Raw genomic sequence first — 89638 nt, 5'->3', positions numbered from 1 at the left:
CGAACGCGTTTTGACCTGGTCGTCCGTCGCGTGATCTGCAGGTTTTTGCCACCCGAAGGCAAACCGTGCCGCCTGTCCCAGTGGTATCCTGACCACAGACGATCCGGCCTGCCCGAAGACAGCCGTCCCCCACATCTCCCGTGACGCCGCATCTCCGGCGTCCACCGCATCCTGCCCCGCGAACGTGACGATCGCGATCGCCCCTCTCGGTGGGGCAGGACAGAGGGGAATATAAACCTTATGAAGATGTTGTCAACAGGAGATAGGAAAAAATGTTTAGGCACTATCTTGCCGCCCCACACTGTCATTCCGGGGCGCGGCCGGCACTTGCCGGACGCGAACCTCAGCCACTCCACTTGGAGTGGCGGGGAATCCCGGCATGGGAGTCTCCGACAGCGCAAAACACTCGGGGATTCCGGGTTCGCGCTCTGCCGGCTTCGCCGGCGACGCGCGCCCCGGAATGACAGTAGAAACGGGACACTCCGGCATTCCCGCTCAGTCCGCCCCGCAATGACAAGCGACGAGCCATGCAGATCGCGAGGCGGCCCCTCGCCGCGACGTCCTATCCACCCGTCCCGCGCTTTTGTATGACCTAGCCCTCACTCCCTCCAGCCCACCGATACCTCGGAAGAAGGAAAATCCATGACTGATGCGGCGACTGACGCGGCCAATGCTGAACTCGAAGCCGCCGGCTGGAGCATCATGGACGATGACGGATTCATCCATTTCGTCGGCCCGATGTGGCACCGGGTCGTCGCTGGCATCAATGAATTCGCCATTCTCGGCCAGGACAAGCACCGCAACCGCCGCGGCGTGGTTCAGGGCGGGGCAGTGATGACGCTGGCCGACCGGAGCTGCGGCATGGCGGCGCGCGAGGCCGCGGGGGTCGAGGCGCTCGCCACGGTCCAGATGGATACTTATTTCGTCGATGCCGCGCGGATCGGCGACCTGATGATCTCGCGGCCGAAGGTCGTGCGTGCCACCAAGAGCCTGATCTTCATGAGCACCGAGGTCAGTGTGAACGATCACGTGGTCGCCACGGCGCATGGTGTGTTCAAGACGGTCCGCGACCGCACCGATGCCGGGCGCAAGAACGACTGACCTGACGGCCGCCGCGGATTTTCCGTCATCTTCACGGATTTTTTTGCGCGCCGCGGAACGAAAGTGCGAGCAGCTCGCTTAGCAAAGACATGCGAACCAAAACAGTTTTTACGCGACCTATATTCGTATTCGATTGATCACGTTTAGACTGACAGATGCTTTCGACCCGAACCATCCCGGCCCTGTGGCCCATGGAACCGGCGATCAAGGTTCAAATCCCATGGCCCAAGACGCTGCCGCAAATGACACCACCCTCCCCGCCACCGTCCTTGTCGTCGAGGACGACGTGCTGCTGCGCATGTTTGCAGTCGAAATGATCGAGGAAGCCGGTTTCCGGGTGATCGAGGCGCCGGATGCTGACGCTGCGATCCGCGTGCTCGAAGCCCGCAACGATATCCGCATCATCTTTACCGATATCGACATGCCCGGCTCGATGAACGGGCTCAAGCTCGCCCATGCGGTCGCCAATCGCTGGCCGCCAATTCGCATCATCGCAACATCAGGCCATTTCAGGATAGGCGAACGCGACCTGCCGGATGGCGGCCGCTTCATTCCCAAACCCTATCGGCAGCACCAGATCATCGGCGCCCTCACCGAATTCGCCAATCCCCGCAGCGCATTCGGCGGCAGATAAGCCCCGTTCGCAATTGCGCTCACGCTTGACGCCTCCACACCGCCCGGTCACCCTCGGTTGCTAGATACCAGTTATCGGCGGGGCAGGCGATGTGGGCATCACTCCAGAACTTTCTCGATAGTTCCATGTTTGCGCCGCACGGCATTTGTCTGTTGTGGGATCCCGGCCTGATCTGGCTTCACGTCGCCTCGGACGCACTGATCGCGGCAGCCTATTTCTCGATCCCCGTCGTACTCACAATCTTCGTCTGGAAGCGCCGCGATGTGGAGTTCGGCTGGATCTTCTGGGCCTTCGCGCTCTTCATCATGGCCTGCGGCCTGACCCATGTGATGTCGATCTATACGCTGTGGGTTCCAGCCTATGGCGCCGAAGGAATCCTCAAGGCAATCACCGCCATCGCCTCGGTCGTCACCGCAGCGATTCTCTGGCCACTGCTACCGAGGCTACTGGCGATCCCCTCGCCTGCGCAATTGCGCGAAACCGAACTGGCGCTGATCGAGGAAGGCCGGCACCGGCGCGAGGCCGAGGACATGCTGCGCCATACGCAGAAGATGGAAGCGATCGGTCACCTCACCGGCGGCGTCGCCCATGACTTCAACAATCTCCTGACCATCATTATCGGCAATCTCGAAATCGCCGAGCACAGCATCTCGACCTGGACGGAATCGTCGCGCGATCGCCTCAGGCGCGTCATTGCCAGCGCGGCCGGCGGCGCGCAGCGCGCCGTGGTGCTGACGCAGCGCCTGCTCGCCTTCGCACGCAAGCAGCCGCTCGACCCGAAGACCATCAATGTCAACGGATTGCTCCACGGTATGTCGGACTTCTTCCAGCGCACATTGAGCGAAAATATCGATCTCGAAATCGTCGGCAGCGCCGGGCTGTGGCAGGTCGAGGTCGATCCGAGCCAGATGGAAGCCGCCATCCTCAATCTCGTGGTCAATGCACGCGACGCCATGGCCGGCCAAGACCATCTGAAGATCGGCAAGCTGACGCTCGAAACCAGCAACGCCTTCATCGATGAGATCTACGCCCTGCAGCATTCCGATGTCGTCATCGGGCAGTATGTCCAGATCTCGGTGACGGATACCGGACCGGGCATGCCCAAGGACGTGCAGGAGCGCGCCTTCGACCCGTTCTTCACCACCAAGGAGCCCGGACAGGGCACCGGTCTCGGCCTGAGCCAGGTCTACGGCTTCGTCAAGCAATCCGGCGGCCATGTGAAGATCTATAGCGAGGTCGGCGAAGGCACGACCATCAAGGTCTATCTGCCGCGCAGCAGACAGCATACGGAGCAAGCAAGCGAGATCGAGACGCGCATCGTCGGCAGCAAGGGCAACGAGACTGTGATGATCGTGGAGGACGATCCGGATGTGCGGTCCTACCTGGTCGAGACGCTGGAAGGTCTCAACTATCAGGTCCGCGAGGCCGGCAATGCCGACGCAGCGCTGGTCGATTTTTCCGCTGACCCCGAACCGTTCGACCTGCTGCTGACCGATATCGTGATGCCCGGCATGAACGGGCGACTGCTGGCCGACGAGATGCAAAAGCGGCAGCCGAAGCTGAAAGTGCTGTTCATGACCGGCTATTCGCGCAACGCCATCGTGCATCAGGGCCGGCTCGATCCCGGCGTCTCCTTGCTGCAGAAGCCGATTACACAAGCGGCCCTCGGCAACAAGGTGCGCGAGATGCTCGACAAGAGATAGCGACTACGGGATCCGTCTGACGGACGGGACGACGCCCAGCGTCCGCTCCGGATGCGCCTGACGCCGCATCTCGCTCAGGGCAATGGCGGCACGCGACGTTTCGTGATTCGCGAACCAGAGTTCGAAGTCGGGCACCGGCAGCGCAGGCGAATAGACGAAGCCCTGGATGACATCGCAGCCGAGTTCGATGAGGATCCGGCGCTGCCCTTCGGTCTCGACGCCCTCGGCCACCACGATCATGTCGAGACTCTGGCCGACGCGTATGATGGCGCGCGTAATCGCCAGCGCGCTCGCCTCGCTTTCAAGGCCACGCATGAAGCTGCGATCGATCTTCAACTCGCGGATCGGCAGATGCGCGAGACGGCTGAGGCTGGAATAGCCGGTACCGAAATCATCCATCGACAGCTGCACGCCGGATTTGCGAATTTTCTCCATGGTCTCGACGGCGGTCGAATGCTCGCTCATCACCACGCCTTCGGTGACCTCCAGCATCAGCATGTCCGGCGACAGACCGTTTTCGGCGATAACTTCGCCGACCAGCGTGGCGAGATCGCCGTTCTGGAAATTGATCGGCGACAGATTCACCGAGACGCCGGGCACGTCGATGCCGTTGCGGCGCCAGGCCGCGACCTGCCGGCATGCTTCGCGCAGCGACCAGGTGCCGATCAGCTCGATCAGACCGTATTCTTCCGCAAGCGGGATGAATTTCGACGGCGGCACTTCGCCGAGCACCGGATCGGACCAGCGGGCCAGCGCCTCGACACCGTAAAGGCGACCGTCAGCGCGCACCTGCGGCTGATAGTGAAGCCGCAGTGCATCCTGCACGATGGCATTGCGCAGCGCCGTACTGAAGGCGAGTCGCTCCTCGCTGACGCGGTTCATCTCTGCACTGAAGAAGCGATAGGTCGAGCGGCCGGCCTGCTTGGCCTGATACATCGCCGCATCGGCATGTTTGAGCAGACCGTCGATATCACCGGCATTGTCGGGATAGATGCTGACGCCGATACTGGCCGATACCGGCACCAGCTTGGCGCCAAGCTGCATCGGCGGCAGCAGTGTCTCGAGCAGGCGGCTGGCGATCAAGGCGGCGCCTTCAACATCGCAATTCGGCAGCACAATGACGAATTCGTCGCCGCCCTGCCGGCTCAGCGTGTCGGCCGGCCGGATTTGCCTGCACAGTCGTTGCGTGACCTTGACCAGCAACTCGTCGCCAATGGAATGACCGAGCGTGTCGTTGACGTCCTTGAAGTGATCGATATCGAGGAACATCACGGCAATGCGGTCCCGCGGCTTGCTCTTGTCGATCAGCCCGGTCAGGATCTGGCGCAGTTGCGCGCGGTTCGGCAGGCCGGTCAGCGCATCGAAATAGGCCAGACGCGCGATTTCGCTGCGGGCCTCGTGCCGTTCAATGGCCAGTGCGCACAGATGCACACAGGCATCGACGATGGTCTGGTGCCAGCGCGTCGGGCCGCGCACTTCACGGAAATAGAAAGCAAAAGCGCCGATGACGCGGCCGTCCCGCGCCTTGATCGGCGTCGACCAGCAAGCGCGCAGGCCGGCTTCCAGCGGCAGGCTGCTATAGAGCTGCCACCGCGGATCGGTGGCGATATCGGTGGCCAGCACCGCGTGGCCGAGAAAGGCCGCCGCGCCGCAGGACCCGACGTCGGGACCGGTGGCAATACCGTCAACAACAGGCGCGAAGGCGGCCGGGAGGCTGGGACCACCGAGTGGATGGAGCCGACCTTCCGCGTCCACATGCAGCACCGACGAGACGATATCAGGCGCGATGGCTTCGACGCGGTGGCAGAGATCACCGATCACATCCACGACCGGCATGTCGTTGGCCAGATTTTCCAGCACATGATGCTGCAGCGAATGGATCTGCTTGCTCTCGGTGATGTCGTCGAGCACCGCGACGAGATGCTCGACCTCGCCGGCTTGGTTGCGGCCTGCGTTGACCGTGCTTGAGATCCAGATCTCGTGACCGTCCTTGTCATAGACAAGGATATCCTCTTGCCCGTGTCCTTCGGCATCGATCTGCGCGTGAAACCGCTCCAGCGTTTCGTTGTCGGTATACTCTCCGGTCAGCAAATCCCGCGGGTGTTTGCCCATCGCTTCCGCAAGCGTGTATCCGAACAGCTCTGTAAAAGCGTTGTTGACATAGACGATAGTCATGTCGCGTTTGGAGACCATCACGACACGGTCGGTCTTTTCGGCAACCAGTGCCATCAGCGCATTTTGCTCGCGGTCACGGACATCGTCCGTCACGTCGCGGATGAAGTTGATGTAGAGCGTCTTGCCGGCATAATCGACGCGTGAGATCGAGAACGCGCCCCAGGCCTCGCTCCCGTCCTTGCGGCTGATCCTGAACTCGCGGCGCCCCTTGACCGCGGTCCGGGGGTCCATGGCAGACTTTGCCGCAATCACTCCATCGAGATGTTCGCGCACGTCGAGCGGAACGAGGACGCTGACCTGCCGACCGACGACTTCGTCGCGGCAATATCCCCACATCCGCTCGGCCGCGGCATTGAAGTGTCGGATCTGGTTGTCGATACCCGTGATCACGACAGCATCGACCGCCTGTTCGAACGCCGAGAACAGTGCCTTCGCAGCTTCACTGGGATGGCCAACGGGACTTGTAGGCATGAAACGACCTTCGATCACGGGAGCCGCGTGAGCACGACGACAACTGTCTTCGTTACAGCGGCAATGTCATTCGCAGGTACGAGTGTATTCGAACTCCAGTAGCTAAGAAGTTCGTTCGATCTCATCTCGAGGGGCCGGAATACCGGATGTCGTTAACAACACGTTAACGACGGTCGTCGACTTCTCAGGATTACATGGCCGCGAGCGCACCCGGCCATATGTCCTCTTGCGAAGCTTCGGCTCGGCGCTCGTCGACCAGCACCGCCCAGCGTTCGGCATCGCGGGCCACCAGCCAGGCTTCGAGATCGAATGCGGACAGTGCAGGCGAATACAGGAACCCTTGAATGACGTCACAGCCCAGCCCGGCGAGAATCCTGCGCTGTTCTTCGGTCTCGACGCCTTCGGCCACGACCGTCATATTGAGGCTCTGCCCGACGCACACGATGGCAGTGGCGATCGCCAGAGCACAGACCTCGGTCTCGATACCGCGCATGAAGCTGCGATCGATCTTCAGCTCGCGCACCGGCAAATGCGCCAGGCGGCTCAAGCTCGAATAACCGGTGCCGAAATCATCCATCGACAATCCGATGCCGGCCGCGCGGATCTGCATCATGATCTCGATCGCGGTCGTGTGTTCGCTCATCACCGCGCCCTCGGTGACTTCGAGCATCAGCCTGTTCGGCGCCAGCCCGTTTTCCGCGATGATGTCGGAAATCAATGCCGGCAATCCCGGATTCAGAAAATTGATCGGCGACAGGTTGACGGAGACGCAAGGCACATCGAGCCCTGCCTTTTGCCACGCCGCAATCTGCCTGCACGCCTCGCGCAGCGACCAGACACCGATCTGCTCGATGAGGCCGCATTCCTCCGCAAGTGGAATGAACTTCGCCGGTGACACATCGCCCAATACGGGATCATGCCAGCGCGCCAATGCCTCGACACCGTACAGATCCCCGCTGCTCGCGCGAATCTGCGGCTGGTAGTGCAACCGCAGACCGCCTTGTGCAAGCGCGTGGCGCAAAGCGGCGCTGAGACGAAGCCGCTTCTCATTCACGCGGTCCATGTCGTTGCTGAAAAACCGATGCGTGGAGCGGCCGGCTTGCTTGGCCTTGTACATTGCCGCATCGGCATATTTCAGCAGACTATCGAGATCGCGGGCATTGTCCGGAAACATGCTGATGCCGGCGCTGGCAGAAATCGGCACCTGATTGCCGCCGAGCTGCAGCGGAACCGACAGCGCCTCGGTGAGACGGCTGGCGATGCGGGAGGCATCTGCCGCGATACAGTTCGGCATCAGGATGATGAATTCATCGCCTCCCTGGCGACTCAGGATATCGCCCGGTCGGATGTGCTGATGAAGCCGCTGCGTGACGGCGACCAGCAAGTCATCGCCGACAGCATGCCCCAGCGTATCGTTGACGTCCTTGAAGTGATCCAGGTCAAGAAATATCAGCGCCATCTGCGCATCTGCGGAGCATTCCGCGACGGCGCGCTCCATCAACTGGCGCATATGAGTCCGGTTCGGCAGACCGGTGAGCGCATCGAAATAGGCAAGCCGCGAGATTTCGTTGCGCGCTTCCTCACGCTCGATGGCGACTGCGGCGAGATGAACACAGGCATCGACGATGCCGTGATGCAAGCGGCTGGGTCTGCGACATTCCCTGAAATAGAATGCGAACGTGCCGATGACACGCCCATCCTTGGTCTTGATCGGCATCGACCAGCAGGCCTTCAGACCGGCAGCCAGCGGCGCGCTGTTATACGGCAGCCATAGAGGATCGTTTTCGATATCGGTGACCAGAACAGGCTCGCCGTGAAAGGCCGCGGTCCCGCAGGAGCCTACATCCGGTCCGATGGCAACGCCGTCCAGCGCCTGCGCATAACCTGCCGGAAGGCTTGGTCCTCCCAAAGGATGCAGCAGTCCCACGGAATCGACATGTAGCACCGAACAGACGACATCGGGCGCGATCTGCTCCACCTTCCGGCAAAGATTGTCCATCACGTCGAGCAGCGGCTGCTCATCGGCCAGCGCTTCGAGAATGTGATGCTGCAGCGACTGAAGCTGCTTGCCCTCGGTGATATCGGTCATCAATGCGACGAGGTGCTGGAGTTTTCCATCCGTGTCGTGAATCGCATTCAAGGCAACCGAGACCCAGACCTCGTTGCCCGTCTTGTCGTAAAGGAGAATTTCGTCTTCAGCAGAACCTTCCGTTCTGATCTGCCGGTCCAGATATGCGAGCGTCGCCTGGCTGGTATATGCGCCGACGAGGAATTCCTCCGGGATCAGTCCCGTCGCCTCATCCAGCGAGTAGCCGAACATGCCGGTGAAGGCGCCGTTGACATAGCTGATCCGTGCATCGCGACCCGCAATGTAGATAGCGCGTTTCGTCTTGTCGACCACGAGAGCCAGCGGGACAATTTCGTTTCTGCGCTTCACCTCCTGCGTCACATCGCGGACGAAGCCCATATAGGTGATCTCGCCATTCACCTCGACCCGCGACATCGACAACGATCCCCAGATCTCGCTGCCGTCCTTGCGTTCGATTTTCACCTCGCGGCTGTGACCGGCAATGCGATTGACGCCGGTCGCGCGGTTTGCGGCGATATATCCGTCATGCTGCGACCTGATGGCCATCGGCACCAGAAAGCTGATATTTTGCCCGAGCACTTCACCGCGCTCATAGCCCCACAACCGTTCGGCGGCGGCATTGAAATGGATCACGGTATTCTTGCTATCGATCATCACGACAGCATCGATGGCCTGCTCCAGCCCGGCGAGGAGCGTCCTGGCAGCATCACTCTGGTCGACATGCACCAACGTCATAAACGCAACTCGCAATTACTTTGCTCAAACCATCGGACCGTCGTTGAAATGACCCGATCACCGGCTTTCAGCCGAGGTGGTGCAATCGTATGTGCGAGACGTCGCCAAACTGTTTTGCGCGGCGCCCGAGTTTCCGACGGCCGCGAACGTACTTAAGGTTCGGATAAAACCACGCAGCCACAGCAAGACACGCAAGCACCGACGCAACCTTCGATAGATCGCCCGTCGCTCAAGCGGTATCCTGACGCCGCTGACGCGGCCTGAGAATCCTAGTGGGCCTCAGCCGCGAGCACGGCCTCGACACGGATTTCTTCCGTGAGCCGTGCCTTGAGGTCGGAAAAAGCCGGGCTGGTCTTGATGGTGTAGTGCCGCGGATGCGGTAGATCGACCGGGATATCGGCCTTGATGCGACCGGGACGCGCCGACATCACCACGGTGCGCGACGCGAGGAACACCGCTTCCTCGATATCGTGGGTGACGAAGATCACCGTCTTGCGCTCGCGCTCCCAGATGCCGAGCAGCAATTCCTGCATCAAGGCGCGGGTCTGGTTGTCGAGCGCGCCGAACGGCTCGTCGAGCAGCAGAATCTTCGGATCATTGGCGAGCGCTCGCGCAATCGCGGTGCGCTGCTGCATGCCGCCCGAGAGTTGCTTCGGGAAATGATTGGCGAAACTGGTGAGGCCGACTTTCTCCAGCCACTGCCGCGCGATGTCGTTGCGCTCACGTTGGGACACACCGCGCTCGCGCAGACCGAAGGAGATGTTCTCGGAGACAGTCAGCCAGGGAAACAGCGTGTAGGACTGGAACACCATGCCGCGATCCGCGCCCGGACCGGTGATGGCCTTGCCGTCGAGCAGAATGCGGCCGGTGGTCGGCGTATCCAGCCCGGCGACCATGCGCAGCAGCGTGGACTTGCCGCAACCACTTGGTCCGAGGATCGTGACGAAGTCATTGTCCGCGACGGACAGATTGGTCGGCTCCAGCGCACGCGTCGGCGTGCCGCCGCGGACGGCCGGAAAGATCCGCGAGACGTTGTCGATGACGAGCTTGCTCAAATGATGCTCCACGGAAACAAGCGCCGGTTCGCAGCCTTGAACGCGTAGTCCGAAATCAAACCGATGATGCCGATGACGATGATGCCGAAAATGATCTGGCCAGTGGCCAGCAGCGCCTGACTGTCGATGATCATGTGACCGATGCCCGAGGACGAGCCGATCAGTTCGGCGACGATGACATAGGTCCAGGCCCAGCCGAGCACGAGACGAAGAATTTCCGCAATCTCCGGCGCGGCGGATGGGATCAACACGCGCTTCAGCACGCCGGCGTCGCGCGCGCCGAGCGTGAGCGACGCCTCGACGAGATCGCGGCGCACGCTGCCGACACTGACAGCGACCATCAGAATGAGCTGGAACACCGAACCGATGAAAATCACCAGCAGCTTCTGCAATTCGCCGATGCCCGCCCACAGGATCAGCAGCGGAATGAAGGCCGAGGCCGGCAGATAGCGCGCAAAGGACACGAAGGGTTCGAGGAAGGCTTCGATCGGCTTGTAGGCGCCCATCAGGATGCCGATCGGCACCGCGAACAGCGCAGCCAGCACGAAGCCGCCAATTACGCGCCAGATGGTCATGCCGATGTCGTGCAGGAAGCCCTGCTTGGTCAGCAGCAGCCAGCCATCATCCAGCATGGTCAGCGGATTGGCGAGAAAGGTCTTGGAGACGAAGCCGCCAAAGGTCGCATAGGACCACGCAGCCACGAACAGCACGAAGAACGATATGCCGAGCACGACGCGCGCGGTGGATGAAATCGGAGCGAGCGGTTTCATGTCGGATTGATGCCTGCACGGAAAAGCGGGGCAACGACCACCGTCGTTGCCCCGCGCAAGAGATTACTGAATGAAGCGCGGATCGGCGAGTTTCGACAGATCCGGGATTTCCTTGATCACGCCGATTTCGAGCAGCAGCTCGGCAGCTTCCTTCGAGAACGCCTGGTGCTCGCCGGCGAAGAACTTCTTGTTCGCTTCCTGATCCTGCCAGCGCAGATATTGCGCGGAGGCGCCGAACTTCTCGCCGGTCTGCTTCACGTCGGCGCCCATGATCTCATAGGACTTGTCTTTCTCGGCGCCGATCATCGCAACGGCCTCGAAATAGCTCTTGGCCAGCGCCTTCACGGCACCTTCGTTATCGGCGATGAATTTCGGCGTACAGCCGAAGGTGTCCATGATCATCGGATAGTCGAGCGTGGTGGCGATGATCTTGCCGGCTTCCGGCTTCTCGCGCACGGCCGACAGATACGGCTCATAGGTCATGGCCGCATCGTTCTGGCCGGCGATGAAGGCCTGCGCTGCCGGACCCGGCTCCATGTTGACGACGGAGACGTCCTTCACCGAGAGGCCGTTCTTCTTCAGGAACCAGGCGAGCGTGAAATAGGGCGCAGTGCCCGGAGCCGATGCGGCAACGGTCTTGCCCTTCAAATCCTTGATGGATGCGATGCCGGCGCGCACGGCCATGCCGTCGGCGCCATAGGACTTGTCGAGCTGGAACAGCTGCGTGGTGGCGACGCCGTTGGCATTCCACGCCACCCAGGTCTCGACCGTGGTGGCGGCGCATTGCACGTCGCCCGATGCGATAGCGAGATGGCGGCTCGCCTGCGGGACCTTCTTGATGGTGACGTCGAGACCGTTCTTGGCGAAGATGCCGGCTTCCTTCGCCAGCGTCAGCGGCGCAAAACCCGTCCAGCCGGAAATGGCGATAGTGACCTTGGTCTGCGCCGCAGCCGGGGTCGCAACGAGAGCCGCGAGCATGGCGGCGACGGAAACTCCAATCAACTTCATAACGCACTCTCCTCAGCCAGATTTAGAATGATACTGCATGGCAACATGGCGAATTGCCAGAGTCAATTTGCGCGGCTATGCCGCGGCAGATGATTCATATCGTCCTCATGATCGCAGCCCCGTCGGCGTGAAGCGTGCGGTGAGCTGATACAGATCGTTTGGATAGGTGACGCGCACCGATGTGATGATCTTGTTCTTGCGCCAGGTGCGGCGCTCGACCACGAGGCAGGCGGCCGGCTTTTTCAGCGTCAATGCTTTCAGCGCCACATCATCTGCCAGAGACGCGGTGATCCGGTGCTCAGCCTCATTCCACGGTACGTGACCGAGCAGCCAGGTACCGGGCGGCACGCGCGTGAAATCAATTTCAGACGCGGGCGGCACCACGTCGAGATTGATCAGGCGCTCTTCCAGTGCGAACGGCCGCCCCTTGGCGATGTGCCGACAGCTCAACACCAATACGTCGCAGCTCTTGTCGATGCCGAGACGATCGAGATCATCCTTGGTGGCCTTGCGGCGCTTTCGCGACAGCAGCTCATAAGCATAAGCCTCGCCGCGCTTGGCGATCTCGGCCTGGATATCCGGGATATGCAGCACGGCCGACTGCACAAGCGGCTTCGCCACAAAGCTGCCGACGCGACGCTTGCGCTCGATGACACCGGCGGCAGCGAGACCTGACAGCACCTTGTTCACGGTCATCCGCGAGCAATTATAGCTCTCGACCAGCTCATGTTCGAACGGGATGCGATAGCCGGGCGGCCAGCGGCCGGACAGAATCTTCTCTTCGAGATCGGCGCGGATGCGCTGATACAGCGCCTGCGGCGCGGCGTGCGCTTTTCCATTTGCTAGTTTTGACACGCGCGCTGCCGCCATCAGAGTGTCGCCAGCCGCTGCACGACGCGCCGATAGCGTTCGGTGATGGATGCGCGCTTGACGTGGCGACCGCTGTTGACGACCTGCTTGCCGCCGACAAAGACGTCGGAGATCGCCGACTTGCCGGCAACAAAGGTCAGGGCATCGAGCCAGCGGTCGCCGGTGACGGCGCAGAGATCGGGATGCGCGGTGTCCAGCACAACGATATCAGCACGCTTGCCGACCGCAAGTGCACCGATGTTGCGGCCTGACGCCTGCGCGCCGCCGACGAGCGCATGTTCATACAGCGCACGGCCGGTGGATTCACCTTCATGGCGCGCCACAGCGTTGCGAACGCGATAGGCGAGACGCTGGCTGTATTCGAGCTGCTTGAGTTCGCTGGGCGCCGTGATCTCGATATTGGAATCGCTGCCGACGCCGAAGACGCCGCCGGCATCGATGAAGCGCGGGCCTTCGAAGATGCCGTCACCGAGGCTCGCTTCGGTAAGCGGGCACAGACCGATGACGGCACCTGCTTTCGCCACACCTATGGTTTCTTCATCGGTCATATGGGTCGCATGGATCAGCACCCAGCGCCTGTCGACCGGCATGCGATCGAGCAGCCACGCCACAGGGCGCTGCCCGGACCATGCGATGCAGTCCTCGACCTCCTTGGTCTGCTCGGCGACGTGAATGTGGATCGGTCCATCCGGCACCGCCTTGAGGACGTCATTCAACGTCTCCGGCGTGATCGCACGCAGCGAATGGGGCGCGATGCCGATGGCGGCGTCATCGACCGACTTGATCGCTTCACGCGACTTCTCCAGTAGCGCCAGAAAGCGCGCGGGATCATTGACGAAACGGCGCTGGCCGTGGATCGACGCGGCGGCGCCGAAGCCGCTGAAATTGTAGAAGGACGGCAGCAACGTCAGGCCGATACCGGTCTCGCCGGCAGCCGCGGCGATACGCGCCGCCATTTCGGCGACATTCGTATAGGGCGCGCCGTTTTCATCGTGGTGCAGATAGTGGAATTCGGCAACTGAGGTAAAGCCAGCTTCCAGCATCTCGACATAGGCGAAAGCCGCGATGGCCTCGACGTCATCCGGCGTGAGCGTATCGATGAAGCGATACATCAACTGCCGCCAGGTCCAGAAACTGTCCTGCGCGGCGCCGCGGATTTCGGTGAGGCCGGCCATGCCGCGCTGGAACGCATGGCTGTGCAGATTGGGCAATCCAGGCAGAGCCACGCCGCTGATGATTTCCGCGTCAGCGCTGCTCGAATCCGCGGCAACGGCCGTGATAACGCCATTCTCGATCGTGACAATGACATCGCGTGCCCAGCCTAACGGCAGCAGCGCGTGCGCGAAGAACAGCCTTTTTGCAGCACTTTGCGTGCGCATCGTGATTGCCTGTTGCATTCAAAAGACGCTCGACAATAAGCGAGGCCGCTGATTATGTATAGACATAGGACGTCCCGAATTTGCGGCAGTCTGCCGAGTTCCTGGAAGTGACCTTCGCCATGAGTTTCGATACCATCTGGACCAATGCACGCCTTGCCACGATGGCGCCCGGCCAGCCTGGGCTCGGCATCGTGGAGAATGGCTGCATCGCAGCAAAGGATGGCCGGATCGCTTTTGTCGGGGCGGCGACCGACTTGCCCGTAGGCGCCGACGCTGCAACGCGCATCGATTGCGATGGCCGCTGGATCACGCCGGGGCTGGTCGATTGCCACACCCATCTGATCTATGGCGGCAACCGCGCCACGGAATTCGCGATGCGGCTCGAGGGCGCGAGCTATGAGGACATTTCGCGCGCTGGCGGCGGCATTGCCTCGAGCATGAAGGCCACGCGTGCGGCTAGCGAAGCGCAGCTCGTCGCCAGCGGATTGAAGCGGCTCGATCATCTACTCGCCGAAGGCGTCACGACCATCGAGATCAAGTCGGGCTACGGCCTCGACAGGGATACTGAAATCCGTTGCCTCACAGCGGCGCGCCAGCTCGGCCGTGCGCGCGACGTCTCCGTCGTGACATCGTTTCTCGGCGCGCATGCGATGCCGCCGGAAGCAAATGGCGATAAGGACGCCTATATCGACACGGTCATCGCCGAAATGCTGCCGGCGATTGCCGAACTGAAACTCGCCGACGCCGTCGACGCGTTCTGCGAGGGCATCGCATTTTCGCCGGAGCAAACGGCGCGGGTGTTCGACGCCGCCAAGAAACTCGGCCTGCCGGTCAAGCTGCATGCGGACCAGCTGTCCAACCTGCATGGCGCGAAGCTCGCCGCCGAGCATAACGCGCTGTCTGCGGATCATCTCGAACATACGGACGAAGACGGCGTCGTCGCGCTGACCAAGGCCGGCACCGTGGCCGTGGTGCTGCCCGGCGCCTATTACACCCTGCGCGAAACCCAGGCTCCGCCGATCGCTTTGTTCCGCAAGCATGGCACCCATCTGGCGCTGGCCACCGACAGCAATCCCGGCACCTCGCCGCTGACCTCGCTGCTGCTCACCATGAATATGGGCGCGACACTGTTCCGCATGACCGTTGATGAATGCCTGCTCGGCGTCACGCGTGAAGGCGCACGGGCGCTCGGCAAGCTCAAGGATGTCGGCACAATGGAAGCCGGCAAAGCCTGCGATCTCGTCATCTGGGACATCGAACACCCCGCCGAGCTGGTTTACCGCGTCGGCTTCAATCCGCTTCACGCCCGCGTCTGGCACGGCCGGACCTCCGCGACATCCAACTAAGGACACCATCATGGATCGCAGCAAGAACAGCCGCATCGTCCGCAGCCCGCGCGGCACAGAGCTTTCCGCGAAGGATTGGCTCACCGAAGCGCCGCTGCGCATGCTGATGAACAATCTCGATCCGGAAGTGGCGGAAAACCCGAACGAGCTGGTGGTCTATGGCGGCATCGGCCGCGCCGCGCGGAACTGGGAAGCATTCGACCAGATCGCCAAATCGCTCCGTGAGCTCAACGCCGACGAGACGCTGCTGGTGCAATCCGGCAAGCCGGTCGGCGTGTTCAAGACGCATGCCGATGCGCCGCGCGTGCTGATCGCCAATTCGAATCTCGTGCCGCGCTGGGCCACCTGGGAGCACTTCAACGAGCTCGATCGCCGGGGCCTGATGATGTACGGCCAGATGACTGCCGGCTCCTGGATCTATATCGGCTCGCAGGGCATCGTGCAGGGCACCTACGAAACCTTCGTGGAGGCCGGACGGCAGCATTACAACGGCGACCTCTCCGGCCGCTGGATCCTCACCGCCGGCCTCGGCGGCATGGGCGGCGCGCAGACACTGGCGGCGACCATGGCGGGCGCGTCGTGCCTCGCGGTCGAGTGCCAGCCGAGCCGCATCGAGATGCGCCTGAAGAGTCGTTATCTCGACGTACAGGCGAAGGACCTCGACGACGCCCTGGTGATCATCGAGAAGGCCAACAAGGAGAAGAAGCCGATCTCCGTCGGCGTGCTCGGCAATGCCGCCGACATCTTCCCCGAACTGGTGCGCCGCGGCGTCAGGCCGGACATCGTCACTGACCAGACCTCGGCGCATGATCCGGTCAACGGCTATCTGCCGAAAGGCTGGACGCTGTCGGAGTGGGAGGCCAAGCGCGCCAGCGATCCGCAAGCCGTCGAGAAGGCATCGCGCAAATCGATGAGCGAGCACGTCCGCGCGATGCTCGACTTCCACAAGATGGGCGTGCCGACTGTCGACTACGGCAACAACATCCGCCAGATGGCGAAGGAAGAAGGCGTCGACAACGCGTTCGACTTCCCGGGCTTCGTGCCGGCCTATATCCGCCCGCTATTTTGTCGGGGCATCGGTCCGTTCCGCTGGGCAGCGCTCTCGGGCGATCCCGAGGACATCTACAAGACCGATGCGAAGGTGAAAGAAATACTCGGACACAACAAGGCGCTGGTGAACTGGCTCGACATGGCGCGCGAACGCATCCAGTTCCAGGGTCTGCCGGCGCGCATCTGCTGGGTTGGGCTCGGCGATCGCCATCGCCTCGGCCTCGCCTTCAACGAAATGGTCGCATCGGGTGAGCTGAAGGCACCGATCGTGATCGGCAGGGATCATCTCGACTCCGGTTCGGTGGCAAGCCCGAACCGCGAGACCGAAGCGATGAAGGACGGCTCCGACGCCGTGTCGGACTGGCCGCTGCTCAATGCGCTGCTCAACTGCGCATCTGGCGCAACATGGGTGTCGCTACATCACGGCGGCGGCGTCGGCATGGGCTTCTCGCAGCATTCCGGCATGGTCATCGTCGCCGACGGCACGCCGGAAGCAGCAAAGCGCCTCGAACGCGTGTTGTGGAACGATCCGGCCACCGGCGTGATGCGCCACGCGGATGCGGGCTATGAGGAAGCCATCGACTGCGCAGAGGAACATCACCTCAATCTGCCATCGCTGCACGCCAAGGGCTGAGTGCGGCGCATGCAGATCCTGCGCGCCGCGAACTACAAGGTGATGCCCTGGAAGAACGGGCTTGGATCGACCACGGAGATCGCGATCTTCCCGGCGAATGCAAAGCTGGACGATTTCGACTGGCGCGTCAGTATGGCGCAGGTGACGAGCGACGGACCGTTCTCGTCATTTCCCGGGATTGATCGTACACTTCTGGTCATCGATGGCGCCGGCATCGACCTCAATGTCCACGGCAGCGCATCTGTGCGCATTGATCGCAGTACGATCCATTCCTTCCCGGGCGATCAGCAAACGTCAGCGACACTAATCGACGGTTCCATTACAGATTTGAATGTGATGAGCAGGCGCGGGATCGTCTCACAGCATGTGAGACGCATCAACGTCATGAAACGTCAGGATTTTATAGTTTCTGCACAAGCGTTTCTGTTCGTTGAGCATGGCACTGCGACCGTACGGTCGGCATCGACCGTCGACAGCCTGTCGGCGCATGATGCGCTGCTTGTGGAACAAGGATCAGCACCTGTCGCGATTGAGTCCGATGCGACGGCGCATGTAGTCATCATCGAATTCGGTAGATAGCCGCCACACACTGATTTTGATGACGCCATAAATTCCGGAAATGCCATCCAAATCAAATATATAACCAAGAGTGATTACGCCTATATGATTGGTAGAGAATCGCGACACCACTTGGTCCGACTCATGGCGCAATTGCGAGGCTGGATATTCAAATGCACAAGCGGCATCTCAATATTCCGATTGAAATTGTTCGTACCGTCGTTGCCATTTCAGAAACGGGTAGCTTGACCAAGGCTGCGGAGCAATTGGGGTTGAGTCAGCCCGCGGTGAGTTCGCAGATCAAGCGCCTCGAACAACTTGTTGGCGGTTCGCTGTTCAGCAAGACGCCGAACGGAAGTTGTCCGACCGATCTCGGCAAGCTGGTGCTTGCGCAAGCGCGCAAGATCATCGAGGCCAACGATCAGGTGCTTGCGCTCGGCGGAGCCGATAATCATGTCGACCGGCTTCGTTTGGGCCTGAGCGTTGTCCTCGCGCAGCGCTTCATCGCCGAGCAGAGCCTGAGCAACCTCAATGACATCCATATCCATGCCGGAATGTCCACCGAGATTGCGACAGCGTTGATCGACGGCCATGTCGACGTCGGGTGTTTTTTCCAGCGGGGAGAAATCAGTGCCGATCTGGCTCCGCTCATTGTCGATGAAGCCGAGGATCGGCTGGCATGGGTTCGCTCGAAATCATTCGTGCTCAGCCCCGGCGCACCGATCCCAATCGTCACCTGGACCAATGACGACTGGATGATTCATACGCTCACGCGGCACGGCCTTTCCTATCGGATTGCCTTCAGCAGTCAGGACTACAGCGCGAAGAAAGCCGCCGTCGAAGCCGGCATCGGACTGACGGCTGTTCCCAGCCGGATCATTCCGCCGGGACTGGTCTGGGCCAGGGACTATTATTTGCCGGAGCTTCCGACCATCAAAGCGCTGCTCTGCATTCGCCCGGGTATGACGTCGCCGCGTGTCCTGGAAATCAAGGATCAGCTCTCGGCGATGTTCCTGCGCCCCGCACTGCCCATGGAAAACGACAAAGTTGCCTAGCGAAGCCGCATATTTCAGAGAGCAGGCCGAGCGCTGCGAAAAGCTGGCGCGGGAGATTGATGACCCCGTGGTTCGCGAACGACTGTTGAACCTGGCCACGGAATATGCGCGTCGCGCGGAAAGGAAACCTGTGCAGCCCCGAGCCCGGCAATCGCCGCGGCCGGAGCGGCGCTGAGCGAATAGACGCTACGTTGCTGGCACAACTACGTCTCTGACTGGATGCTTGAACCCGGCGCGACGGACAACGGGGCGCGCGCCAACGCCGAGCGGCGGTGATGGATGAGGTTGTCGATGCGCTGCGCTGCCGAGACCAGCGTCGCGATTTCCAGTGCGTCTTCGTCATTACGCATCGTCTTCGCCAGCTGCGCGGTGAGAAGGTCGTCGACCTCCTGTTCGATCGCACATAGTTCCGCGTCGTCGGGCGCTGCCCTGATCCGGCGCGGCAATGTATAGAATGCGTTGAGTGTCGCCTCCCGGTGATCGGGGGGGCGAATGCCGAGGAATCGCCAGGCGGCGGCGAGTATCGAGGCCAAAGCGCCAAGGAGCATGGGCGCGAGATAGATGTCATCGCCGTATTTATCCATGAAGCTCTGCTCGGTGCCGTTGTAGTAGGCAGCAGCACCGGGATGGACGGGGATAAAGGCATCGGGATCGGTGTCGGCAGCAGCGATACCGGCCAGTTGCGGTTGCCCGGCGATCAGATCGCGACGCGCCGCGACCACCATTTCGGTCAGACGCGCGATCACGCTGGAATGGAGCTTCTTGTTCGCGACCAGATAGTAACTGACCCGAAGCGTTGTCACGTCATCATCCGGGACGGGCGGCGCACCGCGGAGCGACCCTTTCGGAATGTCGAAGCTTTCGTAGGCGCCGTTGGCATCGGCAATGGCGCCGGCGGCATCGATCGGGATCAGCACCGGTGCACCGGTTTTGAACAGACCGCGCACCTGAGACAAATACTTCTCGGTCAGCGGGATCACCACCAGCAGGGCGCCGACTTCCCTGGCTTCCACGGCGCGCCGGGTATCGCTGACCTCAAGATTCTTGAATGTGACCCTCGCACTCGTCAGGTCATATTGTTTGGTCAGCGCATCGACCAGTTTGCGATTGACCTCACCGCCCACCACACCGACGGTGCGGCCGCGCAGGCCCTCGACACTGGTGATCTTCGAGCCGGGCGGCGCGATCAGCATGACAACCGCCTTGGCCATGACGGCAACGGCGCGCGCCTCGGAGAGATCGCCGACATCGGCCCGGACCACAGCGAGATCGAACTTGCCGGACGAGAATGCCTTGCCGGCATCGACGGCGTTGCCGAAGGTCTCGAAATCCAGCCGGATCGGCGACTTCTTGTTGGCGAAATGGCTGGCGATGATTGAGGCCGTCTTGCCGGCTTCGCCATCGATCGACCCGACCGCCAGCTTGAGCACGGTCGGACGCTCGATATAGCGCCAGGTCAGAAGGCCGCCGCCCAGCAGCAGACCGAAGATGCCGGCCAGCAGAAGCACCCTGCCCCAGAACGGGAAAGCAATGGATCGCACGTTCATGCTCGGTCCTGCGCGGCCACAAGAATGGGCTGACGACATTGCCCGCAATCACCTTGCTCACACGTTCATTGGAAGTCCATCGGTACGGACGACAGGTAAAGTCCACCGACCGGACCGAATCCACGAGCAGCGCCATCGGACTGGTAAAGATCCAGCAGCGGATGTTGGAGAGCATGGGGCAGCCGCATGTGCCTCGGCGGCCCAGTGTCGCTCCCGCAAAAGCGGGAACGACAGAAACGGTGCCGAAGCGCCTTTTTATAATCATTCTAATAACATACGCGCGTTTGTCTTGACCTTGTCAGGACGCTGCTCGACAAGGTCCGGCATGACCGTCCACCAGACTGCATCCGAAACATCCACACACGAATTGCGCCTCGGCAACGCGCCGCGCGGATTCATCGGGACCATCGTGGCGTTGCAGCCCGATATTGCAGGCGCGGCCGATAGCGGCCACGAGCTCGAACGGCATCTGCTGGAAATGGGCTTCACCGAAGGTGCGCGCGTCGAGATTCTGCATCAGGGCGCTATCCAGCGCGATCCGATCGCGGTGCGCGTCGACAATATTACGATCGCCGTCCGCCGGCGCGAAGCCATGGCAGTTGTTGTGAAATGACCGATGCAGACGTGACCAACGAGCGCTTCCATCTGGCGCTGGTGGGAGCCCCCAATAGCGGCAAGACATCGCTCTTCAACGCACTCACCGGCAGCCGCCAGAAGGTGGCCAACTATGCGGGCGTCACCGTCGAGCGCAAGGCGGGCGCCTTCGTGACACCGGCCGGCCGTCAGGTCACGCTGCTCGACCTGCCCGGCACCTATTCGCTGCGCGGCCGCAGCCCGGACGAAGAGATCACCCGCGACGTCGTGCTCGGCAAGCGCCCCGGCGAAGCTGCGCCCGATCTGGTCCTGTGCATCGCCGACGCCACCAATCTGCGCCTTACGCTGCGGCTGATCCTGGAACTCAAGCGCACCGGTCGCCCGCTGCTGGTGGTGCTCAACATGTTCGACATCGCGCAGCGCCGCGGCGTCAGCATCGACGTCGACGCGATGTCCGCAGCACTCGGCGTGCCTGTGATCACTTCCATCGCAGTGAAGAAGGCCGGTGTCGAGCAACTGCGTCACCGCACCGACGAATTCGCCGCCAACATGCCGGCGGTCGCCGCAGGCGACGGCTGGACGCCGCTCAGCCTGTCCGAGATGAAGGCGCTGCAGCGCGAGGCTGACCGCATCATCCGCGAAACCGTGACGATGCCGACCAAGCCGGACACGCTGACCACGCGCGTCGATGCCGTGGTGCTGCATCCGGTCGCCGGTCTCGCGATTCTCGCGCTCATTCTGTTCGTGATGTTCCAGGCGGTGTTCTCCTGGGCGCAGCCGCTGATGGAGCTGCTGTCGGATTCCTTCGGCGCGCTGGGCACGCTGGTGGCACAAGTGCTGCCTGAAGGAATCTTGCAGAGCTTCCTGCAGAACGGGTTGATCGCCGGCGTCGGCAGCGTGCTCGTGTTCCTGCCGCAGATCATCATCATCTTCCTGTTCATCCTGCTGCTGGAAGATTTCGGCTACATGGCACGCGCCGCGTTCCTGATGGACCGCATCATGGGCGGCGCCGGTCTGCATGGCCGCGCCTTCATCCCGCTGCTGTCGAGCTTCGCCTGTGCGATCCCCGGCATCATGGCAACGCGCGTGATCGATAATCGCCGCGACCGCCTCACTACCATCCTGATCGCGCCGCTGATGACCTGCTCGGCGCGCATCCCGGTCTATACGCTGATCATCTCCGCCTTCATTCCGGCCGAGACCGTCTGGGGCTGGATCAACCTGCAGGGCCTCGTGATGTTCGGGCTCTATGTGGCGGGCATCGGCAGCGCACTCGCCGCATCCTTCGTCATCAAGTTCTTCATGTGGCGCGACTACCAGCCGGCGCCGTTCATGCTGGAATTGCCGGACTACAAGCTGCCGCGCCTCAAGAGCATCGCCATTGGCGTCACTACCCGCGCCAAAATGTTCCTGCAGCGCGCCGGCACAACCATCCTGTCGATGATGATCCTGATCTGGTTCCTGGCCTCGTTCCCGCAGGCACCGGCCGGCGCCGAAGGTCCGGCGATCAATTACAGCCTGGCTGCGATGATCGGAAAATTCCTGGAGCCGTTCTTCGCGCCGCTCGGCTTCAACTGGCAGATCACGGTGGCGCTGATCCCCGGCATGGCGGCGCGCGAGGTCGCGGTCGGCGCGCTCGGCACCGTCTATGCGATCGAAGGCGGCAAGGAAGCGGCGGACGCGATCGGCCAGGCGCTGGCCAGCAAATGGAGCCTTGCCACCGCGCTGTCGTTTCTGGCCTGGTTCATCTTCGCCCCGCAATGCGCCTCGACATTGGCCGTGATCCGCCGCGAGACCGGCAGCACCAAGTGGATGGTGGTGACGTTCCTCTACATGTTCGCGCTGGCCTATGTGGCTAGCCTGATCACCTACACCGTCGCGAAAGCGGCCGGGCTGGGTTAGCCTGGCTAGCGTGGCATCCTTCGCGCCGACACCGTGATTTGAATTTCATCCTGTGCCGCTGCATCACCATCGGTAACGCAGCGTCGCGATTACATCGCGCCGCATGCCGTAATAGCAGCCGGAATCCTGACACAGCCGCACATAGGTCTTGTCGAACAGGTTGCTGGCATTGAGCTGGAACTTGAAGCCCTTGAACTGCGGTCCAAGTCCGGCAAGGTCATAGTGAAGCGCCGCATCGAATAGCGTGACGCCGGGAACGTTATAGGTGTTCATGCTGTCGCCCGCCGTTTCCCCGAAATAGCGGACGCCGGCCGCCAGACCGAAGCCGTCGAGGACGCCGCTGCGGAAGGTGTAATCAGCCCATAGCGATGCCGCATTGCGCGGGACACCGATTGGCCGTTTGCCGAGTGTATCAGGCTCCGAATTCGTATTGACCAGGTCGAGATAAGTATAGGCGCCGAGCAATGTCAGGCTGCGATCGACCTGCACCTTGCCTTCGATCTCGATCCCCCGCGATCGGATCTCACCGGTCTGAACCCGATTTCTGAAATCGTTCGGATCCTGCATCACGACGTTCTGCTGCTTCAGGTCGAAAGCTGCGAAAGTCAGGAGCATCTTGTCATCGGGTTGATACTTGACGCCGAACTCCTTCTGCTGACCGGTCGTCGGCTTGAACGGATTCAGGGTCCTGTTCGAGGCCCCGATGATCGGCTGGAACGACTCCGTGTATTGAATGTATGGCGCCACGCCGTTGTCGAACTTGTACAGCAGAGCACCGCGCTTGGTGGTCGCTTCATCCGATGTCGAGGCGGTGCCGAACGTCGTGCCGTCGAAGGTCGAGACCGTACGCGAATCGGCCCGATCGTGCCGGACTCCCAATAGCGCAACCCAGCGGTCGAACTTGATCTGATCCTGCAGATAAACGCCGACCTGATCGAAGGTCTGCCTGCTGGCGCCATCGAAATCCAGCGCCGGAACAGTTATGCCGTAGACAGGATTCAGCGCGTTGATCGATCCGACATCGGCGAGATAGCCGTTGGAGGCCCGATTGGTGCCGGTCTGGTAGTCTACCCCGAACAGCGTCATGTGCTGGAACGGCCCGGTCGCGAACTTTGCCTCGGCTTGATTGTCGATCGCAAAGGTACGCAGTGTTTCCGCCGCAGAAAACGCATCGCGGCCTATGCTGGTAATGTTCGTCTGGTTGGATTGGGGATAGACCGCCTGTGTATAGGTGCTGTTGTCGGTATAGCGGAGATTTTGCCGCACAGTCCAAACGTTATCGAAACGATGTTCGAACAGATAACCAATCGAACTATATTCGCGCTTGAATATATTATAGTTCGGGTCGCCCAGGTAGAAGCTGGTCGGAATCCGACCATTGACGGTCGAGAACAACGTTCCCACGCCATTCGGCAGTAGCTGATTGTAGAAGCCCGCTTTCGGGTCCCTTTGATAGGTCCCCTGGAAGGTGATCGTGGTATCGTTTGTCGGCCGCCACGTCAGCGACGGCGCGATCGAGACGCGCTGATAGTCGCCGTGGTCGACCTGGCTGCCGACGTCGTAGCCAGAAGCGGTGAGGCGATAGAGAAATTCCTTGTTTTTATCGAGTGGCCCGCTGACATCGATGCCGCTCTGGACGCGGCCGTAACTGCCGGTCGAAACGAACATCTCCTGATACGGCTCTGTGGTCGGCCGCTTGCTGACCATATTGACCACACCGCCCGGAGAGGCCTGACCGTAGAGCACCGACGCAGGCCCGTGCAGCACTTCCATCCGCTCGAGGTTGAAAGGATCGACCAGCGTATAGGCGAAGGTGCCCGACGCCACCCGCAACGAGTCCAGATACTGATCGGCGAGAAAGCCCCTGACATAAACCTGATCGAAGCGGCCGTCGGCACCGTTCCGCTCGCCGACCACCCCGGACGTATAGCGCGTGGCCTGCGACACGCTCTGTGCGGCTTGCGCCTGAATCTGATCCTGCGTGACAACGGAAATTGCCTGCGGCGTTTCGATCAATGGCGTGTCGGTTTTTGTACCCGTCCCGCTACGGGTCGCGACGTAGCCGTCCACGTGTCCCCAAGCGGTTTCGGACCTGGGATTGACCGGACCTGGCGCAACGGCTTGCTGTGATCGGCGGGCTGCAACACGACGGTCACCCCGCGCGCCTGATGTGCTGCGTCTGACTTGAGGGCGCCGTGTCGCTTGCTGCTGTGGCGCGTCGACCGTCACTGCGGGAAGTGTCGACTGCGCACGAACAACAGTCGTAAAATCGAGCGACATGACAAACGCGCTCGCCGCACCGAGCCATGCGGCATGCTTCCAGTTCTTTGATTTTATGCTCACGAATTGCCCCAGCGATTCAGCGAGCCAAAGCAGCCTGCCTTATAGCTTTTTCGTGACCCAAAGAGAGAATGGCAACACGTCAACTGCTAGAATAGGTCGAAGTCGGCGAACCCGGCACCGTCTATGCGATCGACCTGGCGCTGGCCAGCAAATGGAGCCTGGCCACCGCACTGTCGTTCCTATGTGGCGAGCCTGATCACCTACACCGTCGCGAAGGCAGCCGGGCTGGGGTAAAGATGCGTAGCCCGGATGAGCGCAGCGATATCCGGGAGTGTCGCGCCTGTTGAAACGCCGGCCCCGGATGTCGCTTCGCTCATCCGGGCTACGGGATCGACTTAAAATCCCGCAGCCAAGCCATCCTTGCGCGGGTCGGAGCCGGCGACATAGCCGCCATCGATTTTGCGCACGAGCTGCGCGCCGCCGAAACCGAAGGCGGAATCGGGCGGCTCGCGCTCGATGACATGGCCACGGCTGGTGAGATCGGCGGCGACGTTGTCCGGTACTGCGGTCTCGATCGCCACTTTCAACCCGGCCACATAGCGCCAGCGCGGCGCATCCGCCGCCGTCTGCGGATCCTGCCCCCAGAGCTGCATGCGCAGCATGATCTGCAGATGGCCCTGTGCCTGCATCGGGCCGCCCATCAGGCCGAACGCCATCAGCGGCTCTTTGCCCTGCATGACGAAGCCGGGAATGATGGTCTGGAACGGCCGCTTGCGCGGGCCGACCTGATTGGGATGACCATCGGTCAGAACGAAGCCGAAACCGCGATTCTGCAGGCTGATGCCGGTGCCGGGCACGACCACACCGGAGCCGAAGCCCGAATAGTTCGACTGGATATAGGACACCATCATGCCACTGGCGTCGCCGGTGGACAGACACACCGTGCCGCCGGTCTTCGGCGCGCCCGCGCCGAAATCCTGAGCGCGACTCATGTCGATGAGCTTGGCGCGCGAGGCCAGATAGGCCGGATCGAGCAGATGCGCGACGGTGACATCGTGCATGTAATCGAGATCGGCGGCATAGGCATAGACATCGGCGAAAGCGAGTTTCGTGGCTTCGATCTGCAGATGGAAGGCATCGCCGCTGTCGAGCACGAGACCATCGGTGCCATAGGCCCGCATAATGCCCAGCGCCATCAGCGCCGCGATGCCCTGCCCGTTCGGCGGGATTTCGTGCAGCGATGCGTCGCCGAAATCCTGATGGATGGTGCCGCACCAGTCATTACGATGCGTGGCCATGTCGGCCTCGTCGAGCACAGCGCCATGTTCGCGCGCAAAGTCAGCGATACGCTGCGCGAGCTCGCCGCGATAGAAGGCTTCGCCCTTGGTCGATGCGATCAGCTTGAGCGAATAAGCGTGGCCCGGCGCGCGAAACAATTCGCCCGCCGCAGGCGCACGCCCGCCGGGCATGAAGGCTTCGGCGAAACCCGGCTGGACCTTCAACTCCTCCGCCCCGCGGCGCCAGAGTTCGGCGATCACAGGCGAGACGTGGAAGCCATTCTCCGCATAGGAGATCGCAGGCTCGAACAAGTCAGCGAATGGCAGCTTGCCGAAGCGTTCGGACAGATCGACCCAGGCCGAAACGGCGCCGGGCACGGTGACGCTCTCCCACCCGCGATGCGGGAATGTCTTGTGATTTGCAAATCGCTCGGGGGTCCATCCCGCCGGCGACCGGCCGGAGGCGTTGAGGCCGTGCAGCTCCTTGCCGTCCCACAGGATGCAATAGGCATCCGAACCGATGCCGTTGCCGGTCGGTTCGACCACGGTCAGCGTGATAGCCGCAGCCAGCGCTGCATCCAGCGCATTGCCGCCACGCTCCAGCATGCGCAAGCCCGCTTGCGTCGCCAGCGGCTGCGACGCCGCCACCACATTGCGCGCCATGACCGGCGAGCGGCGGGAGGCGTAAAGGCCATCATGTCTGTATTGCATGAGTTCAAGCTCTCTTCAGGACTTTGCAGATCAACGCGTCTTCTTATCGACATTTGCACGAGCCGAATAGACGGGGTGCACGTGCCGAATAGACAGGCGGGTCTGCTCACCTCTCGATCTTGCATCGCAAGGTCGCTTGCGCTTACGGTTCCGCGCATTCCGTCGACCACGAGAGGATCAGCATTGGCCATCACCGTCATCCGCAACGCGGACTATGTCGTCGCCTGGGACGCCACAAAGAGCAGCCACACCTATGTCACCGGCGGCGATGTCGCTTTCGACGGCGGACAGATCGTGTTTGCCGGCCGCGACTATCAGGGCGAAGCGGTCGAGACCATCGACGGCCGCGGCTTCATGGTGATGCCGGGCCTCGTCGATATCCACTCGCATCCATCCAGCGAACCGCTCAACAAGGGCTTTCTCGACGAGATCGGCTCGCCCGGCCTGTATAATTCGTCACTCTACGAGTACATGCCGATCCTGCGTTCCGATCCGGAAGGCGTGCCGGACTGCGTGCGCGTCGCCTATTCGGAATTGCTGCTGTCCGGCGTGACCACAGTCGCCGATCTCTCGATTGCCCATCCGCAATGGCTCGACCTCGCCGCCGAGAGCGGGCTGCGCGTCTGCCTGGCGCCGATGTTTCGGTCGGCGCGCTGGTTCACGCCGAACGGCACGCTGGTGGACTATGAATGGAACGAGAAAGCCGGCGAGGATGCCATGCTGCACGCATTCGCGATTATCGACGCTGCCGAAGCGCATCCGTCCGGCCGGCTGTCGGGCATGATGTGCCCGGCGCAGATCGACACGTGTACGCCACAACTCATGCGCGACAGCTATGCCGAAGCCACGCGCCGCGGCATTCCGTGGCAGACCCATGCCGCGCAATCGGTGTCGGAATTCCACGAGATGGTCCGCCGGCATGGCGTGACGCCGATCCAGTGGCTCGGCGAACTCGGCGTGCTCGGGCCGACCTCGCTGGTCGGCCATGCGATCTTCGTTGACGACCATCCGCTGACGCCGTGGCACACCAAGCGCGACCTCGCACTGCTGGCCGAGACCGGCACCACGGTGGCGCATTGCCCGACGGTGTTCATGCGGCGCGGCATCGCGCTGCGTGATGTCGGCCGCTATCGCGCGGCCGGCATTTCGGTGGCGATCGGCACCGACACCTATCCGCACAACATGATCGAGGAGATGCGGAACGTGACGATGACCTCGCGGCTGATGGCCGGGCATCCGCGCGGCCTGAACTCGACCATGCTGTTCGAGGCTGCCACCACCGTCGGCGCCAAGGCGCTCGGCCGCAACGACATCGGCAGGCTCGAAGCTGGCTGCAAGGCCGATCTCGTGATGGTCGACGTCACCCATCCGATGATGCAGCCGCATCGCGATCCGATCCGCAGCATGATCTATGCGGCAGCGGAACGCGCGGTGCGTCATGTCTATGTCGATGGCCGGCAGGTTGTGAAGGACGGCGTGGTGCAGACGTTCGACTATCCAGCCGCGGCGCTGCGTGTGCATGAGGCGCAGATCCGCGCCGAGGAGCGCACACCCAGTCTCGACTGGGCCGGCCGCAAGCTGACGGAAATCTCGCCGCTGTCGTTCCCGATGGCGTGGCCGTCGAACGAGTAAGGCCGTCGCAGGCTTCGCTCCAGACGCCGGCACGTTCCCTCGCCCCGCATTTGCGGGGAGAGGGTTAGGGTGAGGGGCGGGGTTTGACGCTTCAACAGACGCGGACTCACGGGTCGAGAAATTTCCGACCCGTGAGTCCGCGTCTGATGTGTCTGCAGTGATAGCCCCTCACCCGGCGCTGCGCGCCGACCTCTCCCCGCTAATGGCGGGGAGAGGTTAGTAAGCGCGCTTACACGCGCTCGATGATGATCGCCGGTGCCATGCCGCCGGCGGCGCACATGGTGACCAGGCCGCGCTTCAGGTTGCGGCGCTCGAGTTCGTCGAGAACCGTGCCGATCAGGATCGCGCCGGTGGCGCCGATCGGATGACCGAGCGCGATCGAGCCGCCATTGACGTTGACCTTGCTGCGATCGAGATCGAGATCGCGGATGAACTTCTCGGCGACCACGGCGAAGGCTTCATTGATCTCCCACAGATCGATGTCTTCCTTCTTGAGACCGGCCTTTGCCAGCACCTTCTTCGCAGCCGGCACCGGCGCATTCAGCATCAGGGTCGGATCGTCACCGATATTGGCCATGGCCACGATACGCGCGCGCAGCTTGAGGCCATGCTTGTCCGCATAGGACTTCGAGGTCAGCAGCAAGGCTGCGGCACCATCGACCACGCCCGATGAATTGCCGGCGTGGTGGAAATGCTCGATCTTGAGATCCGGATATTTCTGGTTGATCTGCTTGCGGAAGGTCATGCCGCTTTCATCCAGCGGATGATCGGCCATCGCAGCGAAAGCAGGCTTCAGACCGGCGAGACCTTCGGCAGTGGTTTCCGGACGTGGATATTCGTCCTTGGCGAGCACGATATTGCCCTCGTCATCCTTCACCGGGACGATGCTCTTGTCGAAACGGCCTTCCTTGATCGCGATGGCTGCGCGGCGCTGGCTTTCCAGGCCGAGCGCATCGAGCGCCTCGCGGCTGATGCCCTCCATCGAGGCAATCGCGTCGCCGCAGATGCCCTGATGCGACTGCGGATGCACCTTGGCGAGGCGCTTGTTGCCCGAGCCCATGCCGAGCGGCGGCTTGCCGGCGGCCATATCTTCGGCAGCCATCGCACCGGTCAGCGACATCATCTCGGTGCCGCCGGCGATGACGACGTCTTCCATGCCCGACATGATCTGGGCCGCCGCGAAGTTCACCGCAGTGATGCCACCGCCGCAGAAACGATCCAGCGTGGTGCCGGACGCCTTGATGTCATAGCCGGCATCGAGCGCGGCCATGCGGCCGAGATCGCCGCCCTGCTTGCCGCGCTGGGTCGAGGTCGACCAGATCACGTCGTCGACATCGGCGGTGTTGAGCTTGTTGCGCTCGGCAATCGCCTTGAGCACGGTCGCTGCCAGATGCTGAGGGTGCTGTTCGGCGAGCTTGCCCTTGCCCACTTTGCCGATGCCACGGGGCGTGCGGACTGCGTCGATAATATAGGCGTCGGCCATGATCTTCTCCCAAATCTGTTAAAGTGTTTTTCTGACCGCGAGATTGGTCAAGCGACCCGTGAAGTCAAGGTGCGCAAGCAGCATGTGCGCCCCGCGGAAAATCGCAGGTCGCGTTGCGACTCCTGAAAATAGCATCTGTTCTTCCACGCAATCAGGAGCTTTGCGCAGCTATTACGCAACCAATCTGGTCGGCGTGTGCTGGCGCCTCAGGGCACGACGCAGGCGGTTCACAACTGTGAAAGCGTTCGGCGCGCAACAGGACGCAGCTGTGTCTGTCGGCGACAGGCATATTGCTCCGATTCAGCGAAGCGCATAGTTATGGCTGAATCACGCTGCGCCTAAAGAACTGCCCGGAATCAGATGCTCCAAGACGATCTTAGCCTGCAGGATGATCCCGGCCTTGCCGCCATGGCGGACACGCTCGCCAGATCGACCGACTATCGCGTCCTCCGCCGGCTGATCCCGCGCACCGAATTCGCGCCGGCCAATGGCCAGCCGACGCGATCCGGAATCCTCCTCGACGTCGAGACCACCGGTCTCGATCAGGTGCGCGACGAAGTCATCGAGCTTGCCATGATCAAGTTCGACTATCTGCCGGATGGCAGCATCACGCGCGTTGCGGATGTCTTCACCGCGTTCAACGAGCCGTCGCGGCCGATCCCGCCGGAGATCACCGAGCTCACTGGCATCACGGATGAGATCGTTGCGGGTCACCGCATCGATCCCGATGCCGTCGCCGCCTTCGCCGAAGACGCCGTCATCGTCATCGCGCATAATGCGAGCTTCGATCGCAAGTTTTCCGAGCGCTATTGGCCGGTGTTCCAGCACAAGGCCTGGGGGTGCTCGGCCACGGAAGTCGACTGGCGCAAACACGGCTTCGACGGATCGCGCCTCGGCTATCTGCTCGCCGGCGCAGGCTTCTTTCACCAGGCCCACCGGGCGATCGACGACTGCCACGCGCTGCTGGAGATTCTCGCGTTCGAATTGCCCGATCTCGGTGCGCCAGCACTGGCGGTTCTCCTGGAACGCGCCCGCAAGAAAACGATGCGGGTCTGGGCAGAGCAGTCACCCTTCGATCTCAAGGATGAATTGAAACGGCGCGGCTATCGCTGGAGCGACGGCTCCGACGGCCGGCCGAAGTCCTGGTACATCGATGTCGAGGAAAGCAAAGAGTCGAGCGAAATCGAATTCCTGCGCAAGACGATCTACATGCGCGACGTCGAGCCTCGCGTGCAGGCGCTCAACGCGCTGAGCCGGTTTTCGGTACGAGCGTAATACAGCGCGCAGCGACGCTATGTTCACCTCTCCCCACCGGGGAGAGGTGAACAGGAGTACTACACCGGCTGCAAACCCAGCGCCTGTGCCGCCTCGATCCAGACCGGCAATTCCTTCTGATACAGCGCATTGGTCTCCTTGAAGCCGAGCGCCGGTTCGAGCACGAAGGTCTTGAGAACTTCCTTCACTTTCGGATCGGTGTTGGCGGCGACGAAGATTTGCGACAGCCGATCGACGATCGGCTGCGGCGTCGCCTTGGGCACAGCCCAGCCTGTGAAGCCACTCACCGTGAAGAACTTCGACGTCGCGCCTTGCTCGGGTAGCGTTTTGATGTTTGGAATCGCATCGACCTTCTTCGAATGCACGGCGAAGACAACACCGCGATCGCCTTGCAGTACGGTCTGCGCAGCGGTGTAGCTGCCCATCGCGAAATCGATCGAGCCTTCCGCCAGTCCCGTCCACATCGGGGCTTCGCCGCGATAATGGATCGGCTCGATCTTGAGGCCATACTGCTTGTTGAGTTCGTTGATCGTCATATGCGGGGCCGAGCCCACGCTATAGGTGCCGAAGTTCACCTTGTCGTTCTTGCGCGCGAAGGCGACGAAGTCCTCCAGCGTCTTGACGCCGGATTTCGGACTGGCGACCAGCGGCAATCCGGCGCCGGGAATGACGCTGACCAGCGTCAGATCCTTGTCCATGTCGTAGCCGGGCGTCTTGAGCATCACCCGGTTCATCACATAGGTGGTCGAGATGGAGCAGAGAATCGTGTGACCGTCTGGCTCGGCGCGCGCGACTTCCGCTGTGCCAATGGCGCCGGATGCGCCGGCCTTGTTTTCGATGACGACAGTCTGTCCGACCTGTTTGGAAATATATTCACCGAAGGCGCGCGCCAGCAGATCGGTCTGCCCGCCGGCCGGATAACTGCAGATCATGCGGATCTGCCGCGATGGCCACGCGGCTTGTGCGGATGTGCCGCGCGACACGAACGGCATGGCAACGGCTGCAGATCCGGCAGCCATGAAGTGACGACGATTGATGATCGCAGACATGTTTCCCTCCCTTGTTTTTATGACGGTACCCGATCGCTCCCTCATTCGCCACGACGATAGGCGGGACAGATTGGCGCATTGGAAAAGCAAATCGCTTCCAGCTCTGCACGTATCGGCTCACGCCATCTGGATCGCAGCGCGGCAGTGCAGTAGTGTCCGCGCCAACTAAAAAAGCCGGACCGTTCGGATCTGGCGCACACATCACGCGAGGGACGAAACACCATGGCGCGGAATATTCTGATTCTCGGAGCTTCCTACGGCTCGTTGCTGGCGACGAAGCTCTTGATGGCAGGTCATAACGTGACCCTCGTGTGCCGGAAGAAGACCGCCGAACTCATCAATCGCGATGGTACTGAAGTGCGCATCAAGCTGCGTGACGAGCCGACCCACCGCGCCATCTTCTCACGCGACCTGCCAGGCAAACTGGATGCGACCTCACCGGATCAGGTCGAGCTGTCGCGCTACGATCTGGTCGGTCTTGCGATGCAGGAGCCGCAATATACCAACCACACGATCCGCGTTCTGATGATCAAGATCGCCGCGGCGAAGCTGCCGTGCCTGTCGATCATGAACATGCCGCCGCTGCCCTATCTCAAGCGCATTCCGGGGCTGGCCGACATGAATCTCGAAGAGGCCTATACCAATGCGCAGGTGTGGGAACGCTTCGAGCCGGGACTGGTTACGCTGTGCTCGCCCGATCCGCAGGCCTTCCGACCGCCGGAAGAAGCCGCGAATGTGCTTCACGTCGGCCTGCCAACGAATTTCAAGGCATCGGCCTTTGCCGATCCGGCTCACAATAAACTGCTGCGCGAACTCGAAGCCGACATCGACGCTGTGAAACTCGACGGCCAGGACGTGCCGGTGAAGCTGAAAGTGTTCGACTCGCTGTTCGTGCCGCTGGCGAAGTGGTCGATGCTACTCACGGGCAACTATCGCTGCATCACGCCCGAGGAGCCGCAGTCGATCCGCGAGGCGGTACACGGCGACCTGAAAGTGTCGCAGTCGATCTACGAGCATGTCGATGCCGTGGCGCGGCGTCTCGGCGCCGATCCCGAGGATCAGGTCCCGTTCGCGAAATATGCCAAGGCGGCGGAGAGCCTGCTCAAGCCGTCATCGGCCGCCCGTGCCGTCGCGGCCGGCGCGCCGTTTATCGAGCGGGTCGATCTTCTGGTGAAGCTGATCTCGCATCAGCTCGGCATGACCAATGCAAATATCGACCGCACGGTCGAGGTGGTCGATCAGAAGCTCAATGAGCGGCTGGAGTCCAGCGCGGGAATCTGACGCGCTGGCGTGACGCTGCTGCGATTGAATATCGGCTTCGCGACTGACGTCAGACGCGAAGCCGCCGCCGCGACGGCGTCCTCTATTTGATTGATATGATCTCGAGCTCCTGAGGGCCTGCGCCGACGACGTCACCGACGGCCTTGCCCATCAGCGATTTCGCCACCGGCGAGACGAAGGAAATCGAACCGGCCTTGGGATCCGCTTCGTCCTCGCCCACGATCCGATAGGTCTGCACACGCCCGTCGTTGCGGCTGAAAGTCACCGTGCTCCCAAAGGCGACGGTATCCGTCGATGTCGGGGCCGGCATGAGCTGGGCCGTACGCACGCGTGCCGTAAAATAGCGCATGTCGCGCAAGGGAATAGCCGCCTGCCGCCGCCGCTCGTTCACGTCATCGATCAGGCTCGCAGCATCATGCGCTTCGCGCGCCTGCTGGAGCTGCGCCTCAAGTGCCTTCAAACCGGCTTCGGTCACAAGGTTCGGATGAGGCGAGATCGGGCGGTCGGGCAGCAGGGTTTCCGCAGCCGTTTCGGCACTTTCTTCCTTGGTGAAGGCAACGCTCAATCTCGAACTCCGTATCGACGCGATCCGCTGTGATGGCGCAGAAGGCGATTACCCGATTGGTTTGTCAAAACCATGCAGAAATAGCCTGATCGCGTAAATGGCACCTGGAATTTTGCTGCTTTGCGGCACCGGACGGCGACAAGGCAGCCCTGTTCCAGCGGAGGGGCAATCCGATTGTGTTTGCGATCTTCGGGGGTTATGCACTGGCTAGACCGATCCTAAATTGGATCGTGGACGGACCCTGCCCTGACCGCAGGGTCTGACATGCGCCAATGCCGAGCGCCGGCGACGGTGCATTCAAGCTTCGCAGATCAAGAACGCCGTCAGGAAGGAATTCGTCGTGTCCAAGTCGCCCGTCGTCACCATCGACAACCATCCCGGCCGCTCCGCGCAGACCATTGGCATGGCGCGTGTGCTCGGCACCGATGAAACGCTCATTCATGAGCCGTCGGTGGGCGTGGTCGGCACCAAGGGCGACAGCCAGTGCTATATGGGCGTGATGTCCAAGGTGGACGCGATCCAGGAGAGCCTGAAGAAGCGCATCGGTCGCGGCAAGGGTCAGCTCCCCTATCGCCTCGTGCAGCCGGAATACACCATTGCGACCTCGGACGGCATCCGCAACGGCACCCGCGAGATGCGCTATTCGCTGATCGGCCGCGAAGTGACCAACGATGCGCTCTCCGAGCATCTGAGCGCCACCGGCCTGCTCGGCACCATCGCCGTTGTCGCCTGCGACAAGCCGCCGGTCGGCACGCTGGCCGCGCTGCTCGAACACAACGAGCCGTCGATCATCATGTCGGACGGTTCGATCCATCCCGGCACCGATCCCGACAATGGCGAGAAGCTGGACATCGTCAGTGCCTATCAGGTCGCCGGCAGTCCGGATGAAAAGTATCGCCACCACATCGCCTGCCATGCCTGCCCGGGCATCGGGAGCTGCGGCGGCATCTTCACCTACAACACCATGCAGACCTTCATCGGCGTGGTCGGCATGCAGCCGCTGCACATGGTGGCGCCGCCATCTGACGATCCGCGCCGCCTGAAGGAATTCCCGGAGCAACTCGTCAGCTATCTCTCCAACATGATCGCCAAGGGCATCAAGCCGCGCGACATCGTCAGTCGTGACTCGATCCGCAACGCCGTCATCGTCGCGATGGCGATCGGCGGCTCGACGAACGTGACGCTGCATGCGCCGGAAATCGCGCGCGCCGCAGGCTTCGCCGACTTCTGGAAGGAAGTCATGACGCCGGCAGAGTTCAACTATCTGTCGCAATATCTTGTGCCGGTGCTCACCGACGCCCGCCCCTATGGCAAGTATTCGATGGTGGACATCGACAATGTCGGCGGCGTGCAGGTGATCGTGCGCGAACTGATGCAAGCCGGCCTGATCAATGGCGACGTCATGACCTGCACCGGCGAGACGCTGGCCGAGCAGATCAAGCGCCTCGAGACCAAGCCAGCCGACGGCAAGGTCGTCTACACCGTTGCCAAGCCCTACAAGCCGACCGGCGGGTTGCGCGTGCTCGGCGGCAACCTGTCATCGGAATTCTCCGCCATTCTCAAGCTCGCCGGCGTCGAAGGCGGCCTTGAGGACAATCTGTTCCGCGGCACTGCGCGCGTGTTCGAAGGCGAGCGCGGCCTGATCGCGGCGCTCGACAAGCATCCGGAGCGTTTCCAGAACCACGACGTGATCATCGTGCGTTACGATGGCCCGGTCGGCGCGCCCGGCATGCCCGAAATGCTCGACCCGACCTCGCGCATCACCACGCTGTGCCGCGAACGCAATATCGTGGTGGGATTGATGACCGATGCGCGCTTCTCCGGCGGATCGGTCGGTCTTGTCATCGGCCATGTCGGTCCGGAGGCCGCGCTGGGCGGTCCCATCGCATTGATCGAGGATGGTGACGAGATCATCGCGGATCTCAACGTCAACGAACTGAACTGCACGCAGCTCAAGAATCCCATGGTCTTCAAGCAGCGCAAGGCGGCCTGGGACAAGGTGGTCGCGGACAATGGCGGCATTCATCCGAATTGCGGTGACGCCGACACCCGCTTGCTGCACCGTGCGCGGCTCAGCGCCGTTCCTGCGACCCGCGGCGCCGGCCTGCACCCCAATCGCGAGGTTTGGGTGCGCAACCAGCGCGAAGCCACGCGCTCGGGCTTCGTGCCGAAAAATACGCATCGTCCGGAAGCCAACAAGGCGTTCTAGAGCTGCGGATTGGCGGTCAGGGCCGGGTCTGCTGCGAAGCTCCCGGCCCGAGCCATCTCCCTTGATCTTCCATCAGCTCTTCCCAAAGCGGATGGAGCATTTTTCTTTATAGGGCATGATCTTATCCGAAAACCGGTATCCACTTTTCGGGATGATGCTCTAACCCTCTCCCGCTTCGAGCATTTTGAGCGCCTCGCGGTTATCGGCGGCGCGCGCATCGTCGATGTAAGCGACGAGCAACCGGTTGATGGCGACCGAATCAAGCAGCCTGAATTCGCGGGGCCCGATCCAGCCATCGAAATAGCGGTCGATATAACCGATGGGGCTATCGCGCTCCTCCACCCAGTTTGGCCCGATCAGGCCTTGAGGGCGCAGTTCCCAGTAGCAGGAAATGAGGTGGCCGCCCTGGGCACCACCTTGGGCAGAGTGGCCAAGGATCCGCTGACCGTCGCGTGGTGCCTCACTCATCGGCCGAAGGAAGTGGCCGTATTCACGTAAAATCCGCTCAACCTGCATGCAACGCGATTCCATTCACGGAGGCGCCGACCGGCACCACGCAAACATTTAACGGATCGCGCGTTTTTTGTTTCCCATGACAGACCGGTCGGTGTCATCACGCAGCCGGCATTCGCACAGCGCTTTGAGACGTTCCAAATGTGATGCGGGAGGTTTCAGGCGATGCAGATAAAGCGCTGTAGTTTTGCCGATCACAATAAATCGATCTAGAGCAAAACCAAACTGCTGCGGGTTAGCGCGAGCAGGTACGCTGGTCCGCCAAACCTCTGTAAATTAAGGCATCTTTCCGCTTTTATTAAGGCGTCGATAAGCATGCCGTTGCGCCACTCCAGATCGTGTCGGGTTGTCGATTGCTGTGGCGAATGGGTGACAGCATTTTACGCAAAAGCTGTCTAAGTCCACGCCATAGACGGAGTGAACGCGCTCTCGCTCTAAAATGGTTTCTGGAGAAGAAAAAAATGAAGAACTTCCTGATGGGCACCGTTGCCCTGATCGCCCTGGGCGCCTCGGTTCCGGCAATGGCCGCTGACCTCGCTGCTCGCCCCTACACCAAGGCTCCGGCTTACGTTGCCGCCCCAATCTACAACTGGACCGGTTTCTACATCGGCGGTCACGTCGGCGGCGCCTTCAACGGCAGCAACGGCTTCGGCGGCACCTCCGACAATTCGGACGGTCGTTTCCTCGGCGGTCTGCAGATCGGCGCTGACTACCAGTTCGCTCCGAACTGGGTCGTTGGTATCGAAGGTCAGTACAGCTGGGTTGGTTCGAACAACACCAACGTCGCTTTCCTCACCACGCCAGGCGTCACCTACAACCTGAACCAGAAGGGCCTCGGCTCGGTCACCGGTCGCATCGGTTACACTTGGGGTCCGGCACTGCTCTACGTGAAGGGCGGCTACGCTTACTCCGACTACAGCGAATCGCTGGTCACGACCGCTGGTAGCGTTCCGGTTGCCTTCGCAGCTGGCACCAAGCATGACGGTTACACCGTCGGCGCCGGCCTCGAATACCTGTTCACCCAGAACTGGTCGGGCAAGGTTGAGTACCAGTACTACGACTTCGGCAAGACCACCTTCACGACCCCGGTCGCGCTGGCTGGCGTGTCGTCCCGCAACGACGAGCACACCGTCAAGGCTGGCCTGAACTACCGCTTCAACTGGGGTGGCCCGGTTGTTGCGAAGTACTGAGCTTCGCGCCTGATTTCAGGCTCGTAACTACGGAAAGGCCGGCGGAAACGCCGGTCTTTTTGTTTTACCCTTTGGTAACCTCGCAAGCCCCGCGACAGCCAAAGGTTGCCGATTTACCCGAATATTAACCCGGTACCGACATACTCTCTGCGCGATCCGTCACCAGTACGACGGACGTTGGGGGAATCATGGCACTGACGTCATTCATCGGAAAATTCGGACGGTTTCGTTTCTCACGGCCCCGTTGGGGCATTCGCGGCAGCCTGTTCGCCGCCTTTGCTGTTATCGCGGGCATGGCGATCCTGATCAGTGCCGGTGCCGGCATGATTCTCGGTCAGCTCGGCGGCATGATGACGGACCTGAACGGCCGGGACATTCCGAAACTGACCGCCAGCCTTCAACTGGCCACCGCCAGCGAGAGCCTTGCCAGCCAGGGCCCGATGCTGCTGGCATCAAGCAGCCCCGACGTTCTGAAGGAACGCTCGCAGCGCATGCGGGATACGCACAAGATTGCAGTCGAGAAGCTCGACACCATCGCCAAGCTCGGCGCCGACAAGGCCGTGGTCGCGGCTCTGGCCGATACCGTCAAGAACATCGAAGACACGATTCGCAGCCTTGGCGCTGCCACCCAGGAACGTCTCGACGCCGTCGCCCAGCATCAGAAGCAATACGACTCCCTGCGCACCGCTGCAGCAAACTTCGTCAAGATGTCGGAACCAGCCGCCACCGACGCCCAGAACGTGATGAACGACACGCTGCGGGCAACAGTATTCTCGGCCGAAGATTCGGGCGAAGCCGCGCGCGTCATCGTGCAGGTCGGCGAAGTCGTCGCCAGCACCAACCTGATCTCGTCCGATCTGATGGCCGCACTGTCGGCCGGCTCGTCCGAAGCGCTCTCTCCGATCGAAGACAACTTCAAGGCCGCCCAGACCCGCGTCAAATCGAATCTCGATGCTCTCGTCGGCATCAAGGGAACCAAAGAACTCAAAGAAGCCGCCTTGCAGCTGCTGGCGATCGGCGACGGCAAGAACAGCGTCTTCAAGGTGCGCCAGAAAGAGATGGACACTGTCGAATATGGCGAACTCATCCTCGACGAGACGCGCAAGCTCAATGTCGGCCTCGGTATGAGCGTCAAGCAACTGGTCGACAAGGTGCGCAGCGAAACCGACGCCGCCACGACACAGGCGCAGACGACAATCACGCTGGCGACGCAGGTGATGCTCGGCCTCGGCGCGCTGACGCTGATCGGATCGGCGTTGTTCGTCTGGCTCTATGTCGGCCGCAGCATTCTGCGCCGCCTCGCGCAATTGCAGCGCGCGATGCAGCGGCTGTCCAGCGGCGATCTCGACACCGAGATCGCCCGCAGCCGCCAGCAGGACGAAATCGCGGCGATGGCGGGCACGCTCGAAGTGTTCCGCGACAGCATGATCAACGCCCGCACGCTCAGCGCGGAGCAGGATCAGGACCGCATTGCCAAGGGCGAACGCACGTCGCGCATCGAAGCTCGCATCGTCGACTTCGAGAGCAAGGTGCGCAATGCTTTGGAGAAACTGCAGAGCTCGGCCGATTCCATGCAATCGACCGCGCAGAGCATGTCAGCCACTGCCGATCGCTCCAGCGCGCTGGTCAGCGCCGTCGCATCGGCCGCAGAGGAAACCTCGGTAAACGTCCAGACGGTGTCGGCCGGGACCGAGCAGCTGTCGTCATCGATCAACGAGATCAGCCGACAGGTCGTCACGTCGACCGAAATCGCCGCAAAGGCCGTCAACGAGGCCGGCGAAACCGATGCAACGATGCAGGGCTTGGCCGACAACGCCAATCGCATCAGTGTGGTGATCGATCTGATCCAGACTATCGCGTCGCAGACCAACCTCCTGGCGCTCAACGCGACCATCGAGGCAGCGCGCGCTGGCGATGCCGGCCGCGGCTTCGCCGTCGTGGCATCGGAAGTGAAGAGCCTTGCCGATCAGACCGCAAAAGCCACCGACGAGATTCGCACGCAGATCGTCTCGATGCAGCAGGTCACTTCCACCGCCGTCGGAGCGATCCGCAACATCGGGCAGACCATCGCCGAGATCAATCATGTGAGTGCTGCCATCGCCACCGCCGTCGAACAGCAAGGTGCGGCAACACGCGAGATCGCGCGCAACATCCAGCACGCCGCCGGCGGCACCAGCGAAGTGTCGAGCAACATTGTCGGCGTCAGCGATGCATCGACGCAGGCCGGCACGGCTGCCAACGACGTACTCGGCGCCTCGGGCGAACTGCGCCGCGAGGCCGACGTTCTTCGCGGTGAAATCGACGAATTCCTGACCAGCATCCGCGCGGCATAGGAGCGGCGATCCAGCGCATGGCTGCACCCGGCCAGCGTCATTGCTCCAACCCTCAAAATCATGGACTGCTTTCACAGCAGCCCGTGATCGGTGGCTGCGCAGAATGTAAGGATCGCGTGAATGCCCCCAACTCCCTCTGCATGGACATCGACCGAACTGCGCCACGACTGGCAACGTCATGAAGCCCAAGCACTGTATGACTTGCCGTTTGCGGACCTGATTTTCCAGGCGCAGAGCACCCACCGCAGCAATTTCGATCCGAATCACGTCGAGACTGCGAGCCTGCTCAGCATCAAGACCGGCGGCTGCGCGGAAGACTGCGGTTATTGCTCGCAAAGCGCCCACTACAACACCGACGTCAAGGCGACCAAGCTGATGGATCGCGACGCCGTGGTTGCCACGGCGCAGCGCGCCAAGGATGCCGGTGCGAGCCGCTTCTGCATGGCCGCGGCCTGGCGCAATCCCAAGGACAAAGATCTCGACCGCGTATGCGACATGGTCAGCGCGGTGAAGGATCTCGGCCTCGAAACCTGCGCGACGCTGGGCATGCTCACGGAAGATCAGGCCAAACGCCTGCAGGACGCCGGTCTCGACTTCTACAATCACAATGTCGATACCTCGCCGGAATTCTACGGCAAGATCATCACCACGCGCACGATGGAAGATCGCATCGAGACATTGGCGCGGGCGCGCCATGCCGGCCTCAAGGTCTGCTGCGGCGGTATCATCGGCATGGGCGAGCAGGTCGAGGATCGCCTGGGCATGCTGATGCTGCTGGCCAACCTGCCGCATCATCCGGACAGCGTGCCGATCAATATGTGGAACGAAGTGAAGGGCGTGCCGGTCAACGACACCGCCGAACGCCCGGATCCGATCGCGCTGGTCCGCATGATTGCGGTGGCGCGTATCATGATGCCGAAGAGCGTGGTGCGGCTTTCCGCCGGACGGCAATATATGACCGATGAATTGCAGGCACTGTGCTTCGTCGCCGGCGCCAATTCCATCTTCATCGGTGACGTGCTGCTGACCACGAAAAACCCCCAGACCGACCGCGACGCCAACCTGCTGGACCGGCTCGGTATGACCTCACGGCTCGACGACGTGAGCGGAAAGAGCACGCCGGCTCTGCCGGTTACCGCTTCAGCACAGGCCGATATGCGCGCCAGCGCATAAACCCATGCCCTGCGCCAGCCGAATTTGTGCTGGCGCAGGGGTCCTTGGCCCGCTAAGCCGGATGAAAAGGACATTGTGACAGAACCGATGCATTCGAAAACAGACGCCAGCACAAAGCCAGCCGATGACCTCCGCTATCCCTGGGAGAACCATCCCGGTACCGATCAGGTGGTCGAAATCGCCCCGGGCGTTCTCTGGATCCGGCTCGACCTGCCGTTTCGTCTCAACCATGTGAACATCTATCTGCTCGCCGACGGCGACGGCTGGGCCATGGTGGATACCGGCATCGGCAATGACGCCACCATCGCTGCATGGACGAAACTGTTCGAAGGTCCGCTAAAGGGCAAACCGATCAGCAAGGTGATTGTCACCCACGCGCATCCCGATCATGTCGGCCAGGCCGGCTGGATGGTGCAGCGGTTCAACTGCCCCTTCTATATGTCGCAAGTCGAATATCTGCAGGGCGTCTATCACCAGCACCGCCGCACCGAAGAGCGCATCGTCAATATGCGGCAGTTCTTCCATCGCCACGGCATGGATGCAGATATCACCGAGCAATTGCTCGGCCGCGGCCAAGAGTATCTGAAGAAGACGGTGCCGCTACCGGCGGCCTATCGCCGGTTGTCCGATGGCGACGATCTCGTGATCGGCACACGCACCTTCCGCGTGCTCTCCGGCGCCGGCCATTCGCCGGATCAGGTGATGCTGTATTGCGAAGCCGACAAACTGTTCCTGTCGGCCGATCAGGTGCTGAGCAAGATCTCGCCGAATGTGAGCGTCTGGGCGCACGAGCCCGACGAGAATTCGCTCGGCTCCTATCTGCATTCGCTGAAGCGTCTCGCTGATACGCTGCCCGACGATGTGCTCGTGCTGCCCGGTCATGGCGTGCCGTTTCACGGCCTCAAGATCCGCATCAAGCAGCTCGCAGACCATCACGAAGAGCGCTGCCAGATGATTGCCGCCGCATGCAAGGATGCCGGCAAGACATCCGCCCAACTGGTGCCGGTGGTGTTTCACAAGCACAAGCTCGACGCCCACCAGACCGGATTTGCCGCCGGCGAATTGATCGCCCACGTCAATCACATGCTGGCGCAGAAGCGGCTGACCTCGACAATGGGCGCCGATGGCATGCTGCGGTTCAAATCGACGTAACCTGCAGCGCAACAAAATTCGTGAATAACCTCAGGCTCTTGATGCACATCAAAAGCCGCGGCACTTGGTCAAATTGACCAATTGCGCCTCGACAGCCAAGCTGGAAAAGCTCTAAAACGCACCTGACGCTGGGTTCGGGTTTCGTTTTTGGGTCTTTTGCGATGGATTACAGCAAGTTCTTCAGTGACGCGCTCAATCGTTTGCATGACGAGCGCCGCTATCGTGTCTTCGCCGATCTCGAGCGCATTGCCGGTCGGTTCCCGCATGCGGTCTGGCACACGCCGAATGGTCCGCGCAATGTCGTGATCTGGTGCTCCAACGATTACCTCGGCATGGGCCAGCACCCGAAAGTGGTTGGCGCCATGGTCGAGACTGCGACCCGCGTCGGCACCGGGGCCGGTGGCACCCGCAATATTGCAGGCACGCATCATCCGCTGGTCCAGCTCGAGGAAGAACTGGCTGACCTCCACGGCAAGCAGGCCGCCCTGCTGTTCACCTCGGGCTACGTGTCGAACCAGACCGGCATTTCGACGCTCGCCAAGCTGATGCCGAATTGCCTGATCCTGTCCGATGCGCTCAATCATAACTCGATGATCGAAGGCATCCGGCAGGCGGGCTGCGACCGCGTCGTGTTCCGCCATAACGATGTCGCGCATCTCGAAGAACTGCTGAAGGCCACCGACCCCGCGCGGCCGAAGCTGATCGCCTGCGAGAGCCTGTACTCGATGGATGGCGACGTCGCGCCACTGGCTGCGATCTGCGATCTCGCCGAACGCTATGGCGCCATGACCTATGTCGACGAAGTCCATGCCGTCGGCATGTATGGCCCGCGCGGCGGCGGCATCGCCGAGCGCGACGGTGTGATGCATCGCATCGACGTGCTCGAAGGCACGCTGGCCAAGGCCTATGGCTGCCTCGGTGGCTATATCGCAGCAAACAAGGACATTGTAGACGCCGTGCGCTCCTATGCGCCGGGCTTTATCTTCACCACCGCGCTGCCGCCGGCGATCTGCTCGGCCGCGACCGCTGCGATCAAACACCTGAAGAGCTCGAGCTGGGAACGCGAACGCCATCAGGACCGCGCTGCGCGGGTCAAGGCGATCCTCACCGCGGCCGGAATTCCGGTGATGTCCACCGACACCCATATCGTGCCGGTGTTCGTTGGCGATGCCGAACTCTGCAAGAAGGCCTGCGATCTGCTGCTTGAAGAGCATGGTATTTACATCCAGCCGATCAACTACCCGACCGTCGCCAAGGGCGCCGAGCGCCTCCGCATCACGCCGTCGCCCTATCACGACGATGTGCTGATCGATCACCTCGCAGAATCGCTGCTGCAGGTGTGGGATGAACTCGGCCTGCCACTGCGCACCAAGGCGCTGGCGGCGGAGTAAAACTGCAAATAGCTAGAATACCGTCATGCCCGGGCTTGTCCCGGGCATCCATTTTTTCGGGTTCGTGTGCAAGAGAAGCTGGGTGGCCGGGTCAAGCCCGGCCATGACGAGTTCTAATTGCATGTATGCCCTTCCGGGGAATCGGAGAACTTTCGTGGACATCATCTGGAAAGGTATTCTCGGCGGACTGCTCACCGCCCTGATTGCCTGGTTGTCCAAACGGGGCAACACGCTGCCCGGCATTCTGCCGTTGTTTCCGACCTTTGCGATCATTGCGCTCCTCATCGTCGGCGCAAAAGGCGACAGTGCAGGCTTCCGGGAAGCCTGCATGGCCGGCGCGAAGACCATTCCGGCCTATCTCGCTTTTCTCGGCATCTGCTATCTCACGGTCGGCACGTTCGATTACCGCCTCGCTTTGCTGGCCGGCGTGACCGCGTGGCTGTTCATTATCCTGATCGCCTTTTTCGGCCCGCGCTGGATTTAACGACGATCCGGCATTCCCCGGCGTCCGACCAAATCCCTGTCGCCTGCACCGGCGCAACCGGCTAGATTTTCGCCTGACGGACGGGCTTCAGCCCGCCAAAGGGAGCACGCGCGATGCTGCACGACTGGGGCGTGATTGTTGCCGCCCTCTGCTACATCGGATTTCTGTTTTGCGTCGCCAGCTACGGCGACCGGATAGCGCTGTTCCAGAGCGGCCGTGCCAAGGCCGTCATCTATCCGCTGTCGCTGGCGATCTATTGCACGTCATGGACGTTCTTCGGCTCGGTCGGCGTGGCCAGCCGGACCAGCGTGGATTTCCTCGCCATCTATGTCGGCCCGATCCTGTTCTTTGCCTTCTTCTCGCCCGTGCTGCGGCGTGTGATCCATCTCGCCAAGACCCAGAACATCACCTCGATCGCCGACTTCATCGCCGCACGTTACGGCAAGAGCCAGGCCGTCGCCGCCACCGTCGCCGTGATCGCCATCATCGGCTCGGTTCCGTACATTGCGCTGCAGCTGAAAGCCGTGGCGTCGTCGCTGGAAACGATCCTCGGCGAAGACAAGGCCATTGCCGGCGTTCCCATCGTCGGCGACATGGCACTGGTCGTGACTCTCGCAATGGCGATGTTCGCCGTACTGTTCGGTACAAGGCAGACCAATGCGACCGAACATCAGCACGGCTTGATGCTCGCCGTGGCTACCGAATCCATCGTCAAGCTGGTGGTGTTCATCATCGCCGGCGCCTTCGTGACATTCTGGATGTTCGGCCCCTCGGAGCTGGTCGAGCGCGCGATGAAGACACCAGAGGCGATGCGCGCCATCAACTATGTGCCGTCATTCGGCAATTTCCTCACGATGGTGTTGCTGTCGTTCTGCGCCATCATGCTGCTGCCCCGGCAGTTCCACGTCAGCGTCGTCGAGAATTCCAGCGACTCGGAAGTGAGCCGTGCGCGCTGGCTGTTTCCCACCTATCTGATCGCCATCAATCTGTTCGTCATTCCGATCGCCCTGGCGGGCCTCGTGACCTTTCCGTTCGGCGCGGTCGACAGCGACATGTATGTGCTGGCGCTGCCGATCGAAGCTGGCTCCAGCACGCTCAGTATGGCGGTGTTCATCGGCGGCTTGTCGGCTGCCACCGCCATGGTGATCGTCGAATGCGTTGCGCTGGCCATTATGGTGTCCAACGATATCGTGTTGCCACTGGTCTTGCGGCGCGGGCCACAGACGCAGAATGAGCAGACCGACTTCGGCAACTTCCTGCTCAAGGCAAGGCGGTTTTCGATCTTCGCCATCATGGTGATGGCCTATTTCTATTTCCGCGCGCTCGGCAATACGCAACTGGCCGCCATCGGCCTGCTGTCATTTGCCGCCATCGCGCAACTCGCTCCAGCTTTTTTTGGCGGGCTGATCTGGCGGCGTGCGACCGCCCGCGGCGCCATGGGCGGCATGGTGGTCGGCTTCATCGTCTGGGCCTATACGCTGTTCATCCCGAGCTTCCTTGAAAGCAGCACCGCAGGCGTCCTGTTCCTGCAGCACGGCCCGTTCGGTATCGAGGCGTTGCGGCCGCAGGACCTCCTCGGCACTGAATTGCCGCCGCTGCTGCACGGCACGTTGTGGAGCCTGTCGCTCAATATCCTGACCTATATCGTGCTGTCGCTGATGCGGGCGCCGTCGTCGATCGAACGGCTGCAGGCCGATGTCTTCGTACCCAATACGCTGGCGCCGATCACACCGGCATTCCGGCGCTGGCGGACCACGGTGACGGTGCAGGACATTCTCAGCACCGTGACCCAATATCTCGGCCCGGACCGCGCGCGCGAATCCTTCGATGCTTTCGCCACGCGTCGCCGTGTCGATCTCGATCCGGCCGCACCTGCGGATTTCGAACTGCTGCAGCACGCAGAATATCTGATCGCGTCATCGATCGGCGCAGCCTCCTCCCGCGTGGTGATGTCTTTGTTGTTGCGCAAGCGCACGGTGTCGGCCAAAGCTGCCTTAAAGTTGCTCGACGATTCGCATGCGGCGCTGCACTTCAACCGCGAGATCCTGCAGACCGCGCTCAACCACGTCCGCCAGGGCATCGCCGTCTTCAACCCCGACCTGCAGCTGATCGTGTCAAACCGGCAGTTCGGCGAACTGCTCGGCCTGCCGCCACAGATCGTACAGATCGGCATTCCGCTCCGGGAGATTCTGGAATTCATCGGCATCCAGAGCGCGTCGCCTTATGGCGACAACGAAACCCTGACGCAGGCGCGGTTGGCTGCCTACACGACTGAGGGCGAACCCTATCTTGAACGACTGCAGGACCGCCAGATCGTCATCGAAGTGCGTACCAACAAAATGCCCGATGGCGGGCTCGTGCTAACTTTTTCCGACGTCACGCCCAGCTTTGAGGCAGCAGAAGCGCTGGAGCGCGCCAATGCCACGCTGGAAAAACGCGTCCGCGACCGCACCGAGGAACTGACACGGCTGAATTCCGAACTGGCGCTCGCCAAAAGCACCGCGGAAGATGCCAATATCTCGAAGACTCGCTTTCTGGCCGCCGCCAGCCACGACATTCTCCAGCCGCTCAATGCCGCACGGCTCTATGTCACCAGCCTGGTCGAACGAAAGAGCGGCGGCGAGGATGCGCGGCTGGTCGAGAATATCGACGACTCGCTGGAGGCCATCGAGGAAATCCTCGGAGCGCTGCTCGACATCTCGCGCCTGGATGCGGGCGCCATGAGTCCCGCGATATCGAGTTTCCGCATCGGCGACCTGATGCGATCGCTCGAGATCGAATATGCACCGATCGCGCACGCCCGCGGCGTCAAGCTCTCATTCGTGCCGTGCTCACTGCCCGTCGAATCCGATCGCCTGATGCTGCGGCGTCTTCTGCAGAATTTGATCTCGAACGCGATCAAATACACGCCGCATGGCCGCGTGCTGGTCGGCTGCCGGCGCCGCGGCGAGTCCTTGCAGATCGGCATCTACGATACCGGCGTCGGCATTCCGATCCTCAAGCGTGGCGAGATCTTCAAGGAGTTTCACCGGCTTGAACAGGGCGCGCGGATCGCGCGCGGCCTCGGGCTCGGTCTGTCGATCGTTAAGCGGCTCGCGCATGTGCTCAATCACGGCATCGCGCTGGATTCCAATCGCAGCGGCGGCTCGTTCTTCTCGGTGACGGTGCCGGTGGCCAAGGCGATCAATCATACCACCGCGGTCACCAGCGCGACGCCGCTGTCGAAGTCACCTATGTCGGGCACGCTCGTTGTCTGTATCGAGAACGACATGGCGATTCTCGATGGCATGAAGACGCTGCTGCAGGCCTGGGGAGCCGAGGTCGTCGCGGTCCCTGATCCGGAAGCCGCGATGAACGCGATTGCCGAAATCCAGGGCTCTGGCCGCCGCCTCACGGGCCTCCTCGTCGATTATCATCTCGACCGCGGCAACGGCGTCGCCGCGATCCGGGAAATCCGCAACCGTTTCGGCAAGGAGATCCCGGCCATCCTGATCACCGCCGACCGCAGCCCGCATGTGCAGTCCGCCGCGCGCCAGGACAAGATCGCGGTGCTGAACAAGCCGGTCAAACCGGCGTCGCTGCGCGCTCTGCTCGGGCAATGGCGCACGCAGCAGATGATCGCGGCGGAATAGTCCGATTATTGCGGCGTCTGCTCGCCCTGGCGCCACTGGCCGCCGGCGATCTTCGCCGCGGCGATCACGGCCTGGGTGCGGCTCTCGACACCAAGCTTCTGCAGAATCGCCGAGACATGCGCCTTGATAGTCGCCTCGGACACGCCAAGCTCATAGGCGATCTGCTTGTTGAGCAGTCCTTGCGACAGCATCATCAGCACGCGGACCTGCTGCGGCGTTAGCGTCACCAGCCGATCGCGCAGTTTGCTCATTTCCGGATCGGCTGCTGCGGACATGTCGACGTCCGGTGGAACCCAGACGTCGCCATCCATCACGCGCACGATGGCATCGCGCAGCGTATCCACACCGAAGCGCTTTGGAATGAAGCCTGACGCGCCAAAGTCCAGCGATTGGCGGATCGTACCGACGTCATCGCTGGCGGAGACGATAACCACCGGAATCGCGGGATACTGTGCTCGGAGGTAAATCAGTCCCGAGAATCCGCTGATCCCGGGCATCGACAGATCGAGCAGGATCAGATCGACGTCGGAATCCTGTTCCAGCAGTTTGGTCAGATCCTCGAATGTACCGGCTTCATCGACCGTGGTCGTCGGCAGCACACTGCTGACCGCCTGCCGCAATGCACCGCGGAACAACGGATGATCGTCGGCAATAATGAGGCGCGAGGGAGCGATAACGGTCATCAAAATCCATGCAAAAATCTTGCGGCGAACCAGCGACCGCGTTGAGACGACGCGCAAAAGCGCATTTCGCCACAAGTGTCCCCCGCGCGACAACGTCTTGCAAGCGTCCAATGCTGCCACGCGGTAAATTGGTGAACGCGGGCCATTGTGCAACGCAATATTTCATATGCACGCGCACGTCCGGAAGGACGTTTTCGCCACTGCGACGTCTGCGCACAGCCCCTTGCGCACGGCCTAAAGTCGTATTGGGTCGCATTTCCCCGCAATGCTACCTTTTGCATCGAAGTTCTCTGCAATGAGCCGACAGAAGTTCGGCGCAGCGAGCGAGAAGCCACAATAAATTTTGCAACGGATTTGGGGAGCGATTCAAACATGTCCACCATCGCAGCAACATCGGCGAAAGCCCAGGGGATGACGAAGGACGAACGCTTCGTCATCTTCGCGTCATCGCTCGGCACTGTTTTCGAATGGTATGACTTCTACCTGTTCGGCTCGCTGGCCGGCATCATCGGCGCGCAGTTCTTCGGCGTGATCGATCCCGCCACCAAGCTGCCGATGTTCAATCAGGCCACGCGCGACATCTTCGCGCTGCTGGCCTTCGCCGCGGGCTTCATCGTTCGTCCGTTTGGCGCCATCGTGTTCGGACGCGTCGGCGACATCGTCGGCCGCAAGTATACGTTCCTCGTCACCATCCTCATCATGGGCCTGTCGACCTTCATCGTCGGCATCCTGCCTAACGCAGCGACCATAGGCATCGCGGCTCCGATCATCCTGATCGGCCTGCGCCTGCTGCAGGGCCTTGCGCTCGGCGGTGAGTATGGCGGTGCGGCGACTTACGTGGCAGAGCATTCACCGGCCGGCAAGCGCGGCTACTACACCTCGTTCATTCAGACCACGGCCACGCTCGGCCTGTTCCTGTCGCTGCTGGTGATCCTGTTCACCCGTACGATTCTCGGCGAACCCGAATTCGCCGCCTGGGGCTGGCGTATTCCGTTCCTGGTCTCGGTGGTTCTGCTCGGCATCTCGGTCTGGATCCGTCTGCGCCTGAATGAATCGCCCGTGTTCCAGAAGATGAAGGACGAGGGCAAGGGCTCCAAGGCTCCGCTGACCGAAGCCTTCGCCAACTGGAGCAACGCCAAGATCGTGCTGATCGCACTGTTCGGCGGCGTGATGGGCCAGGGCGTGGTCTGGTACACCGGCCAATTCTACGCGCTGTTCTTCATGCAATCGATCCTCAAGGTCGACGGCTACACCGCGAACCTCCTGATCGCGTGGTCGCTGCTGCTCGGCACCGGCTTCTTCGTGTTCTGGGGCGCCCTGTCCGACAAGATCGGCCGCAAGCCGATCATTCTGGCAGGCTGCCTGATCGCGGCGCTGACCTTCTTCCCGATCTTCCGGATGATCACCACCAACGCCAACCCGACGCTGGAAAAGGCGATCGAGACCGTGAAGGTGGAAGTCGTTTCAGATCCCGCACTGTGCGGCGATCTGTTCAACCCGGTCGGCACCCGCGTGTTCTCCACGCCTTGCGATACGGCCCGCGCCTATCTGGCCCAGTCGTCGGTCAAGTACTCGACCGCCTACGGTGCAGCGGGCTCGGGCGTGAAGGTCGTCGTCAACGGCAAGGACGTGCCCTACACCGCAGCAGCGGCGTCAAACCCGCAGGTTCTCGCAGCGGTTCAGGCGGCGGGCTATCCGAAGGCGGGCGACGCGCAGATCGTGAAGATGGCGCATCCGTTCGATATCTTCCGTCCGCAGGTCGCGGCCGTGATTGGACTGCTGTTCGTGCTGGTGCTGTTCGTCACCATGGTCTACGGGCCGATCGCGGCGATGCTGGTCGAACTGTTCCCGACCAAGATCCGCTACACCTCGATGTCGCTGCCCTACCACATCGGTAACGGCTGGTTCGGCGGACTTCTCCCGGCGACCGCATTCGCCATCGTGGCTTCGACCGGCGATATCTATGCCGGTCTCTGGTATCCCGTGATCTTCGCGGCAATCACCGTGGTCATCGGCATCTTCTTCCTGCCGGAAACCAAGGACGTCGATATCGCCGCCAACTAACTCCGCAAAGCCGGCGGCCCAGGCCGCCCGCAGACGCGACGACAACAAACCGGCCGCGGAGCAATCCGCGGCCTTTTTTTTTGTTTCAGCAGATCTGCGAGCGTCAGGTCGCGCCGACGAACTGCAGCACCACCTCGCGGCGATGCGGGCGGGCGCGGTGTTCGATCAGATAGATTCCCTGCCAGGTTCCAAGCGCGAGCTTGCCTGACAGAACGGGGATGTGCAGCGAGGTTTCGGTCAGCATGGTACGAACATGCGCCGGCATGTCGTCGGGACCCTCCGTATCGTGCGTCCAATTGAAATCCTGAGGCGCAAGACGATCGAGCGTTGTCATGAGATCGACCAGCACGGAGGGATCGGCGTTTTCCTGGATGGTGAGCGACGCTGAGGTATGGCGGATGAACAGCGTCAATGCCCCTTCCCGGGCGCCGATCTCGCTCAGGAATTTGCCGACCTCGCGGGTCAGATCGACGAAACCTGCACCGGATGTCTGCACCGTCAGTAGCGACGACACGACGGTTTCGATGCGAATTGCAGACGGCGCGCTGTGCGTGATGGATCTGGCAGATGTCACGACACTAACCTTTCGACTGGTAGATCTTCTGATGAACCAAAACGCGCATATCGCGTTCCCACTTCAATCAGGATGGACAAGGGAAAACGCCATGAAGCCTAAGACGTCAAGGGACATTCCGGGGCCGGGGCCACGCAAGGACGAACAGCGCGCGCGGGAGAAAGCTGTCATCAAGGACGCAGACAACACCGATCAAGCGGACCGCGACACCATCCATGGCGACGGCGACAATATTGGGCTCGACCGCAAATAAGAGCTGCGCACTGCGTTAATCGTCAGAGCTAACCACGTCTGCGCGGTGAATTTCATCGCCCTCCTCGTTGCGGACGGAAATGGCGAAGTGCTTGCCGCGGAGCTCAGGCCTGATCTTGTAAATATCGCCTGCGAGCTTGTCGGCGACCTCAGCGGCCAGCAATTCATTGCGCAAAATCTGCCCGGAAGCGTCGGGCACGGTCGTCCCGTCGACCAGATCGAAATAAAATCTCGGCATCAAAGTGGCCTCCCTTGAGTCGAAAACGTACGATTTGGCTCCTGTCTGCTTGTGCTGAACTACTCTCGATATCGCGGCAAAAGACCCCGCGCACCACATCAATCAACGATGTGAGCACCGCCATCCGTAGCGCAACCGGCAGCGCTCAGATCTTCCCGCCGGAATCGCGCTGGATGCGGCTGGCCATGTCGACAAGGCGACGCCACGCGTTTTCGACAAAGGCCATGACCCGATCGACGTCGCGTTCGCTCGGCAGCGGAATCTCGATCTTCCTCTCGCCATCCGCACTCCCTGACTTCCCGGGCTTCAGCGAATCCTGCTTCGGGAGCGCTTCATCGGTCTTGCCGGCGACGGCTGGACCGCGCTGGGCAAACTCCGCCTTCAGCTTGTCGTTGTCCTTCTGCAACCGCCCGATCTCGGTATCGAGCGCGGCACGTTCATCCGGCAAAACATAGCAGGCCCAGCCGGATCCCTTATCCGTGCACGTCGAAACTGTGCCGGTGCGGGTATCGAGGCGGATGACGCCTTCAGCGATCGGCGACAGTGAATAACGGCCATTCTCGATATCCGGGAGGGCCTGCGCAGACGCACTGACGATCCCGGCCATCAGAACCGCGCCAACCCACGCAACGTACCGCATGGGCTGCCCGGGGGAGGTAAAACGCACCACAGCATTCTTCATGGAGATGCTCCGCGTTGCGAGTTCGGGGCGATAGCCGCCTTTACTCTCAGATGTGCTCAGATTTGAGATTTGAAAGGCGCCCGCTTCGCCTTCAACGCATCAGCCAGCAATTCGAGCCGATCCTGCCCCCAAAATACTTCACCGTTGAGCACATAGGCCGGCGAGCCGAACACGTCGGCCGCAATCGCCTCCTGACGGTTCTGTTCGTATTTCGCAGCCACATCGCTCGACGCCGCGCGCTCTACGAGTTTCGCGCCCGGCAGCCCCGAATCATCCGCCAGCCTGGTCAGCACGGCCGTGTCGCCAAGATTGAGCTGACCTTCCCAGACCGCAGGAAACGCGCGGCGCAGGAACGGGTCCGGATCGTGTCCGGCATCGAGCGCCGCGATCACCAGACCATCGGCGAGTCGGCCATCGAATGGCCAGTTCTTCGGCTGCAGATGGAAATCGAGACCGCGTTTGTCGCGCCAGCGCTGCAATTCAAGCATCCGGTAGTGCTGCCGCACCGGATGACGCTTGCCGAGCGGGAGGCCGCCGGTTTCCGAAAACAGATCACCGAGAAATACCGGCTTGTGATTCACCTTGAGATCATAAGTACTTACGAGATCGCGAAAGAGCGTGTGGCCGATATAGGCCCAGGGCGATGGCAGCGAAAAATAGTAGTCGATCTCTTGAGACATTCCGGGCTCCGGCAGGGGCGTTTTCAAACTCTGCGGTACTCCAACAGAGCGCCCTGCGCCGTGCAAGATAGATCACCTCGAAAGTCATTCTTGCGCTGCGGCGATCCCGCGCAGCGGGATTCGAATTTCGTCAATAAAATCAAATGAATCAAAGCACTAACAGGCGATCAGCGAATCTTGACTTGGCAAGATGCGCTAAGTATGGTCCGCCCGGCTTTGAAGGGTGATGGGGCGTTATTTCCAGCATTTGCAGCGTTATTTCGAGTGTCGCAAGCATGACGAACGGCACACGGGACGATGACAGTGAACGCGGAAACGATGGCAAATCGTCTCCCGATGAGGCTGCGCTTTCCGCAAGGCTCGGAAGTCTGAATCAGCGTCTGTCCAAACTTCAGGATGAGCGCAAACTTCAGACTGACCAATCCGAAACTGGAAGCGGAAACGCGCAGTCCAGGGCATCAGCCATGGCGGTGGGTCTCCGTCTTTCTTCGGAACTGGTCGCGGGCGTCGTCGTCGGAACGATTCTGGGCTGGGGCTTCGATCGTTTGCTGTCGACATCGCCGTGGGGGCTGATCGTTCTCATGCTGCTCGGTTTCGTCGCCGGCGTGATGAACGTGATGCGCTCGGCTGGTGTCGGGAAAAAAGCGGAATAAGAAATTCGCGCCCAAGACCTCTGCGTCGTTGGCGCAGCATTTGAGTGCCGGCTGTCCGGCAAGGAAACGCCGGACGTTCCGGCCGAATTGAAAGACCGACGTGGATGGCCGATCCGATCCATCAATTTGAGATCCACAAGATCTTCACCCTGGGCCATATCGGCAATCAGGAAATCGCCTTCACCAACTCATCGGCCTATATGTTCGGCGCCGTCGCCGTCGTGTCGCTGCTGATGATCGGCGGCAGCGCCGGACGTGCGCTGATCCCGAACCGTTTCCAGTCGGTCGCCGAACTGTCCTTCGAATTCGTCTCGAATACGGTGCGCAGTAGCATCGGTGAAGAAGGGATGAAGTTCTTCCCGTTCGTGTTCTCGCTGTTCATGTTCATCCTGACGGCGAATCTGATCGGCATCATCCCCTATACCTTCACCGTCACCAGCCATCTGATCGTCGCCGTCGCCCTGGCATTGATGGTGTTCCTGACCGTGCTGCTCTACGGCCTCTACAAAAACGGCCTCGGCTTCTTCAAGCTGTTCGTGCCGCACGGTATTCCGATTTACATCCTGCCGCTGGTCACGGTGATCGAGGTGATCTCGTTCCTGTCCCGCCCGGTGTCGCATTCGGTTCGTCTGTTCGCCAACATGCTGGCCGGCCACATCACGCTGAAGGTTTTTGCCGGCTTCGTAACCTCGCTCAGCGCACTCGGCGCACTCGGCATTTTCGGTTCGGTGCTGCCGCTGGCCATGACCACGGCGCTGACCGCGCTGGAACTGCTGGTCGCCTTCCTGCAGGCCTATGTGTTCACGATCCTGACCTGCATCTATCTCAACGACGCACTTCATCCGGGCCACTAACCATCGCTTCTTAGTGTCCTGGCGGAATTCACCCTCAACCGTCTAAATCCCTATCCCAAGAAGGAGTTTTACTATGGATCCCATCGCAGCGAAGTACATCGGCGCCGGCATTGCTTGTCTCGGCATGGGTGGCGCTGGCATCGGCGTCGGCATGATCTTCAGCCAGTTCCTCAACGGTGCGCTCCGCAATCCGTCGGCTTCCCAGGGCCAGTTCGCTAACCTGATCTTCGGCTTCGCCGTGACCGAAGCGCTCGGCATCTTCTCGCTGCTGATCGCGCTGCTGCTGCTGTTCGCCGTCTAAGCTGAAAACGGATCCGGTTGCCGCTCCATCCTGGAGCGCTTCCGATCGATAAGGAGACTGCTGTGGCTGAAGGTCAGGGCAAATCCAAGGGCGCCGATCACGGGACTGCCGCACACACTGCGGCAGACGGTGGTCACAAGGCGTCGTTTCCGCCGTTCGAGAGCAACACCTTCGCTTCACAGCTGGTGTCGTTCGCGATCGCGTTCGGCTTGCTCTATCTGATCGTGTCGCGTCTGGCGCTGCCCCGCGTCGGCGGCGTGCTTGCGGCCCGTCAGCAGGTTCTCGATACGGACCTGAACGAAGCTGCCAAGCTCAAGGGCGATTCCGACGCTGCATTGAAGGCTTACGAAACCGAACTCGCCAATGCCCGCGCCAAGGCGCAGGCGATGGCGACCGAGGTTCGTGAGAAGCTCAATGCCGAACAGGAGCAGGCCAAGGCGAAGCTCGAAGAGAGCCTTGCCAGCAAGCTTGCTGCAGCGGAGCAGACCATTGCCACCACCCGCACAACGGCGATGGGCAATGTGCGCAGCATTGCTGCGGACACGGCCTCGGCGATCGTCGAACGCCTGACGGGCATCAGCCCGGATGCAGGCGCCGTCAACGCCGCGCTCGACGCGTCGCTGAAAGGATAAACGGATGTTCGGACTTCAAGCTGAATTCTGGGTCGCCGTCGCTTTTGTCCTTCTGATGGCGGTTTTCGGCTGGTTCGGTATTCACCGCACCATCCTGACGGCGCTCGACCACCGCAGCGTCCGCATCAAGCAGGAACTCGACGACGCCCGTCGCCTGCGTGATGAAGCCGCGGCGCTGCTCGCAGACTACAAGAAGCGTCATGCAGCGGCCGAGCGCGAAGCGCAGGACATCATCACTTCCGCCAAGGAAGAGGCCGAGCGCATTGCCGCCGAAGCCAAGACCAAGATGGAAGATTTTGTCGCTCGCCGCACCAAGAGCGCAGAAGGCAAGATCGCAATGGCCGAAGCCCAGGCTATCGCAGACGTTCGCGCAGCCGCAGCCGAAGCCGCAGTGAATGCCGCAGCCTCGGTGCTGTCGCAGTCCGTAAAGGGCTCGGTGGCCGACGACCTGATCGCCAAGGGCATCGGCGAGGTTCGCTCCAAGCTGAACTAAGCGAAAGACTTCAAACCGAAAAAGCCGGCGCGAGATGATCGCGCCGGCTTTTTTGTTGGCTCGGATAACCCTTAGCGCCGCTTGCGTGCGGGTGCCTGCGATTTCAGAGCCTGCGGATCGAAGCCGATATAGAAGATGTAGGAATCGCCTGCGGTGCCCGTCGGCATCGGATAGACGAGATCCTCGCCGACCAGGCTGAACGGCACGCTGGTCTCGCTGCCAATCTGCACTGTGGTCTGGAATACCTTGGTGGCAATGGTCTTCGGCGTCACGCCTTCCTGCACCACGGCGACACGCAGCGGCACATCAACCGCCGCAGGCGCACCGGCCGGCCCGACGATGACCCGGCCCTGGATGCCGAGCTTGACCGAGATCTGACCTGCATTGAGATCGCAGGAGCGCGCCGTCCGGGTGATGGTGGCCTGGAAAGCCAGATCGTTGCCAACCGCAGGCTTGCCCGCAGCGCCAACCGCATAGGTCGAGGCGCCCGGCCGGATACTGACGCTCGGGCAGGTCAGATCGTTCTCATCGGTCTGCGGCGACTGCGGCGCGCCGACCTCGGTGGACTTGCCCGAGAACAACTGGGTGAAGCGATCGGTCATCGACGGGCTGCCGCCGCCGCTGCTCGGCGAACCGCCGCCAAACATACTGCCGCCGCCGCAACCGGCCAGTGTCAGGCTTGCTGCAGTGATCACCAGCAGGCCGCGGAGCGCGCCGGTGCGGCCGCTGATCGGCATCGAACGAATGTTGCGCATTGTGAAGATATCCCCGAAAATTCAGTCGTTTGCGCAGCCCCGCCCAAGGCGTGCGCAGGGCCTTATAACAGCGCAATGGCGGCGAACCCAAGGCACTTAAACGAGGCGCTTGAGACAGGACAGATGCGCGCCATTGCGCCACATCCGGACATCGCGTTGCAGCACGCTACCCGCGGAAGTCCTCATGCAGCATGCCGTAAAGCAGGTGATCCTGCCAGATGCCATTGATGCAGAGATAACGCCGCGCCAGTCCCTCGCGCGAGAAGCCACACTTCTCCAGCACCCGCACCGACGGCAGGTTGGTGGGAATGCAGGCCGCCTCGATGCGGTGCAGGTTCAACTCGCCAAACAAGGTCGGCAATAGCACCCGCAGCGCCGCGGTCATGACGCCCTGCCCCGTATAGGGTTGGCCGACCCAGTAGCCGATGGTGCCGGCCTGGACGATGCCCCGCCGGACATTGGCCAGCGTCACGCCGCCCAGCAGCGTGCCATCGGACTCGCGAAACACCAGAAACGGATAGGCGCGATCAGCGGACGCATCGTCGGCATAGCGGCGCAGCCGGCGGCGAAAGCCGGAGCGCGTCAGGTCGTCTGACGGCCAGATCGGCTCCCACGGCGTGAGATAACCCCGGCTCAGCTCACGCAGATCGGCCCATTGCGGAAAATCGCTCATCACGGGTGCACGCAATGCAACGCCGTAGCCGCGCGGCGCCAGCGCCGCCGGCATGCTCGATGGCAAACGAAACAGGGCCATAGGCTCGCTCCCTGATACCTCGGACCTCACCTGCCTAGTGGAGCAGGCTCTTGTCCTTGGTGCGGGTCAATCCTTCCGCAAAAGCCACCGCCGTGTCCAGCCCCCGGCCGCTGCCGAGCGCCGCCACGGCCGGGCGGCTGCGCGTCAGCAGGCCACGGGCAACGTTGCGGGTCGATTCCACGCTGACATCATCGATGCGCTGGACGAGTTCTTCCACGGTGAGCGGACGGCCATAGGCCAGCATGTGCCGCGCCAATTGCTCGGCGCGCGAGCTGCAGCTCTCCAGCGCCATCAGCAGACCGGCCTTCATCTGCGCCTTGGCGCGGGCGATTTCGGCCTCGGTCAATGTCTCCACCGACTCGTTGATGACATCGACGATGACTTCCATCATCTCAGGTGCATCGGTCGGATCGGTGCCGGTATAGAGACCGAAGAAACCAGTGTCGGTATAGGGCGCGTGGAAGGTGTAGATCGAATAGCAGAGACCGCGCTTCTCACGCACTTCCTGGAACAGCCGCGAGGACATGCCGCCGCCGAGAATGTTGGTAAAGACCTGCAGACTGAACAGCGACAGGTCCGACTGCGGCAGACCTTCCAGCGCCAGCGTCAGATGCGCCTGTTCAAGATCGCGATTGACGACGCGGGAGCCGCCCTTGCCGAACATCGCCGGTTGCGGCTTCGGGGCTGCGGTGCCTTCGAAGCTGGAAAAGCGATCGGCGGCTTCATGCACGACCTGGCGATGATTCACGGCACCGGCCGCAGCTACCACCATGTCCGGCCCGCGATAATGCGTGGACAGGTAGCTCTGCAGCATGTCGCGATCAAAACCCTTCAGCGTCTTGGCGGTGCCCAGAAGCGAACGGCCCATCGGCTGGTCGGGATAGCAGAGCTCGTTGAGATGTTCGAACACGACATCGTCCGGCGTGTCCTGTGCCGCACCGATCTCCTGCACGATCACGCTCTTCTCGCGCTCCAGCTCGTCCGGCACGAACGTCGGATTGGCGAGAATGTCCGAGAGCACATCGAGCGCCAGCGGCACATCGGCCTTCATCACGCGGGCATAATAGGCCGTGGTCTCCGTCGAGGTTGCGGCGTTGAGATCGCCGCCGACCGCCTCGATCTCCTCGACGATCTCGCGCGACGAACGCTTCTTGGTGCCCTTGAACGCCATGTGTTCGAGCAGATGCGAGATGCCGTGCTCGTTGGGCTTCTCATCGCGGCCACCGACGCCGGTCCAGACGCCGAGCGCGGCGGTTTCCAGATGCGGCATGGTATCGGTGATGACCGTCAGGCCCGAAGGCAGTTTGGTAACTTCGACGGTCATCAGGACACTCCTTGCTTCGCAGCGCGGCTGACCGACAGCACGAACTGCTCAATATCGCTTTGGTCATTCTTCATGACCTTAATATGCTCGGGCTTCGTCATCAGCCCTTCCAGATAGACCGGCAATGCCGGCCGCACGCCGCAAGCCGCCTCCACCGCATCGGGGAATTTCGCTGCATGTGCCGTCGACAGCACGACGTTGGGCACATGCATCTCGGTGGTGTCGCGGTCCGCCACGGCCAATGCCACGGCAGTATGCGGATCGATCAGATCGCCGGTCTCGCGCCACGCGGCGCGAATGGCAGCCGAGGTCTCGTCCTCGTCGGCGCGACCGGATTCGAAATCGGCACGGATCGCGGTCAGCACTTTCTCGGGCAGCACGAAACGGCCGGACTGCTTCAGCGAATCCATCAAGCCGCGCACCAGCGCAGCGTCGCGGCCGGAGGCTTCGAACAGCAGACGTTCGAAATTCGACGACACCTGAATGTCCATCGACGGCGACGAAGACGCGTGAACCTCACGCACCTCGTAGATGCCGGTCTTGAGCGTGCGATCGAGGATGTCATTGACGTTGGCGGCGACGCGCAGCTTGCGCACCGGCAGGCCCATGCGCTTGGCCACATAGCCGGCGAAGATGTCGCCGAAATTGCCGGTGGGCACCGTGAAATCAACGCTGCGTGCAGGCGCACCGACGGCGACTGCCGAGGTGAAGTAGTAAACCACCTGCGCAACGATACGTGCCCAGTTGATCGAGTTCACACCCGACAGCGACACGGCGTCACGAAACTTGTGATGATTGAACAGGCCCTTCACGATCGCCTGGCAATCGTCGAAATGGCCCTCGACAGCGAGCGCATAGACGTTCGATGCGCCGGTCGTGGTCATCATGCGACGCTGCACGTCGGAAATACGGCCGTTCGGAAACAGCACGACGAGATCGACATTGTCGCGGCCGGCAAAGGCATCGACGGCGGCGCCGCCGGTGTCGCCGGAGGTCGCGACGACGATGGTGGTGCGCTGATTGCGCTTGGCGAGGACGTGATCCATCAGCCGCGCGATGAGCTGCATGGCGACGTCCTTGAACGCCAGCGTCGGGCCATGAAACAGCTCGAGCACGAACTGGTTCGGCGCGGTCTGGTCGAGCGGTACCACGGCGGGATGGCGGAAGGTGGCATAGGCCTCATTGGCCATGCGCCCGAGATCCTCGTCGGAAATCTCGCCGGCCACGAACGGCCGGAGCACCTCGACGGCGACTTCCCAATAGGGCCGGCCGAACAGCGACGCGATGGTCTCGGCTGACAACTGGGGCCAGACCTCGGGAATGTAGAGACCGCCGTCGCGGGCAAGCCCGGTCAGCATGACATCGCAAAAGCCGAGTTTCGGGGCCTCTCCCCGCGTCGAGATATAGGTCGTCAAGGCGTCCTCCAAAGGCGCGGAAACCGCCAAGCCTTTGATAATAATGGGGTTAAAACTTCACGCCGCGTGAAATCGAAGGCCACCATAATGGGTTTCGCCGGGCGAGGAAACCGACTTTGGCCGGGGTTCAGGCCCGACGCTGGCCCCGGGTCCAGACGCCGAACGCAATCACCACGGCAGCCGCGAGGCCAAACCAGGTGATGGCATATTGCATGTGGTCGTCCTTGAGATGGATTTCGAGCGGGCCGGGCTTCGGGATGGCATTGGCCGGCACGGGACTTTCCAGATCGACATAGAACGGCGCGACAGGGCCCCAGCCGAGCGCCTGCGCCATGGCACGCTGGTCGCGGTTGAACCAGAGACGCTTGGTGACGTCGTCATGGGGCGTCAGCGTCCCCGCTGTTTCGGGAAAACGCAGATAGCCGGTCATGGTCACCGGCGCGCCGGTGATGAGCTTCTGCACGGCGCGGTCCTGCTGGGCGCGATCCTGCATCGTGTTCTGCACGAAGCCCGCATTGATCACCACAGTCTCGCCGGATGCCAGTTGCGCCGGCAGGAAGGCCCAGGTCACCGGGCCCGGCACATCAGGCCGCACCCCGGAGCCGGAGCTGTAGACCATGCCGTCCGGCACGGGTTTGTAGGTGGCCGAGAAGTTGACGCGGCGGAATTCATCCTTCGCCGGGGTCAGCGCGCTCCATGTGGATGGCAGCGGCAGTGCACCAGGCGCGCCCGCCAGCCGCTCCGTGAGTGCGGCGATCAACGCGTGTTTCTCGGTACGGCGCTGCAACTGCCAGAAGCCGAGGCTGAGGAGCACGCCAACGATGATGAGCGTGACGATGCCGAGACCGGTGATACTGCGCCGGCGCGCTGCAACAGTGTTCATTTCGGCGTGCGATCGATCAACTGGCCTTCGGAGGCCTTGTGGTGGAATTGCAAGGCGATCAACAGCGACTTCATGGAGCGCAATGGCAGCAGCGTGGTCGCAAGAATCAGCGGCAGCCACAATGCGGCATGCAGCCAGAATGGCGGCTGATACTTGACCTCCACCACCAGCGCGCAACCGACCACGATGGCACCGGCGAGCATGATGATGAAGATTGCCGGACCATCACCGGTGTCGATGAAAGCATAGTCCAGCTCGCAACGCTCGCAGCGCGACGCCAGATTGATGAAGCCCGCATAGAGCCTGCCCTCACCGCAGCGCGGGCATTTGCAGGTCAGGCCGCGAATGACGGTCTGGCCAAGACTGACGGGAACAGCAGCTTGATCGGGCATCGAGTCGAATTCTTTCACAGCGCAGGCGCCAAACAAAAAGGGCGGCCCTGCGGCCGCCCTCTTGTAGCACCCGAATACGGTCAGTGCGCGGCTGCGCCGGCAATGGGGCCGCCATAGCCCCAGACATAGATCGTGATGAACAGGAACAGCCAGACCACGTCCACGAAGTGCCAGTACCAGGCGGCGAATTCGAAGCCGAGGTGCTGTTTCGGCGTGAAGTGACCGGCATAGACGCGGAACAGGCAGACCAAGAGGAAGATGGTGCCGACCAGCACGTGGAAACCGTGGAAACCGGTCGCCATGAAGAAGGTCGCACCGTAGATGTTGCCCTTGAAGCCGAAAGCAGCGTGGGCGTATTCGAACGCCTGCACGCAGGAGAAGGCAGCGCCGAGCAACACCGTGAGGATCAGCGCATACTTCACGGCCTTGCGGTCGCCTTCCAGCAGCGCGTGATGCGCCCAGGTGACGGTTGTGCCCGAGGTCAGCAGGATCAGCGTGTTGAGCAGCGGCAGATGCCAGGGGTCGAAGGTCTGGATGCCCTTCGGCGGCCAGACGCCACCGAACAGTGCTTCGCGGGTGGCATGGACGGGATCGCCGGGGAACAGCGACGAATTGAAGTAGGCCCAGAACCAGGCGACGAAGAACATCACTTCCGAAGCGATGAACAGGATCATGCCGTAGCGATGGCTGATCTGCACCACGCGGGTGTGGTCGCCCTTATACTGGGCTTCACGAACCACGTCGGTCCACCAGCTTGCGAACACGTAGAGCACGCCGATGGTGCCGACGCCGAACACGATGGGCGCTGCGGCATACATGTGATGCATCCAGCTGACCGCGCCGACCGCCATGATGAAGGCGAACAGCGAGCCTACCGCCGGCCACGGCGAGGGATCGACGAGGTGATAGTCGTGGTGCTTAGCTTGCGCCGTAGCCATTGCGGTTCTCTCCGTCAGCTGCATCGGTTGAAGCCGGTGCGAGTTCTCTCAATTTTATAACGCGGAACGCTCCAGGATTTCTCTCAGAGCTTTCTCTTAGAGGTTACCCTTGCGCTTGTCAGTCTCCGTCGCCGCCAGCGGCTTCGGCGCCGGATCGCGCAGGGGGTAGAACGTGTAGGACAGTGTAATCGACTTCAGTCCGTCATTCTCGTTATCCGCGGCGAGCGCAGGATCGACATAGAACACGACAGGCATTTCACGCTTCTCACCGGGCGCCAGGGTCTGCTCGGTGAAGCAGAAGCAATTAATCTTCTGGAAATAGGCGCCGACCGTCAGCGGCGCCACGTTATAGGCGGCCTGTGCGGAGGTGGTGCGGGCGGACTGGTTGGTCACGGTGTAGAACACGGTCACGACCTCGCCGATCTTGACCTCGATCTCGCTCTGCTCCGGGACGAACTTCCACGGCAGTCCGCCAGACACATTGGCGTCGAAGCGGACGGCGATCTTGCGTGCGATCGGGCCGGACTCCGGCGCCGCGCTGGCCACCATCGTGGTGCCGTTGAAGCCGGTGGCGCGGCAGAACCAGTTATACAGCGGCACGGCGGCGTAGGACGCGCCGACCATGAAGGCCACCAGCAGACCGCACGCCGCAGCCACAGTCGCATCGCGGCCGAGGCGCGGCTTCGAGGCTTTGATGTTCTGCGGCTGATCGGTCATGTCACTCAGCTTTTGCCATTACATGGGCCGGATGAGAACGGCCGGCCCTTTGACCATGGTGACGGCAAAGAACAGTACGACGAGAATGCCGAGCGCCCAGGCGATGGCCAGCGACCGTTCGCGTCGGCTCTTCTTCTGTGCCTCGGTGAGGACGATGCCCTCTGGCTCTTCAGACTTGCGCTCATTGTCCATCGGATCATGCGCCCCTCTACCAGACCAGCGGGAGGATGGCCTTCACGACCACCTCGAGCAGCAGAATGGCAAACAGCGCGAACAGATAGACGATCGAGAAAGCAAACAGCTTGCGCGTCGCGCGGTTGGCGGGCGTGCCTTCGCGCAGACGATAGACCTCGACGGCGAGATACATCATGCCGGCGCCAAGGATCAGCGAAGCCGTGCCATAGATGGCCGAGAAATAACCGAGCGGCCAAGGCGCGACGGCGGTTGCGACCAGCACGACGGTGTAGAGCAGGATCTGCAGCCGGGTCGCGTCGGGACCAGCGACCACCGGCAGCATCGGCACCCCGGCGCGGGTGTAATCGTCATTGCGGAACAGGGCCAGCGCCCAGAAATGCGGCGGGGTCCAGAAGAAGATGATCAGGAACAGCAGGACCGGCTCCATCGAGAGCGTTCCCGACGCCGCAGCCCAGGCGACGACCGGCGGCAGCGCGCCGGCTGCACCGCCGATGACGATGTTCTGCGCGGTCCAGCGCTTCAGAGCGATGGTGTAGATCACGACATAGAAGAAGATGGTGAAAGCGAGCAGCGCGCCGGCGAGCCAATTGACGAGGATGCCGAGCGTCATCACCGAGAAGAAGGCCAGCACCAGACCGAAGGTCAGTGCTTCCGGCCGGGTGATGCGACCGCGCGGGATCGGGCGGTTGGCGGTGCGCGACATCAGCGCGTCGATATCGGCTTCGTACCACATGTTCAGCGCCCCGGAGGCGCCGCCGCCGACAGCGATACAGAGGATCGAGGTGATCGCCAGCACCGGGTGATGATCGCCCGGCGCCAGGAAATAACCGACCATCGCTGTGAACACGACCAGCGACATCACCCGCGGCTTGAGCAGCGCGATGTAGTCGGCAACACCCGCTTCGGAGATGCGGGGGGCAGACAGGTCGATGGTATGGTGGTCGAGGACGGACAAAATCATTCTCACTTTTGTTACGAGCACTCCGCCGAAACCCTTGCGAGTTCGGCGGAGGCATTAACCCGGTGCGGCACCCAAGAGCGCCGCACGAAAACCACTTACTGAACGCGCGGCAGCACTTCGAACTGATGGAACGGCGGCGGCGAGCTCAGGGTCCATTCCAGCGTGGTCGCACCCGAACCCCACGGATTGTTCGCAGCCTGTTCCTTGCGGACGAAGGCTTCGATCACGCCGTAGATGAAGATCAGCACGGCAAAGCCGGAAATGTAGGAGCCGATCGACGAGACCAGGTTCCAGCCGGCGAAGGCATCCGGATAGTCGACATAGCGGCGCGGCATGCCCGACAGACCCAGGAAGTGCTGCGGGAAGAACACCAGATTCACGCCAATGAAGGTGACCCAGAAATGCGCCTTGGCGATGGTTTCCGAATACATGTAGCCGAACATCTTCGGGAACCAGTAATACCAGCCCGCGAAGATGGCGAATACGGCGCCCAGCGACAGCACGTAGTGGAAGTGCGCGACCACATAATAGGTGTCCTGTAGCACGCGATCGACGCCGGCATTGGCCAGCACGACGCCGGTGACGCCGCCGAGGGTGAACAGGAAGATGAAGCCCACGGCCCACAGCATCGGCGCCTTGAACTCGATGGAACCGCCCCACATCGTGGCGATCCAGGAGAAGATCTTCACGCCGGTCGGTACCGCGATCACCATGGTGGCGGCGACGAAGTAGGCCTGCGTCGCCGACGACATGCCGACGGTGTACATGTGGTGCGCCCAGACGACGAAGCCGATGCCGCCGATGGCGACCATGGCGTAGGCCATGCCGAGATAACCGAACACCGGCTTCTTCGAGAAGGTCGAGATGATCTGAGAGATCATGCCGAAGCCAGGCAGGATCAGGATGTACACTTCGGGGTGACCGAAGAACCAGAACAGATGCTGGAACAGGATCGGATCGCCGCCGCCGTCTGCGGCGAAGAAGGTGGTGCCGAAATTACGGTCCGTCAGCAGCATGGTGATGGCGCCCGCCAGAACCGGCAGCGACAGCAGCAGCAGGAACACGGTGACCAGGATCGACCACACGAACAGCGGCATCTTGTGCAGGGTCATGCCCGGCGCGCGCATGTTGAAGATCGTGGTGATGAAGTTGATGGCACCGAGGATCGACGACGCACCGGCGAGATGCAGCGCCAGAATCGCGAAGTCAACGGCGGGACCCGGATGGCCCGATGTCGAGAGCGGCGCATACATGGTCCAGCCGGCACCGACGCCGTTGGCGCCGGGTTCGCCTTCCACGAAGGTGGAGATGATGAGCAGCGCAAAGGCGGCAGGCAGCAGCCAGAACGACACGTTGTTCATGCGCGGGAATGCCATGTCCGGCGCACCGATCATCAGCGGCACCATCCAGTTGCCGAAACCGCCGATCATCGCGGGCATCACCATGAAGAAGATCATGATCAGGCCGTGCGAGGTGACGAAGACGTTGTAGGTGTGGCTCTCGTGGAAGATCTGGACGCCCGGATACATCAACTCGATGCGGATCAGGATCGACATGATGCCGCCGATAACACCCGCCACGATCGCGAAGATAAGGTACATCGTGCCGATGTCCTTATGGTTCGTCGAATAGACATAGCGCCGCCACCCCGTCGGATGCGCATGCGCATGATCATCGTGGGCGTGATCGTCGTGAGCCGGTGTTGCCGCGGTCGTTGCCATTTTCAAATCCTGCTTTGTCTTCTTCTGGCAGTCTTTCGGACCTTGCGGTCCCCTCGCCCTAATTTCTTACAGTGCGTGCGGAGCCTCGCGGCTCCGTCACCCGCTTACTGTGCCACAGCAGTTCCGGCCGAAGCGTAGGAATTCGCCGGATTGGACGCGAACTTCTTCTTCGCCGTCTCGACCCATGCGGTAAATTCCTGATCGCTGACGACGCGGATCGCGATCGGCATGAACGCGTGATCCTTGCCGCACAGTTCCGAGCACTGGCCGTAGAACATGCCGGTCTTGGTGGCCTTGAACCAGGTTTCGTTCAGACGGCCCGGGACGGCGTCGATCTTGATGCCGAATGACGGCATCGCGAAGGAGTGGATCACGTCGGACGCGGTGGTCTGGACGCGAACCACCTTGTTCACCGGCACCACGACTTCGTTATCGACAGCGAGCAGGCGCGGCTGCTTGTCGGTGGCCATCAGCGAGTCGAATTCGAACGGGCCATTGTCGGGATAGGTGTAGGTCCAGAACCACTGCTTGCCGGTCGCCTTGATCGTCAGGTCGGCTTTGGGAATATCGAGTTCCAGGAACAGCAGACGGAACGACGGCACAGCGACGGCGACCAGGATCAGAACCGGAATGATCGTCCACGCCACTTCGATCAGCGTGTGGTGGGTGGTCTTGGATGCGACCGGATTGGCCTTGGAGTTGAACTTCACGACGACGATGACGAGAAGCGCAAGCACGAACAGTGTGATGGCGGTGATCAGCCAGAGCAGGAAATTATGAAACCAGGTGATGTTCTCCATCACCGGCGTGGCGGCTTCCTGCAGCTTGAATTCCCACGGCGCGGGCTGGCCCATCACCTCTGCGAATGCAGCACCGCCAAAAGCAAGCCCGGCCCCAACAACTGCTAACCCCAGCAACCGGCGGCCAATCTGGCCCCTCGACATCCTCATGCCGCTCGCGCTCCCATATTTACTGTCGCATTTCGGCCTGTCGCCGAATTATGCCGCCCGATCCGCACCCTGCCAATTTGCCAAAACGCCCAAGTGATTGGCCTGGAGGCAGTTGTTAGAATGCGTCGAAATCTAGCCTCTCAAACCATAATTCGCGGTCTGTCGCAATGCAGGAGTGGCGCATCCCGTAATGCATTCGGCGGTATTGAACGAAGGTCGCAATTGCTGCATGAAATCAGGCATAAACAGGCGTGCGGCAGCCGAACGGCGCTTGACAGCGGAATTGTCCGATGTAGGCACAGATCAGGCGATCGGCAGGATGCTGATTCGCGCCTGCGAGCGCTTTCGTGGCTCCGTGGATGCCTTCAAGGCGCCGTCATTGCCGTATCATTCCGTGGTCTGGAAAAATCCTCCGGACAGACAGCGTCAAGCGTGCTGCCCTGGACTACGACCACCACGTCACCGCTTAAGGAATCGACCCGGATGGGGCACTCGAAGTTGCAGCATAAATCGACCCTGAATCGCCCGGTCCGCGGGATCGCAGGCTGGCGGCTCTCTGGCTGGCAACGTCTGGCGCTCGGTTGTCTCGCCCTGGCGGCGATCGCCGCCGTCCCGGCTACCGCCAACGCCCAGGGCGCGGTGCGCTCGGTTCATGGCGACTGGCAGATCCGCTGCGACACCCCGCCCGGCGCCCAGGCCGAGCAATGTGCCCTGATCCAGAGTGTGGTGGCGGAAGACCGCTCCAATGCCGGCCTGACCGTGATCGTGCTGAAGACCGCCGACCAGAAGAGCAAGCTGATGCGCGTGGTGGCGCCGCTCGGCGTGCTGCTGCCGTCCGGCCTCGGCCTCAAGCTCGATAATCAGGACGTCGGCCGCGCCGGCTTCGTGCGCTGCCTGCCCAATGGCTGTGTTGCCGAAGTCGTGATGGACGACAAGCTGCTCGCCCAGCTCCGCACCGCCAAGACTGCCACCTTCATCATCTTCGAAACGCCCGAAGAAGGCATCGGCTTCCCGCTCAGCCTCAACGGCATCGGCGAGGGTTACGACAAGCTGCCATAGGCTTTGAACCCGGCCGCATTAGCCGGAACCACGCCCTCTGTAATAGTCAAGCAATCGCCGGGCATCTTCAGATGTCCAGTCGGCCTCCCCTGCAAGATATCCCTCGACCTGCCCCGTCGTTCCGATCAGATACGAGATAGGCATCGCATAGAGGCTGAACGGGGTATCCGGAGCGGCAACCTCGCCGGCACGCGCGACCAGTCCACCGGGATCGATACCGACATCGAGGTGTCTCAGCTTCAGGTTACGCACGAACGAAGCAACGTCTGCGCGATCGGTGGCGATCGCGATCACCTGCAGATTTGCGCGTGTCTCGATATCCTGCAGCCGATCAAGGATCGGCAACTCGGTCTTGCACGCCGGGCACCATGTCGCCCAGAAATTGACCAGAACGACCTTTCCTGGAAACGCGGTCAGATAGACCGGCTTGCCAATAAGGCGCGGCACCGCAACGGACGGGATCGGCCGCGCTCCCCGGATGACAGTGAACTGATGCCGCGCGGTGCCAAACGGTGGCGGCCCATCAGGCCGCGCATCCGCGGTAGCGCCCCTCGCCGCCAATGCGACTGTCGTGGCCAGTGCCCCTTTGAGCAGCGTACGTCGCGAAATTGGCGAGCGAGCAACAGCCCGTCCGCGGTGCGGTGTTGTCACGGTCCAGCCTCCGATGGGCATCAAATAGGGTCGCGAAGTGTGCCGCTCAGGATCGGATATAGGACCAACCCGCTTCCTGCAGCTCGATGATCCGTCCAGGCCCGCTCGGAACCATCTGGACATTGTCGATAAACGAAATCGGATGCCCCTCGCTGCGCTCCATACCGAGCTTGGTCGCTTCGCAGACCACGAAGCGAATGTCAGGGGTGAGAGCCTGGACGACCTTCAGCAGTTCCTTGACCGGCGACGTATCCACTCGAAACATATGAATACCGGCGTTGTAAGCGACGATTTCGATCGAGAAGTCCTGCTTCGTCTCCCGGTAGTATTTCGGCAGGTTCAGCGACGTCGAAATCAGCGCTCTCATGACGGTCGGGTCGTCAGTGTTGATCTGCAGTACGAGGCGATGTGCCTTGGCCGCCGCAGGCTTCGTCTCCGGCGCCCACGGCTTTGAAATGGCGGACCCTGCGTCCGTCAAAGCCAGAGTGACGAATAACGGTGCCGCGAACGCCAGACCGAACGCCACCATGGCCAAAGCCTTGCCGCCATAACTCCGCATCGAAATCATTATTGCACTCGAGCACACTGAAACGTTCGGCTTTTCCAACGGCCATCCATGGATGGCCGGGTGAGAGCGATGAGCGCTCGCTACCTGAGGATTGTGGCGCGCTTGGCGTAAGCCACGATACCGCTCAATGTGAGCAACACGATCGCCGGAATCGGTGAGCCGCCAATGACAAACACATGCGTAAAAATCGCACCGATCATGATGCAGCACAGGAGGACCGCACCAAACGCGACCGTTGACGGAATGATGATCAGGGCCGCTCCGAGGATTTCGAGCGTGCCGGTCAGATAGCGGAACCATTGCCCAAGACCGATATGTTCGAACTCCTCGACGAGCATCGGCACGCCGTAAAGCTTGGCAGTACCCGCAGCAGCGAACGCCAGAGCGAGCAAGCCCCTGACGGCCCAGAGACTGATGGAGGTCCAGCGCCGCGGCGCTGACGAGGTGACGGAAGACGATGACATGGGCAGCTCCGAAGATGGTCAAAACGGTTTCGGCGGCGCGGCTGACGGCAAGGTCAGATCCACGGCGCGCTTTCGAAGCACAAATTTCGGCAGTAAGATGAAAAAGACAAGTAGAATGCTTTTTCTGAGATAGTATGAAAAACATGACTAATGGAAAAACAGACGATATCGCGCTCCCCGAATGTCAGCAGGGCCGGGAAGTAGAAGATTTTCATCGGGCGCTGGGGATGATTACCGGCAAATGGAAGTGTGAGATCCTCTGGCGACTGGTCCAGAACAAACACCGGTTTGGAGAACTGCAGCGAGCGATTCCGAGTGTCACGCAACACATGCTGACGACACAACTGCGCGACCTCGAGTCCAACGGGCTCGTCAAGCGCACGGTCTTCGCCGAGATACCTCCGAGGGTGGAATATGAAATCACGGAATCGGCGAGAGCGCTCAGGCCGGTCTTCGACGAACTGTTCCGATGGTCGCAGGCGCACTTCTCTGCGATGCAGGCCCAATCCGCGACCTCATCCGGCTCCGACGAGAGCGCAGCGCCCCTGACTCATCCTTAATCCGGAAACGGAGCGCCTTACTCGCCGGGCACCAGCCCGACCGCATGACGGCGTCCCGGCTTCGACGCCGCGCGCAGGCGGCGGCGCGAGAAATACAGGATGAAGCCGGTCACGGTGAACAGCGGCATCAAGGCCGCGGCCAGCAAGAACACGATGCGGCCGGGCAGTCCCAAGAACGCACCGGTGTGGATGTGCAGCACCGCCGCGAGAATACGATCGCCGGTGGATTTATCGTTATAGCGCTCCGCCGACACCATGCGCCCGGTCACGCCGTCGATACGAAATTCGTCGCGCGCCTCTTCGAACGGTGCATCCTTTGCCACCGAGCGGACACGTACGACGCTACCCGCGCCATTCGGCAGTTGCATGTTGACCAGCGCGTAGCGGCTACCCTGATCAGCCAGGAACGTCGACCAGACCTTGTCGAATGACGGCGCGGCAGGTGCGTCAGCCGAGCCCGCCTTTGTGGCCCCCTTGGCAGCGCGCGGCGCCTGTGTCGTTACGGCAGGCTTGCTCGACAGCAGCCAGATGGCGCTGTCCTTGTACCAGTCGAACGACCACCACAAGCCTGTGAGAATGCTCACCAGATAGATCGGTAGGAGCCAAGTGCCGACGACGCTGTGCAGCGACCAGTGAAACGGGCGCCCTCGCATCGCCAGATTCGGCTTCAGCCAAGTCTTGATACCGCTCTTGATGCTGCGGACACGTCGCGGCCAGCGCAGCACCATTCCGGAGATCAGCAATACGAACAAACCGAGCACGGCGACGCCGGTGACCTGCCGCCCGACGCCCTTGCCGCCGCCCGGCAGCAGCAGCCAGCGATGCAGAGCCCGCAATGTCGCGAAGAAGCCCTCGCCGCGCATCGCCGCCAGCACGCGACCGTCATAGGGATCAACATAGACCGACGAGCGGCCGTCGTCCTCGCCACGCGCAAAGCGCAGCCGCACCGTTGCTCCGGGCTCACTGGACATGCTCACAGCACCGACCTTGCCACTGCCCGGCACCGCCTGCACGATCGCGACCAGCGCATCGGGCAACAGCACCGGTGCGGGCCGCACCTCGACATGCGCGATATCCCGATTCAGCGCAGCGACGATTTCGTCCTCGAAGCTCAGCATGGCGCCGGTCAGACCGATCAGGCCGAGGATCAGCGAGATCGCCAGGCCGATGATGGAATGGACTTGCAGGAATGCGGATTTGGTTCGTGAGGCCATGAAAAGCGACAGCATCTCTCTGGAAAAGACCGCGTCCCGGCCTTTTGGCCCGTCAATGAACGAAGATGTCCTCATACCCTGCGAAGGACGCCGCTGCCATCAATCCCGGTACCCGGCGATTTGTAATAGTTCCAATCGGAACCGATAGCGGGATTGGGTGGCCTACCCCGGTGCCATGGCACCATTTGACCGCCGCTGATCGGCTCTCCCTTTTTTCCGCCCAGCACCTATCTTGGTTTGAATCGCCTGTTTAGCCACAGGTTACGCCATTGTAAGGCGACCCATCCCCGGGTTGTCGCTACAAATTGAAATCGTGGCCCCGCGCCTGGCGCCGGAGCCGCGCCGCTGACATTGGAGCCTGCATGACCAGCCCAGCCACCACCTCCCTGCTCGACCGCGCCAATCTCGACCGTGACGACGTCCGTCGCGAGTTGCTGCGCGGATTGCAGGGCGCCGACGATGGCGAGCTGTTCCTCGAATACAGCCAGTCCGAGGCGCTCGGTTTCGACAACGGCCGGCTGAAGCAGGCGACCTATGACACCGCGCAGGGTTTTGGCCTTCGCGCCGTCAAGGACGATGCCGTCGGCTATGCGCATTCCTCCGATGTCTCGATCCCGGCGCTGATCCGTGCGGCTGATGCGGTCAATGCGGTCCGTGGCGGCTATGCCGGCACCTTTGCCGCAGCGCCCTCGCACACCAATGTGCGGCTCTATAGTGACGACAATCCGCTGGACGCGCCGGGCTTCGAGGCCAAGGTCAAGCTGCTGGCCGAGATCGACGCCTATGTGCGCGACAAGGACCCGCGCGTCCGCCAGGTCTCGGTCTCTCTCGGCGCCACCTGGCAGGTGGTGGAAATCCTGCGCCCGGACGGCGAGAGCTATCGCGACATCCGTCCGCTGGTCCGCGTGAACATCTCCGTCGTCGCCGGTCAGGGTGACCGGCAGGAAAGCGGCTCGAAGGGTTACGGCGGCCGCGAGGGCTATGCGCACTTCATCGAAAGCGGTTCGTGGCGCACGGCAGCCGACGGCGCGCTGCGCGAGGCACTGGTCAATCTCGAATCGATTCCGGCCCCTGCCGGCGAAATGGACGTCGTGCTCGGACCAGGCTGGCCCGGTGTGATGCTGCATGAAGCCGTCGGCCACGGGCTCGAAGGCGACTTCAACCGCAAGCAGACCTCGGCTTTTGCCGGCCTGATGGGTCAGCAGGTTGCCGCCAAGGGCGTCACGGTCGTCGATGACGGCACCATCTCGTCACGCCGCGGCTCCCTGTCCATCGACGACGAAGGCACGCCGACCAACCGCACCACACTGATCGAGGATGGCATCCTCGTCGGCTACATGCAGGACCGCCAGAACGCGCGCCTGATGGGCATGAAGCCAACCGGCAACGGCCGCCGTCAGGGCTATGCCCATGTGCCGATGCCGCGCATGACCAATACTTACATGCTGGCCGGCCAGCGCGATCCCGCGGAGATTCTGGCGTCGGTGAAGAACGGCATCTATGCGGTGAACTTCGGCGGCGGCCAGGTCGACATAACCTCCGGCAAATACGTGTTTCAGTGCACCGAGGCCTACAGAATCGAGAACGGCAAGATCGGTGCGCCGCTGAAGGGCGCGATGATGATCGGCAACGGTCCAACCGACCTGCATCGCATCAGCATGATCGGCAACGATCTCGCACTCGATGACGGCATCGGGACCTGCGGCAAGCACGGCCAGGGCGTGCCGGTCGGCGTCGGCCAGCCGACGCTGCGCATGGACAAGGTGACCATCGGAGGAACGGGCTCGTGACCACGGATACCGAAACCACAACGGTGACATCGACGGCAAAGCGCTGGACCGGTCAGCTGGCGCAGATCGCCGCGATCGTCGGCATCGTATTCGTCGCCAAGGGCGCGCTCGCCGAACCGTTCTATGTGCCCTCGGCCTCCATGGAGCCGACGCTGCTGATCGGCGATGCACTGCTAGCGACAAAGTTTCCCTACGGCTACTCAACGGCCTCGCTGCCGATCCATGTCTCCCTTCCCGAGACCGGCCGCGTCTTCGCGACCACACCGAAGCGCGGCGATGTCGTGGTGTTTCGCTGGCCCGGCGACCGCTCCCAGGTCTGGGTCAAGCGTGTGATCGGCCTGCCCGGCGATCGCGTCGAACTGCGCGGCGGTCAGGTCTGGCTCAATGGCGTCGCGACTTCGGTGAAGGCCGACGGCATCGGTGCCGCGGAAGATGACAGCGGCGGCTCCGAACCGGCGCATCGTTATGTCGAAACCCTGCCCGGCGGCGTGTCGCATCCGATCTTCAAGCTGCGCGACAACGGCCGCCTCGACAACACGCCGGAAATCGTCATTCCCCCCGACCATCTGTTCGTGATGGGCGACAACCGCGACAACTCCGCCGACAGCCGCGTACCGGTAAGCCAGGGCGGTGTCGGCCTGCTGCCGATGGATAATCTCGTCGGCCGCGTCGACGCCATTGTCGGTTCATGGGATCTCGGCGTGCGTAACCAGCCGGTGACCAACTGGCTATCGGGCTTCCGCATGGCGCGGTTTTTTACCGGGGTGCATTGAACGCGGACGCGCGATGACCTTCGACAACGTTCGCGCGCTGGCGCTGACATGGCCGGAGGTCGAAGACGGAACGTCCTACGGAACACCTGCGTTGAAGGTACGCAGAAGCTACTGGTGCGGATGCGTGAGGACGGCGACTCACTGGTGATGCCCGGCGTTCCGCGGGACGAGCGCGACATGCTCGTCGAGAGCGCGCCCAAAGTTTTCTATTTTACCGACCACTATCGCGATTATCCGATGGTGCTGATCCGGCTGTCGAAAGCAAAGCGCGTGCATGTCGAACCGCTGTTGCGACGACAATGGCTCACGCTCGCATCGAAGGCCGCGCGCAAGGCGTTCGAGACCGAAGGCTCTTCCCGTCAGAAATAGGCAATCGCGCGGCCGCATATGGCGACCGCGAACCAGATGGCGATTGACGCCAGCGCGCCTTGCCGCGCACCCGCGGGCATCGGTGACAGCGGCGGCAACGCTGCGATCTTCGGCATGATGATCGCCTCAACCCAGACGACATTGAGTAAGCCCAACGCGATCAGAGCCGCCTTGATCTGAAACACGCGGTTCAGCACCACATGACTCGCCTCGGCGGTAAACAGAATGCCGCCGGTGAGCACGAGGCCGAGAAATCCGGCAATGGCAAAGCGGCGCGCCCTGCGCAGCAGCGGACCAGGCGCCGTTGCAGCTAACCCGCCCGCGAGCCGGACATCCATCACCGCAATGGCACCGGCGAAGAACATCAGCGCGACGATGTGGCCGATATTGGCAGACATATAGAGCCAGCGCGATTGCCGGATCGCAGCGCCAATTGCGGACGCTTCCATGGCCATGAAGATCGCGGGTGCGCCCTCGGTCATGGGCCGGACGCTATCGCAATTCGTAGGTCTTGCCGTCCACGGTGATGCGTTCGGCGCGCATCTCGTCCTTCTCGACGGTGGATGGATAGCCGAACGCCGAGACCGTCTTGCCGACAGCCACGATATCGGCAGATGCCCCCCGCGCTGTCATGCGAGAGGTCGGCGCAAGAGTGACGGTCCAGGCCTTGTCGCCCCCTTGATCACGATAGTCGCGTGCGGGTTCTCGAATTTGCTGTTTTCGACAGGACCGTTCACCGTGACCGGATGGGCAGCGTCGTAGCTGCCCCAACCGTGATGGGCGACGGCGGCGACCGTCGTAACAGCAATCAGTAATCCAGCGAATGTCACTGCGGGCAGGAGACGCGTCATGGCTCAACTCCCTTTATTGCTGGAATGCTACCTCACAACGCCCGAGATGAAACCCGGTTTTCGCCGCGGCGGCTTGATGTCGTTCTTCAGGAAACAGCGCGCATTCTTGCCGGCATAGCCGGGCCGCGCAAAGGTCCAGGCGCGGCATTTGTTGTCGCCCTGGCAGGCGTCGCGGCAGGCATCGCCATGCTCGGCCTTGTCGTCGTTCTTGATCTCGAATGAGCGATAGTCGCCGCCAAAGCGATCAGTCGAGGTTTCCACCGGACCGGTGCGCGGCTCGATGACGCCAGCGCCACGCACGCCGGAGACGCAGCAATAGCTCTCGACCCGCGGCGGCACCTTGTCTTTCAGCCAGCACACCGCGTTTTCGGAATTGTCGCTCGGATAGTTGAAGCTCCAGGCACGGCACTTCTTGTCGCGCTCACAGATCAGCGCGCATTCGGCGGGATCGCCGGATAGTGAGACCGAGCGCGAATAATCACCGCCGGGACGATCAAAATTGGTTTGCGCCTGAGCAGGTGCAACGGCTGCGACCAACAGCATGACGAGGGCTGTCAGACACGCTCTGAACAGGTTCCTCGGCATGCAGGATGACTTTCAGCGGTTTGCAAACGGCGTAAGAAGGACGCCATTGGAACGCCGGTCACCTGTACCGCTGATGAACGGATTTTCAGCTTCGCCAAGCCGCTGATCTAGAAGCAGTATTCCTTGTATGCTGGCGCCACCGAGCCACCCCAGGCGCCATGGAACCTGTCGAGCATCTGCTCGGCCGGAGTCTTTCCGGAATCCAGTATCCGATCGAGTGGCTCCAGATGGTGGGACTCATCGCGGCCGTGCGCGTCGAGTTTGCCGCGCCGGCGCAGGCCACCATGGGCCAGCTGCAGACACTCTTTGGCGATTTCGAACAGATAGCGATCCTTGATCTTCGCCTTGAAGCCCAACTTCGGCACATCGTCGCGCAACGCCTGTCGCTCCGCCGCAGTCCAGTTCTTGACGATATCCCAGGCCGCATTGAGGGCGCTGTCGTCATAAAGCAATCCGACCCAGAACGCCGACAGCGCCGGCAAACGATCCGACGGCACGCCATCGGCGCCGCGCATTTCGAGATAACGCTTCAGGCGGACTTCCGGGAAAATCGTCGAGAGATGATTGGCCCAATCCGAGAGAGTGGGTCGCTCGCCGGGTATCTTCTCGTTCTTGCCCGCGAAGAAATCGCGGAACGACGAGCCGGACACATCGATGTAAGTGTCGCCGCGCTTGACGAAATACATCGGAACATCCAGCGCGTAATCGACCCAGCGTTCGAAACCCATGCCGTCTTCGAACGCCCACGGGATCATGCCCGAGCGCGCGTTATCGGTGTCGCGCCAGACTTCGGACCGGAACGACAGGAAGCCGTTCGGCTTGCCTTCAGTGAACGGCGAATTGGCGAACAGCGCCGTCGCGATCGGCTGCAGCGCAACAGAGACGCGGAGCTTCTTGACCATGTCGGCTTCCGAGGAGAAGTCGAGATTGGTCTGCACCGTGCAGGTCCGGTACATCATGTCCAGACCATACTGCCCCACTTTGGGCATGTAGTTGGTCATGATCTTGTAGCGCCCCTTGGGCATCACCGGAATCTGCGCGCGCGACCACGACGGCGTAAGACCGAGACCCAGAAAGCCGATGCCGAGCGGCGTCGCCACTTCGCGCACCTGCGCCAGATGCGCCATCAATTCGGATTGCGTCTGGTGGACCGTCTCCACCGGCGCGCCCGACAATTCAAACTGGCCGCCGGGCTCAAGCGAGATTGCGCCGCCGCCGGTGACGTCATAGAGGCCGATGATATTGCCGGCTTCCATGATCGGCTCCCAGCCGAGCAGGTGCTTCATACCGTCGAGCACTGCGCCGATGCCGCGCGGGCCTTCGTAGGGCACGGGATTGTGACCGGCGAGCGTGAACGGCGTCTTCTCGTGTTCGGTGCCGATGCGGAATTCCGATGGCGGCTTCACGCCCGCCGCCAGCCACGCCACGAGTTCGTCGCGCGATTGCAACGGCGTCATATCGATTTGGTCACGCGCCATAAAGATTCCGAATGAAGGGCGCTGCAATCAGTTGCGCGCGGTGTCGGGGACGCTCGCGGCCCGTGCAGGTCGCGAACGCAGGCAAAAATTTAAGGTTCATCGCGCCGGCGCGGCGTCTCTGGCGGCCGGCGATGTCACTGTCGATGCCGCTTCTTGGCACGCGCAGCCGAGCCGGTCGAGCAGGCCGCACAGTTTTGCTGCATCTGCGTCGGACAGTTTCGAGCCGACATGTTTCTCGATCGCCGTTGAATAGGCGCAGCCCATCTTCTTATGCAACTCGCGCCCGGCAGCCGTGATCTCGACGAACAGGCCGCGCTTGTCCATCTTGCATTCGCGGCGTGCAGCCAGACCTTCGTCGACCAGACGATCGATCAGCCGCGATGTCGAATATTGCGGTATCAGCATCTGCTTTTCGAGCTCGACCGGGCGCATCTCGCCGGTCGGCGAGCGCGACAGCTCGGCCAACGCGTCGTACCATGCGAGCGGCGGAAAACCGGCGCGCTTGAGGTCCTGCTCGACGCCGTCCAGCACCCGGCTCTGGATTCGCATCAGGCGGATCCAGGCGGCTGTCGCCTCGGTGGAAGGTTTACGTTTCATGGCTCAGTCCAAATGGTGGCGGCACCCTAGCCCACTTGATGCAGCTGCATCAATCTTGACTCTTTCATGCATATGCATTTAGTCACCCGCGTGGTTAAACCAATGTCCTCAGGGAGGAATTTTCGATGAAGCTGTATTATTCGCCAGGCGCCTGTTCGCTCTCGCCTCATATCGCACTTCTCGAAGCCGGCCTGCCTTACGATCTCGTGAAGGTCGACCTCAAAGCCAAGAAGCTGGAAAATGGCGACGACTATCTCGCCATCAACCCCAAGGGCCAGGTGCCGGCGCTCGGCCTCGACAGCGGTGCGCTCGTGACCGAAGGTCCGGTTATCGTGCAGTACATCGCCGACCAGGCTGCTGCCAAAAATCTGGCGCCGGCCAATGGCAGCGATGCACGCCGTCAGCTGCAGGAATATCTTGGCTTCATCAATGGTGAGCTGCACAAGAACTTCAGCCCGCTGTTCCAGCCGGTGTTCGATGACGAAGTGAAGGGCTTCTTCAAGACTCGCCTGATGGGCAAGTTCAAATATCTCGATGGCCAGCTCGCAGGCAAAGACTACCTGCTGGGCAAGGATTTCAGTGTCGCCGACGGCTATCTGTTCGTCATGCTGAAATGGGCCGACCGGATGAGCATCGACCTCTCCGAGTTCAAGAACCTGATGGCCTACAAGGATCGCGTCGCTGCGCGTCCGCAGGTGCAGGCCGCACTGGAGAAGGAAGGCCTGATGAAAGCGGCGTAAGCTGCTGGCATCGAGCTGAAATACGAAAGGGCCGGATCAATGATCCGGCCTTTTTTCTTTGTTGCTTGTCTTCCCCTCTCCCCCAGCGCAGCGAAGCTGCGCGCCGCGGGAGAGGGTGCCTGAGCGTAGCGAAGGCGGGAGAGGGGGAGCCACGAGCACAACCTTCGCGTTCGGGGCACCCCTCTCCCCGGCCCTCCCCCGCAAGGGGGGAGGGGCACTGCTTTCGGAGTTTGTGACTCTACGCCGCCGCGAGCTTCTTCGGCGGGAAGCGGCCGTAGAAGGTCTCGCCCTTGGCGGCCATCTCTTCGAGCAGCTTCGGCGGCGTGAAGCGGGAGCCGTATTTGGCTTCAAGCTTATGGCAGAGCTCGACAAACTTCTTCGTGCCCATGAAGTCGATATAGCTGAGCGTACCGCCGGTGAACGGCGCGAAGCCGAAGCCGAGGATCGAGCCGACATCCGCCTCACGCGGATCGACGATCACGTGATCCTCGACGGTGCGCGCGGCTTCCACCGCCTGCACCACCAGGAAGCGCTGCTTGAGCTCCTCGATATCCAGCGTGTCGGGATCAACCGGCTTCGGCAGCAGCGGGGCGATGCCCTTCCAGAGCGCTTTCGAGCCCTTGCCCTTCGGTGGATACTCGTAGAAGCCCTTGCCATTCTTGCGACCGAAGCGCTCCTGCTTCTCCACCATCTCGACGATCAGCTTCTTCTGCGCCTGATCGACGGCCTGCGAACCCAAATCGGCTTCGGTGGCCTTCATGATCTTCAGCACGAGATCGAGCGCGATCTCGTCCGACAGCGACAGCGGCCCGACCGGCATACCGGCCATCTTGGCGGTGTTCTCGATCATCGCCGGCGGCACGCCCTCGAGCAGCATTTCGAGGCCTTCGGCCGTAAAACGCAACACGCAGCGATTGGCGAAGAAGCCGCGGGAGTCATTGACGACAATGGGCGTCTTGCCGATGACGCGGACATAGTCGAGCGCGGTGGCCAGCGCGACGTCGCCGGTGTTCTTGCCAACGATGATCTCCACCAGCATCATCTTCTCGACCGGCGAGAAGAAGTGGATGCCGATGAACTTGGACTGGTCGGCGAATTCTTCGGCGAGCGAGTTGATCGGCAGCGTCGAAGTGTTCGACGCGATGATGGCGCCTTCCTTCAACAATGGCTGCACCTTCTTGTAGATCTCGGCTTTGACCGCGCGATCCTCGAACACGGCCTCGATAACGAGGTCGCATTCCCGGATCACATCGAAATCGGCAGTCGCGGTGATCTTCGCCATCAGCGCGGTCTTGTCGGCTTCCTTGGCGCGACCCTTTGCGATCAGCCCATCGATCGCCGCGACGCAATGGCCAAGACCCTTGTCAGCACTGGCCTGATCGCGGTCGATCAGCACCACGTCCATGCCGCCGCGCGCTGAGACGAAGCCGACTGACGCGCCCATGAAGCCGGCGCCGATGACGGCGAGCTTCTTGACCTTGGTCGGCGGCACGTTCTGCGGACGACGCGCCCCCTTGTTGAGCTCCTGCATCGACAGGAACAGGCTTCGGATCATCGCCGCCGCTTCCTTGGTCTGCAGGATATGCGCGAACTGACGGGACTCGACGCGCAGCGCCGCATCCATCGGCAACTGCAGGCCTTCATAGACGCACTGCATGATGGCGCGGGCCGCCGGATAATTGTCGAAGGTCTCGCGGCGATAGATCGCGTTACCAGCGGGGAACATCATCATGCCCTGCTTGGAATAGACGGGACCACCGGGCAGCTTGAAGCCCTTCTCGTCCCAGGGCGCGACAGGTTTGCCGCCAGCCTTGATCCATTCCTTGGCAGCCGAGATGAGATCGGCTGATGGCACCACCGCGCCGACGATGCCCATCGCCTTCGCCTTGACGAGATTGATCGCTTCGCCCTTGAGCAGCATCTGCATCGTGTCTTGCGGCTGCAGCATGCGCGCGAGGCGCTGGGTGCCGCCACCACCTGGGAACAGGCCGACCTTGATTTCAGGCAGACCCAGACGCGTCTTCGGATTTTCCGCAGCAACGCGATAGTGGCAGGCCAGCGTCAGCTCAAACGCGCCGCCGAGCGCGAGGCCGTTGATGGCCGCGACCCATGGCTTGCCGGAGGTCTCGATCTTGCGCAGCGTCAGCGACAGCTTGCGGCTCTCGTCGAACAGCATCTGCTGCGCGGCTTCCTCGCCCTTGGCAGCCCTGGTCTCGGCAAACACCTTGCCCATGCCTTCGAGCATCGACAGATCGGCACCGGCCGAGAAAGCTTCCTTGCCGGAGGTGATGACGACGCCCTTCACGGCGGCATCCGCAGTGGTCTGATCGACGATCGCGCCGAGTTCCTCGATGGTCGCTACGTCGAGCACGTTCATCGAACGGCCGGAGATGTCCCAAGTGACGAGCGCGATGCCATCGGCGTCGGTCTCAACCTTGAAATTTTTGAAGGTCATGTTGGCCGCTCCTTACACGCGTTCGATGATGGTGGCGGTGCCCATGCCGCCGCCGATGCAGAGGGTGACGAGGGCCGTCGATTTGTTGGTGCGCTCGAGTTCGTCCAGCACAGTGCCGAGAATCATCGCGCCGGTGGCGCCGAGCGGATGGCCCATGGCGATGGCGCCGCCGCAGACATTGATCTTCTCATTGTCGATATCGAAGGCCTGGATAAAGCGCAGCACCACCGAGGCGAAGGCTTCGTTGAGCTCGAACAGATCGATGTCCGACAGCTTCATGCCGGAACGCTCCAGCACCTTCTTGGTGACGTCCACCGGACCGGTGAGCATCATCGCCGGCTCGGAGCCAATATTCGCGAAGGCACGAATTTTTGCACGCGGCTTGAGGCCGGCTTTCTTGCCGGCCGCCTCGCTGCCGAGCAGCACGGCACCAGCGCCATCGACGATACCCGACGAGTTGCCGGCGTGATGGACGTAGTTGACGCCTTCGATTTCCGGATGCGACTGGATCGCCACCGCATCGAAGCCGCCCATCTGCGCCATAGTCACAAAAGAAGGCTGCAGCGCGGCCAGCGACTGCATCGTGGTGGACGGGCGCATATGTTCGTCCTTGGCCAGAATGGTGAGGCCGTTGATGTCCTTCACCGGGATCACCGAGTTCTTGAAGCGGCCTTCGTCCCAGGCCTTGGCAGCGCGCTGCTGGCTCTGCACCGAATAGGCATCGACGTCGTCGCGCGAGAACCCATATTTGGTCGCGATCAGATCCGCCGACACGCCCTGCGGCATGAAGTAAGCAGGCACGGCGATCGACGGATCGACCGGCCATGCGCCACCGGCGGCACCAATGCCGACGCGGCTCATGCTCTCGGCACCGCCGCCAATGGTCATGTCGTGCTGGCCCGACATGATCTGCGCCGCGGCAAAGTTCACGGCGTCGAGGCCGGAAGCGCAAAACCGGTTGATCTGGATACCCGGCACGTCATTGCCGTAGCCGGCCGACAGCGCAGCCATGCGTGCGATGTCGCCGCCGGCTTCGCCGACCGGATCGACTACGCCGAGGATGACGTCGTCGATGGTGCCCGGCTGCAGGTTGTTGCGTTCCTTCAAAGCCTTCAGCGGCGCAGTGGCGAGCGCCAGCGCGGTCACCTCATGCAGCGAGCCATCGGCCTTGCCGCGGCCGCGCGGCGTGCGAACGTGATCGTAGATATATGCCTCGGGCATGGTGTCTCCCTCAGAGTGGTCGTGTTGTTCGAATTTCTAAAACGCCGTCATGGCCGGGCTTGTCCCGGCCATCCACGTCTTCTCTCGCGCGCCGCCAAGGCGTGGATGCCCGGCACAAGCCCGGGCATGACGGCGCATATAGTGACTAGAACGCTTCCGCAGGAAGCTCCATCGTCGTCGCGCTTCCCGTCTGGATGCGGGCGAGATGGAGTGCGGTTTCGGGCAACATCCGCTCCATGAAGAAGCGGCCGGTGACCAGCTTGGTGGTCAGATAGGGTGTCGCGCCATCAGTGGCAATCTTGTCCTGCGCCACCTTGGCCATTTTCGCCCACATATAGGCGAAGGCGGTGAGACCGAACAGCTGCATGTAATCGGTGGCGCCGGCACCAGCATTGTCCGGCTTCATCATGGCATTGTTCATCAGCCACATGGTGGCCTGCTGCAGATGACCGAGCGCATTCGAGAGTGGATCGAGGTAAGGCTTCATGGCTTCGTCCCCACCATGCTCCTTGGCGAAGGCTGCGACCTCGCCGAAGAACGCCATCGCCGCACGGCCACCATCGCGCGGCAGCTTGCGGCCGACCAGATCCAGCGCCTGAATGCCGTTGGCGCCTTCATAGATCATGGCAATACGCGCGTCGCGCACGAACTGCTCCATGCCCCATTCGGCGATATAGCCGTGACCGCCGAACATCTGCTGCGCCGACACCGCATTGGCGAAACCGCCATCGGTGAGCACACCCTTCAGCACCGGGGTCATCAGGCCCATATGATCGTCAGCGGCCTGACGTTCCTTCGGATCGTCGGAGCGATGCGCGACGTCGCTCTTCAGCGCGGTCCACACCACCATGGCGCGGGCGGCTTCGTTGAAAGCGCGGATGGTGAGCAGCGTGCGGCGCACGTCGGGATGCACCATGATCGAATCGGCCGGCTTGTCCGGCGACTTCGGCCCGGTCAGCGAGCGACCCTGCAACCGGTCCTTCGCATAGGCGACCGCGTTCTGATAGGCGACTTCGGACTGCGCGAGGCCCTGCACGGCGACGCCGAGGCGGGCTTCGTTCATCATCACGAACATGCCCTGCATACCCTTGTTCTCTTCGCCGATCAGCCAGCCGGTGGCGCCGTCGTAATTCATCACGCAGGTGGAGTTGCCGTGGATGCCCATCTTGTGCTCGATCGAGCCGCACATCACGCCGTTGCGCGCACCAAGCGAGCCATCGGCATTGACGAGAATCTTCGGCACGACGAACAGCGACACGCCCTTGATGCCGGCTGGTGCGCCCTCGATGCGGGCCAGCACGAGATGGATGATATTGTCGGCAAGATCGTGCTCACCGGCCGAGATGAAGATCTTGGTGCCGGAGATCTTGTAGCTGCCGTCCGGCTGCGGCGCGGCCTTGGTGCGCAGCAGGCCCAGATCCGTGCCGCAATGCGGTTCGGTGAGGTTCATGGTGCCGGTCCATTCGCCAGCAACCATCTTCGGCAGGAACATGGACTTCTGCTCGGACTTGCCGTGCACGATGAGTGCTGCGGTCGCGCCCATGGTGAGGCCGCCATACATGGAGAACGCCATATTGGCGGAGATCTGGAATTCGGCGACGGTCTGCGACAGTGTCACCGGCAGCCCCTGACCGCCATATTCCGATGGAGCCGAGAGGCCGAGCCAGCCGCCCTCGGCGACCTGCTTGTACGCTTCCTTGAAGCCTTTCGGCGTGGTCACGCTGCCATCATCGTTGCGCTTGCAACCCTCGAGATCGCCGACACGATTCAGCGGCTGCAGCACTTCTTCGCTGAGCTTGGCGGCTTCGCCCAGAATCGCCTCGCGCACATCGGCGGACGCGTCAGCAAAGCCGGGCAGATTGTTGTAGCGATCGAACTGAAACACGTCGTTGAGCAGGAAGCCGACGTCTTCGAGCGGGGCTTTGTAGCTGGGCATGGAATTCTCTCGGTTTGAATTCGATTGATCGGATGATACGGCGCCGCCGTGTCAGATTTACGCAATTGTTATCGGAGATGAAGCAAGCGGCTGGCGGCTCATTGCCGCGCCAATTCCTCGCCCATCAACCGGTGCAGGAGGTTGATGGCCTTGAGCGGCCTGACCATCACCTTGAAGTGGGTAATGCGCCCATCGTCGGCGAAGGTGATCATGTCGACGCCATTGATTTTGATGCCTTCGATCTCGTTCTCGAATTCGAGCACCGCACCGTTGTCGCTGCGCCATTCGCCTTTGTAAGCGAAGCCGGGGCCACCCAGCACTTTCTCGGCAGTCGTCAGATACTTGAACACGATCTCACGGCCCCGCTGCGGCGCATGCACGACCGGGCTTTCAAACACGGCATCCGGATGCAGCAGGTCCCACAGCATCGCCCGATCATGAGACCGCATGAAGCTGTACCATCTATCGAGGCCGGTCATGCTCATCGGCTTCCCTCCCGCATCGGGCACTGTTCGGCCAGCGCCACTCCATACACTTCTGCATGGACGTTAACGCCAGAGCGTGGATTTCGTCAATACACATGTGTATGGTCGGGGGATGGATGACCAACTGACCAAGGACCGCCTGACGCGCTCGGCCTGGCTCGACCACGGGCTGAGGATCCTCGCGCGGCAGGGCGCCGACGCGCTGAAGGTCGGTGCGCTGGCCACCGGACTGAACGTGTCGCGCGGCAGTTTCTATTGGCATTTCAAGGATATATCTGAATTTCGGCTACAGCTTCTGCAGCGCTGGCAGGAGCGCACGACCGATCAGGTGATCGAGGGGATCGATACGTCGATCGTGGGCGCCGCACGTCTGACCCACCTGATGAAGCTCGCTTTCAACGAAGATCGCAGCCTGGACCGTGCCATCCGCTCCATGGCCTCGACCGATGCGGACGTCGCCAAAATGGTCGCTTCGGTCGATGCCCGACGCGTTGGCTATATGGCGAAATGGCTGATCGAAGCCGGGGTGGAAAGCCAGCGGGCGCTGCCCCGCGCCGAGTTTCTCTACTGGGCCTATATCGGCCAGTCGGCGGTGATGGACCCGCGCCACAGCGCCATCACCGAACTGGATGTCGACGATTTGAGTGCGCTGTTTACGCGCTGACGCCAAAGCCAGAGACATCCGATCCTACCTGCAAATCGGCGCAAGTGTATCGCGGGGTTAACTTTTAAGGCCGGCCGAGCTCGATCCTTAACCCGTTATTTACCCTAACCCTGAAAAGTCCGGATCAGAGGCAGACGACCCGCGCCCGTTACGATTGTCTTCACAATGGGACGCGCGGGGGAAGCTGCAGGCGCTGGTGGGCGTCAAGCTCGAAACCGGACCAAAGCATGAATTCGCGCGTATCGTGGAGTGTTGACGGGATTGAGCCATCGGTTCGCGAGCGGGCCGAAGCTGCGGCGCGCCGTGCCGGCATGTCGCTCGGCGAATGGCTGAACTCGACCATCGGCGAAGCTCCCCCGCGCTACAACTCGCCCAACGCACGCCCTCGCGACCAGGAACGCCCCCCTACCCCGCGCGCAGCGCTGCCGCAGCGTGACGCGGCCGATGTCGTCGAAATCCACGAGCGGCTCGACGCCATTGCCCGGCAGATCGAACTGTTCTCGAAGCCTGCACAGCGCAGCAGCGAGCCCGGCGTCGCGCGCCAGCTCAATGATGCGATCTCACGCCTCGATGCGCGTTTGTCGCAGATCAGCGAGCCCACATATCGCCCCGCGCCGCCGCCGCAACAGCCGCGCATCGATATGGTCGAGCGCGCCGCCAATCAGGTCTATAGCGCCTCGCCGCCGGTCGATCCGTTCTCGCTGGACTTCGCCATCGCCGAGATTGCCGCCCGCCAGGGTGAGCTCGACGGTACGCCGCGCATGGCCCCGCGCAATGCGCCACCGATTGCACCGTCATTTGTACAGCCGCCTTACGCACAACCTGCGGCACTACCACAGAGCTTCATGCCGGATATGTCCGGTTTGGAACGGCAGCTGTTTCAGATCACGACCAAGATCGATGCGCTGCAGCGCCCGGACAATAATATCGAGCAGTCGATCGCGGCCTTCCGCGGCGAACTTGCCGACATCCGCAACGTCATCACCGAAGCGATGCCGCGTCGCGCGATTGAATCAATCGAGAACGAGATCCGTGAACTCGGCCGCCGCATCGACGATAACCGCCACAGCGGCATCGACGGCGACGTACTGGCCAATCTCGAACGCGCACTCGCCGACATCCACAAGACGCTGACCACGCTGACGCCAGCCGAACAGCTCGCCGGCTTCGACGAGGCGATCCGCAATCTCGGCGGCAAGATCGACTTGATCGTGCGCTCGAGCAACGATCCCGGCACCATGGAGCAGCTGCAGGGCGCGATCGCCGCGCTGCGCGCCATCGTCTCCAACGTCGCTTCCAACGAAGCGCTCGGCCGTCTCAGCGACGACCTGCAGACGCTGTCGTCAAAGGTCGATCAGCTCGCACGCGCCGACAACAGCGATTCCTTTGCCGCGCTCGAGGCACGCATCATGACGTTGACGGCAGCGCTGGAAAATCGCGAGCGCCCGGCTGTCATGGCCAGCTCGGATCATCTGGAAACCGCATTGCGGACGCTGTCCGAGCGTCTCGACCATATGCCGGTGGGCAATGACTCGTCGTCGGCCTTCGCGCATCTTGAACAGCGCGTCTCCTATCTGCTCGAGCGGATGGAGAGCATCACCGATACGCGCGGCAACAATCTCGGCCGCGTCGAGGACGGGCTGCAGGACATCCTGCGCCATCTCGAACGCCAGCAGTCGATGTTCGCCGCGCTGGACAATCCCCGCAGCAAGGCGCCATCGGTCGATCCCGGGCTGGTCGACACGATCAAGCGCGAATTGTCCGACATGCGCTTCAGCCAGTCGGAAACCGATCGCCATACGCAGGATTCGCTGGAAGTCGTACACTCGACGCTCGGCCATGTGGTCGATCGCCTCGCGAGGATCGAAGGCGATCTGCGTGCGGTCAGCGCCGCGCCTGCCAAGCAATCCGCGCCCGTTGCAACACCCGCTCCGACCCCGCACCCGGCGACTGCACCAGCCGTTTCGGTGCCGGCTCCGACGCGTCCGCAGATGCCCAATCCGGTGAAGCCACAGGCTGCGCCGTCGCAGGTCGAGGTGCGTCCGCCGCAGGTTCATTTCGACGCCGCGCCGCGCGACTTCGCCGCGACTGCGATCTCGCACGAGCCGGCATCGGCCTTCCCGATGCCGAAGGCGATCAGCGATATTCTCGATCCTCCGCCCGCGCCAAAGCCAGTCGCGCAGCCGTCAACCGTCGCAGAGCGTCCCTCGCCGCGCCCGATGGTCGACCCGGCGCTGCCGCCGGATCATCCGCTCGAACCTGGCACGCGTCCGCAGGGCCGCGGCGCATCGCCATCCGAACGCATCGCCGCGTCGGAAGACGCGATCAGCGAAATCGCCGTCGATGCCCCCGAACAGGCCACCGCGTCGAGTTTCATTGCCGCCGCGCGCCGCGCCGCACAGGCCGCCGCCGCAACCGGCAACGACAAGTCCAGGTCCGACAAATCCAGGACCGACAAATCGAAGGCCACCAGACCCGGGCCGCAGCTCGCCGATAGCGAAAAGTCATCCTCCACGATCGGCTCGAAGATCCGCTCGCTGCTGGTCGGCGCCAGCGTGGTCGTAATCGTGCTCGGCTCGTTCAAGATGGCGATGACGCTGCTGGACAGCGGCTCGCCGGCGCCGGTGGCCGAGAATATTCACTCGGCACCGCCGCTGCAGCTGAACGCGCCCGAGCCGGCCGAAGCCCTGACCAAGCCCGCCGTTCCCCTGCCGGCCACGCCGTCGATGACATCGCCCACCCCGATCGGCAAGCAGTCGCTGATCGCACCGCCGCCCGCCGCGGTCGAGCCTGCGCCGCAGCCAGTGCCACAGGCTGCGCCCGTGCCATATGTGTCGCCCGATGTGACCGGCAGCATTGCCGCGCCGCAGGCCAGCGCCGCCGGGCCGGTGCTGCCATCCAGTGGCCAGAAGATCACCACAGCCTCGATCCCCGCCGGCGAGCGCCTGCCCGAGACCATCGGCAGCACCGCGTTGCGCAACGCGGCGCTCAAGGGCGACGCCTCTGCCGCGTTCGAAATCGGCGTCCGCTATGCCGAGGGCAAGGGCGTGGCGCAGAACTACGACGAAGCCGCCAAGTGGTATGACCGCGCGGCGCAGGCCAATGTCGTGCCGGCCATGTTCCGCCTGGGCGCGCTGTTCGAGAAGGGCCTTGGCGCGAAGAAGGATCTCGACGTCGCCCGCCGCTATTACGTGCTCGCCGCCGACCGTGGTAACGCCAAGGCGATGCACAATCTCGCTGTGCTCGATGCCGATGGCGGCACCAAGGGCGCCAACTACAAGAGCGCGTCGTACTGGTTCCGCAAGGCCGCCGATCGCGGCGTCGCCGACAGCCAGTTCAATCTCGGCATCCTCTATGCCCGCGGCATCGGCGTCGAACAGAACCTCGCCGAGAGCTTCAAGTGGTTCAGCCTCGCCGGAGCCCAAGGCGACGTCGATGCCGGCCGCAAGCGCGATGACATCGCCAAGCGTCTCGACCCACAGTCGCTGGCCGCAGCCAGGCTGGCGGTCCAGACTTTCGCGCCGGAAGGCCAGCCCGAAGACGCCATTAACGTGGCCATTCCCGCGGGCGGTTGGGATGCCACGCCAGCACAGGCCGGGGCTAAAGCATCGATGGGCAAGCGAGCTGCGCGCTAGGACGGATCGACATTCATTGGCTCCAGATCATCGCTGCAGCGAGGTGGATAAAGCCGGCGAAGTGAGAAGTTCGTCGGTCATAGCGTGTGGCGAAGCGCCGGAAGTGCTTGAGACGACAGAAGC

At 62.0% G+C, this 89638-nt stretch carries 79 protein-coding genes and 1 pseudogene; 35 read left to right on the top strand and 45 right to left on the bottom strand.

The window, feature by feature from the left end:
• The first annotated feature begins 642 nt into the window (after positions 1–642).
• The 3 genes from A4A58_RS13210 (at position 643) to A4A58_RS13200 (ending at position 3438) form a co-directional block, all read left to right on the top strand.
• Positions 643–1101, top strand: coding sequence for a PaaI family thioesterase (locus A4A58_RS13210; protein WP_068732698.1), 459 nt, complete (start codon positions 643–645; stop codon positions 1099–1101).
• A 220-nt stretch (positions 1102–1321) separates the two neighbouring features.
• Positions 1322–1735: a response regulator gene (locus A4A58_RS13205; RefSeq protein WP_068732696.1), complete on the top strand. Its 414-nt coding sequence runs from the start codon at positions 1322–1324 to the stop codon at positions 1733–1735.
• 125 nt (positions 1736–1860) lie between these two features.
• On the top strand, positions 1861–3438 hold the full coding sequence (locus A4A58_RS13200; protein WP_244499761.1) for an ATP-binding protein: 1578 nt from the start codon (positions 1861–1863) through the stop codon (positions 3436–3438).
• A 3-nt stretch (positions 3439–3441) separates the two neighbouring features.
• Here the strand turns inward: A4A58_RS13200 and A4A58_RS13195 are convergent, their stop codons facing one another.
• The 7 genes from A4A58_RS13195 to A4A58_RS13165 all read right to left on the bottom strand — a co-directional run bounded on the left by A4A58_RS13195 (position 3442) and on the right by A4A58_RS13165 (position 13990).
• A complete protein-coding gene (locus A4A58_RS13195) occupies positions 3442–6084 on the bottom strand; it encodes an EAL domain-containing protein (RefSeq protein ID WP_068732729.1) in 2643 nt (880 codons plus the stop codon).
• A gap of 190 nt (positions 6085–6274) precedes the next feature.
• Positions 6275–8908, bottom strand: coding sequence for an EAL domain-containing protein (locus tag A4A58_RS13190; RefSeq protein ID WP_068732692.1), 2634 nt, complete (start codon positions 8906–8908; stop codon positions 6275–6277).
• 269 nt (positions 8909–9177) lie between these two features.
• Entirely contained in the window at positions 9178–9963 is a 786-nt protein-coding gene (locus A4A58_RS13185) for an ABC transporter ATP-binding protein (RefSeq protein ID WP_068732690.1), read from the bottom strand.
• Positions 9960–10733 carry an ABC transporter permease gene (locus A4A58_RS13180; RefSeq protein WP_068732688.1) on the bottom strand — a complete coding sequence of 258 codons (774 nt, stop codon included), beginning with the start codon at positions 10731–10733 and terminating at the stop codon, positions 9960–9962. The genes A4A58_RS13185 and A4A58_RS13180 overlap by 4 nt, the downstream gene beginning before the upstream one ends.
• 63 nt (positions 10734–10796) lie before the next feature.
• Positions 10797–11741: an ABC transporter substrate-binding protein gene (locus A4A58_RS13175; protein WP_068732687.1), complete on the bottom strand. Its 945-nt coding sequence runs from the start codon at positions 11739–11741 to the stop codon at positions 10797–10799.
• 105 nt (positions 11742–11846) lie between these two features.
• The gene (gene hutC / locus A4A58_RS13170; RefSeq protein ID WP_244499760.1) at positions 11847–12596 is read right to left on the bottom strand and encodes a histidine utilization repressor; all 750 of its coding nucleotides are present in this window, start codon (positions 12594–12596) and stop codon (positions 11847–11849) included.
• Positions 12597–12610: 14 nt separating this feature from the next.
• Positions 12611–13990, bottom strand: a complete 1380-nt coding sequence (locus A4A58_RS13165; protein ID WP_068732727.1) for a formimidoylglutamate deiminase — start codon at positions 13988–13990, stop codon at positions 12611–12613.
• A 119-nt stretch (positions 13991–14109) separates the two neighbouring features.
• Here A4A58_RS13165 and hutI point away from each other — a divergent pair, with 119 nt between their 5' ends.
• The 4 genes from hutI (at position 14110) to A4A58_RS13145 (ending at position 18633) form a co-directional block, all read left to right on the top strand.
• A complete protein-coding gene (gene hutI / locus A4A58_RS13160; protein ID WP_068732725.1) occupies positions 14110–15336 on the top strand; it encodes an imidazolonepropionase in 1227 nt (408 codons plus the stop codon).
• A 10-nt stretch (positions 15337–15346) separates the two neighbouring features.
• Positions 15347–17020 (top strand): urocanate hydratase, encoded by a 1674-nt coding sequence (hutU, locus tag A4A58_RS13155; protein WP_068732685.1) that lies wholly within the window; start codon positions 15347–15349, stop codon positions 17018–17020.
• A gap of 9 nt (positions 17021–17029) precedes the next feature.
• Positions 17030–17599, top strand: a complete 570-nt coding sequence (locus A4A58_RS13150; RefSeq protein WP_068732683.1) for a HutD/Ves family protein — start codon at positions 17030–17032, stop codon at positions 17597–17599.
• Positions 17600–17751: 152 nt separating this feature from the next.
• Positions 17752–18633 carry a LysR family transcriptional regulator gene (locus tag A4A58_RS13145; RefSeq protein ID WP_068732680.1) on the top strand — a complete coding sequence of 294 codons (882 nt, stop codon included), beginning with the start codon at positions 17752–17754 and terminating at the stop codon, positions 18631–18633.
• Between the two features lie 203 nt (positions 18634–18836).
• Here A4A58_RS13145 and A4A58_RS13140 read toward each other — a convergent pair whose 3' ends face one another.
• Positions 18837–20180 carry a TAXI family TRAP transporter solute-binding subunit gene (locus A4A58_RS13140; RefSeq protein ID WP_068732679.1) on the bottom strand — a complete coding sequence of 448 codons (1344 nt, stop codon included), beginning with the start codon at positions 20178–20180 and terminating at the stop codon, positions 18837–18839.
• A gap of 325 nt (positions 20181–20505) precedes the next feature.
• On the opposite strand from A4A58_RS13140, the gene A4A58_RS13135 reads away from it, so the two are divergent.
• Positions 20506–20793: a FeoA family protein gene (locus A4A58_RS13135; RefSeq protein WP_068732677.1), complete on the top strand. Its 288-nt coding sequence runs from the start codon at positions 20506–20508 to the stop codon at positions 20791–20793.
• Positions 20790–22676: a ferrous iron transporter B gene (feoB, locus tag A4A58_RS13130; RefSeq protein ID WP_068732675.1), complete on the top strand. Its 1887-nt coding sequence runs from the start codon at positions 20790–20792 to the stop codon at positions 22674–22676. The genes A4A58_RS13135 and feoB overlap by 4 nt, the downstream gene beginning before the upstream one ends.
• A 63-nt stretch (positions 22677–22739) precedes the next feature.
• Here feoB and A4A58_RS13125 read toward each other — a convergent pair whose 3' ends face one another.
• Positions 22740–24746, bottom strand: coding sequence for a TonB-dependent siderophore receptor (locus tag A4A58_RS13125; protein WP_068732673.1), 2007 nt, complete (start codon positions 24744–24746; stop codon positions 22740–22742).
• Between the two features lie 608 nt (positions 24747–25354).
• Complete coding sequence (locus tag A4A58_RS13120; protein ID WP_068732671.1) at positions 25355–26947, bottom strand: gamma-glutamyltransferase family protein; 1593 nt, start codon at positions 26945–26947, stop codon at positions 25355–25357.
• A gap of 183 nt (positions 26948–27130) precedes the next feature.
• On the opposite strand from A4A58_RS13120, the gene A4A58_RS13115 reads away from it, so the two are divergent.
• Complete coding sequence (locus tag A4A58_RS13115) at positions 27131–28579, top strand: amidohydrolase family protein (protein WP_068732669.1); 1449 nt, start codon at positions 27131–27133, stop codon at positions 28577–28579.
• Positions 28580–28808: 229 nt separating this feature from the next.
• Here A4A58_RS13115 and A4A58_RS13110 read toward each other — a convergent pair whose 3' ends face one another.
• Positions 28809–30062 carry an acetyl-CoA C-acetyltransferase gene (locus tag A4A58_RS13110; RefSeq protein WP_068732667.1) on the bottom strand — a complete coding sequence of 418 codons (1254 nt, stop codon included), beginning with the start codon at positions 30060–30062 and terminating at the stop codon, positions 28809–28811.
• A gap of 360 nt (positions 30063–30422) precedes the next feature.
• Here A4A58_RS13110 and A4A58_RS13105 point away from each other — a divergent pair, with 360 nt between their 5' ends.
• The gene (locus tag A4A58_RS13105) at positions 30423–31337 is read left to right on the top strand and encodes a 3'-5' exonuclease (protein WP_244499759.1); all 915 of its coding nucleotides are present in this window, start codon (positions 30423–30425) and stop codon (positions 31335–31337) included.
• Between the two features lie 59 nt (positions 31338–31396).
• Here A4A58_RS13105 and A4A58_RS13100 read toward each other — a convergent pair whose 3' ends face one another.
• Complete coding sequence (locus tag A4A58_RS13100) at positions 31397–32386, bottom strand: Bug family tripartite tricarboxylate transporter substrate binding protein (protein ID WP_068732665.1); 990 nt, start codon at positions 32384–32386, stop codon at positions 31397–31399.
• A 222-nt stretch (positions 32387–32608) separates the two neighbouring features.
• On the opposite strand from A4A58_RS13100, the gene A4A58_RS13095 reads away from it, so the two are divergent.
• Positions 32609–33667: a ketopantoate reductase family protein gene (locus A4A58_RS13095; protein WP_068732662.1), complete on the top strand. Its 1059-nt coding sequence runs from the start codon at positions 32609–32611 to the stop codon at positions 33665–33667.
• An 82-nt stretch (positions 33668–33749) separates the two neighbouring features.
• On the opposite strand, the gene greA is transcribed toward A4A58_RS13095, so the two are convergent.
• Positions 33750–34232, bottom strand: coding sequence for a transcription elongation factor GreA (gene greA, locus A4A58_RS13090; protein WP_068732660.1), 483 nt, complete (start codon positions 34230–34232; stop codon positions 33750–33752).
• A gap of 340 nt (positions 34233–34572) precedes the next feature.
• Between greA and A4A58_RS13085 the strand changes: the two genes are divergently transcribed.
• Entirely contained in the window at positions 34573–36441 is a 1869-nt protein-coding gene (locus A4A58_RS13085; protein WP_068732658.1) for a dihydroxy-acid dehydratase domain-containing protein, read from the top strand.
• 159 nt (positions 36442–36600) lie between these two features.
• Here the strand turns inward: A4A58_RS13085 and A4A58_RS30305 are convergent, their stop codons facing one another.
• Positions 36601–36957 carry a hypothetical protein gene (locus tag A4A58_RS30305; protein WP_139069847.1) on the bottom strand — a complete coding sequence of 119 codons (357 nt, stop codon included), beginning with the start codon at positions 36955–36957 and terminating at the stop codon, positions 36601–36603.
• A 458-nt stretch (positions 36958–37415) separates the two neighbouring features.
• On the opposite strand from A4A58_RS30305, the gene A4A58_RS13075 reads away from it, so the two are divergent.
• The 7 genes from A4A58_RS13075 (at position 37416) to A4A58_RS13045 (ending at position 48309) form a co-directional block, all read left to right on the top strand.
• Positions 37416–38144 (top strand): outer membrane protein, encoded by a 729-nt coding sequence (locus tag A4A58_RS13075; RefSeq protein WP_068732654.1) that lies wholly within the window; start codon positions 37416–37418, stop codon positions 38142–38144.
• Between the two features lie 188 nt (positions 38145–38332).
• Positions 38333–40477 carry a methyl-accepting chemotaxis protein gene (locus A4A58_RS13070; RefSeq protein WP_068732652.1) on the top strand — a complete coding sequence of 715 codons (2145 nt, stop codon included), beginning with the start codon at positions 38333–38335 and terminating at the stop codon, positions 40475–40477.
• A gap of 120 nt (positions 40478–40597) precedes the next feature.
• Positions 40598–41650, top strand: coding sequence for a biotin synthase BioB (bioB, locus tag A4A58_RS13065; protein ID WP_068732651.1), 1053 nt, complete (start codon positions 40598–40600; stop codon positions 41648–41650).
• Positions 41651–41737: 87 nt separating this feature from the next.
• Positions 41738–42802 (top strand): MBL fold metallo-hydrolase, encoded by a 1065-nt coding sequence (locus A4A58_RS13060; RefSeq protein ID WP_068732649.1) that lies wholly within the window; start codon positions 41738–41740, stop codon positions 42800–42802.
• Positions 42803–42963: 161 nt separating this feature from the next.
• Entirely contained in the window at positions 42964–44193 is a 1230-nt protein-coding gene (gene hemA, locus A4A58_RS13055) for a 5-aminolevulinate synthase (RefSeq protein ID WP_068732646.1), read from the top strand.
• Positions 44194–44347: 154 nt separating this feature from the next.
• Complete coding sequence (locus A4A58_RS13050; RefSeq protein ID WP_068732644.1) at positions 44348–44677, top strand: GlpM family protein; 330 nt, start codon at positions 44348–44350, stop codon at positions 44675–44677.
• A gap of 113 nt (positions 44678–44790) precedes the next feature.
• Positions 44791–48309, top strand: a complete 3519-nt coding sequence (locus A4A58_RS13045; protein WP_068732642.1) for a PAS domain-containing hybrid sensor histidine kinase/response regulator — start codon at positions 44791–44793, stop codon at positions 48307–48309.
• A 5-nt stretch (positions 48310–48314) separates the two neighbouring features.
• On the opposite strand, the gene A4A58_RS13040 is transcribed toward A4A58_RS13045, so the two are convergent.
• On the bottom strand, positions 48315–48992 hold the full coding sequence (locus A4A58_RS13040; RefSeq protein WP_068732722.1) for a response regulator: 678 nt from the start codon (positions 48990–48992) through the stop codon (positions 48315–48317).
• Between the two features lie 411 nt (positions 48993–49403).
• Between A4A58_RS13040 and A4A58_RS13035 the strand changes: the two genes are divergently transcribed.
• Positions 49404–51056, top strand: a complete 1653-nt coding sequence (locus tag A4A58_RS13035) for an MFS transporter (RefSeq protein ID WP_433993624.1) — start codon at positions 49404–49406, stop codon at positions 51054–51056.
• Positions 51057–51159: 103 nt separating this feature from the next.
• On the opposite strand, the gene A4A58_RS13030 is transcribed toward A4A58_RS13035, so the two are convergent.
• Positions 51160–51630, bottom strand: a complete 471-nt coding sequence (locus A4A58_RS13030; RefSeq protein WP_068732638.1) for a secondary thiamine-phosphate synthase enzyme YjbQ — start codon at positions 51628–51630, stop codon at positions 51160–51162.
• Between the two features lie 91 nt (positions 51631–51721).
• Between A4A58_RS13030 and A4A58_RS31140 the strand changes: the two genes are divergently transcribed.
• On the top strand, positions 51722–51883 hold the full coding sequence (locus A4A58_RS31140; protein WP_192855906.1) for a hypothetical protein: 162 nt from the start codon (positions 51722–51724) through the stop codon (positions 51881–51883).
• A 15-nt stretch (positions 51884–51898) separates the two neighbouring features.
• On the opposite strand, the gene A4A58_RS13020 is transcribed toward A4A58_RS31140, so the two are convergent.
• The 3 genes from A4A58_RS13020 to A4A58_RS13010 all read right to left on the bottom strand — a co-directional run bounded on the left by A4A58_RS13020 (position 51899) and on the right by A4A58_RS13010 (position 53482).
• Positions 51899–52120 (bottom strand): DUF6894 family protein, encoded by a 222-nt coding sequence (locus A4A58_RS13020; protein ID WP_068732634.1) that lies wholly within the window; start codon positions 52118–52120, stop codon positions 51899–51901.
• Between the two features lie 145 nt (positions 52121–52265).
• The gene (locus A4A58_RS13015; protein ID WP_068732720.1) at positions 52266–52760 is read right to left on the bottom strand and encodes a hypothetical protein; all 495 of its coding nucleotides are present in this window, start codon (positions 52758–52760) and stop codon (positions 52266–52268) included.
• A 98-nt stretch (positions 52761–52858) separates the two neighbouring features.
• A complete protein-coding gene (locus A4A58_RS13010) occupies positions 52859–53482 on the bottom strand; it encodes a 2-hydroxychromene-2-carboxylate isomerase (protein WP_068732632.1) in 624 nt (207 codons plus the stop codon).
• Positions 53483–53757: 275 nt separating this feature from the next.
• Between A4A58_RS13010 and A4A58_RS13005 the strand changes: the two genes are divergently transcribed.
• The 5 genes from A4A58_RS13005 to A4A58_RS12985 all read left to right on the top strand — a co-directional run bounded on the left by A4A58_RS13005 (position 53758) and on the right by A4A58_RS12985 (position 56415).
• A complete protein-coding gene (locus A4A58_RS13005) occupies positions 53758–54135 on the top strand; it encodes an AtpZ/AtpI family protein (protein ID WP_068732630.1) in 378 nt (125 codons plus the stop codon).
• 104 nt (positions 54136–54239) lie between these two features.
• A complete protein-coding gene (locus A4A58_RS13000) occupies positions 54240–54989 on the top strand; it encodes a F0F1 ATP synthase subunit A (protein WP_068732628.1) in 750 nt (249 codons plus the stop codon).
• A 73-nt stretch (positions 54990–55062) separates the two neighbouring features.
• Positions 55063–55290: a F0F1 ATP synthase subunit C gene (locus A4A58_RS12995; RefSeq protein ID WP_068732626.1), complete on the top strand. Its 228-nt coding sequence runs from the start codon at positions 55063–55065 to the stop codon at positions 55288–55290.
• A gap of 62 nt (positions 55291–55352) precedes the next feature.
• The gene (locus tag A4A58_RS12990) at positions 55353–55922 is read left to right on the top strand and encodes a F0F1 ATP synthase subunit B' (protein WP_068732718.1); all 570 of its coding nucleotides are present in this window, start codon (positions 55353–55355) and stop codon (positions 55920–55922) included.
• Between the two features lie 4 nt (positions 55923–55926).
• Positions 55927–56415: an ATP F0F1 synthase subunit B gene (locus A4A58_RS12985; RefSeq protein WP_068732624.1), complete on the top strand. Its 489-nt coding sequence runs from the start codon at positions 55927–55929 to the stop codon at positions 56413–56415.
• Positions 56416–56486: 71 nt separating this feature from the next.
• Here the strand turns inward: A4A58_RS12985 and A4A58_RS12980 are convergent, their stop codons facing one another.
• The 12 genes from A4A58_RS12980 to coxB form a co-directional block, all read right to left on the bottom strand.
• The gene (locus A4A58_RS12980) at positions 56487–57170 is read right to left on the bottom strand and encodes a hypothetical protein (RefSeq protein ID WP_349509575.1); all 684 of its coding nucleotides are present in this window, start codon (positions 57168–57170) and stop codon (positions 56487–56489) included.
• 166 nt (positions 57171–57336) lie between these two features.
• A complete protein-coding gene (locus A4A58_RS12975) occupies positions 57337–57924 on the bottom strand; it encodes a GNAT family N-acetyltransferase (protein ID WP_068732622.1) in 588 nt (195 codons plus the stop codon).
• A 34-nt stretch (positions 57925–57958) separates the two neighbouring features.
• Complete coding sequence (locus A4A58_RS12970) at positions 57959–59248, bottom strand: M16 family metallopeptidase (protein ID WP_068732620.1); 1290 nt, start codon at positions 59246–59248, stop codon at positions 57959–57961.
• A complete protein-coding gene (thrC, locus tag A4A58_RS12965; protein WP_068732714.1) occupies positions 59248–60663 on the bottom strand; it encodes a threonine synthase in 1416 nt (471 codons plus the stop codon). The genes A4A58_RS12970 and thrC overlap by 1 nt, the downstream gene beginning before the upstream one ends.
• 127 nt (positions 60664–60790) lie before the next feature.
• Entirely contained in the window at positions 60791–61546 is a 756-nt protein-coding gene (locus tag A4A58_RS12960) for an SURF1 family protein (RefSeq protein WP_068732618.1), read from the bottom strand.
• Positions 61543–61938, bottom strand: coding sequence for a DUF983 domain-containing protein (locus A4A58_RS12955; RefSeq protein WP_068732712.1), 396 nt, complete (start codon positions 61936–61938; stop codon positions 61543–61545). Before A4A58_RS12955 ends, A4A58_RS12960 begins: the two co-directional genes overlap by 4 nt.
• An 80-nt stretch (positions 61939–62018) precedes the next feature.
• The gene (locus tag A4A58_RS12950; RefSeq protein ID WP_068732710.1) at positions 62019–62876 is read right to left on the bottom strand and encodes a cytochrome c oxidase subunit 3; all 858 of its coding nucleotides are present in this window, start codon (positions 62874–62876) and stop codon (positions 62019–62021) included.
• Between the two features lie 96 nt (positions 62877–62972).
• Positions 62973–63593 (bottom strand): cytochrome c oxidase assembly protein, encoded by a 621-nt coding sequence (locus A4A58_RS12945; RefSeq protein ID WP_068732616.1) that lies wholly within the window; start codon positions 63591–63593, stop codon positions 62973–62975.
• An 18-nt stretch (positions 63594–63611) separates the two neighbouring features.
• Complete coding sequence (locus tag A4A58_RS12940) at positions 63612–63785, bottom strand: CoxF protein (protein ID WP_068732614.1); 174 nt, start codon at positions 63783–63785, stop codon at positions 63612–63614.
• Positions 63786–63801: 16 nt separating this feature from the next.
• Positions 63802–64743 (bottom strand): heme o synthase, encoded by a 942-nt coding sequence (locus A4A58_RS12935; protein WP_068732708.1) that lies wholly within the window; start codon positions 64741–64743, stop codon positions 63802–63804.
• Positions 64744–64844: 101 nt separating this feature from the next.
• On the bottom strand, positions 64845–66470 hold the full coding sequence (ctaD, locus tag A4A58_RS12930; protein ID WP_068732612.1) for a cytochrome c oxidase subunit I: 1626 nt from the start codon (positions 66468–66470) through the stop codon (positions 64845–64847).
• Between the two features lie 104 nt (positions 66471–66574).
• Entirely contained in the window at positions 66575–67420 is an 846-nt protein-coding gene (coxB, locus tag A4A58_RS12925; protein WP_068732610.1) for a cytochrome c oxidase subunit II, read from the bottom strand.
• 483 nt (positions 67421–67903) lie between these two features.
• Here coxB and A4A58_RS12920 point away from each other — a divergent pair, with 483 nt between their 5' ends.
• Positions 67904–68479: an invasion associated locus B family protein gene (locus A4A58_RS12920; protein ID WP_139069846.1), complete on the top strand. Its 576-nt coding sequence runs from the start codon at positions 67904–67906 to the stop codon at positions 68477–68479.
• A gap of 18 nt (positions 68480–68497) precedes the next feature.
• On the opposite strand, the gene A4A58_RS12915 is transcribed toward A4A58_RS12920, so the two are convergent.
• The 3 genes from A4A58_RS12915 to A4A58_RS12905 form a co-directional block, all read right to left on the bottom strand.
• Positions 68498–69130 (bottom strand): TlpA family protein disulfide reductase, encoded by a 633-nt coding sequence (locus A4A58_RS12915; protein ID WP_244499758.1) that lies wholly within the window; start codon positions 69128–69130, stop codon positions 68498–68500.
• A 46-nt stretch (positions 69131–69176) separates the two neighbouring features.
• Positions 69177–69698, bottom strand: coding sequence for a hypothetical protein (locus A4A58_RS12910; protein WP_244499757.1), 522 nt, complete (start codon positions 69696–69698; stop codon positions 69177–69179).
• Between the two features lie 80 nt (positions 69699–69778).
• Entirely contained in the window at positions 69779–70162 is a 384-nt protein-coding gene (locus A4A58_RS12905; protein ID WP_068732606.1) for a DoxX family protein, read from the bottom strand.
• A gap of 227 nt (positions 70163–70389) precedes the next feature.
• Here A4A58_RS12905 and A4A58_RS12900 point away from each other — a divergent pair, with 227 nt between their 5' ends.
• Positions 70390–70722 carry a winged helix-turn-helix transcriptional regulator gene (locus A4A58_RS12900; protein WP_433993623.1) on the top strand — a complete coding sequence of 111 codons (333 nt, stop codon included), beginning with the start codon at positions 70390–70392 and terminating at the stop codon, positions 70720–70722.
• A 17-nt stretch (positions 70723–70739) separates the two neighbouring features.
• Here the strand turns inward: A4A58_RS12900 and A4A58_RS12895 are convergent, their stop codons facing one another.
• Positions 70740–71951 (bottom strand): PepSY-associated TM helix domain-containing protein, encoded by a 1212-nt coding sequence (locus A4A58_RS12895; protein WP_244499756.1) that lies wholly within the window; start codon positions 71949–71951, stop codon positions 70740–70742.
• A gap of 347 nt (positions 71952–72298) precedes the next feature.
• On the opposite strand from A4A58_RS12895, the gene tldD reads away from it, so the two are divergent.
• The 3 genes and pseudogenes from tldD (at position 72299) to A4A58_RS12880 (ending at position 74868) form a co-directional block, all read left to right on the top strand.
• Positions 72299–73726, top strand: coding sequence for a metalloprotease TldD (gene tldD / locus A4A58_RS12890; RefSeq protein WP_068732604.1), 1428 nt, complete (start codon positions 72299–72301; stop codon positions 73724–73726).
• Complete coding sequence (lepB, locus tag A4A58_RS12885; protein WP_068732594.1) at positions 73723–74499, top strand: signal peptidase I; 777 nt, start codon at positions 73723–73725, stop codon at positions 74497–74499. Before tldD ends, lepB begins: the two co-directional genes overlap by 4 nt.
• A gap of 13 nt (positions 74500–74512) precedes the next feature.
• A pseudogene (locus A4A58_RS12880) lies at positions 74513–74868 on the top strand (MmcQ/YjbR family DNA-binding protein).
• Here the strand turns inward: A4A58_RS12880 and A4A58_RS12875 are convergent.
• The 6 genes from A4A58_RS12875 to A4A58_RS12855 form a co-directional block, all read right to left on the bottom strand.
• On the bottom strand, positions 74859–75350 hold the full coding sequence (locus A4A58_RS12875; protein ID WP_068732592.1) for a hypothetical protein: 492 nt from the start codon (positions 75348–75350) through the stop codon (positions 74859–74861). The pseudogene A4A58_RS12880 and the gene A4A58_RS12875 sit on opposite strands and share 10 nt — an antisense overlap.
• Positions 75351–75360: 10 nt before the next feature.
• The gene (locus tag A4A58_RS31500; RefSeq protein ID WP_244499755.1) at positions 75361–75501 is read right to left on the bottom strand and encodes a hypothetical protein; all 141 of its coding nucleotides are present in this window, start codon (positions 75499–75501) and stop codon (positions 75361–75363) included.
• Positions 75498–75719, bottom strand: a complete 222-nt coding sequence (locus A4A58_RS31495) for a DUF6152 family protein (protein WP_244499754.1) — start codon at positions 75717–75719, stop codon at positions 75498–75500. Before A4A58_RS31495 ends, A4A58_RS31500 begins: the two co-directional genes overlap by 4 nt.
• A gap of 27 nt (positions 75720–75746) precedes the next feature.
• A complete protein-coding gene (locus A4A58_RS12865; RefSeq protein ID WP_086937046.1) occupies positions 75747–76262 on the bottom strand; it encodes a PAN domain-containing protein in 516 nt (171 codons plus the stop codon).
• A 149-nt stretch (positions 76263–76411) separates the two neighbouring features.
• A complete protein-coding gene (locus A4A58_RS12860) occupies positions 76412–77782 on the bottom strand; it encodes a glutamate--cysteine ligase (protein ID WP_068732588.1) in 1371 nt (456 codons plus the stop codon).
• A gap of 96 nt (positions 77783–77878) precedes the next feature.
• Positions 77879–78379: a MarR family winged helix-turn-helix transcriptional regulator gene (locus A4A58_RS12855; RefSeq protein WP_068732586.1), complete on the bottom strand. Its 501-nt coding sequence runs from the start codon at positions 78377–78379 to the stop codon at positions 77879–77881.
• A gap of 125 nt (positions 78380–78504) precedes the next feature.
• Here A4A58_RS12855 and gstA point away from each other — a divergent pair, with 125 nt between their 5' ends.
• Positions 78505–79119 carry a glutathione transferase GstA gene (gstA, locus tag A4A58_RS12850; protein ID WP_068732584.1) on the top strand — a complete coding sequence of 205 codons (615 nt, stop codon included), beginning with the start codon at positions 78505–78507 and terminating at the stop codon, positions 79117–79119.
• Positions 79120–79357: 238 nt separating this feature from the next.
• Here the strand turns inward: gstA and A4A58_RS12845 are convergent, their stop codons facing one another.
• From A4A58_RS12845 to A4A58_RS12830, 4 genes are all read right to left on the bottom strand, one after another.
• The gene (locus A4A58_RS12845; protein ID WP_068732583.1) at positions 79358–81574 is read right to left on the bottom strand and encodes a 3-hydroxyacyl-CoA dehydrogenase NAD-binding domain-containing protein; all 2217 of its coding nucleotides are present in this window, start codon (positions 81572–81574) and stop codon (positions 79358–79360) included.
• A 12-nt stretch (positions 81575–81586) separates the two neighbouring features.
• Positions 81587–82795 (bottom strand): acetyl-CoA C-acetyltransferase, encoded by a 1209-nt coding sequence (locus A4A58_RS12840; RefSeq protein ID WP_068732581.1) that lies wholly within the window; start codon positions 82793–82795, stop codon positions 81587–81589.
• A 145-nt stretch (positions 82796–82940) separates the two neighbouring features.
• Positions 82941–84731 (bottom strand): acyl-CoA dehydrogenase C-terminal domain-containing protein, encoded by a 1791-nt coding sequence (locus A4A58_RS12835; protein WP_068732579.1) that lies wholly within the window; start codon positions 84729–84731, stop codon positions 82941–82943.
• 98 nt (positions 84732–84829) lie between these two features.
• The gene (locus A4A58_RS12830; RefSeq protein WP_068732577.1) at positions 84830–85216 is read right to left on the bottom strand and encodes a nuclear transport factor 2 family protein; all 387 of its coding nucleotides are present in this window, start codon (positions 85214–85216) and stop codon (positions 84830–84832) included.
• A 112-nt stretch (positions 85217–85328) separates the two neighbouring features.
• Here A4A58_RS12830 and A4A58_RS12825 point away from each other — a divergent pair, with 112 nt between their 5' ends.
• Complete coding sequence (locus A4A58_RS12825) at positions 85329–85880, top strand: TetR/AcrR family transcriptional regulator (RefSeq protein WP_068732575.1); 552 nt, start codon at positions 85329–85331, stop codon at positions 85878–85880.
• A gap of 227 nt (positions 85881–86107) precedes the next feature.
• Complete coding sequence (locus A4A58_RS12820) at positions 86108–89515, top strand: SEL1-like repeat protein (RefSeq protein ID WP_068732573.1); 3408 nt, start codon at positions 86108–86110, stop codon at positions 89513–89515.
• Positions 89516–89638 lie beyond the last annotated feature (123 nt).

It is taken from the genome of Tardiphaga robiniae (assembly GCF_001618955.1).
In the GTDB taxonomy this organism is placed as follows: domain Bacteria; phylum Pseudomonadota; class Alphaproteobacteria; order Rhizobiales; family Xanthobacteraceae; genus Tardiphaga; species Tardiphaga robiniae_A.
This window is presented reverse-complemented; position numbering and strand designations above follow the sequence as displayed.

Excerpts from the sequence above, each read along its gene's own strand:
- A4A58_RS13210 (WP_068732698.1), top strand. The coding sequence starts at position 643 with ATGACTGATGCGGCGACTGACGCGGCCAATGCTGAACTCGAAGCCGCC.
- A4A58_RS13205 (WP_068732696.1), top strand. The coding sequence starts at position 1,322 with ATGGCCCAAGACGCTGCCGCAAATGACACCACCCTCCCCGCCACCGTC.
- A4A58_RS13200 (WP_244499761.1), top strand. The coding sequence starts at position 1,861 with ATGTTTGCGCCGCACGGCATTTGTCTGTTGTGGGATCCCGGCCTGATC.
- A4A58_RS13195 (WP_068732729.1), bottom strand. The coding sequence starts at position 6,084 with ATGCCTACAAGTCCCGTTGGCCATCCCAGTGAAGCTGCGAAGGCACTG.
- A4A58_RS13190 (WP_068732692.1), bottom strand. The coding sequence starts at position 8,908 with ATGACGTTGGTGCATGTCGACCAGAGTGATGCTGCCAGGACGCTCCTC.
- A4A58_RS13180 (WP_068732688.1), bottom strand. The coding sequence starts at position 10,733 with ATGAAACCGCTCGCTCCGATTTCATCCACCGCGCGCGTCGTGCTCGGC.
- A4A58_RS13175 (WP_068732687.1), bottom strand. The coding sequence starts at position 11,741 with ATGAAGTTGATTGGAGTTTCCGTCGCCGCCATGCTCGCGGCTCTCGTT.
- A4A58_RS13165 (WP_068732727.1), bottom strand. The coding sequence starts at position 13,990 with ATGCGCACGCAAAGTGCTGCAAAAAGGCTGTTCTTCGCGCACGCGCTG.
- hutI (WP_068732725.1), top strand. The coding sequence starts at position 14,110 with ATGAGTTTCGATACCATCTGGACCAATGCACGCCTTGCCACGATGGCG.
- hutU (WP_068732685.1), top strand. The coding sequence starts at position 15,347 with ATGGATCGCAGCAAGAACAGCCGCATCGTCCGCAGCCCGCGCGGCACA.
- A4A58_RS13150 (WP_068732683.1), top strand. The coding sequence starts at position 17,030 with ATGCAGATCCTGCGCGCCGCGAACTACAAGGTGATGCCCTGGAAGAAC.
- A4A58_RS13145 (WP_068732680.1), top strand. The coding sequence starts at position 17,752 with ATGCACAAGCGGCATCTCAATATTCCGATTGAAATTGTTCGTACCGTC.
- A4A58_RS13140 (WP_068732679.1), bottom strand. The coding sequence starts at position 20,180 with ATGAACGTGCGATCCATTGCTTTCCCGTTCTGGGGCAGGGTGCTTCTG.
- A4A58_RS13135 (WP_068732677.1), top strand. The coding sequence starts at position 20,506 with ATGACCGTCCACCAGACTGCATCCGAAACATCCACACACGAATTGCGC.
- feoB (WP_068732675.1), top strand. The coding sequence starts at position 20,790 with ATGACCGATGCAGACGTGACCAACGAGCGCTTCCATCTGGCGCTGGTG.
- A4A58_RS13120 (WP_068732671.1), bottom strand. The coding sequence starts at position 26,947 with ATGCAATACAGACATGATGGCCTTTACGCCTCCCGCCGCTCGCCGGTC.
- A4A58_RS13110 (WP_068732667.1), bottom strand. The coding sequence starts at position 30,062 with ATGGCCGACGCCTATATTATCGACGCAGTCCGCACGCCCCGTGGCATC.
- A4A58_RS13105 (WP_244499759.1), top strand. The coding sequence starts at position 30,423 with ATGCTCCAAGACGATCTTAGCCTGCAGGATGATCCCGGCCTTGCCGCC.
- A4A58_RS13100 (WP_068732665.1), bottom strand. The coding sequence starts at position 32,386 with ATGTCTGCGATCATCAATCGTCGTCACTTCATGGCTGCCGGATCTGCA.
- A4A58_RS13095 (WP_068732662.1), top strand. The coding sequence starts at position 32,609 with ATGGCGCGGAATATTCTGATTCTCGGAGCTTCCTACGGCTCGTTGCTG.
- A4A58_RS30305 (WP_139069847.1), bottom strand. The coding sequence starts at position 36,957 with ATGCAGGTTGAGCGGATTTTACGTGAATACGGCCACTTCCTTCGGCCG.
- A4A58_RS13075 (WP_068732654.1), top strand. The coding sequence starts at position 37,416 with ATGAAGAACTTCCTGATGGGCACCGTTGCCCTGATCGCCCTGGGCGCC.
- A4A58_RS13070 (WP_068732652.1), top strand. The coding sequence starts at position 38,333 with ATGGCACTGACGTCATTCATCGGAAAATTCGGACGGTTTCGTTTCTCA.
- bioB (WP_068732651.1), top strand. The coding sequence starts at position 40,598 with ATGCCCCCAACTCCCTCTGCATGGACATCGACCGAACTGCGCCACGAC.
- A4A58_RS13060 (WP_068732649.1), top strand. The coding sequence starts at position 41,738 with ATGCATTCGAAAACAGACGCCAGCACAAAGCCAGCCGATGACCTCCGC.
- hemA (WP_068732646.1), top strand. The coding sequence starts at position 42,964 with ATGGATTACAGCAAGTTCTTCAGTGACGCGCTCAATCGTTTGCATGAC.
- A4A58_RS13045 (WP_068732642.1), top strand. The coding sequence starts at position 44,791 with ATGCTGCACGACTGGGGCGTGATTGTTGCCGCCCTCTGCTACATCGGA.
- A4A58_RS13040 (WP_068732722.1), bottom strand. The coding sequence starts at position 48,992 with ATGACCGTTATCGCTCCCTCGCGCCTCATTATTGCCGACGATCATCCG.
- A4A58_RS13035 (WP_433993624.1), top strand. The coding sequence starts at position 49,404 with ATGACGAAGGACGAACGCTTCGTCATCTTCGCGTCATCGCTCGGCACT.
- A4A58_RS31140 (WP_192855906.1), top strand. The coding sequence starts at position 51,722 with ATGAAGCCTAAGACGTCAAGGGACATTCCGGGGCCGGGGCCACGCAAG.
- A4A58_RS13020 (WP_068732634.1), bottom strand. The coding sequence starts at position 52,120 with ATGCCGAGATTTTATTTCGATCTGGTCGACGGGACGACCGTGCCCGAC.
- A4A58_RS13015 (WP_068732720.1), bottom strand. The coding sequence starts at position 52,760 with ATGCGGTACGTTGCGTGGGTTGGCGCGGTTCTGATGGCCGGGATCGTC.
- A4A58_RS13010 (WP_068732632.1), bottom strand. The coding sequence starts at position 53,482 with ATGTCTCAAGAGATCGACTACTATTTTTCGCTGCCATCGCCCTGGGCC.
- A4A58_RS13005 (WP_068732630.1), top strand. The coding sequence starts at position 53,758 with ATGACGAACGGCACACGGGACGATGACAGTGAACGCGGAAACGATGGC.
- A4A58_RS13000 (WP_068732628.1), top strand. The coding sequence starts at position 54,240 with ATGGCCGATCCGATCCATCAATTTGAGATCCACAAGATCTTCACCCTG.
- A4A58_RS12995 (WP_068732626.1), top strand. The coding sequence starts at position 55,063 with ATGGATCCCATCGCAGCGAAGTACATCGGCGCCGGCATTGCTTGTCTC.
- A4A58_RS12985 (WP_068732624.1), top strand. The coding sequence starts at position 55,927 with ATGTTCGGACTTCAAGCTGAATTCTGGGTCGCCGTCGCTTTTGTCCTT.
- A4A58_RS12980 (WP_349509575.1), bottom strand. The coding sequence starts at position 57,170 with ATGCGCAACATTCGTTCGATGCCGATCAGCGGCCGCACCGGCGCGCTC.
- A4A58_RS12975 (WP_068732622.1), bottom strand. The coding sequence starts at position 57,924 with ATGGCCCTGTTTCGTTTGCCATCGAGCATGCCGGCGGCGCTGGCGCCG.
- A4A58_RS12970 (WP_068732620.1), bottom strand. The coding sequence starts at position 59,248 with ATGACCGTCGAAGTTACCAAACTGCCTTCGGGCCTGACGGTCATCACC.
- A4A58_RS12960 (WP_068732618.1), bottom strand. The coding sequence starts at position 61,546 with ATGAACACTGTTGCAGCGCGCCGGCGCAGTATCACCGGTCTCGGCATC.
- A4A58_RS12955 (WP_068732712.1), bottom strand. The coding sequence starts at position 61,938 with ATGCCCGATCAAGCTGCTGTTCCCGTCAGTCTTGGCCAGACCGTCATT.
- A4A58_RS12950 (WP_068732710.1), bottom strand. The coding sequence starts at position 62,876 with ATGGCTACGGCGCAAGCTAAGCACCACGACTATCACCTCGTCGATCCC.
- A4A58_RS12945 (WP_068732616.1), bottom strand. The coding sequence starts at position 63,593 with ATGACCGATCAGCCGCAGAACATCAAAGCCTCGAAGCCGCGCCTCGGC.
- A4A58_RS12940 (WP_068732614.1), bottom strand. The coding sequence starts at position 63,785 with ATGGACAATGAGCGCAAGTCTGAAGAGCCAGAGGGCATCGTCCTCACC.
- ctaD (WP_068732612.1), bottom strand. The coding sequence starts at position 66,470 with ATGGCAACGACCGCGGCAACACCGGCTCACGACGATCACGCCCACGAT.
- coxB (WP_068732610.1), bottom strand. The coding sequence starts at position 67,420 with ATGAGGATGTCGAGGGGCCAGATTGGCCGCCGGTTGCTGGGGTTAGCA.
- A4A58_RS12920 (WP_139069846.1), top strand. The coding sequence starts at position 67,904 with ATGGGGCACTCGAAGTTGCAGCATAAATCGACCCTGAATCGCCCGGTC.
- A4A58_RS12910 (WP_244499757.1), bottom strand. The coding sequence starts at position 69,698 with ATGATTTCGATGCGGAGTTATGGCGGCAAGGCTTTGGCCATGGTGGCG.
- A4A58_RS12905 (WP_068732606.1), bottom strand. The coding sequence starts at position 70,162 with ATGTCATCGTCTTCCGTCACCTCGTCAGCGCCGCGGCGCTGGACCTCC.
- A4A58_RS12900 (WP_433993623.1), top strand. The coding sequence starts at position 70,390 with ATGATTACCGGCAAATGGAAGTGTGAGATCCTCTGGCGACTGGTCCAG.
- A4A58_RS12895 (WP_244499756.1), bottom strand. The coding sequence starts at position 71,951 with ATGCTGTCGCTTTTCATGGCCTCACGAACCAAATCCGCATTCCTGCAA.
- tldD (WP_068732604.1), top strand. The coding sequence starts at position 72,299 with ATGACCAGCCCAGCCACCACCTCCCTGCTCGACCGCGCCAATCTCGAC.
- A4A58_RS12875 (WP_068732592.1), bottom strand. The coding sequence starts at position 75,350 with ATGACCGAGGGCGCACCCGCGATCTTCATGGCCATGGAAGCGTCCGCA.
- A4A58_RS31500 (WP_244499755.1), bottom strand. The coding sequence starts at position 75,501 with ATGACAGCGCGGGGGGCATCTGCCGATATCGTGGCTGTCGGCAAGACG.
- A4A58_RS31495 (WP_244499754.1), bottom strand. The coding sequence starts at position 75,719 with ATGACGCGTCTCCTGCCCGCAGTGACATTCGCTGGATTACTGATTGCT.
- A4A58_RS12865 (WP_086937046.1), bottom strand. The coding sequence starts at position 76,262 with ATGCTGTTGGTCGCAGCCGTTGCACCTGCTCAGGCGCAAACCAATTTT.
- A4A58_RS12860 (WP_068732588.1), bottom strand. The coding sequence starts at position 77,782 with ATGGCGCGTGACCAAATCGATATGACGCCGTTGCAATCGCGCGACGAA.
- A4A58_RS12855 (WP_068732586.1), bottom strand. The coding sequence starts at position 78,379 with ATGAAACGTAAACCTTCCACCGAGGCGACAGCCGCCTGGATCCGCCTG.
- gstA (WP_068732584.1), top strand. The coding sequence starts at position 78,505 with ATGAAGCTGTATTATTCGCCAGGCGCCTGTTCGCTCTCGCCTCATATC.
- A4A58_RS12845 (WP_068732583.1), bottom strand. The coding sequence starts at position 81,574 with ATGACCTTCAAAAATTTCAAGGTTGAGACCGACGCCGATGGCATCGCG.
- A4A58_RS12840 (WP_068732581.1), bottom strand. The coding sequence starts at position 82,795 with ATGCCCGAGGCATATATCTACGATCACGTTCGCACGCCGCGCGGCCGC.
- A4A58_RS12835 (WP_068732579.1), bottom strand. The coding sequence starts at position 84,731 with ATGCCCAGCTACAAAGCCCCGCTCGAAGACGTCGGCTTCCTGCTCAAC.
- A4A58_RS12830 (WP_068732577.1), bottom strand. The coding sequence starts at position 85,216 with ATGAGCATGACCGGCCTCGATAGATGGTACAGCTTCATGCGGTCTCAT.
- A4A58_RS12825 (WP_068732575.1), top strand. The coding sequence starts at position 85,329 with ATGGATGACCAACTGACCAAGGACCGCCTGACGCGCTCGGCCTGGCTC.
- A4A58_RS12820 (WP_068732573.1), top strand. The coding sequence starts at position 86,108 with ATGAATTCGCGCGTATCGTGGAGTGTTGACGGGATTGAGCCATCGGTT.